The sequence below is a fragment of the Empedobacter sp. UBA5924 genome (assembly GCF_002431085.1).
Taxonomy (GTDB): domain Bacteria; phylum Bacteroidota; class Bacteroidia; order Flavobacteriales; family Weeksellaceae; genus Empedobacter; species Empedobacter falsenii_B.
Genome location: NZ_DJDM01000023.1, coordinates 230 through 95,194, shown reverse-complemented (window position 1 = coordinate 95,194; position 94,965 = coordinate 230). Strand labels below are relative to the sequence as shown.

Sequence of the window (94,965 nt, the reverse complement as noted above, 5' to 3'; positions counted from 1 at the left end):
TGGTTTTGTCATAGAAATCAGGATGACATTATATCATAATAACATATTTGTCAAGCTGAATTTATTTCAGCTTCTCATACTTTAGGTCGAGGGTAATTAGTCCTATAGCTGGACTATGGATAAAGAAACACCGAAGAAAGACCGAACAAGCCTCCTTGTTAAGGCGAGATTAATGCCTCGAAGCACGGCATAGAGGTAGCATAGAGGCGACATAAAGGCGGCATAGAATCGGTATAGAAGACTAATAAATTAATGTTTTTAAAACGAAGATATTGAGTCAATTAAAGCAGTCTCACAAAGATAAAAACAATCGATTAGAGTTGTATTTATTCATGTAAAAAAATGTCTGAATCATTTCCATTACCCTACATCAATTAATTCATGTACAACTTCTTATCCTACATCAAGACATTACAAATCAGGCGGTACTAACTTTGTAAAAGAAAATAAAACAAGTTAACAATCACTAAATAATAAGAAGATGAATACAAAAAATATAGAAGCCGTTATCGCACCAAGAGAACCACATTTTGTAGGGGATGGATTTAGAGTACACAATTTTATTCCAAGTGGTTATCATTTGGATATGCGTAGAATGGATCCATTTATTATGTTAGATTACAATTCAAAATTTCATTTTCCAGCAACAGACAAACCAAAAGGTGTTGGCGTGCATCCACATCGTGGTTTCGAAACTGTAACTATTTCTTATGAAGGAAGCGTTTCTCATCACGATAGTTCTGGTGGAGGAGGAACAATTCATCAAGGCGATGTACAATGGATGACAGCAGCTTCGGGTGTTCTACACAAAGAATATCATGCCGAAGAATTTTATAAACAAGGTGGAATTTTTCAAATGGTTCAATTGTGGGTAAATCTTCCTGCAAAGGATAAAATGAGCACTCCAAAATATCAAGCGATTGAACATAAAGATATTCCAACTGTAGAAGTTGAAAATGGTTTTATCGAAGTTATTTCTGGTGAATATAACCAAACAAAAGGTGCTGCATCAACATTTTCTCCTGTTAATATGCTGAATGCAAAACTGAATGAAGATGGAAAAGCTAATTTTAATTTTCCTGCAAATTACAATACCGTTTTATTAGTTATTGATGGAGAAGTAAAAGTGAACAACAAAGAAATTGTTCCAACGGATCACTTATTATTGTTTACAAACGAAGGCGAAGATTTCTCAATTGAAGCAACAAAAAATAGTGTGGTATTAATTTTGAGTGGAGAACCTTTGAATGAGCCAATCGCTTCCTATGGTCCTTTTGTGATGAATACACAAGAGCAAATTCGCGAAGCTTTTGAGGATTTTAATAACGGAAAGTTTGGTACTTTAGAAGATTAATAAACAACTTAAAAAATAAAACTCATGGAAATTAAACAAATTGATGATAAGAAAAATGGTGCTTTTGTCGTTTTAGATGGTGATAAAAAAGCTGGAGAAATGGATTACGTTTGGGCTGGTAATGATAAAATTATTATCGATCATACAGAGGTTGACGAAGCATATGGTGGACAAGGTGTTGGTAAAAAAGCTTTATTAGCCTTAGTAGATTGGGTGAGAAAAGATAATATCAAAGTAATTCCTTTGTGTCCTTTTGCTAAAGCGCAGTTTGAAAAAAATCCAGAAATTAGAGATATCTTATCTTAAGAAATAATTACTATGAATTTCGATTATACAATAATAAATCGTAATCTTAAATATTAATTAGAAAATTTATCCTGCAAGATGGTTATTTTGTAGAATAAATTTCATTTTTAATAAAAAATCATTCAAAAAAAACTAATTATTTTTGCATAACTTTTTATAAGTCCATAATTTTAATAGACTTTATAAAAGCAAAAAAAAACACAACCTCTCTGCATTTATTTATAATAATTGAGAGGTTTTTTTATTAAGATTTTTAGAATGATTGAACTAAAAAATATATCCAAAACTTTCAGAACTTCTAAAAGAGAAATTCATGCTTTGCGCGATGTTTCTTTGCAGATAGAAGAAGGAAAAATTTTTGGAATCATTGGTAAATCTGGTGCCGGAAAAAGCACCTTGATTCGCTGTGTTAATTTATTAGAACGACCTGATACAGGAGAAGTTTTGATAAATGGAACAAATTTATTGAACTTAAATAATTCAAAATTAACTTTAGAAAGAAGAAAAATCGGTATGATTTTTCAACATTTCAATTTACTTTCTTCGCGAACTGTAGAAGAAAATATTGCTTTTCCGATGGAATTGGAAGGTATCTCAAAAAGCCAAATAAAAACAAAGGTTGACGAACTTTTACACCTTGTTGATATTCACGAAAAAGCAAAAGAATATCCTACAAATTTATCAGGCGGACAAAAACAACGTGTTGCAATAGCGCGTGCTTTGGCTAATAATCCAACAGTTTTGTTATGTGACGAAGCGACAAGTGCGTTAGATCCTGCGACTACAAAATCTATTTTGAAATTGTTGAAAGAAATCAATCAACGATTAAATCTAACGATTCTCTTAATCACCCATGAAATGGAAGTAATCAATTCTATTTGTGATGAAGTTGGAGTGATTGAAAGTGGAAAATTAGTAGAACATGGTACAGTAGAAGAAATTTTCACAAATCCGAAAGAGAATATCACGCAAGAATTTATCAAAAATTCATTGGACATAGCTTTACCTCTAAGTTTTCAGAAAAATTTGGTTGATACTTATTCAGAAAATAACTCAATAATTTATAAAATCAATTTCACGAATCAACCAAAATTCAATCAACTTATTGCAGAAATAAATTCGTTGCATAATATTGAAGCAGAAATCGTAAATTCAAGAATCGAATATGCTGGAGAAATCAATTACGGAACATTTTTCTTGAAAATTAATTCAAAAGAAAACTCAGCAATCGAAACATATTTACAGCAAAATAAATTTAATTTAGAAAAAATCGGTTATGTCAGAAGCAGTTATTAATCTATTACTTAAGGGAACTTGGGAAACAGTTTTAATGACATTTGTTTCCGGATTTTTTGGTTTTGTACTTGGTCTTCCAATCGGAATATTCTTGTTTTTAACGAGAAAAGGACAATTATTAGAAAACAAATTGGTTAATCAAATTTTAGCCTTTTTTGTCAATATTTTCAGATCAATTCCATTCATTATTCTAATCGTTTGGATGATTCCTTTTACACGAAGTTTAGTTGGAACATCAATCGGCGTTTCTGCTGCCTTGGTACCTCTTAGTATTGGAGCCGCACCATTTATAGCGCGTTTAGTAGAAAATAGTTTATTAGAGATTCCTGAAGGTTTGATAGAAGCAGCACGTTCTATGGGTGCAAAACCTTCGCAAATCATTTTCAAAGTTTTGTTACCAGAAGCATTACCATCGTTAATAAATGCCGCAACAATTACGTTAATTACTTTAGTCGGCTATTCGGCAATGGGTGGCGCTGTAGGAGCTGGCGGATTAGGACAAATCGGTTATCAATATGGGTATGTTGGATATGATACTTTTATAATGAATACCGTTTTAATTCTATTAATAATTATCGTTTTTATCATCCAATTTACTGGTGATTTCTTATCAAAAAAATTCAATCATAAATAATTTAAACAATGAAAAAGTTAATTAAAAATATACTTCTTACAACACTATCAGCACTTGCTTTAACATCATGTGGAGAATCTAAAACTGATGCAAATACAATAAATGTTGGTGTAATGACTGGACCTGAATTTGAGGTTGCTCAAATTGCAAAACAAGTTGCAAAAGAAAAATACAATTTGGAAGTAGAATTGATTACTTTCAATGATTATATTATTCCGAATGAAGCGTTGAATCAAGGTGATTTAGATGTTAATGCTTACCAAACAGTTCCATTTTTAGAAGAACAAGAAAAACAACGTGGTTACAAATTAGAACCTATTGGAAATACATTTTTATACCCAATCGTTGGATATTCTAAAAAAATAAAATCTATAAATGAATTAAAAGAAGGTAATACAATTGCTATTCCGAATGATCCAGCTAATGGAGGTCGATCTTTATTGTTGTTACAAAAAATAGGTTTAATTAAATTGAAAGATGGTGTGGGTTTATTTCCTAAATTAACTGATATTGTTTCTAATCCTAAAAAATTAGAGATTTTAGAATTAGAAGCTCCCCAATTACCTCGTGTTTTAGATGATGAAAAAGTAGCGATTTCTGTTATTAATAATAATTTTGCAGGACAAGCTGGTTTAGATGCTAAAAAACAAGGAATTTTTACAGAGGATAAAGAATCGCCTTATGTCAATATCATTGTGAGTCGTGAAGACAACAAAAACGATGAAAAAGTGAAGAAATTTGTACAAGCATACCAATCTGAACAAGTTGTTAAAAAAGCAGACGAAGTATTCAAAGGTGGAGCTATAAAAGGTTGGTAAAATAATTATTTATAATATTAAAAAGGCTATTCAATTGAATAGCCTTTTTGTTTATCTAACTTTTTTAATACCCTACTGCCTTATCATCTCCTCGCGGATCTGCTCCAGCTTGATACGTTCCATCCTTGTTTACCAAAATTCCTTCTACACGTCCATAAGGTTTACGTTCTTTCAACTTATAACCTTTTTGTTTTAACGTTTCGCGAACATTTTCTGATATCGCATTTGGTTCATAATCGATCTGGTCTGGCAACCATTGATGATGAAATCTTGGTGCTGCAACAGCTTCTTGCATCGTCATTCCGAAATCAACAACATTCAAAATTGCTTGAAAAACAGACGTAATAATTGTAGAACCACCTGGTGTTCCCACAACCATAAACAATTTACCATCTTTCTCTAAAATCGAAGGCGTCATCGAACTTAGCATTCTTTTCGAAGGTTCAATCGCATTTGCTTTTCCTCCAACCAAACCATACAAATTCGGTGTACCTGGTTTTACAGAAAAATCATCCATTTCATCATTCAACAAAAATCCTGCACCTTCTACAACAACCAAAGATCCGTACGAATTATTCAAAGTAGTCGTTACAGAAGCTGCATTTCCATCTTTATCAACAATTACATAATGCGTCGTTTCCATTGATTCTTTACCGATTATTTCACCCGCTTTGATTACTGAACTAGGTGTTGCTCTATCAAACGAAAAATCTTTCATTCGATTCACATTATAACTTTTATCCAATAATTGTTTTTGCGGAACTTTTATAAAATCTGGATCACCTAAATGTTCTGCTCGATCTGCATAAACGCGACGCTCTGCTTCTACCATCACTTGAATTGTAGAATCTGCCTGAAATCCCCATTTATTAATTGGATAATCTTCGATTGATTGAAATAACGAAACCAATGCAATTCCTCCACTTGAAGGCGGCGGCATCGAAATCACTTTAAAACCTTTATAATTTCCAGAAACTGGCGTTCTCCAAACTGACTGATATTCTTTTAAATCTTCATGAGAAATAATTCCGTTTCCGCGTTTCATTTCTTTCACTATTAAATCAGCCGTTTTTCCTTCATAAAAACCAGCACGACCTTTTTGTTGAATTAATTTTAATGTATTTGCTAAATCTTTTTGAACCAACAAATCTCCTTCTTTCCAAGATGATTTAGACGTTAAAGCATTCGTTTTTGAATTATATTTTACAAAATCATTATGCTTATTTGTCAGTTCGCTCGCTTGTTGTTTTGTTATTTTAAATCCTTTTTGAGCTAAATTAATAGCTGGCTGAACTAATTCTTTCCAATTTAATTTCCCATATTTTTCATGCGCTTTCACCATTCCATCGACTGTTCCGGGTACTCCTGCAGCAAATTGTCCATACAAACTAAGATCAGTAATTGCATTTCCATTTTTGTCCCAATACATATCTTCACTCGCTTTCAAAGGTGCTTTTTCACGATAATCTAACGCATCGGTCTTTCCTTTTGAATCACGATAAACCAAAAATCCACCGCCACCAATATTTCCTGCATTTGGATAAACAACCGCCAACGCAAACTGAACTGCAATAGAAGCGTCAATCGCATTTCCACCTTTTTTTAGAATTTCAACTCCAACTTTTGAAGCTTCGGGATGAGCTGTTACAACAGCTCCATTTTTGTAAGATTCTTGCGCATTCAACTGAATAATCGCGAAGAATGAAACTATAATAAATGATATTTTTTTCATAAAATCGATTTAAACAAAAATACCAAACCTTCATCAATTACGACAAAGATTTGGTAAAACATATAAACTATTTAAATTATAAACTTAATGATAAACGAGCGAAAGCAAAGCGTCCTCCTGTTCCGAATTGTTGTCCAGTACGTGAATACACAAAATATCCTGCTCCTCTATTTCCTCCAATTTTCGTTTCATCAGGATAGATATCAAACAAATTATTTGCTCCTATTGTTAACGAAATATTTTTGTTGAAAGCATAACCAAAACTCAAATCTGTTACAACTTTTCCGCTAAATGTTTGCGAATCGGCCACCGTATTTGTCGCTGCATCAACTTCTCCAAAATACACGTTTCTTAAGTAAACATTCCATTTATCCAATGAATAATTCATGGATAAATTAATTTTTGTACGAGGTATAGCCGATTCTAAATAAATACGACTTGAACGATCAAAATAAGTAGACTCTTTTCCTTTCAATAAATCGGAAGCATGTACATCACCCACAACATTTGTCTTGCTAAAAGTCGCCGATAAATCTCCACGTAATTTTCCTGCTCCCAAACGATCTTGATACGTCAAAACAACATCTATTCCTTTCGTTTCGGTATCAATTGCATTTGCGAAGAAACGAGCTGAAGTTGCATTTGCTTGTTGCAATAATTCGTAAATCTCTTTATCTTGTGCTGATGCATTTGCTGCATTACTTCCTGTGAAAGATCCTGTGTAAATGATTCGGTCATCAATTCTAATGAAATATCCGTCAACACTCAATTTGAATTTTCCCCAATTTGCCGTAGCTCCAGCCGAAACTGATTTCGATTTTTCTTCGTTCAATTGTGGAATTCCTAATAATTTTGCAGCACGACTATCATTTGTAAAAGTTCCTGAATTAGAAATTGCTCCATCTAAGAATAAACTTGATGTTGCACTAAAATATAATTGATGTAAAGATGGCGCTCTAAATCCTGTACTTGCTGCGGCTCTCAACACATAGTTTCCTAATTTGTATCGAGTCGAAATTTTTCCATTTAATGTTGAACCAAAATCTGAATAATCTTCATAACGTAACGCAGCAGCCACTAAGAAATCTTTCGTAAAATTAAATTCAGTATCTAAATACGCCGCAACAGAATGACGATTTGCATTGACTTCATTCGCTGGTAAAAATCCTGGAAAAGCTTGCGCTCCACCTGCTAAAGCAGTACCATTTACAGCGAATAATGTATTGATATTTCCATTAAAATCTTGTACATAAATTGGCTTTCCATTTCCGTCTACACCAATTTGACGAACTTTACCATAATTCGCATAAGATGACTCTTCACCTCCTACAATTTGATAATTTTCATAACGAAATTCTGCACCAAAAGCGACATTAATTCCAGCTAAAACATCATCAAAAAAACGCGTAAAATCCAGGTTGGTTGTATTCTGCGTAAAACGATATCCACCAGCTTCAAAAGATGTTGGTGAAGATTCTTTCATCGATGCGTTAACTGTATTTTTTACTCCAAAATCGATGGTATTATTTCCGTATGTGTTCGAAAAATCAACTTTCCAACCGTTAATTTCACTACGAATTCCCGCTGCTAAAGAGCGATCGTAATTATTGGTTTGAATCAATGGTAAAAATCCATTTGGATAAATTGACGCAACAGTTTGATGCAACTGAGCAGGCTGACGACGAAAGGCTGCTGATTCTCCTAAACGATAATTTAATCCTCCAAATGCATAAATTTCGGTTTTATCTGAAACTGGGAAAAGTGAATTAATAAAAATCGCACCTCCTTCATTTTTTGATTGTCCAATACGCGAAACATAATCAGCACGCGTTTCTCCACGGCGGGCTAATTCCTCCTCTGTAATATCTTTTCCAGTTGGATTTGGATATAAATCTGGTCGATTATAATCTGAAAAAATTGTTCCTGTAAATTCTTTTTGACGATTGAATGGTTGACGCTTGTCGTAAGAACCTGCAACATTTACAAATCCTCCTTTTTCTCCAACTTTTACACCATAATTCACATTCGCTTGAAAAGTTTCGCCATCAAAATTATCTTCTGCATTTTTCGAAAGATTTCCTCCATACGAAATTGACGCGCGTAGTTTATCTGTCGAATCTTCCAAGACAATATTAATCACACCTGCAATCGCATCAGAACCATATTGAGCCGCGGCTCCATCTCGAAGAATTTCAATTCGTTTAATTGCAGAAGTTGGTATTGCATTCAAATCTGTACCGACAGAACCTTTACCAAACGAACCATTAATATTAACCAATGATGTTGTATGACGACGTTTTCCGTTAATCAAAACTAATACTTGATCTGGTCCTAAACCGCGCAAAGAAGCAGGATCTATATGATCTGTTCCATCAGAAATAACTTGCGTATTCGAACTAAAAGATGGTGCAACATAATTTAAGATTTGATTCAACGAAACTTGTCCTACATCTTTTGTAACCTCTTTAATATCTATCACATCAACTGGCGTTGAAGAATCTAATTGTGTACGTCCCACTGCGCGCGAACCAATTAAAACAACTTCGCTAAGATCAGTCTCCGAATTGATTGATTGTAAAAAGAAATCTAAAGAAACTTCATTTTCATCAAGCACATTAATTGTTTGCGTCGTTGTTGGCTCACCTATTTTTGAAACAATAATTTCATACTTCCCTGGTTCTAACGTTAGTTGATATAAACCATCTGCATCTGTTGTTGTCGTGATATTCGTTCCTTTTACATTAACCGTTGCTTGATCGATTGGTCCATTTACATCTTCAACCGTACCTGTAACTTTGGTTTGAGCAAATAAAAATGTTCCACCAAAAAGAGCAGTGAGAAAAAATATTTTTTTGAGTGAGTATAATTTCTTGTTCATATTTACAATTTTAAAGTCTAGCAAATTTATAGACTTTATAGAATATAAAACAAGTCGTTTTTAAATAAAATAAAAGAAAACTTTAAATTAATGTTAAACAAAAATTCTATTCTAAAAATAAAACTAATAATAGAATATAATTCTATATAATAAGTAGAGTATTGATTTTTATTAAATAAAATTTCATAAAAAAAGGAGCTCAAATTGAGCTCCTTTCTAAAATATTTGTTGAGAATTGATTATTTCAATTTCTTTTTAACCTCTACAGTTTCGTAAGCTTCGATAATGTCACCTACTTGAATGTCGTTGAAGTTTTTGATGTTAAGACCACATTCGTAACCTTTACTAACTTCTTTCACATCATCTTTGAAACGTTTCAATGAAGCTAATTCACCATCGTGAATCACAACTCCATCACGAATGATACGAATACTAGAGTTTCTATAAACTTTACCGTCTAAGACCATACATCCGGCAATAGTACCAACTTTCGTTACTTTGAATGTTTCACGAACCTCAATATTACCTGTTACTTGCTCTTTCAACTCTGGAGATAACATTCCTTCCATCGCTTCTTTGATCTCTTCGATCGCAGCATAGATAATTGAGTATGTTCTAATTTCAACTTCTTCTTTTTCTGCAATATCACGAGCAGATCCACCAGGACGAACATTAAATCCAATAATAATCGCATCTGAAGCAGAAGCTAATAATACGTCAGATTCTGTAATTTGTCCAACTCCTTTGTGTAAGATGTTAACAATAATTTCTTCTGTCGAAAGTTTTTGTAAAGAGTCTGTCAATGCTTCTACAGAACCATCCACGTCCCCTTTCAAGATAATATTCAACTCTTTGAAGTCTCCTAAAGCAATACGACGTCCAATCTCATCAAGTGTAATATGTTTTTGTGTACGAATAGTTTGCTCACGTTGTAATTGATCTCTACGAGTTGCAATTTGTTTCGCTTCGCGTTCATCTTCGTAAACTTTGAACTTATCACCTGCTGTTGGCGCACCCGCTAATCCTAATATCGTAACTGGTGTTGATGGTCCAGCAACTTTGATATTGTTACCACGCTCATCTAACATTGCACGAACTTTACCATGGTGAGATCCTGCTAATACATAATCTCCGATGTGTAATGTACCTGTTTGTACAATAATTGTCGAAACATATCCACGTCCTTTATCTAATGCAGCTTCTACAACTGTACCAGATGCTTTACGTTTTGGATTCGCTTTAAGGTCTAATACCTCAGCTTCTAATAATACTTTTTCTAATAAATCTTCTACTCCTAAACCAGATTTAGCCGAGATTTCTTGAGATTGGTAAGTACCACCCCAGTCTTCAACTAATAAGTTCATTTGAGCTAATTGCTCTTTTACTTTTTCTGGGTTAGCTGCTGGTTTATCAACCTTATTGATAGCGAATACCATTGGTACTCCAGCTGCTTGAGCGTGAGAAATTGCTTCACGTGTTTGTGGCATGATTTGGTCATCGGCCGCAATTACAATAATTGCAATATCCGTTACTTGAGCACCACGAGCACGCATCGCTGTAAAGGCCTCGTGACCTGGTGTATCTAAGAACGCTACACGCTTACCACTTGGCAATGTTACGTTATACGCACCAATGTGTTGTGTAATACCTCCAGACTCACCAGCAATTACGTTTGCTTTACGAATATAATCTAATAAAGATGTTTTACCATGGTCAACGTGTCCCATTACAGTTACAATTGGCGCACGAGTTACTAAATCTTCTTCGTTATCGATTTCTTCTTCTTCAGTTGAGATTTCTTCTTCAGCATTAGCAAATACTGCTTCGAATCCGAAATCATCTGCAACTAATTGAATTGTATCCGCTTCAAGACGTTGGTTCATGGTAACCATGATTCCCAATGACATACATGCAGAGATAACTTCTGTAACAGAAACATCCATTAACGAAGCTAATTCGTTAACCGTTACAAATTCTGTTACATGTAAAGTTTTGTCCATGTCTATTGCTTCTTGCTCTTGCTCAGCAAACTCACGACGTTCTTTACGTTTGTCTCTTCTGTGTTTAGCCCCTTTAGATCCTTTTCCTTTGTTAGTAAGTTTATCTAAAGTGTCTTTAATTTGTTTTTTAACATCTTCGTCAGAAAGTTCTACTTGAGGAACTCTTGGTCCACGGTTGTTTCCACCTCTAAAGTTTCCACCACCTTGACGATTTCCACCTTGACCTCCTGGGCGATTTCCTCCTTGTCCTTGACCTCCTTGACGGTTGTTATTATTTCCTCCTCCATGGTTGTTATTACCACCTTGGCGGTTATTATTATTTCCTCCGTGGTTGTTGTTACCACCTTGACGATTATTATTGTTTCCTCCGTTTTCTCCAGCTTTTGTTACATCTTCTGGTTTAACGTTTTTCTGGATACGTTTGCGCTTTTTCTTGTCAGCAGCGTTATTAGCACCTTTTTGATTCCCTTTTTTATCGTCAGTTTTTTTCTTATCAAATTTAGATAAGTCAATCTTTGCACCTGTAAAATTAGGTCCATCTAATTTTGTGTAGACAGTTTCAATTTTTTGAGGTTCAACTGCTGCTACTTCTTCAATTTCTTCTTTCTTCACTTCAGGCTTCGCTTCCGTTTTTATTTCAGGCTTTTTAACCTCTTCCACCTTTTTAGGTTCTTCTTTCTTCACCTCTTTTTTAACTTCCGCCTTCGGTGCTTCCGCCTTTTTAGGTTCTGCTTGCTCTTTTTTAGGAGCTGGAGAATCTTGCTTTTTAGGTTTACCTGTATTATTTATTTTATCAAGATCAATAACTTTTATCACTTTCGGTCCTTTCGGTTCCTCTTTTGATTCAGTTTTAGGTTCAGCTTTTGGTGCTTCCTCTTTCTTGATTTCTTCTTTCTTCACCTCTTCTTTTACCGCAGTTTTTTCTACTTTGGCTTTAGGTTTCAAAGCATCTAAGTCTATTTTTCCAACAGTCTTTGGTCCTTCCAATTCAACTTTCGTCGTTTCAATGATTTCAGGTTTCTTTTCTACTGGTTTTTCAGTTGCAGCTTTTGCTTCTGCTTCTTTTTTCTCAGCGGCTTTGATATCTGAAATTTTGTTAATGACTACTTCACCGGAAGCTTGCTTTTGTTTAGCATCAGATCGGAACTCATTAACTAAAATATCGTAAGTTGGCAGATCGATTTTAGAGTTCGGATTTTTTTCTACTGTTGTACCCTTCCCTTCTAAAAAATCAACAGCTCTATCTATTGATATATTTAATTCTTTTAATACTTTACTTAATCTTATTGTTTCCGACATATGAAGCTAATCTCTTATTTTAATGTTTGCAAATGTATGAATTGTTTATGACTTGAGTATGAATTAATCTTCAAACTCTTCTTTTAACACACGGATAACGTCTAAGATCGTCTCTTCTTCTAAATCCGTACGTTTGATTAAATCATCAACATCTTGTTCTAAAATACTTTTGGCAGTATCTAACCCGATAGCACTAAATGCTTCGATTACCCATGCATCGATTTCGTCTGAGAATTCTGATAATTCTACGTCTTCGTCTTGGGCTCCTTCTCTGAAAATATCAATTTCCATTCCAACTAATTTAGAAGCTAAACGAACATTGTAACCTCCTTTACCAATTGCTTTCGAAACTTCGTCTGCATTTACGTAAACTAAGGCTTTGTTTTCTTCTTCATTAATTTCGATATTCGAAATTTTAGCTGGGCTTAAAGCGCGTTGAATAAACAAACTCATGTTGTTTGTGTAGTTGATTACGTCGATGTTCTCGTTACGTAATTCGCGTACAATTGAATGGATACGAGATCCTTTCATTCCGACACAAGCTCCTACTGGATCGATACGATCGTCGTAAGATTCTACTGCAACTTTTGCTTTATCTCCAGGGATACGAACTACATTTTTGATTGTAATTAATCCGTCTAAAATTTCTGGAATTTCTTGTTCAAATAATTTCTCTAAGAATTTTGGTGATGTTCTAGATAAAATAATTTGAGGTTTTGCTCCTCTTAATTTTACGTCATCTACAACTGCACGTAATGTATCTCCTTTTCTGAAAAAATCTGATGGTATTTGATTTTCTTTTGGTAAAATCATTTCGTTTTGTTCGTCATCCATAATAATCACTTGTTTGTGACGTACATAGTGGATTTCTCCTGAAACTACTTCTCCAATTAAACCTTTAAATTTCTCGTATAAATTAGAGTTATCATGCTCCATTACTTTAGAAACCAATGTTTGGCGTAATGTTAAAATCGCACGACGACCTAATGCTTCGATCGGAATTTTTTCCGATACTTCTTCACCTACTTCAAAATCTGGCTCAATTTTACGTGCTTCAGATAATTCGATATCTGTTGCGTCGTCTTCTGAAAAACCGTCTTCTACAACGATACGGTTGTGCCAAATCTCTAAGTCTCCTTTATCAGGATTTACAATAATATCAAAGTTATCATCTGTACCATATTTCTTTTTCAAAACACTTTTCAGGGTTTCTTCTAAGATTGCCATCAGCGTAATACGGTCGATGTTCTTATCGTCTTTAAAATCTCCAAAAGATTCAATTAATGCAAGATTGTCCATTAAACTTTAATTTTTTTAAAAGGTGACTTTTATAATCGCTTTCTTGATGTCAGCGTAATTTATTTTTTCTTCGTGTTCTACTGTAATTTTTCCTTTTCCTACAGGTTTTGGTTCGCGCGCTTCCCAAAAAATTGTAACACCTTCTTCATCGGCTTCTACAATTTCGCCTTCCACCACTTTGTCGCTTAATGTAGCTTCTAAAGTTCTTCCTACATTTTTGGCAAATTGGCGTGGCATGGTTAGGTTACTTCCTACACCAGGAGAGGAAACCTCTAATGCAAAATCACATTCTTCTCTATCAAGATTGTGCTCTACATGTCGACTTATTCTTACAATTTCTTCGACTGAAAGACCTTCGTCTCCATCTGCTAAAATTACAATTTTATCATCTGGAGTGATTTTCCAATCGATAAGAAACAATGACGGATTTTCCGCAATTGCTTCGTCTATCAGCTGTTTTACTTTACTTGAATCCATATACAACGAAAAAGAGAGCTATAACCAGCCCTCCTCCATTTATTCCTTTAAATTCTTTGCAAATATAGGTCATTTTTTTTTATTGACCTAATTTCAACCATTTAATCTGATTAATTCATCAATTGATAAACAAATATTCCGATAAATATTAACGTTAATATAATGTCGTAACCTGTTGTTAAAATAAATCCTACAAAAGATCCGAAAGCAGATTTTAATGCAACTTTTGGCGAAGCCGCAGTAAAAATTAATTCGCCTAATAATGCTCCCAAAAAAGGCCCTACGATAAAACCGATTGGTGGAAAAAATAATCCGATGATTAATCCGACAATAGATCCCCAAATTCCGTATTTGGTTCCGCCTAATTTTTTGGTCATATATGCAGGCAGTAAATAATCTAAAAGCGCACCTAATAACACAAAAAGTCCTGCAATAATTATCGTTCCCCAATTGTAACTACAATCACCACTAAATTTAAAAACTAATAATCCGACCAATGCCAAAGGTGCTCCTGGTAAAACTGGCAAAACAGTTCCGACCAAACCAACAACCAATAAAATTCCACTAATAAGATTTAGTATACTATCGTTATCCATTATTTTAGTATTTTTAAAACTGTAACTTTGCACAAACAAATCTATTTAAACTCAATTAACAGCTTATGCAAGATAAATCTTTTTATGAAGAATTTTCTGATGGTGTAAAATTTTTTTTCAATCAATATTTCAAAATTGATTTGTCTGAAAATCTTTTTAATTTCTTAGAAATTGTCACTTGGATAGCTATTCTTTTTGTGTTAGATTTTGTGCTAAGAGCTATTATTCTTCCGCTTCTAAAAAAATTAAAGAATTTCACCGAAAACGATTGGTTGAAGTTTTTGTACAAAAACAAAGTCTTTCTTTCAGCTATTCATCTTATTCCAATCAGTTTTGCATTAAGCATGAATGTTATTTTATTCAAGAATGAAGGAAATATTTTTCATGTTGTTCAACGCATTACACAACTTATTTCATTAATCGTTTTTACGCAACTTATTTTCCGAGTTATCAATACAATTATTGATGTGTACAACGAAGAAAATAGTTATACAACAGTTGGAGTGCGAACTTTTGGGCAAATGTTGAAGTTTATTATCACGTTTTTTGCGATTATTTCTGGAATAATGATTTTGTTTACGGTTGATAAAAACACAATTATTACCGTTCTCGGAGCTTTAACCGCAGCTGTTTTATTGATTTTTCGTGATGCAATTTTCGGATTTGTTTCTGGTTTGCAAATCTCCTATTCTAAAATTGTAAAAGTTGGCGATTGGATTACCGTTTCCAAAGGCGATATTGAAGGAACAGTAAAAGAAATTAACATCAATTTAGTAAAAATTGAGAAGTTTGATAAATCTATTGCAACGGTTCCAACTGTAGATTTGGTATCGTCTCAGGTAACCAATCATATGGCGATGTTGGCAACTGGAACACGTCAAATAAAACGTTCTGTTTCGTTTAATGTAAATTCGTTTCAGTTTTGTAACGAAGAAATGTTAAATCGTTTCGAAAATATTACTTTAATTCATCATTATATTCAACAAAAACGTCACGAAATCTCTATCTATAATCAAAACATTGAAAATTCTGATTTAGATATTAATGGTAAAAACTTAACCAATATTGGTGTTTTTAGAATTTATGTTGAACATTATTTAAAAAGTTTGAAAACAGTTTCGCAAAATGATCCAATTATCGTAAAACAATTACCTGTTTCTCCGCTTGGAATGCCCTTAGAAATTGGATGTTTTACAACTTCGGCAAGCAATTTGGAGTTTGAAAGAATTCAGTCTGATATTTTCGATCATTTGTTAACAGCTTGTCGTAAATTTGACTTAGAAATTATGCAAAGCATTTCGCTTTCTGATATAAAAAAATTATAATATAAAATCATGACTAAATTAAGTGTTAATATAAATAAAATTGCTACAATTCGTAATGCGCGTGGTGGAAATACGCCAAATCTTGTAGAAGCGGCAATCAAAATTCAGGAATTCGGAGGACAAGGAATTACGATTCATCCGCGTCCAGACGAACGTCATATTCGTTACCAAGATGTCTACGATTTGAAACCTGTTGTAACAACTGAATTTAATATTGAAGGAAAACCGATTGATAGTTTTATGGAATTGGTTTTAAACTCAAAACCAGAACAAGTTACCTTGGTTCCTGATGCAGAAGATGCGATTACATCAAATGCTGGTTGGGATACAATCAAACATTTTGATTATTTAACAGATGTGATTAAAACGTTTAAAGATGCTGGAATCAGAACTTCTATTTTCTTAGATCCAAATCCTGCTTTAATTGAAAGTGCTGCGAAAACTGGTGCTGATCGAATCGAGTTGTACACAGAAGAATTTGCGACGCAATACGGTTTAGGAAATCTTGACGCAATTCTTCCTTACAAAGAAACAGCAAAATTAGCAATCGAAAATGGATTGGCTGTAAATGCTGGACACGATTTGAGTTTAGATAATATTGAATATTTTATTCGCGAAATTCCAACAATTGCCGAAGTTTCTATTGGTCACGCGTTAATTTCTGAAGCTCTATATTTAGGTTTAGAAAATACGATACAAGCGTATTTACGTAAAATTGAATTAGCAAATTTGTAGAAAATGGCAGAAATATTACATAGCAAAATTGTCGGCTCTGGTGAAAAACATTTATTGGTTTTTCATGGATTGTTTGGACAATTGGATAATTGGAGCACATTAGGAAAACATTTTGGCGAATATTTTACAACACATTTGATTGATTTACGCAATCATGGACGTAGTTTTCATAGCGAAGATTCTTCTTTGGCAGCGATGACGCAAGATATCGTGAATTATATGGATGCAAATTCTATCGAAAAAGCACATTTGTTGGGACATTCACTTGGCGGAAGAATTGTGATTGATTTTGCGATGATTCATCAAAATAGATTAGATCATTTGATTGTAGCTGATATGGCACCAAAAGCTTATCAACCTCATCATAATGCGATTTTCAAAGCGTTGAAATCTGTTAATTTTGATCAAGTTGAAACTCGAAAAGATGTAGAAACGACTTTGGAACAATATATTCCTGAAATTGGTGTGCGACAATTTTTATTGAAAAACGTTTACCACGCCGAGAATGGTAAATATGCTTTTCGATTCAATTTAGATATTTTGGATAAATTTTATCAAGAGATGATTGGTTCTGAATTGTTGAAAGGCGAATTTGATGGTCCAACTTTATTTTTGGGTGGCGCAAATTCAAATTACATTATGCCAGAAGATGAAATGATTATCAAGGAGCGTTTTCCAAATGCGGAAATCAAGAAAATTGCAAATGCAGGACATTGGTTACATGCCGAAAATCCGAAAGATTTTACAGCAGAAGTTTTAGATTTCTTGTTGAATAAATAAAAACAAAAAAGCGAAATTCATAATTTGAATTTCGCTTTTTTTATATCTGATTATCATTCCAAGTTTATCGAAAAATCTATTCTTTTCTTTAACTCAATTTATTTTCTCTCAACAACGACCAATAAATCATAGTTGAATCTCTATTCAATTCAGTGAAATTTAGTTTAGTTAAAAGTTTCGTTGAACCAATATTTTCTATCAAACAACAAGCGGTTACTTCTTCTAAAGTTTCTTTTGTAAATGCCCAATTTATCAATTCCGCAGCTGCTTCCACTGCAAAACCTTGCTTTCTTTCTGCTTCGATAATTCCATAACCAATATCACAACTTCTTCCAACAAAATTATAACCTTTAAAACCAATGTCACCAATTATTTCTCGTGTTGATTTCTTGATAATCATCCACGATTCGAAACCTGTTGGTGCATCAACTTTAGACAAGTTCACAATAATTCGAGGCAATGTTTCGATTACATCTGCATCTGGCCAACCTTTTCCTCTAATCAAATTTAATTGCTCTAAATCGGTATAATTATTTTGTAATATATTTTCGCAAATGGAAATCGTGAATGGCATCAAAATTAATCGTTCGCTACACAATTCCGTTACTTGTAAACTTTCTAAATGCATAATTGATGAAATTTTATAACTTCAAAATGTATCAACTCATCTTTCATTAATTTTTGAGAAGAATAAGTCAACAATTCAATGTTTTTGAATGTAAATCTTACCAAATAATCTCTTCCCTGAAATTTTGATAAAATTACTTTTCCTTCAAATTTTCCATTTTCAGAAATTGTAATTTCTTCTGGATAAATGACAATTTTAGAAGAATCGATTCCTAAATCTTGCGAATCATCCAACACATTTACATAACCAAAAAGTTTGGCCACATAAGCTGTCGCAGGAGAATTTCGCACATTCTCGACCTCATCAAACTGAATCATTTTTCCGTTTTGCAAAACTAAAATTTTATCCGAAGTATAAAAAGCATCATTCAAATCGTGCGTTGTAAAAATTACTGTAATTTGATGCGCTTTGCACCAATCCATAATTTTTTCTCGAATGGTTAATTTTAATGTTTGATCTAAATTAGAAAAAGGTTCATCCAGCAACAAAATTTCGGGTTGTTGTGCCAAAGCTCGTGCAATAGACACACGCTGTCGCTGACCTCCACTCAGTTTATTTGGAAAAATATGTTTAAAATCTAACATTTCAACCACCGTTAACGCTTCGTCAATTTGTTGTTGCTTAAGTTCTAAATCAAAATTGCTTAAAAATTTTCCGACATTTTCGCCAACCGTCACAAAATCTAACAAATCATAATCTTGCGCTACGTATTTCATCATTTTATGACCTGGAATCAAGTTATAAGCAGGACCACGTAATTTTTTGGTATGATAGTAAATTTCTCCTTCTTTAAAATCTAACAAACCATAAATCAATTTCAGTAAAGTTGACTTTCCACTTCCACTTTCTCCGATAATACTTATCACTTCGCCTTTGTTAACTGCAAAATTGATGTTATCGAGTACTTTTTCTTCGAAATCTGGATAATTATAACTGAGTTGTTTTACGTTTAGCACGATTGAATAATTTTTCTTATGTTTGGCTAAGGTATTAGATTTATTCAATATGAAATAATTGTTTAATTATTTCATTTATTGATATAAATCAATATCAACTATTAATTTATATTATAGTTTTGTAAAAGAAAAAATTAAAAAAAGCGATATGAAAAAATTATTCTTAGGATTGGCTGTTGTTTCTGCTGTTGCATTAACATCTTGTGGAGGAAAAACTGAAACTAAAGCTGCTACAGAAGCTCAAGAAGGAGCAACATCAACTGAAGGAGCTGCAGAATATGCTGTTGATACAACTGCATCTGTTGTAAATTGGAAAGGTGGAAAAACTTTTGACGATATCAACAAACCAGAAGAAGGTCACTACGGAGTAGTAAAATTAAAAGAAGGTTCTGTAAAAGTACACGACGGAGTTTTAGAATCAGGGAAATTTGTTGCTGATTTTGCTTCTTTCGAATCGAAAGATTTAGATGCTGATGCAGAAAGTAAAGGAAAATTAGACGGACACTTAAAATCTGCTGATTTCTTAGACGTTGAAAAATTCCCAACTGCAACTTTCGAAATTACAGGAGTTAAAGCTTTAGAAGGAGGAGATTACAATTCAGAAATTTCTGGAAACTTAGATTTCCGTGGAGTTCCTAAAAATGTTACTTTCAAAGCTAACGTAACTGTTGATGCGAATGGTGTTACAATCAAATCTGAAGAATTCGGAATTAACCGTAAAGATTTCGGAATTGTTTTCACAGGTGGTGGAGGATCTATTGTAAAAGACGAAGTTTTATTACAAGTAGATTTATCAGCTAAACCAGCTGCTGCAACTGAAGAAGCTGCAAAATAATCGAATTGAATATTCATAAAATAATAGAAGCCATTTATCTTAGATAGATGGCTTTTTTGGTTTAGAGGCGAAAAAATATAATTTCTCTCATTTTTTTTGTGATAATTAATTGAACTTAATTATATTCGTACTCATAATTAATAACATACATTAACAAAACAATGAAAACAATTAAGTTCTTCCATCCGGATGAAACATTTAATTATAATATTGAAAAATCGTTATGCAAAGTCGTTTTTCAAGGAAATAAAAAATGTTTGTTGGTAGAAATACATTCGACTGATGACTTAGAACACGTAGAAGGCGATTCGTTACAAAACGATTTTCCTCAACTTTCTTTATTTATTGATGATTTTCCTTTGGACGTAGAATCTGTAGAAGAATTAAACGGTAAAAAAGTTTCTATTCCTTACGGTTTTGCCGAGGAAGAAGACGAAGAAGGTGAAACTGTGGAAGTATATTACACAACGTTGTATGTTTCGGAAGAAGATTACGAAACAGTAAACAACGAATTAACTTTTAGTGTAAACGATAAAGGAATTTTGACCTTGAACTGGAAAGGTGAAGTGCAAGATTTTGTAGAAGAATCTGAAAAAGATATTCCTTTCGAAATAGAATGTACATTTGAAGAATTCGAATTCACAGAAGACGATTTTGAATAAAAAAATACGACAAAAACCTCTCAATTTTGAGAGGTTTTTTTAATCACTATAAATTATGAAAAAGTTTACTTTAACTCATCGATTATTACATTGGACAATCGGAATATCGATGATAATGCTTTTCTTAACTGGTTTTTTGAGAATGGAATGGATGAGCAAGAAAAATCTTTCTGCTTTAATTACCAATGAAGTTTCAAAAGAAGGTTTAAACATTTCTGACGCTACTTTAAAAACAATTGGAAGAAGTTCTTTAGAACCAATGTGGCAATGGCACGAAATATTTGCTTATATCGCTTTAGGTCTTTTTGCTGTCCGAATTGTTTATATGCTGGTAAAGGGAATCCGATTTCCTAATCCTTTGAAAGTCATTCAACATCCGAAAAGTTTCAGGGAATAATTTATATGATTTTCTATTTGTTAATGCTAATTAATATTGTGACAGGATTTTATTTAATGTGGGGAAATGGAACTTACAAAGACCCAATGGAAGAACTGCATAAAACTGCAATTTATTGGTTTCCTATCTTTTTTCTTATTCATCTCATTGGAGTTATTATCGATGAAGTCAATAAAAATTCTGGAATTGTTTCTAAAATGATAAATGGTAAAGATTAAAAATAGAAAAAGACACTTTATAAAGTGTCTTTTTTATTTAAACATTTGATATATTTTATCTTTTTCGTAACCTTCGATAGTTACTTTTTGATCAGTACTATAAAATGTATATTCTCTACGATTATCCGTATCTATAATATAATTCGGAAAAGATTTATTTGACCTTTGCATTCTTGCTTCTTTGAGATTTTTTCGATCCTTATTAGACATCAAAAAAGTCTTTTTATCAAGAATCAAAAAGTAATATTCTTTCTCTAAGAAATAATAGCCACTTGATGATTTTACAGTTAAGATTAATTTATTATCCATTACTTGATAAGTTCCTTCAGCAAAATCATAATTAGCATTATTGATTTCTTTACCGTTTTTATCTAACTCTACAATACAGTTATAAAAAACCGACTTGTATTTGAATTGTTGATTATTAAACAATTTCAATTCAAAGTTGCTATGTTTAAAGATTAAAGGAGTCGTCAATACTAATTTATCTTGCGCTTTTGTATTAATTGCAAGTAAAAATAATAATCCAACCAATAGTTTATTCCACAAATCCATATAACTGATTAACAATTATATAAATTTAAAGAAAATTATTTTCCTTTCATAAAAATCCAAGCCAATAAACCCCAACCGATAATCATAAATAGACCTCCAAGTGGCGTAATTGGCCCTAAAAATTTAAGATTTGCGTTCCAATGTTCTGCGAATGACAACAAATAGATACTTACAGAAAAAACAAATGTTCCGGCAATTAAACACCAAGCTGCAGAACGTTCTAATCCGTTATTAAATTGAAAATACATTCCAACAGCTAACAAAACAATTGCGTGATACATTTGATAACGTACTCCGACTTCAAAACTTGCTAATTTTTCGGCTGGTAAAATTTTCTTGAACGCATGAGCTCCGAAAGCGCCTAATATAACCGCCGTCATTCCGTATAATGAAGCAATTGTCAACACAAGATTTTTCATAAATTATCTCTTTTTATTTTATTCAGATTTCTTTTTTCCGGCAACAAAATCTTTCAGATAATATGGCTCGAAATACGCAACATCTTCAAATGATTTTTGGTTAAATTTTTCTTCCGCAACACGAATCATATCTTTTGCCGATGGAAAAGTTTGTATAAACGTAGCATCTAAATGCGCTAAAACTTCTTGACATTTTTCTGCTCCATCACCCACAAAAATAATTTTCTTTCCTTTCAATTCTTCAAAAGAAGTTTCATCGATTACTTTAGCTTCTGTTTCTGTTAACTGATTTCCTTGCTTATCAAACAAAGCTGTATAGACTTCCATTCGTCTTGCATCAATCATCGGAATGATATAATCGACCTCTTGATTCAATTGTGATTCCGCCAAAATTTGCAACGAATTAATTGCCATAAGTGGAATATCAGATCCATATGCAAAACCTTTGGCAGACGAAACGCCAATACGCAAACCTGTGTAAGAACCTGGGCCTTTTGAAACACAAACCGCCTCTATATCTTTCCAATTTATTTGCGCGCCTTCCACGCACCAATCCACAAACTGATTCAGTTTTTCACCATGTGCATAATTTTCATCACTTTCTTCAACCAAACATAGTTGAACGCCATCTTTAGCAATCGAAACCGAACAATTTTTTGTTGAAGTTTCTAAATTTAAGATTGTTGCCATGTTGCAAAGATACACAAGGAAAATTGATGTATAAAGTTTGAATTTATGATTTTAGAATAGATTTAGAAATATTTATTACACTCTGAAACTCTTTTATGAAAATAATTTTCAATAATTTGATTAATATTTTCTCTATTTACTTCATTTAACCTCTATTTTCCTTCCAACGTTATTGGAACGCCAGCATAGAAATCTAATACTTTTTGTTTAAAAATGTAATTGTATTTCGCTTGCAACATTTGCGATTCTGCAACCATCATATCATTACGCGAACGGTTAAAATCGTATTGATTAATGACTCCAGCATTGTAAGATTTTTGTGCAAAATCGTATGAAATTTTCGCATATTTTACCGCTTCTTTCGACGAGTCGTATGACGCATAAGAACTATTTACTTCGAAATACGCAGATTGAACATTTTTCAGCACATCTTGTTTCGATTGTAGAAGGTCAACTTTTGCTAAATCCTCGTTGATTAATGCTTTCTGAATATTAATTTTATAGGAATATTGATTCCAAATTGGAATACTCACACCAACTCCAAAAACGCCTGTTACATTATGTCCTAATTGCTCTAATAATGCATCTTGACGTAATCTTTTATTGAAATATTGTAGATAATTCGTTCCGAAATTGAAACTTCCTGTCACTTTTGGAAATAATGAAGTTCGCGCGATTTGAGTTTCTTTCGCAGCAACATCAATTTGCAATTCGGCATGTTTTACAGAAGGCTGATTTTGATAAGCCGTTTCTACCACATCATCCAAATTATACAATTGAGACGTTACATTATCTGGAATTTTGACATCAGTTACAGCAAAATTTCGGTAATCATTTAATTGCAACAACATCGCTAAATTGAACAATGCACGCTCTATTTCGATTTGTGCATTTACCACTTCACGTGTATTTGTCGCGACTTCAGATTCAGATTGAGCAACAACAGATTGAGCTACTGAACCAGCTTTGAATTTCTTTTGATTTTGATCCAATAATTGTTTCGAAATAGTTAGATTTCCTACTGCAACTTGTTTCAATTCTTTGTTCAATAAAACCGCCAAATAATAATTTGCAACTTGTAACGAAATATCATTTATCGTCATCGCAGTTTGTACTTTCGACGCTTCTAATTCCAAAGCAGCTTTGTCTTTATTCAATTGAACAACTCCACCATTGTAAATATTGATGCTAGATTGTACGCCAAATGAATGCGCAAATTGATAATATCCCTTTTCTATTGTTGGATTATAAGTTCCGATTGTAAAGTTAGTATCTACATAACCCGAAACCGTTGGCAACCAAGCGTTATAGGTTAATTCTAAATTTTTATTAAAAATTTCTTGGTTGATGGTATTCTGTTGAACAGTCAAATTATTTTTCGAAGCATATTCAATACATTTTTCAATTGTCCATCCTTCTTGGGCAAACGAAGGAAGAGAAGTAATAAATAGTAAAGTAAAAAATAATTGTTTCATAGACTATTCTTGTCAGAAAATTAAAGATATAAAATAAGTCGAATTTCTAACCAAAATGTTACGAAATTCGACTTAAAGTTTTTATTTGGTTAAAATCTTAACCTTTAATTTTTGAAGCAATTGCGAATTCTTCTGCAAAAGCAGCGATTCTTTCTGCAACTTCTTTTTCCTCTGTTGCTCTTTCGTAAGAACTAGACATTGAAATTAAAATTTGGTGAAAGAAACGTTTCATATCATCTTGTGTCATTTCTTTTGTCCACAAATCGATACGCAAAGCCTCTTTTGCTTTATCATCCCAAACAGAAAGTAACATTGCTTTTGTTTCTTCGTGACTAATTCCACCGTCTGGTGCATTCCAAGTCATTTTTTCTGGTACGTGATTTTCGTCCAATTCAATCTCTACCGTAATATTTGTTGTTCTCATAACTTCTAATTATTAGTTTATTTCACAAAATGGTAAACTTTACCATCAATTGTTTTTGTTGTATAATTTGTTGAATTATTACTTTCTAAAGCTGGCTTATATTTAGAATCTTTGAAGATTTTTTGACCATCCATATCATCTAACAAAGCTTTCAATTCTACCTTCGGATTCTCTTTCATGTATTGGCGAATAATTTGCAAACCAATCCAAGCCGCAATTCTTCCTGGAGAATCTTGTTCTATTTCATTATTAAATTTTGAAAATGGACTAACTGCTAAAAAGCGTTTATCCAAAGAAGCATCTGAACTGAATACATAATTTTGCTCCACAAAAAAGTTCCAAATTTGACCTTCGTTCTCAATACACCACTGAATTTGTTCTGGCGTGTAACCAACTTTATATTCGTCTGGTGTATCTGTTAACAATGCATCTTGCAAAATCAATTTCTTCCCTTCATAAATCATTTTATCAATAAATAATTGATTTCTTGGGCTAAATGTTACCACATCATTCGCAATTGCATCAACAGCTTGAGAAGGCAAACGATTAAAATCTAAATTTGTGCGTAAATAACGTTCTACGCCAATGCTATCATATAATTTATTCTTTGACCCCAAATACGCATCCATCGCAATAAACATCAAGCCAGATTGCTGACTAAACATCACAGGATAATCTATATTTTGTAAACCTGATGAATAGGTATAAACCGTCGGAATTTTATATTCTGGAAAATAAAATTGGTAACGTTGAAACATCGGAGTTAACGATTCATTTAAGTTTTTAAAATCTCCAAAAACCTTTCGAGATTGTCCATAAATACTCAATTCTTCTTTATTACGACGTTGACTTTCCCATACATCATCCGCAGTTTTTGCATCAAAAAAGAAAGGATAATCTTTTCGTAAAGTCGCTAAAGGAATCGAATCGTTAAAAAAATCTTGGCTGATATCATGAATATTCAACTGAACATTTTGTTCTTTGACATCCACTTCCCACGATTTTTCTTTTTTGCACGCAGTAAATAAAATTAAACTCGCAAAAGCTAAGCCATATACAAATTTCATTGCTTGGTTATTTAGCTAACAAAAATAGTAAAATAATCTGTAGTATTTTCAACCCTAATTTTTTTCATAATCTGCTATCTTTGAAATAAATTATTAAACTATGCAAACTGAAAAAGTTGTAGAATATATTGTTTCTTGGTTGAAAGATTATTTGGAAACAGCGCACCAAAAAGGCTTTGTGATTGGAATTTCGGGCGGAATTGATTCGGCTGTAACCTCAACACTTTGTGCGATGACAGGCTCCCCTTTACTTAATTTGGAAATGCCAATTCATCAAGAAAAAAATCAAGCGGATAGAGCAAAACGTCATATTGAATGGTTAAAAAATAAGTTTTCGTCGCCAATCGATTCGATAGAAGTTGATTTAACCTCAACTTTTGATGCAATGGTTTTGGCTTTACCAGAAACGGAAACAACGGATAAAGTGAATTTAGCCTTGGCCAATACACGCTCTCGTTTGCGTATGACAACACTTTATTATTTTGCTGGTTTACACAATTATTTGGTTGCAGGAACAGGAAATAAAGTCGAAGATTTTGGCGTTGGTTTTTATACGAAATATGGTGATGGCGGTGTAGATCTTAGTCCAATTGCTGATTTGATGAAATCGGAAGTGTATAAAATTGCTGAGTTTTTAGGAGTTAATACAGATATTCAAAAAGCAAAACCAACAGATGGTTTGTTTGGTGATGATCGTTCGGATGAAGATCAATTAGGTGCAAATTACGATGAATTAGAATGGGCAATGAAAGCGAAAGAAGCTGGAAAAACTGCAAATGAATTTGAAGGTAGAGAAAAAGAAGTATTCGAGATTTATTCCAGATTAAATCGTATTAACCAACATAAAATGGTTCCAATTCCGATATGTGATATTCCTGAGGAGTTGATGAACTAAGCGGTAAGCACAATTAATTTTTTCAATATAAAAGCAAGCGAAAGGTTGCTTTTTTTTATTTTGATGTGATGTTGAAACGAGTTCAATATGACTTACGTATAAATGTCATTCTGAATAAAACGTTAGTAGAATGAAGAATCGAAGATTCCTCCTAACGTCGGAATGACATTTTCTTAGTTTACACTTGAATAAGTCAAAAAGATAAGAAAAACAAAAAACTCAGTAATACTACTGAGTTTTTTTATGTTGTAAATAATATGCTATTGCGATATATGCGAGGGAGATTCCGGATAAGTTTGCCATTAAATCGACAAAATCAAAACTACGATGAAGTGATGTTAAAATACCTTGCAAAATTTCGATAAGAAAACTTACCAAAAACGGAATTATCATCAAGCGCAGAGTTGTTATTTTGTATGCGACAAATAACAAAATCGTCATCATCCCAAACATTCCACAATGTACAATTTTATCTAAATTATCAATCTCCAAAAAGATTTCTAATTCTTTGATTGTGCTTAATTTCGAGAAATTTTCTTGTGGAAGTAGCGTCAGATAAAACACCAACGCTACATATGCAAAGAATATTATTTTTTTTGTCTTATGCACCAATTAATTCTCCGTAAGCAGCTGCGTCTAATAAAGCATCTAATTGAGAAGCATCTTCAATTTTTACTTTGATAATCCACCCTTTTCCGTAAGGATCAGTGTTGATTAATTCTGGCTCACCTTCTAATTCAGTGTTAAATTCTACAACTTCACCGCTAATTGGCATAAATAAGTCAGAAACTGTTTTTACTGCTTCTACTGTTCCAAATACTTCTTCTTGACCTAAAGTTTCTCCTTCTGTTTCTACGTCAACATAAACAATATCTCCTAACTCTCCTTGTGCGAAAGCTGTAATACCGATTGTTGCTACATCTCCTTCTACAGAAATCCACTCGTGATCTTTACTGTACTTTAAATTGTTTGGAATGCTCATAATGTTTGTTTTATTGTTTTTTTAATTTCCGAATGTAAAGGTAGCACTAAATCCGGCACGAATTTGAGAAATTGGAAAAGCTGTTGAAATTTTATATTTACTCATCATCTGATCCCAATAGAATCTCAAGTTCAAATTCTTACTTACGTTATAATCTGCCGTTATCTTAAACGTCATAATTCGCTGTCCACCTGTAATTTGCGAATCTCCATAAATACTTGTTGGTACGTTTGGATTTTGTACGTCATCAAAGTTATAAATTACTTTTCGAATTGTTGTTTGATTATCTCTTAATGAGAAATCTCCACGAATATTTAAGTCACCTTTGATTGTTTTCTGATTTCCTTGGTAACGAATTTTCATTTTGAAATCTTTGAAAATATATCCAAATCCAACAATATATTCCGATCCATAATCTTCTGTATACGTATAATTTGTTGTACTTAATGATAATAAACGATCTCTGTTATATTGCGCACGTAATTGCATACTGTTACGGAATGTTAAATCCACTCCTAATAATGGCGAGAATGATTCGATCATCGTAACGGCTCCATATAAATTCTGGGTATAGAAGTTTCCGTTTTCATCTTTACCAGTCACTTGTCCGCCCCCCATAATTCCAGTGTCTAACATGAAGTTCGGGTTGGACTGAATACCAGTTGTTGTGTACGTCGAATTATATGAACTCGAAACCTCTACGTTATCAAAATATTTGTTGATAATTGGAATAGATTTCAATCCTGTGTATGTTACACGCCAGTTCGGAACCGGAATAGAACGATTGTATCCTAACTTAGACGAACCTGCATCTTTCCCTTGTACCGCCGCTAAAAAGGCTGGTAAAAGTACATCAGAACTTCTTGCATTAAATCCTTCGTAATAACCAAGTCCATCTACATTTCCGCTACCTCTTTTCTGTGCTAAACGTCCGGAAATTGTTTTAGTATTTGTTAGAAATTGCTCAAAAATTGCATCTCCATCTTTGAAAGCTGTTTTGATATTTACGGTCGAAATATTAAGATTTGCTAATTCATCAATGTAAGGATTTTCGACTGCTAAATTGAATCCTGAATGATAAATACGACGATCTTTTGTACGTTTTGCACTCAAATCAATTCGTAAATCTGGAATTGGCTCAATCAAAGCAGTTCCATTAAAATCAGAACCTTTTGTAATTTGATACGCATCCGTCATCAATTCATCGCCAACAATCAATCCTCTTTCAACTAATTGTCGTTTAATATCGAATTGTGTTCCATAAACGAAGCCTAAACTTGGACCATTTTTACCATCAACACCAAAGAAACCTGGCTCGTATAATAATCCTGGAATTACAGCTCCATTTGTTTGATTAAATGTAAAATTAGCACGTTTTAGTGATGATAAAATCATCCAACCATAATCTTTTGCTGTAAATTTATGTTTGAATTTGTATGCTGATTTCTTATTTGTACGACGTTTCTTAGAGAATAAAGTTGTGTAAACTGTATTCAACGAATCTATTTCTGCACGACGGCCTTTCAAAATCGAATCATAGCGTTTGTAACCTTTAAACTCTGGATAGAATTTAGCAAAATCCAAATCTCCCATCAAATTGATCGAATTCGAGTTTTGAGCTGTACCATTTCCTAAATTAACAGGTCTTCCGTCTACTTCAAAATTTCTGTAAGCAGTAGAAGTTGCAACCCAGTTATAATTCGATGTAAATCCTGCTTCAACATTCATCCAATTGAGATATGGGAAGAATTTTAAAGGTAATTTATAATTCACCTGAAATTGTTGATCGTATTGAACTGGACGTCCAATTGTGAACATATTTTGCCAAATCATATCTTGATCTGCACGCTGGAAAGTTGTTCCATCATTCAACGTCATTGTCGAAGATGTTAAATCTAAACGCAACGATTTTGTCAAATCAAAACCTAAATTATATTGCCAATTGAACAAGAAATTGTTACTATATGTCGGACGAATTAAGCTCGAAGAACTTCCTCCTCCTAAATATTGACTGATATCGCGATATTGTCTTTCACTATACGTTCGCGCAATCTCTGTACGGAAAGAGAAACGTGTTGGCAAAGGATTCACATTAAATTCACGAATAAATTGTAAATATTTTCCTGATTCCTCTTTTGGTTGAACCGCACGCCATTTTTTGAAAGGTTCGTAAGATTTTCCTCTAAATCCGAAATTATAATTAATCGACGCTCTTAATTGTTGGTTGATGTTATATTGCGTGTAAATATCACGGTAATAATTATCCGAATACATCATCGAAACTGAGAAGTTAGAAGGATCATAAAAACGAACAGGGTTGTTGTTATTTGTAGATCTAACTTTTCGAATATTGTTAAAGGCAAAACTTTTGAACTGCGTATAAGTACGAACAACTTTTTCTAATTCGGCTTTATTAGGCGCTTCATCAAAAATAATATCGTTGTCTAATGGATTATATTTTGGATCGACAAAACTTTCCTGAATTGTAAAATCGAATGGAATTTCCATTCCCCATTTCTTTGGTAAGAATTTGTCTAATTTTACTTGTGCATTCAACGCATATTGTAATGATTCGTCCTGATTACGATTTGCAGGACCTTGATCTATCGCACCAAAACCTACAGAACTTGTGCTTCCAGAAACTTGTACATTCGCAAAATCACCTAAATTGAACTGCACATTTGCTGAAGCTGCATAACCACCTTGGTTATCAATTTCGCTTAAACGAAGTTCATTTACCCAAAGTAAAACTTCTTTATCAGACGGTCCAGAAGTGTTACGAACCCCAATCATAATTGAAGAGACATTACCCAATGTTGGACGACCTTTTACATAAACCGTTTTGTTTGGATTCTCTTGATCAAAAGCAAAATTGAAACGTTGCAATGTACTGAAACCATCAGCATCCCTTTGTTTTTTAGCATCTGTAAACAAATCTGTATTCAGATCGATAAAGTTTTCATCTGGCCAAACTGTGCTTTCTGTTGCAGAACTTTGTGGCGTATATTTCAACGGCATTTCATATTCATAGTAATTATCTGTATAATCACTACCTACACGAATAAATAATTTTGTACCATTATCAATCGCATTTGACGCTCTATCTAATAAGTTTTGAGCAGATACAAACATTTGCAACTTTTTGTATCGACGCAAATCTAAATTTGTATTCTTAAAAATAGCTTTTGAAGTACTTCCTGGTTTAAACTTCGCCTTCAATGTCATCGAAGCTTCGTTCTGAGATTGATATCCCGTTGTTCCTTGAGTTTGTTCACGATAAACTCCAGGAGGAATCATATAACGAGGACGATCTGTACCATTTCGTTCGATACTTACCTCACCAATTTCTAAATCATCAATATTTTTATCCTCCTCATAACCTTCTTGATTACTAATGATATAAGGATAAATGTTTTTTGTATAACGACGCCATTCAGAACGAACTAAATCAAAAGTACCAAAACGTAGAGTTGTTTCTTCCTCGAAACCTCGCATCACCATACGCATAAAACGAGCAGCTGTTAACACACTTTCTGCTTGTGCAATAGACGCATCATTGTTTAACTCTTCTACTCCATCTCCGTCAAGATCTAAATCAAAGTTATCAACAGGAATACGAACTTGATACCATTTAACATCATGTTTCGTTTTGTCAGGAAATTCCCCTTGAACTGTTTTTCGAGTAACAATAAATTTATTGTTTGGATCTTCTAACGTTTGACGGTTAATTTTTAACGTATACTGATTATAGTTTTCTGTTTGATCTAAATTGAAATCACCATTAATATCTTCTGTATCTGGAGTTAAAGATGATGCATGTAAAGGATTATCGGTTGAATTGTTTCCTTGCGGATTTCTGAAATAACGGTAACGATCTTGAACTGTATTCCCAATTGATGCTCCTCTGAAACGATCATCTAAAAAGAATAAATAATTATCATTCGCAGGATCTAATTCTCCTGTAACTAAATTATTACTCGTTATTCCATAACGTTGGGCTTCTTCCTCATCTGTTAATCCATTATAACCCAAATCTTGTTGTTTTCGGGCAGCTCCATCTGTATCAAAAGCATATAAAATTGGATTTAACTGAGGTGTTACACCCCATTTAGAAGCAACAGTCGCCGCTCCATTTCCAGAATGAGGCAATCCATTTTCGTACATCATTTCGCCGTCTTTCAAGACATCTTCCGAAACATTTCCTAAATGTACCAATAACTCTCCTTCTCCACCTTTTCCATCTGCATAAGGATCCATCATCCAGAACTCGATGTATTCCACATTCGAATCTTTGAAGTTAGAAACTGAAATAGGACGCATAATTGCTCCCCAATTTTTCGTGTCTACTGCATTTGGATTAACATTATAAGGTCCACGTTCTTGTGGATAGAATGTCATATCTAATGTGCTGATATACGAATTCGTACCAGCCATTACATCACGTTGATCAAAAAGTTCTTTTAGCTTAATACGACGCGCCATATGCGTTGACATTTGTTGATCCGTTAAAGGCGAGCTTCCACCCATCCCATAAAAACGAGGATCAATCGTGTACCACGATAACATACGACGACCATTGTTGAATGATAAATCGTCATTTTTCATTCCATTTGGGAAGAACGGGTGGTAACCAGAAGCAGAATATCCAGCAGGTTTTCCTGGTGTTGATCCAAATTTCCATGAACCAACATCTAATAAACTAATGCGCGATTGTGCATCTTCGAAATCGTCTATATAAGAATAACCTCCTGTCACTTTGTTCATTCCTGGCATCAAATAAGCCGCCTCTGCCTGAACACTAATGTTCGACATTTGGTCCGTTTTGATTCCCGGAATTTTATTTGTTAAACGAGTTAACCACTCAGCTTCTGAGTTATATTGTGTATTTAGTCCAACAATTGTGTTGTTCACAGGTTCTGAACCAAATTGTGTTTTTTGCGTAACTGGACGTTCTTGGTAATTAATTAAAGTTCCGCCTAACATAAACTTATCACTAAATTTATGCTCGACATTAATTCCCATGAAACGTTTTTTCTGTAAATTAAATGTAGATTGATTTTCTAAAGAAACATTAATTGGTGCTCCAGAATTTTTCAATTGTTCATTGATGATTTTTACACGCCCCAACTGATAATCTACCGTATAATCTACGCCTTCCGTCAACGTTGCTCCACCAGAAGTTACTTTAACAGAACCTTGCGGCACATTGAAAGCGCCCAACGGAATACCATCTGTCACCGTTCCTTTGTAACGACCTTCTAAGGTATAACGATTGGCTAATTTTTCGCCAGAAAGTGTATTTGGTAATTGATGATAAATTTGATTGAAAACGTATTCTTCATTTTGACCTTGTAATTTATTGCTCAAATATTTACCAAAAGGTTCAACAGAAGTGAAAATAATATTTCCTCTTTCTGTATCAATTGTTAACCCTGGTTGAAAATCAAATAAACCATCACCTTTACTTCCATCAGGATTTTGTTGTAATTGTCCGTTCGAATTTAATCTATCCATGTTCAGAACTTGAATTAACGATTGTTCTGAAACAGCAGAATTTGGTAAGTAATTTAATTTTCCAGAAGATTGTTCACCATTATCTTTGAAATTAATATTCATCAAGAAATCTTCACTCGAAACACCATAAGCATTTAGCGAATAAATATTTTTCATCATCAAATCCCACATTGGCGAAGCCACATTAACTGCAGAATTTGGTTTGATTAATTTCGCGATAATTGGTTTATCTGTCTCACTCGACATTTGTCCAACTTTGTATAATTTTGTCGGATCAGAACTTAACGAATACTGAAACGAAACCGCTAACAAATCTTCACCATCAACCAAAGGCGTATTCAAGGAAATGTATCCTAATTTTGGATAGAAAGTGAATTCGGAAGCATCAAGTTTTCGAACATTTTCGTTGACGATAAAGTTTTCTCCATCCTGAAATTGTTCACCATTGAAAGAATATCCGTTCAAATAACTTCTTGCATCACTAATCTTGGTAAAACCTTGAGAATTAATCTCATTAAATAAGGCATTACTACTATTTTGAGGCGCTGTACCACCTTCTGCAATATCTCGCAAAGCGATAATAGAACGTCTATTCTGTTGATTCCCTCCAGATTTATCAACTTTCCAAACCTCAATATTACTGATATTGATATTACTGTTAACTGCAGGATAATTTGCTAACGCTCTATCGTAACTATTTCTAAAAAATTGACCTAAGAAAAAGTGTCTATTGTATTCATATTTTTCGGCAGCGACTTTAAAATCAGTCATCACACCACCACCTTGAACCACAATATTTTTAGATTCCGAACGTTGTTCTGAAAAGACAGCCGATACATTTGTACGACCGAATTTAAGATCTGTTCTAACTCCAAAAAGTGACTGTGCACCTGTAATCAACGAAGTACTAAGCGGCATCGAAATATTACCAACCTCTATATTTTGTAGGATATCATCTTCTCCTCCAAATGGATCCAATTTATTCCCCAAAGCCTTTCTCCACTGAAGTTTCATTTGATTTTCGAAGCCAAAACCAGCTTGCGTGTCATAATTCACTTTCATCTGAAGATTTTCTCCGACTTTACCCAAAATACTCAATTGCATACGTTGATTAAGATCCATTGTAAGCGTTTGACGGTTTTGTGGCAACAACATTGGATTATCTATCTTTTGCAAGAAAACACCCAATTCTAAATTTGCATAACCTTGCGGAATCAATGAAATTTCTGATCCACCAAAAATAGTTTCGAAAGCTTTAGATTTCACCTTAAAACTTGGTAAAATACTTCCTTCTTTTTTTCCTTCCTTATCTCCAAAACGTTCTTCACGATAAAATTGATCGTTGGTTTGAGATTTTACTCGGAAATAATTTTTCATGTCTTGATTCTGAACCAAAGTCAGGTATTCTTGACGTGTCAAATAGATAGGTTCGGAAACTAAACTTGTTCCAATTTGAGGATATAAAATATACTGACGCTTTATCGCATCATATTGTACATCGTATTTTATTTGATTATCTAAAAACAATCCACCTTTTTGATCTCGGATAGGAAACTTAAGCGTATCACTTTCCTGAGCCATAACATCGCTCATAGTTCCCATTGCAAAAAGGAAACACAAAGCTGCTATAGTAGAGCCTTTACGAATAGTTTTTGGTTCGTTATGAATCTTCATTAAATTTTCTTCAAGGTTTCTTTTACTAAGAATTCCACGTCTGCATCTGGCTGATCTTGTAGGATTTTGTCCATGATTTTCTCTGCAGATTTTTTAGGAATTCCTAAAACTTCTAAAGCAGATAACGCTTCATTCTTAGATTTATTTTTAACCGAAGTAGAATTAACATCTAATATTAAATTTTGATCCAATTTATCTTTCAAATCAATGATGATTCTTTGCGCTGTTTTAGCACCAATTCCTTTTACACTTTGCAATAATCTAGCATCTTCTTGAGCGATTGCAGTTGCAATTTCTTTGGAAGAAAGTGTCGAAATAATCATCATTCCAGAAGCTGGACCAACACCGTTAACACTAATTAATTTCTGAAAAATTTCTCGTTCTAGTTTTGTTGCAAATCCATAAAGTATATGTGCATCTTCGCGAACAATCAAATGTGTAAAAATTGTAACCAATTCTTCGTGTTCTAAAGTAGAATATGTATTCAATGAAATATTGACCCAATATCCGACCCCATTGCAATCTATTACAGCATTTGTTGGATAAATCTCGATTAATTTACCTCTTAATTGTGTTATCATTTTGACGTTTATTTAGTTACACTACATATAGTGATAACGTCAAAAATACGATTTATTTTGTAAGGATGAAAGTATTGATTTTAATGAAAGCCTTGTCAAGATTTAAATCTTGACAAGGCTTCAATTGATTTGAATTAAATATTTTGAGAAATCAATTTTTAGTTTTTCATATTGTTGTTGGTTTGAAATATAACCGTCGTACTAAACGGAGGAAATGTAAATACAGTTTTAAAATAATCAGTTGAATACTCTTTATCACTAATAGGATTATTAAACGTTACTCTCGTTTTAAGACTAGAACATCTTAATTTGTCATCATAATTTTTATCAAATGAATAAGGTAATGGTTCAAAATAACCCTCATAATTTTTTTCACAAGGATATAATCCGTCAGATTCTAATGGACTTTGTTCAAATACTTTTCCAAAATGTTGAACTATAAATAATATTATTATTGAAATTAATAAGGATAAAATAATAATTTTTGAATTTTTCAAATTCAAAAATTCAATTAATTACAAATAAATTTACATACAATGCTCATCCATTCCATTTAGCTGAAGTGCTTCTTTGGCTGGTGAAATGAAAGGAATGTTTAATTCTAATCCGCGAAGGATAAATAATACACCCAAAATAAGTGTGATAATTGGTAAGATTTTTAAGATCGTTTGACGCTGTTTCACTGATAAAAAATTACCAAATAAAACGGTTGCAAACATCAAAGGCAAAGTTCCAAATCCGAAGAAGAACATAAACATCGCACTTTTGTAAACTGATCCTAAACCAATGGCAGCTGTAAGTGAAGCATAAACCATTCCGCAAGGTAAAAGTCCGTTTAATAGACCAACTATATAAAGAGAGGAAGAATCTTTCTTGATTAAGAATTTACCAAGAGAGAGTTTTACTTTTATCATCAAGGCGTTTACAGGGCGAAGTTGCGTAGCACCATTTTCATAGAATTTTGGAATCATGACCATAATAATCATCAAAACTCCAATCAAAATACTTAGATAATTTTGTAATCCAACAAATGAAAATGATTCACCAATCAATCCTAAAATTGCACCTAAAATTGTATAAGTGGTTACACGTCCTAATTGATAAGTCAAATTACGAAGTGTAAATTTTAGTTTGTTTTGAGATTCTAATCCCAAAGAAAAAGCAATAGGTCCGCACATCCCCACGCAATGCAGGGACGATGTAAGACCTATGGATAATGCTATGATAACTATTGTGAAATCCATCGAATGGACTTTTTAATCAAATAAGTTTGATTATTTTCTTTCCAGCTTAAAGTTAATTCGTATTCTCCATCAATTAACTTAACAGATGGTACTAAAAAATTCTTTTTATCAGATAATTTAATCGGCATTTTGACATCTTTTGTTTCGTCATCATTACGCATCAAAAAAATATCTCCTTTAAAATCGGCAGCAGTAGTTGCTGGAAATTGAAATAAAAATCCATTTGCTTGTACAATAACTTCTGGTTTTTCGGCCAAAGCATTTGCACGTTTTTCAGCATTTATTTCATCCTGAAAATGAATTTCTTTTTCGTAATAATCCTCAGTTACCATTCCGCCTGTATCTCCTGCAAAATATAACAACGATAGAATGAATATCATAAAACATCCCAAAGCAATTGCTACATAATGTCCCCAATTTAACTTCATATGATTAATATTTGAATGGAGCTGAGAAGCTCGTTTCGTATTTATCGATTACTTTTCCTTTTTGATTGACTAATCCAATCACTACTTTTTCTTTGTACGATTTTACTTCATCCATTGGAATTTTCAAGAAGAATTTCCCTTGGATGATTTGACCTTTTTCCATGTTCAATTTATTTTCGCCTTCGTACATTTCTACTTTTGAGTTTTTGTGTGATAGCAATTGAACTGTTACAATTTGGTCTGCATTTGTTTTATTGTACAATGTATACTCGAATTGATTAACGTAATATTTACCTTCTACTTTGTAATCTGTTCCAGGAACTTTAAGGTATTTAGATTCTACATCAGAACGAGAGAACAAGAAAGCTGTCATTGCTCCAATTAATAATAATAAAGCAAATGTATAAGCAGCTAATCGTTTTGTGAATTTGAATTTTTCGCCACGTTTGATATCATCTTCCGAAGCATAACGAATCAATCCTGTTGGTAAACCGACTTTTTCCATTACTTCGTCACATGCATCAATACAAGCTGTACAGTTAACACATTCTAATTGGATTCCGTTACGAATATCAATTCCAGTAGGACAAACAACAACACATTGACCACAGTCAATACAATCTCCTTTTCCTTCTGCTTTACGATCTTCGTTCTTTTTGAATTTTGCTCGACCAGCTGTTCCTTCACCACGTTTAAAATCGTATGTTACATTTATTGTATGCGAATCAATTAATACACCTTGGAAACGTCCGTAAGGGCAAACCAATGTACAAGCTTGTTCGCGGAACCATGCGAATACGAAATAAAACATTGCTGAGAAGAAAACTAATCCAACCAATGTACCAATATTTTCTGCTGGTCCTTCTTTTATCACATCATACAACGCATCAGCTCCAATAATGTAAGCTAAGAATACATTGGCGATGATAAATGAAATGATTGCGAAGATGGTCCATTTCAATAATTTTTTACGAATTTTTTCTTCGTCCCAATCTTGCTTATCTAATCTAATTTGTTTTGCTCTATCTCCTTCTATGGCGTATTCTATTTTTCGGAAAACCATTTCCAAAAAAATTGTTTGCGGACATACCCATCCACAAAATAAACGACCATAAGCCATGGTAAATAAAACGATGAAAATAATTGTCGTAATCATTCCTAAAGCTAGAAGGAAGAAATCGGATGTAAAGAACGGAAATCCGAATAAGATGAATTGGCTGTGCAAAACATCAAATTTGAACAATGGATTTCCATTAGGTAATTTAAAGAAAGGCGTTAAGATTAATATTGCTAACAATACATAACTTACATACGTCCTATAGTTTGTAAACTTACCTTTTGGTTTTTTAGGATAAACCCATTTACGTTCTCCGGTTCGCTCCATGGTTCCAATGGAACTACGAACATCTTCGTTCATTTGGCTGTTATCATCCAAATAATCGTCTAAATTAAATTCATCTTTTGGGTCAGAATTTTGAACACTCATTTTAGTGAATTTTAAATATATACAAATTTACGACTAAAAAAGAAAAGAGAGCTTATAAATAAGCTCTCTTTCAATATGATATTTGTTGTAATTATTAATGAATTACTTTTGTTTCCATGCTTCCATTAAGTCACCTTGAGGAGCAGCTGCACCTTCTGCAACTGTTTTCGTAGGTTCTTTTTGGTTGATGTAATAAACATAAGAAGCTACTTTCTCAATTGCTAATCCAGATAACTCTTTACGTTGACCAAATGCACGCATTTGAGGATTGTGAGGAGATCCATTATAAACAATGTGATAGATATTTTTGAACAAACTATCTTCTACATGATTCACCCAGTAATCATCCGTTAAGTTTGGTCCAATACCTCCTTTACCACCTTCCATGTGACATTGTGTACAGTTTTGCTCAAAGATTTTTTTACCTTGTTCTACGATTGCAGGATCGTTAGATTTGTTTACAGCTCCTGTGATATCAATATCATTTGCAACTGCCCAAATACTATCTTGCGCATCTTTGTAAACCATTTCTTCTTCGTATTCTTTGTCCATGTGAGCAAAGTCTGTGAAGCTATATGCCATTACGTAAACTACCATAAATACTATACCAAAGTAGAATAATGATAACCACCATTGTGGTAAAGCGTTGTCTAACTCTTTGATTCCGTCAAAACCGTGATCTAAGATAATAGATTCTTCTTCTTCGTCTGATTGTTTTTTACCAGCACTACTGAACAATCTTTTGAAGTAACCTATTTTAGCTTCTTCTAAATATTTAGCTTGTTCATCTTCAGATAATCTTTTGAATTTCTCTGCTTCAACAACTTTGTTTAAAGCATTGATGATTAAAAGCATCACGATTGCAACTGCTAATACTGCCCAGAAAATTCCTTGTGCAAACACATGTTTCAAGTGCTCCAATAAATTGTGCATCATTCCTTGAAAACCTGGTTCTGGCACCACATCTACTGGCGTCACCATTGTAAACGCTAAGATTACTGCTAATAGCGTTAATGGAATAAATATATAAGCCGGGGTACGTTGTCTCATTTTGTATTATTTTTTTCGTTCTCTTCTGGTTCTAAATCTAAAGCTGCTGACTCGCTGTCTTTGTAATACTCTTTTGGTTTTTTCATAACCTTAACAAAAATTGTCACAAAGACTGCTATAAATCCTATTAGGATTAATGTCTGCAATAAAGATGCATACTCATACTGAGAAAGGAATTCTTTATAATATTTTAACATTAGTTACTTGCTGTCTCTACTTGTTCAGCTTTGATATCTGTTCCTAAACGTTGTAAATATGCGATTAACGCTGTAATCTCACGATCTCTTAACGGAACAAACTCTTTACCTTGTTGTTTAGCTTCTGCTTCTTTTTTCGCATATAACTCTTTCAAATCAGACGCATCTTTAAAGATAGTTTGCTCGATTGCTAAAGCTTGTTTGTTCATAGAAACTTGCATACTGTCAAAATCTTCTTGTTGATAAGGGACACCTAATGCAACCATTGATTTCATTTTATCACGCGTTAACTCACGGTCTAATTTGTTTTCAATTAACCATGGGTAACGTGGCATGATAGAACCATCTGATGTAGAACGTGGATTCCACATATGTTTGTAATGCCAAGCGTCTGGGTTTTTACCTCCTTCGCGGTGTAAGTCTGGACCAGTTCTTTTAGAACCCCATAAAAATGGGTGATCGTAAACAAATTCTCCTGCTTTAGAGTATTCACCATAACGTTTTACTTCGTCACGGAATGGACGAACCATTTGCGTGTGACAAGCATTACATCCTTCACGAATATATAAATCACGTCCTTCTAATTCTAATGGAGTATAAGGTTTGATACTTGCAATTGTAGGTACGTTAGATTTAACTACAATTGTAGGAACAATCTCTACTAAACCACCAACTGCTAAAGTTAATACAGCTCCGATTGTTAACACGATTGGTGTTCTTTCAATCCAAGAGTGTACGCCTTCTCCTTGTGTACGTGCTGCTGTTTTTGGAGCTAATGCAGGAGCTTCTGCTTCTTCGTTTGCTACAAAGTGTCCAGCTTTTACTGTTTTCCAAACATTGATAATCATTAAGATTGATCCTAATAAATATAATGTTCCACCGAATGCACGTAATGGATATAACCATTTTTTAAGAATAGTAACTGTTTGTAAGAAGTTACCATATTCTAATGTTCCGTCTGCTGCGAATTGTTTCCACATTAAACCTTGTGTCCATCCTGCAACATACATAGGAATTACCCAGAATAAGATACCGAAAGTACCAATCCAGAAGTGAGCGTTAGCCATCTTAACAGATGCTAATTTTGTGTTGAATAATTTTGGTACTAAGTAATAGATCATACCAAAAGCGATAAATCCATTCCATCCTAAAGTACCTACGTGTACGTGAGCAGGAACCCAATCTGTAAAGTGACCAATTTTATTTAATGTTTTTGTTGCTAACATTGGACCTTCAAAAGTAGCCATACCATAACAAGTTAAGGCAACTACGAAGAATTTCAAAATAGGATTTTCTCTTACTTTATCCCATGCACCACGTAATGTTAATAAACCATTCAACATACCTCCCCAAGATGGAGCGATTAACATGATAGAGAAACCTGTTCCTAAAGCTTGTGCCCAACCTGGTAATGCTGTATAAAGCAAGTGGTGAGGACCAGCCCAAATATAAATGAAGATTAATGACCAGAAGTGGATAATAGATAATTTGTATGAGAATACAGGTCTATTAGCTGCTTTTGGTACAAAGTAATACATTAATCCTAAGATAGGTGTCGTTAAGAAGAATGCTACCGCATTGTGTCCGTACCACCATTGTACTAACGCATCTTGAACTCCAGAATACAATGAATATGATTTCGGAGCCGTTAAGCTAAATGTTACAGGGATTTCTAAATTGTTAAACACGTGTAACATTGTAATTGCAGCCCAAGTTCCGATAAAGAACCAAATTGCTACATACAAATGACGAACACGACGTTTAGCAATCGTTAAGAACATTTGTGCTCCAAACAATACCCAAACTAAAGCGATTAAAATATCAATTGGCCATTCGTGCTCAGCATACTCTTTAGAAGTGTTGTATCCTAAGATAAATGTTACAAATGATAATACAATAAATAATTGCCATCCCCAGAAAACGATCCAGCTTAAAACATCGCTGTACATTCTGGTTTTCAACAACCTTTGCATTGAATAATAAGCTCCGGTAAAGAACGAGTTTCCAACAAACGCGAACACCGCAAATGTTGTGTGAATCATTCTTAATCTACCAAAACCAAGTGTCCCTTGTGAATTGATTAATCCTTGAATGTTTCCTCCAATTGTTCCATCATCCGATCCGAAGATGTATTCTGGTAACGTAGGAAAAAACAACAAAGTTGCAACCAATACTCCAAAGAAAAATGCCATAACTGCCCAAAACAATGTGGCATAAAGGAAATACTTTACGATCTTATTGTCGTAACTAAAAGTCTGCATTTGCATTATGAGTCGATTTTATCTTGTGTTTTTTTATCATCTTTTAACATTCTCACCGCTGGAGATTCATCCTCATCAAATTGTCCTTTCTTATACCCTAAAAAGAATAAAAGAAGGAAAATTGCCCCCAAAGAGACACTAACTAATATCATTAATAATAATATCCCCATAGCTCCACAAAATTACAAAGCCCTAAGTTCTTATCACAATGATTTTGGTCAGAGCAGTATGTATAACTCTAATTTAAAATCAATCTAAATTCCATTTTGTTAATTTATCTGCAATTCGGGTACTTGTCGTTGCAAAAATTAACACTGAAATAGAACTTATTGGCATCAATATAGCCGCTACAACTGGCTGTAAATAACCAGAAACAGCAAAACTAAGTCCAACAATATTATACAAGAAACTGATGAAAAAAGCAATTTTTACAAATTTCATCGTGGTCTTCGATAAGTTCAAGAAATTTGGAATTGCCGAAAAACTTTTTCCATCCAAAATTCCATCACACGAAGGCGAAAAACTGTTAATATCCTCAGAAATAGAAATCCCTACTGTACTTTGTTTCAAAGCTCCAGCGTCATTCAATCCATCTCCAAGCATCATCACCTTCTTCCCTTCTTGTTCCAATTGTTTGATATATTCTAACTTATCAGTTGGCGATTGATTAAAAATCAATTTTGCATTGGCTGGAAAAATAGTTTCTAAATATTCTTTTTCAGAATCATTATCCCCAGACAAAACGTGTAACTGATATGTATCCAATTCTTTCAATAAACGATCTAAACCTTTTCGATATCGATTGGTATACACAAATTTACCAAAAACTTCTCCATCAATCGCTATAAAAACTTGAGATTGATTTAATCTATTTTCATTAAAAATTGCATTCGTGAAACTTCTCGAACCAACTTTTACTTGATGTCCATCTACATCAGCTTGCTGACCTTTTCCTACAATTTCTTCGTAATTAGAAATTGGCAAATGATCATCAACCGTCAACTTCTTATATAATGTACGGCTTAAAGGGTGATTAGAGTTTCTAATCAATGCTTTCACCAATTGCTTTTGATACTCAGAAAGTTCTTTCCCCTCGTATTGCACTTGCGCTTCATCACTTTCCGTAATTGTACCCGTTTTATCAAAAACTACGTCTGTAATTTTCTCCATTCTTTCGACTGTTGATGTATTTTTTACATAAAATTTCTTATTCCCGAAAATACGCATCATGTGTCCCAAAATAAACGGAGACGATAAACCTAACGCACAAGGACAAGCGATAATTAAGATTGATGTAACAACTTCTAATATTTTTGAAGAATCGTGAAAATACCAATAAACAGCAGAAATTGCTGTAATAATAAGGATGATTAATGTGAAATAATGACTGATTTTATTCGTCAAAGCATTCAACTCAGATTCTTCTTTCTGGAAAGCATCATTGTTCCATAATTGGGTTAAATAACTTTGATTAACATCCGAAATAATTTCCAGCTCAATTGCATTACCAGATTGTTTTCCACCAGCAAATATTTTATCTCCAGCTTTTTTATGAATCAAGCGAGATTCTCCCGTTACAAACGAGTTATCAATCATCGCTTCACCTTTCATCAAAATGGCATCGGCTGGAATAATTTCTTCATTTCTAATTAAAATTCGATCACCTTTTTTCAAATCAGCCAACAAAATTGGTTGTTCATAACCATTTTCTAATTTCGCAACTGCAATTGGATAAAACGATTTGTAATCTCGATCAAATGCCAACGCTTGCATTGTTTGTTGCTGAAACCATTTCCCTGTCAACATCAAAAATAAAAGCATCGCTAATGTATCAAAGTAACCTGGCGAAATATCGAAAATGATATCATAAGTCGATTTAAACATAATCACGATAATTCCTAACGCAATTGGCACATCGATATTGATATATTTATTTTTCAGACCTTGCCAAGCCGAAACAAAATAATCGGTAGATGAATAAAAGAAAACAGGCAACGACAATGCAAACATCGTCCAACGAAAATATCCTTTGTTTTGATCTAACCATTGTTCTTTTACGTCTCCAAAAACTTCGACATATTCTGGAAATGATAAAAGCATAATATTCCCAAAACAGAATCCTGCAATAACCAATTTGCTCACCAAAGAACGATCGACTTTGCTTTTTTTCTTTTTGTCTAATGTTTTTAGATTAATCGAAGGTTTATAGCCTAAATTTGTAATAAATCTTGCCAAATCACCTAATTTCAAATCCGCATCACGATACGTAATCTGAACAGTTTTTTGCGTAAAATTGACATTAGAAGATATAATATTTGGATTAATCGTATCCAAACTTTCTAACAACCAAACACACGAAGTACAATGCATTACAGGCACGTAAAAGGAGACAACTGTAACGCCGTCATCTGAAAAATCTACAACTTTATCAAAGATTTCTTTTGTGTTTAAGAAATCAAATTGATGATTACTTTTTCCATCAGGACGTAAACCTGCATTACGATTAAGGTCGTAATAATCTTTTAGATTATTTACGTTTAAAATCTCGTAAACCGTTTTACAACCCTGACAACAAAAATCCTTTTCATCGAACTGAATAACCTCTTCTTCAATTCTTTGACCACAGTGAAAACAATTCTCTTCCATACTATTTTACAAAATTACTTTCCTTTTATCAGAATTAACGTTAACTTTGTATGAATTAAGTCATAACAACAAGATATGTCAGAGTTTAATGAGAATGTAGTATCGATTAAAGCGATGTTTGATAACCCAGAGTCTTTCGGGGTTTTTAGTAAGGAAGAATTATTGGAGTTTGAGCAAGAGAAGAAAATCATCAACCTAAAAAAAGGAGACGAGATTATCCAGGAAGGTAATACACCAAAAGGTATATATTGCGTCATGAAAGGAACTGCTAAGTTGTTCAAAATTGGTTTTAATGGAAAAGAGCAAATTCTACGTTTTATCAACGAAGGTGACATTATCGGTTATCGCTCAATCTTAAGTCAAGAAGTATTTGGTGCCTCTGCAACCGCAATGACGCCAGTTGAAATATATTATATTCCAGAAAAATTCTTCTTAAAATTATTAGAAGTTAATCCAAAATTAGCTTTCAATATTTTACAAAGAATTGCTAAAGATTTGGGAGAATATGCAAGAACAATCACTTATTTAGCACAAAAAACAGTTCGCGAACGTTTGGCTGAAGTTTTAATTTTATTAGAAGGAAAATTAGGAACAGACAAAGACGGATTTATCAACATTTCGTTGACACGCGAAGAAATGGCAAATTTGATTGGAACAGCGACAGAATCTGCAATTCGTTTGATTTCTGAATTCAAAACTGATGAATTAATCGAAGTTGAAGGAAGAAAAATAAAAGTTTTAGATCATCAAAAGTTGACGAAATTAGGTCATGTTATTTTGTAAGAATTTATTCTTGATATAAAATCAAAAGTCGCTCGTTGAGCGACTTTTTTATGCAAACTATTTCAATTTCATATAATAATCTTTGAGAATTGGATCAATTTTTTCGAGCGCATATCTCAACGTTGTTCTTGGCATTTGCAACGTATATTCGTCCAAAAACTCAATCAACTTTTCTTCATTCATTTTTCCCATTTCACGCAACATCCAACCATTTGCTTTATGCATTAAATCGTGTGAATGATTAAGATTTTTCAACACAATTTCAGGAACAATTGAAAATGATTTTTGTTTGATAAAATACATAGTTGATACAGTTGCGATTCGTTTTTCCCACAAATCATCTGAATCTGCCAATTCAAAAAGCAATTCTTCTCGTTTTTGATGAAAACAATAATGTCCCAAAATTTTATAACAACTTGTGTCAACCAAATCCCAATTGTTGATTTGAGAAGTTTGAGCAAGATAAAAATCGATGATATCTTTTCTTACAAGTTCATCTTTTGATTTTTCGTACTTCAAGACCAATATCAATAAAGCTGTTAATCTATATTCGTGAATATTGGAATTCAATAAATTTTTGATGTCATTTAATGAAACTTGTTGATAAAATTCTTTCGCAATCAAACGTTGATTCGGAACAGAAATCCCAAGAAGAATATCTCCTTCACCATATTCTCCTTTTCCAGTTTTGAAAAAACGCATCATAATCTTCGCTTTATCATCGTCCGCTAAATCTTGTAAAGTTGATTTTAATTGCTCTATCATATTTTATCAATTAGATTTTGAAGTTAACAAAAAAAGAGTCCAAAAACTGAACTCTTATTTATTTTAAAATATTAAATATAAATTTAATAACTTTAATGCAAACTTACATTTATGAATTTCAAACACAAGCCTCTAATATTCTTCTTCTTCCTGATTATAATAATCAATGGTCTTATAAAGTTGTATAATAATTTTCCTGAAAATTCAATGGGTCTTTATATTCAAATTGGATTATTATTTATGGTTATATTAATTCTAATTTTTAATCTTAAAAAATCTAAAAATTAAAACTATTACTCTTCCGAATCATTTTCTTCCTCATCGTAATATTGAAAAAGGAAATTATTATAAGGAAAACGTTTCATGTGAATTTCTTTCACTTCTTCATAAACCGTTTTTCGCAAATCTTCTAAATTATCTTTTTCCGTTGCCGAAATAAACAATGTCGGATAATCTGTTTTCGCCATCCACGTACGTTTCCAATCTTCTAACGAATAATTTTCAAATTTCTTTTCAGACAAATCATCTTCATCTTGTTTGATATAAGAAAAATTATCAATTTTATTGAAAACCATAATCGTTGGTTTTTCTTTCGACTCTATTTCAGCTAAAATTTGATTCACAGAATTCACATGATCCTCAAAACTCGCATGCGAAATATCCACAACATGGACCAACAAATCCGCTTCACGAACCTCATCTAATGTAGATTTAAACGATTCTACCAATTGTGTTGGCAACTTGCGAATAAACCCAACCGTATCCGTTAATAAGAAAGGTAAATTACCAATTACCACTTTTCGAACCGTTGTATCTAATGTTGCAAATAATTTATTTTCGGCAAAAACTTCGGACTTCGATAAGACATTCATCAACGTTGATTTCCCAACATTTGTGTACCCAACCAACGCAACGCGTACCAATGCTCCTCGATTTTTACGTTGAGTCGCCATTTGCTTATCGATTCCTTTCAATTTCTCTTTCAATAACGTAATTCGATCACGAATAATACGTCTATCCGTTTCAATTTCCGTTTCACCAGGACCACGCATACCAATTCCTCCACGTTGACGCTCTAAGTGTGTCCACATTCGTGTTAATCGTGGTAATAAATATTGGTATTGAGCCAATTCTACCTGCGTACGTGCATATGAAGTTTGCGCTCGTTGAGCAAAAATATCTAAAATCAATTGTGTACGGTCGATGATTTTTTTGTTGACAACTTTCTCAATATTTTTCAACTGAGAAGGCGTTAATTCATCATCAAAAATAACTGTATCAATATCATATTCTTCGACAAAAGCCGTGATTTCATCTAATTTCCCGCTTCCTACAAAGAATTTAGAATCAGGTTTGTCCATTCTTTGTGTAAAACGTTCTCCAACTGTCGCTCCAGCTGTATAAGCTAAGAACTCCAATTCGTCCATATATTCCGTCAGTTTTTCTTCGGATTGTTCACGTGTAATCAATCCAACTAAAACTACTTTTTCGTATTGTGCTTCTTGTTTTTCTAACATATATTACTGCAAAAATAAAAGAAAGTTTTGGATGTAACCGAACTTTCTATAAAATATTGAGAATTAATCAAATCAATAAAACTCAATAAATATTTGAGTTCTTTTGGATAAAAATAGAAAAAAATAAGGTTTTCATAATTAATAACAAGTTTATTTACTAATTTTCAAAAAATCTATTGTCAATTAAAATTTCCTTTCTACATTTGTTCCGACAAAAAAGTAAAAATGTACAAAAATAAATTACATCATCATCACCATCATACTTGCACTCAAGCGAGCAGATAGTGGTATGTAATGATTTTATCACAATATCTAAATCCCGTTTGAGTAAATCGAACGGGATTTTTTGTTACTTCAAGATTTAATCATCGATTTACTCAAACTTAAAAAATATAAAACATTAAAAATGAGTAAATTAAAAATAGCCATTCAGAAAAGTGGTCGATTAAGTGAAAAATCACTCGAATTATTGAAAGATTGCGGAATTAAAATTTCTACAAGTAATCGAAAATTAAGAACCGAATCTCCAAATTTCCCTATCGAAGTTTTATTCTTACGAGACGACGATATTTCACAATATGTAGAACAAGGCGTTGCTGACATCGGTATTTTAGGAGAAAATGAAGTTTGGGAAAAAGATAAAAATGTCACTCAAATTCGTCAATTAGGATTCGCAGGTTGTAAACTTTGTTTAGCTATTCCGAAAGATGAAGCTTATACAGATTTAAGTTATTTTCAAGACAAAAAAATTGCCACTTCTTATCCACGTATTTTACAAAAATTTTTCCAAGAAAAAGGTATCAACGTTAAGATTGAAGAAATTGGTGGAAGCGTAGAAATTGCTCCAAGTATCGGTTTGGCAAATGCTATTTTTGACATCGTTTCTACAGGTTCAACATTATTAACAAATGGTTTGAAACAAGTGGAAACAGTGGTTGAATCACAAGCAGTTTTAATTTCTAACAAAAATCTCGACAATGAAAAACAAGCAATTGTAGATCGTCTTTTATTTAGAATTGAAGCGGTAAAACAATCTTCTGAGAACAAATATATTTTATTAAACGCGCCCAACGAAAAGTTAGAAGAAATCATTGCTTTGTTACCCGGAATGAAATCTCCAACAGTTTTACCACTTGCCGAAAAAGGTTGGTCATCAATCCACACTGTAATTAAAGAAGATACTTTTTGGGACATCATCGAGCAATTGAAAGCTTTGGGTGCGGAAGGAATTTTAGTACTAGAAATTGAAAAAATGATTTTATAATTTTTGATTGACGATTTACAATTTACGATTGAATCGTAATTCGTAATTCTAAAATCGTAATTCGTAACAAAATGCAAACATATATCAAACCTCAACTTTCAGATTGGTCTACGTTAACAGCTCGACCAACGAAAGAAGCACAAGATTTACAAGAAATAGTTTTAGATATTTTTGGAAAAATTCAAACCGAGAAAGATCAAGCTTTAATTGATTTTACAGAAAAATTTGATCAAGTTAAGCTAACTTCTTTAGAAGTTTCTACTCAAGAAATTGAAGAAGCAAAAACTTTAATTTCTGAAGAATTAAAAGGAGCAATTCAATTAGCAGCTTCTAATATTGAGAAGTTTCACACTGAACAACGTGAAGAAGTAAAAGTTATTGAAACCACAAAAGGAGTAAATTGTTGGAGAGAATCTCGCGGTATCGAAAATGTTGGAATTTATATTCCAGGTGGAACAGCTCCGTTATTTTCTACAACTTTAATGTTAGGAATTCCTGCTAAATTAGCTGGTTGCCAAAATATTATTTTATGTACACCTCCAAATAAAGAAGGAAAAATTCACCCTGCAATTTTATATACTGCGAACTTAATCGGAATTGAAAAAATCTACAAAGTTGGCGGAATTCAAGCGATTGGAACGTTAACTTTTGGAACAGAAACGATTCAAAAAGTGGATAAAATTTTCGGTCCAGGAAACCAATATGTAACTGCAGCAAAACAAGTTGCTCAAAACTTTGGTGTAGCCATCGACATGCCTGCTGGTCCAAGCGAAGTTTTAGTGATTGCAGATGAAACTTCGGTTCCTAAATATGTGGCTGCCGATTTATTATCACAAGCCGAACACGGAATCGATTCACAAGTGATTTTATTAACAACAAACGAACAAATATTAAATGAAACGATTGAAGAAATCAATGCTCAATTAGAAGTTCTGCCAAGAAAAGAATTAGCGACTAAAGCGTTAGAAAATTCAAAAGGAATTGTTTTAAATTCTATCGAAGAATGTGTAACTTTTTCAAATATTTATGCACCTGAACATTTAATTTTCGCTTGCGAAATGGCTGAAAATTATATCGATAAAATTATTAATGTAGGTTCAGTTTTCTTAGGAAATTATTCGTGTGAATCGGCTGGTGATTATGCTTCAGGAACCAATCACACTTTGCCAACTAATGGTTATGCAAAAAATTATTCAGGAGTTTCGTTTGATAGTTTTATCAAGAAAATCACGTTTCAGAAATTATCAGCAGAAGGAATTCAAAACATTGGTCCAGCAATCGAATTAATGGCTGAAGCCGAAGAGTTATTTGCGCACAAAAATGCAGTAACCTTAAGACTAAATGATCTAAAATCGTAAATCAAAAATCGTACATGAATTCATTCAACATAAATAACATCATTCGTCCTAACGTAAAAACGCTGAAAGCTTATTCATCAGCTCGTGACGAATTTCAAGAAATAAATAACGATTTCGTTTTCTTGGATGCGAACGAAAATCCTTTCAATAATGGATTGAATCGTTATCCTGATCCTTTACAACGTAATGTAAAATCGATTTTAAGTGAAATCAAAAACTTTCCTGCAAATCAGATTCTATTAGGAAATGGAAGTGACGAAGTGTTAGATTTAATTTTCCGAGCATTTTGCGAACCGAATCAAGATAATGTTATTGCGATTTCACCTTCCTATGGAATGTATGGTGTTTTAGCGAATTTAAATGCTATTGAATACCGAAAATCGTTATTAAACAAAGAAGATTTTCAACCAAACATCGAAGATATTTTCTCAAAAGTAGATGAAAATACAAAAATGATTTTTTTATGCTCTCCTAATAATCCAACAGGAGAAATCATCAAAAGAGAAACTATTTTAGAAATTGTGAATCGTTTCAATGGCTTAATAATTATCGACGAAGCTTATATCGATTTCGCCACAGAACAGTCTTGGATAGAAGAAATCAAAAATTATCCAAACGTAATTGTTACCCAAACTTTGTCGAAAGCGGTTGGTTTAGCAGGAATTCGTTTAGGAATTTTGTATGCTTCACAAGAAATTGTGGATGTTTTAAATAAAATAAAACCACCTTATAACATCAATCAATTAACACAATTAAAAGCGATTGAAATTTTAAGCGATTACGATAAAGTGATAGCTATTACAAATACGATTATTCAACAAAAAGAAGTTCTAGAAAATGCTTTAACTGATATCTCATTTGTAGAAAAAATCTATCCAAGCGATTCGAATTTCATTTTGATTAAAGTTGATAATGCAAACGAACGTTACAATCAATTGGTCGAAAAAGGAATTGTAATTCGTAACAGAAACAACGACGATTTATGCGAAAATTGTTTACGTATTACAGTTGGAACGGAAGTTGAAAATCAGAAATTAATACAAACACTTAAAATAATATAATTTGTCATTTCGAATGAAACGACAGTGAAATGAGAAATCTCTGAGATTCCTCCTAACATCGGAATGACATCAAAAACAACTAAAATGAAAAAAATACTATTCATAGATCGTGATGGAACAATGATTTTAGAGCCAGCTGACTACCAAGTTGACAGCTTTTCCAAATTAGAATTCTATCCAGAAGCCTTTACTTATTTAGGTAAAATTGCAAAAGAATTGGACTACGAATTAGTTATGGTGACCAACCAAGATGGTTTAGGAACGCCTTCTAATCCTGAGGAATTATTTTGGCCAATACAAAATTTCGTAGTGAAAGCATTCGAAAATGAAGGCGTGAAATTCGAGGATATTTACATTGATAAAACTTTTGCTCATGAAAATGCGCCAACGCGTAAACCTGGAACGGCTTTATTAACAGAGTATATCAATAACCCTGAATATGATTTAACAAATTCGTTTGTAATCGGTGATCGAATAACGGATGTTAAATTAGCTCAAAATCTTGGTGGAAAAGGAATTTTTATCGCGAATGATGAAGCTTTAGGCGCAGACGAAATCAATGATAACAAAGGATTAAATGATGCGATTGCTTTAAAAACAACTTCATGGAAAGAGATTTACGAGTTCTTAAAACTTCAAAATCGCACTGCTTCAATTGTTCGTAATACGAATGAAACAAAGATTAAAATTGATTTAAATCTTGACGGAACAGGAAAATCGGATATTTCGACAGGAATTCACTTTTTCGATCATATGTTAGATCAAATCGCTCGTCATGGACAAATGGATTTAGTGATAAAAGTGGATGGAGATCTAGAAGTGGACGAACACCACACGATTGAAGATACAGCAATTGCTTTAGGTGAAGTTTTTGCGCAAGCATTAGGAAATAAATTAGGTATCGAACGTTACGGATTTACTTTACCGATGGACGATTGCTTAGCACAAGCAGCAATTGATTTTGGCGGAAGAAACTGGTTAGTTTGGGAAGCTGATTTTAAACGCGAAATGATTGGTCAAATGCCAACTGAGATGTTTTATCACTTTTTCAAATCATTTACAGACGGAGCAAAAGCAAACTTAAATATCAAAGCGGAAGGAACAAACGAGCACCACAAAATCGAAGCTATTTTCAAAGCGTTTGCAAAAACCATTAAAGTAGCTGTAAAACGCGATCCTGAAAAAATGATTTTACCCTCAACAAAAGGACTTTTATAATTGACGAATGAAGATTTAAGATTAATATCAATCGTAAATCAAAAGTCGTAAATCAAAGAATATGGTAGCAATAGTAAAATACAATGCAGGAAATGTAAAATCGGTATATAATGCAGTAACTCGTTTGGGGTTCGAAGCTATAATTACAGACGATTTTGAAACTTTGCAAAATGCTGACAAAGTAATTTTTCCAGGAGTTGGAGAAGCAAGTTCCGCAATGACTTATTTAAAAGTAAAAGGATTAGATAAAGTCATTAAAAACTTAAAACAACCAACCTTAGGCATTTGCTTGGGACAACAATTAATGTGCGCTTATTCGGAAGAAGGAAATACCGATTGTTTAGGAATTTTCCCTATTCAAGTCAAGTTATTTCCATCAACCGAAATCGTTCCTCACATGGGCTGGAATACGATTTATGACTTAAAAACACCTTTGTTTAACGAAGTAGAAGAGAACTCCGACTTTTATTATGTACATAGTTTTTATTGCGAAAATTCAGAATATACGATCGCGAAAACAGACTATATTTTAGAATATTCAGCAGCTTTACATAAAGATAATTTTTACGCAACTCAATTTCACCCAGAGAAATCTGCAAGAATAGGAGAACAAATACTAAAAAACTTTCTAAGTTTATAGTAATTATAAATTCACACACATGAAAAAAATAGTTTTTACTATACTTAGTGCTTTTGCAATTTCGCAGGTTTCTGCTCAAGAAAAAGTGTACTTCACTTCTACTCCTTCTTTAAGTCCTGATGCTAAAACGGTTTATTTTAGTTACGATGGCGACATCTGGTCAACCGATATAAATGGCGGGAATGCTGCAAGAATAACAGCTTTAGAAGGAGAAGAAATCAATCCTCGTGTTTCACCAGACGGAAAATGGCTGGCATTCAGCTCTAATCAATATGGAAATTACGATATTTATATAATGCCTATAAATGGTGGACAAATTAAGCAATTGACTTTTCATCAAGCCAAAGATGAAGTCGAGAGTTGGAGTTGGGACAGTAAATCGATCTATTTTACATCAAATCAAAATAATGGATTTGGAAGTTTTAAAATTGATTTAGATGGAAAAACACCAGAAGCGCTTTTTACAAATTATTTTAATACAACAAATGGTTTAGTAGAAACTCCTCAAGGCGAATATATTTTCACTAACTCGTCTGAAAGTGCAAGTCAAGTTACACGAAAAAGATACAAAGGCGAAAATAATCCAGATTTATTAGGATATAATCCAACCACAAAAAGTTATAAACAATATACCGATTATAACGGAAAAGATTTTAATCCTACGGTTGATAAAAACGGAATTATTTATTTTATTTCGGACGAAAATAATGGCGAATACAACTTATATCAATTAGCAAATGGTAAAAAAGAAGCGTTAACAAAATTTGAAACTTCGATTAAAAAACCTTTTGTTTCAGCTGATGGTTCAAAAGTTGTTTTCGAAAAAGATTATCAATTATTTGTTTACGATGTAAAAACTAAAACGTCGAAACCTCTTACAATTAATGTTAATTCGAATAAATCTTTAGAAAAAGAGCAAAATTTTGAAGTTGATAATAACATCGATTATTTTGACATTTCTCCTGATGGAAAGAAAATGGCCTTTGTAAGCAGAGGAATTATTTTTGTTTCGGATAATGAAGGAAAGTTTGTCAATCAAATTTCTGATGGAAAAGAGCGTGTTTTAGAAGTAAAATGGTTAAAAGACAACAAAAATTTAATCTTCAACCAAACGTATAAAGGTTACCAAAATTGGTTTAAAATTTCGGCTGACGGAAAAGGAAAAGTTGAACAATTAACTTCTGATTTAAGAAATAATCGAGACATTACATTCAACAACGATTTATCACAAGCTGTTTATTTAAGCGGACGCGATGAAGTAAGATTATTAGATTTGAAATCACTTAAATCATCAACAATTGTTAAAGATGAAATTTGGGCTTTCCAAAATTCGAAACCATCTTTTTCTCCAAATGATGAATATGTGTTATTCTCTGCAAAACGTAATTTCGAGTTAGATATTTTTATTCACAACATCAAGAAAAATACAACGGTTAATTTAACAAATACTGGTGTTTCAGAAGCTGACCCTACTTGGTCACCAGACGGAAAATACATTTATTTTTCAAGCGACAGAAAAAATCCTTCCTATCCTTTGGGAATGCAAGAATCGAGTATTTATCGTGCTTCTTTAGATTGGTTTGATCAAGCTTATAAATCAGAAAAATTTGATAATTTATTTGTAGAAGAAAAAAAGGTTGAGAAGAAAGAGAAAAAAGAAGAAAAGAACGATTTTAAAGCATTAACTATTAATCCAGAAGGATTCTTAGAAAGAATTGAATTGGTAACAGACCGTTTTGGATATCAGACAAATCCTTTTGTTTTTGCGGATGATAAAAAGCAATTTTTATTCTATAATACTAACCAAGAAAATGGTAAATTTCAGTTATACAGAAAAACGACCGCTGATTTTGAAGAAGATAAAACAGACAAAATATTCAACAAAGGCGCTGATTTTATCTTGAAAAATGAGAAAAATCTTTACGCTTTAATCGATAATTCTGTTTACAAATTTGGTATTAATTCTACAAATCCTGAAAAAGTTAGTATTAAATATAATTTCAATAAAAACTTGGCTTCAGAATTCAATCAAATGTACGAAGAAGCTTGGGCTGGAGTAGAAGAAAATTTCTATGATGAGAATTTTCACGGAATTGATTGGAAAGCAAAAAAAGAACAATACGCAACGTTTTTACCTTATGTAAACAATCGAAATGATTTAAGAATTTTGCTAAATGATATGCTAGGTGAATTAAATTCTTCGCATTTAGGTTTTTCATCTTTCGGAAAAGAAGAAAGTAGAAGATTGAATTATTTCACCAACGAAACAGGAATTATTTTCAAAAAAGATCAACCTTTTGCAGTTGAAAAAATCTTACGAAAATCTCCTGCTTTCCTTAAAAATGTTGATGTTCAAGAAGGTGATATTTTAGTAAGTGTGAATGGACAAAAAATCGATCCAAACCAAAATCGTGAAACTTATTTTACAACGCCTAAAAAATTAGAAGAATTAACTCTTGAATTTGACCGAAAAGGAAAAACAATTTCTACGAAGATTCATCCAATTTCAAATAACGAATTGAAATCACTTTTATATGATGAATGGATTTATGAAAATCGTCAGCGTGTAAAAAAATTAAGCAACGATAGAATTGCTTATTCGTACATGAAAAATATGTCTACTTCTGAATTGGATGTGTTTTTATTGGACATGGTAGAGCAAGAGAATAGAAAAGATGGTGTCATTTTAGATTTACGTTTCAATACAGGTGGAAATGTACATGATAAAGTTTTGAACTTTTTATCGCAAAGACCTTATTTGAAATGGAAATATCGTGAAGGACAATTAACTGTTCAACCAAATTTTGCTCCTTCAGGAAAACCAATTGTTTTATTAATTAACGAATACTCATTGAGCGATGCAGAAATGACAGCTGCAGGATTCAAAGCCTTGAAATTAGGAAAAATCATCGGGCAAGAAACGTATCGTTGGATCATTTTCACTTCTGGAAAAGGATTAGTTGATGGCTCATTTTATCGTTTACCAAGTTGGGGAACTTATACTTTGGACGGACAAAATTTAGAAAAAACTGGAGTTAAACCTGACATTTATATTAAAAATACGTTCTTAGATCGATTAGAAAATAAAGACCCACAATTGGAACGTGCAATCCAAGAGGTCATGAAAGAATTAAAATAATTTACGAAGGTTAATTTACGAATTACGATTGTTTCTTAATCGTAATTCCAAAATAGTAAATCTAACATAACAGTTATGAGAATCATCCCAGCTATAGATATTATCGACGGAAAATGCGTTCGATTGTCACAAGGCGATTATGATACAAAAAAAATATACAACGAAAATCCGTTGGAAGTTGCAAAAGAATTCGAGGATTACGGTATCGAATATTTGCACTTGGTAGATTTAGATGGAGCTAAATCAAAAGAAATCATTAATTATAAAACGTTAGAATTAATTGCTTCTAAAACCAATTTAAAAGTTGATTTTGGAGGTGGAATTAAGGCAGATCAAGATATTAGAATTGCTTTTGAATGTGGCGCAAACCAAATTACTGGAGGAAGTATTGCGGTTCAAAATCCAACATTATTTCAAGAATGGATTTCACAGTATGGAAGCGATAAAATCATTTTAGGCGCGGATGCTAAAGATCGAAAAATAGCAACACATGGTTGGTTAGAAACGTCAGAATTAGATGTGATAGATTTTATTCAAGAATATAAAACCAAAGGTATTGATTATGTGATTTGTACAGACATCGCGAAAGACGGAATGTTAGAAGGAGCTTCAAACGAATTATATGCAGAAATTTTAGCTACTTCGGAGGTCAAATTAATTGCTTCTGGTGGCGTTTCTTCAATCGATGATCTAATCAAAATAAAAGAATTAGGTTGTGAAGGAGCAATTCTTGGAAAAGCGATTTACGAAGGGAGAATTCAGTTGAAAGACTTAAAACAATTGTACTAATATGCTGAAGAAAAGAATCATACCATGTCTCGACATCAAAGATGGACGAACGGTAAAAGGTGTTAATTTCGTGGGCTTACGCGATGCGGGAGATCCAGTGGAATTAGCAAAAAAATATGTAGAAGAAGGTGCTGATGAATTAGTCTTTTTGGATATCACAGCGACTTTAGAAAAACGTAAAACCTTAGCTGAAATGGTTGAAAAAATTGCTTCAGCGATTAATATTCCGTTTACAGTTGGTGGCGGAATTAATTCTGTGGAAGATGCTTCGGCGGTCATCAAAGCTGGTGCAGATAAAGTTTCCGTTAATTCTTCGGCTGTCAAAAATCCTCAATTAATTGCAGATTTAGCAGCTCGATTTGGATCGCAATGTGTAGTCGTTGCAGTAGATACTCGCGATGTAAATGGAACACAAAAAGTTTTCGTAAGCGGTGGAAAAATTGAAACCGAATGGGAAACGTTAGATTGGGTCAAAAAAGTAGAAGAATTAGGCGCTGGCGAGATTCTGTTAACGTCTATGGATGGCGATGGAACAAAAGCTGGTTTCAAAATTGATATTACAAAAGCGGTTGCTGATGCTGTAAATCTTCCAGTAATTGCTTCTGGTGGAGCAGGAAAAATGGAGCATTTTACAGAAGTTTTTACCCAAACAAATGCAAGTGGTGGATTGGCTGCAAGTATTTTTCACTTTGGTGAAATTCCAATTCCAACACTTAAAAGTTATTTAAAAGAACAAAATATTCCGATACGATGAACATCGATTTCAATAAAAGTAACGACGGATTAGTTCCCGTTATTATTCAAAATTATCTTAACAACAAGGTTCTGATGTTAGGTTACATGAACGAAGAAGCTTTTAACAAAACCCAAGAAATTAGAAAAGTGACCTTTTATTCTCGTTCAAAAAATAGATTATGGACAAAAGGTGAAGAATCAGGCAACTTTTTGGAAGTAAAATCTATCGCAGTTGATTGCGACAACGATACAGTTTTAATCAAAGCAAAACCTTTTGGACCAACTTGTCATACGGGTTCTACGACTTGTTTTAAAGAAGAAACAAATCATGGATTTGTATATGAATTGGAACAAACCATTAACGATAGAATTGATTTAGACAATGATCCAGATTCGTATACCAATAAATTATTCAAAAGAGGAATCAATAAAGTTGCACAAAAAGTAGGTGAAGAAGCAGTTGAATTGGTGATTGAATCCAAAGACAACAACGATGATTTATTTATTAATGAAGCGGCGGATTTGTTGTATCACTATTTAATTTTATTGAAAGCCAAAGGTTTCAAATTGGAAGATGTTGAAAACGTTTTGAAATCGAGAGAAAATGGTCCAAGACGAGCTGAATAAAGTAGTTTAGAAATATAAAAGATTGCAGATTAGCAATCTTTTTTGTTTTCAAAAAACTGATGTTTAGCAGAATTAGCCAAATTTATTTGATTTAATTAGAATTAATATAAATAAAAATAATACTTTTGAAATCAAATTAAAATTAGTCTAAATAATTATTACAATATATTCTATTCATATGAAAAAATTATTCATTTCTGCTGCTATCCTTGTCGCTTCATTTATTCAAGCTCAGACGAACACGTTGATGGACGCTGGTTTTTGGAAAAATAATCCAACAATAGAAACTGTAAAAACTGAAATTTCGAAAGGAAATAGTCCTTCTTTTCAAAATGGAGGCTTCTTTGATCCTGTTGTGATAGCGATTAATAACAAAGCAGATTTTAATGTGACTAAATTTTTAATTGAACAAGAAGGAAATTCTGTTGATAAAAAAACGCATCACTCAAGAATTTATCTTCAATGGGCTGCTGCTGCGGGGAATTTAGAATTAGTAAATTATTTATTAGCCAAAGGTTCTGATGTTCATTACAAAGATAGCCATGGTTACGATGTGATTACATATGCAGCAAGTGCTGGAAATCAGAATATCGCAGTTTACGATGCGTTGATTAAAGCTGGTGCCAATCCAAAAGTTAAAGGAGAAGATGGTTCAAACTTAATCATGCAAGCGATTGCGAATGATGATGATTTAAAAGTTACAGAATATTTTATTTCAAAAGGTTTATCATTAAGTGATAAAGACGCTAATGGACGTACTGTAGCAGATTATGCTGCAAAATTAGGAAACTTATCAATCATAGATAAATTAATCGCGAAAGGAATTAAACCTACTGATCAAGCTTTATTTTTTGCCACACAAGGTTCGAGAACAAAAGAAAATGGCGTAGAAGTTTTCCAAGAATTAATTACAAAATATAAATTAAATCCGAAAGCGTTAAATCCAGACGGACAAACATTATTACACGCTTTATCTCGCAAAGGAAACTCAGAAACAATCAACTTTATCTTATCAAAAGGTGTTGATGCTAAAATTGCTGATAAAGAAGGAAACACTGCATTAATGGTTGCTGCTGGAGGAAAAAATACAGATTTAATCAATACATTTTTATCAAAAGCAAACAATGTAAATGCGGTTAATAAAAATGGTGAGTCAGCTTTAACAAAAGCTGTTGCTTCTGGAACATCTCAAATCGTTTCTTTATTGTTAGAAAAAGGCGCTAAAGCTGATATTGTAGATAAAGATGGAAATAATTTGGCTTATTATTGGTTCAATTCTTTCAAACCAAATGATGAATCATTCGCAGAAAAACAAGCTTTATTAACAAATGCAAAAGTTGATTTTAAAGCTACTCAAAGTAAAGGTGCAACTTTGTTACACATTGCTGTTGATAAAGGAAATGTAAATTTGGTGAAAAAAGCGATTGAATTAGGTGTGAATCTTAATACACAAGATGAAGACGGAAATACAGCTTTACACAAAGCAGCTTTGATTGCGAAAGATGATGCAACCTTAAAAACTTTGGTTGCTGCTGGAGCGAAAAAAGATATTAAAACAGAATTTGACGAAACAGCTTATGATTTGGCTGGAGAAAACGAATTCTTAAAGAAAAATAATGTGTCTATTGACTTTTTAAAATAATGAAGGAGATGAAATTTAACTTAATCAAAAAATTAGTTGGATTAGTTGTAATCTTAATGGCAACTGCCACTTTTGCACAAACAACAAAATACAAAACAATGATTCAGATGAATAATTACACGGGAAAAGAAGCCTATGTAGTGATTTCATTAATCAATCCAAAAGGACAATACGAAAAAACTTTAGGTGTTTTGGGAACAGATAACGAGTGGTATAACACGTTAAAAGAATGGCACAAATTCAATAGTAAAAAGAAAGAAAAATTAAACGGAATCACAGGTGCTTCAGTTGCTGGAGGAGCGAGAGCGACACGTGTCATCGAGTTTGATACTGCAAAATTGAATAAAGGATACAAATTACGTTTTGAATCTGCTGTAGAAACTCAAAAATACGTCGCAAAAGATGCTGAAGTTGCATTAAATTCTTCGGATTTAGACAACAAAGCAGGTATCAAAGGTTCAGTTTATATTAAAGCCGTACGTTTTATAAAAGTTCAATAAAATGACATTATCTATTTGGAGATATGCGCATTTGAGTCTTGCAATTTTATCTTCAGCATTTTTAGTTATTCTATCTATCACAGGAGTAATTTTGGCTGTTGATGCAATAAACGAAAAATCGCCCGCATACAAAGTAGAAAATTTCGATAACATAACACTCGCGCAAGTTTTACCAACTTTGCGCGAGCATTATTTTGAAATAATAGAAGTAAAAGTTGATCACAATGATTTTGTGACAATTGATGCGATGGACGAAGATGGAAATTCGATCAAATCTTACATTGATCCTACAACAGGAAAAAAGATTGGTGAGATTGTTCCAAAAAGTGATTTCATCAATTGGGTCACAGCCTTGCACCGTTCATTATTTCTAAAAGAAACAGGACGAGCAATTGTTGGTGTCGTATCTTTTTTATTGATGTTAATTTCAATAAGTGGATTAATCTTAATCGTAAAACGTCAACAAGGAATTCTAAATTTCTTTATAAAAGTTAACAAAGACTCCTTTTCACAATATTTTCATGTTGTAACTGGACGTTGGTTATTAATTCCAGTTTTAATCATTGCATTAACAGGAACATTGATTTTCTTAGCGCGATTAGAACCTTTAGTTGGTCAACCAAAAGAAATTGAGCATCAAGTCAAAGAAAATTTACAACCAAAAGATTTAAAAGACATTGAATTCTTCAAAAACACAAAATTAAGTAGTGTTGAAAAGATTGAATTTCCTTTTATTCCAGATGATGAAGCAGAACCATTTATCGTTCATTTAAGAAAAAAATCGGTTTCGGTTAATCAAGTAAATGGAGCGATTATTTCAGAATCGTTGAATCCTTATTCAGCAATTGTAGAAAAATTCAATATCGATTTACATACAGGTCGCACCAATGTTATTTGGGCAGCGATTTTAGGAATTGCTTCGCTTAACATTTTATTCTTTATTTGGTCAGGATTTGTAATTACGTTCAAACGTACAAAAACGAAAATTGGCAAAAATAAATATAAAGCCAACGAAGCTGAAATTATCCTTTTAGTTGGTTCAGAAAATGGTGCAACTGTTGGATTTGCTTCAAAAATTCAAGAGCAATTTTTAGCAAACGGAAAAAAATCATTCATTGCTCAGATGAATCAATATGAAATTTATCCAAAAGCAAAACAACTCATCATTTTTACCTCAACTTATGGAATTGGTGATGCGCCTGCGAATGCTAAGAAATTTGAACAATTAATCACACAATTTCCACAAAACCAATCCATCGAATTTTCTGTTGTAGGATTTGGATCAAGAGCATATTCAGATTATTGTGGCTATGCAGTTAAAGTTGACAAATGGTTGAATGATCAAAAATGGGCTACTCAATTATTGGATTTGAAAACAGTAAATGATAAATCGCCGGAAGAATTCACAAATTGGGTCATTGCATACAAAGAAACGACAGATATTCCGTTAGCAACAACGCCTGCGATGTATGTTGGAAAAGCACCAGAACTGAAAAATGTTAAGGTTATTTCTACCACTAAAATCACACAAGAAGATGCTACATTTAAAGTTATTTTAGATGTAAAAGAGAAATTCAAATCTGGAGATTTATTAGCAATTTATCCCGAAAGTGATCACAAAGAACGCTTATATTCGGTTGGAAAAGTAGATAATAAATTACAGTTAATTGTAAAATTGCATGAGTTTGGATTAGGTTCTCAATATTTATATAATTTGGTTCAAAATTCTACGATTAAAGCTCGAATTGTAAAAAATAAAGCCTTTAGATTTCCAAAAGCTTCAAAAGTTGTGATGATTGCAAACGGAACAGGAATTGCACCTTTTCTTGGGATGATTGATGAGAATTCAAAAAATATTGAAACGCATTTATACTGTGGTTTCAGACATGATAATGAAACAACAAAATCTTATCAAGAATTTGCTACGAAACAAATTTTTACGAATCATTTGAGTCAATTTCACATTGCATTTTCTCGTGAAGAAAATAAACAGTATGTGATGGATTTAGTCAATCGTGATGCTAAATTCTTTGCTGAAACATTACAAAATGGTGGAATTCTTATGATTTGTGGTGCTCTCACAATGCAACATGATGTAGAGAAAGTTTTGGAACAAATCTGTCAAGAACATTTGAATAAATCATTCGAAGAATTCAAAACAAATGGGCAATTTTTGACGGATTGTTACTAGAAAAATAATTTTGATGCAATCCTAAAACAAGTTCAGAATAACCTAATACCTGTCATACCGAGCTTGTCGAGGTATCTTTAAGCTTTATACTTTTCGATAAACTCAGAATAACAAATGAATAAACCAAAATGAAATTCATTCTAAAAAATATATTCACTTTTATACTATTGTATGTTCTAACTCCGATGAATGCTCAAACGGTTGGAGTTAGAGATACAATTTTAATGGGAAGTAAATTCAAAATTACATTGGTTGATTCCGATTCTATTTCCGTTGAAAAAAACATCAATAAAGCAATTGATGAAATGATTAGAATTGAGAATTTGATTTCTGACTGGAAACCAACTTCGCAAGTTTCTCTTGTCAATCAAAATGCAGGAATAAAGGCGATAAAAGTAGATCGAGAAGTTTTTGACTTAACAAAGCGTGCGATTTATTTTTCGCAACTAACCGATGGTGCTTTTGACATTAGCTTTGCGGCAATGGACAAAATATGGAAATTTGATGGTTCAATGGAAAAGATTCCAACTCAGGAAGAGATTTCAAAAGCCATCGAAAAAATCGGTTATCAAAACATTATTTTAGATGAAGAAAATTCAACAATATTCTTAAAAAAAGCTGGAATGAAAATCGGTTTTGGTTCAACAGGAAAAGGTTATGCAGCACAAAAAGCACGAACTTTCATGCAAGACTTAGGAATACAAGCGGGTATAATTGATGCTTCTGGTGATATGACAACTTGGGGAAATCAACCAAATGGAGAACCTTGGAAAATTGGAATTACAAATCCATTTAATCGACATAAAATGTTGGATATTCTCTCAATGAAAAATGCTGCTGTTACGACTTCTGGTGATTACGAAAAATTTATTTTGATTGATGAAGTTCGCTATTCACACATTATTAATCCCAAAACTGGTTATCCTTCAACAGGATTAACAGGGGTTACAGTTATTGGGACGGATGCTGAAATGTGTAATGGTTTTAGCACTTCTATCATGGTTTTAGGAAAAGAAAAAGGATTGAATTTTATCAATCAACAAAAAGATTACGCTGCTCTTTTGATTACAGATAAAGGAAAAATTATTCGTTCAAAAAACTACAAGAAGATTAAACGAAAACTTGAGAAATAACACTTAAAAATGGTGATTTAGATATGCAGTTTCAACGTAAAAATGCTCCTTACAAAGAAGTTTCTGAATCAATTTTATTTATCCAAAACAGCACTTTCGCAATATCAATAATTTAGCTTAAATTATTTAAGTGTATAATAACCATTATATTTAGTAAAAGGTGTTTTTTATAGAAAAAATAGACTCAGTTCTGTAATTTTTGTTATGCTTCATTTTAAATAAAAAGTCGAAATTGCACCTAAACAAAATACAAAAGCTATGAACGACAATAAAAAATCTCATTGGGAACATATATATGAAGTAAAAACTCCAGAAGAAGTGAGTTGAACACAAGAAAAACCAGAAACTTCTTTAAATTTTATTCATTCTTTTGGAGCTGATAAAACAGCTAAAATTATTGATATTGGTGGTGGAGATAGTAAGTTGGTCGATTTTTTATTGGAAGAAGGATATGAAAATATTTCTGTTTTGGATATTTCTGCAAATGCGTTGGAAAGAGCAAAAAAGCGTTTAGGAAATAATGCAGAAAAAGTAACTTGGATTGTTGCTGATATCACCGAATTTGAACCTACAGAACAATACGATATTTGGCACGATAGAGCAGTTTTTCATTTTTTAATAGAAGAAAATGACATCAAAAAGTACCAAAATTTGGTCTCGAAAGCTGTAAAAGGAAAAATGGTTATTGGAACTTTTTCGACAAATGGACCATTAAAATGTAGTGGTTTGGAAATAAAACAAAATGATGAAACGTCGTTAACCTCAACTTTTGAAGCTAATTTTGAGAAAATAGAATGTTTTACAATTGATCATAAAACGCCATTTGATACGATTCAGAACTTTATTTTTTGTAGTTTCAACAAAAAATAAAATGCGTTAGGGATAGTAGTGGAAATCCTTTTTTGTAGACGCGGTGTCTACAAAAAAGATTGTAACGAATAGCCCGCTCAAACGCTAAAAATATAAAAATCATCTCCTTAATTCAGGAGATGATTTTATATTTTTAAAGCTTTATTGTATTCGATATTTCCTTTTTTAATATCATTTAAAATCCATTTCAGTTCAGCATCCGTACGCTTAATTTTATCTTGCAAATTAGGTTGAATAACTTGGTTTGGATAAACACCATGCGCCTGTTCATCTCGCTTTTCAATAGGAGAAAGATAAACTGTACCAACCGAAATTTTGAGTTTGGAATTGGGCAACGTAAATTTTGGCATCAACCCAGCAACCGTTCCATTAAAATCTCCTCCCGTTTCTTCACCTACAAAAAATGCTCGATTTTTTAGTTGAAGATTAGCCGAAATCAACGCCGAAGCAGAGTAAGAACCACCATTTATAATGACATACAAATTGTGGTGATACACGAGCTCTTTATCTATTTTGACATGCGAAAAAGGCATGTGCAATTCGTATTCATTTTTAGCATTTTTGGAGGTTGAAAAATAAGTATAACCCGAACCTAACCAAAGCAACGGATAGGAATAAATGGGAAAAAGATTGTACAACGACTTACCAAAAGAGGTTTTGTTCGCGACGATTTTTTCACCTAAAAACACCTTGGAATCATCGACCAAATAAGCGTATAAATAGTGTGAATCTTTTAGGTAACCACCACCATTGTTGCGTAGATCGAGAACTAAATTTTGGACTTTATGATTCTTGATATCCGTAAAAACTTCTTTATATAGTTCGCGTATTTTACCTTTTCTAAAATCTGTTACTTTTAATACCGCTATCGTACTATCATTCGTAGGAAAAGCCAAATCTTTAGAATAGGTTTTGGAGCTTTTAGAATAACCATATTTCTTTTGTTTTATCCTTACTTTTCGCTCAACTTCTTTCTGCTCTTTTGTAATTTTTGGTGTTTCTGCAACCTTTTCACTTTTAGGTTTGGGATAAGTGCGAAATGTTTTTTTTCGGATGATTGAATTTCCCATTTTAAAGGTTAATTCAACCGAATCTTTAATTCCATTTTCTAAAGTAAAATAATTAAGAAAAGTTCTGTTAAACACATTATCCGAAAAAGTTTGATTTTCACCATCTCCATAAATACTTTTTTTATATTTATCGTATAAATACTTTGTAGAAACACTATCTATATAAAGCAAAGCCGAACCTTGATTAATCGGATTGATTTTACTGTAATCTGTCACTAAAAAAACTGAATCATTTTGCCAAAAAAAACTATAATCACTAAAAGCAGATTTAGATTCTTTGTATTTTTTTTCCTTACTCTTTTCTAATCGTTTATATATCGGATAAATATCTGTATGACCATGTTCTAAACTTTCGAAAATCGGAAAAAACTTGACATAAAAATCATTTGGTTTCAATGGTTGATGAATTGTTTTTTTTAGGCTATCAAATTTATAATCAATTTGTTTTTGAGAAGTGTATAAATCTAATTTTGGATGATATCTTTTTAGTTTTTTATAAACAAAATCTACATCTTTTTTCAATTTATTTGCAGGAATCTCTTTATCAATATGTGCATTGTATTTCTCTACAGAAACACAGCTGCATATCAACAAAAATGACAAATAAATTAGAGTAGATTTTAATTGCATTGAGGATAATTAAATGAATAATAAGTTACAATATTATTTCACTTCTTGATAAAATTCTTCGATAAAATTTTCCATATACTGATGACGTTTTAAAGCAATTTCTTTTGCTGTTTTGGTATTCATCAACTCTTTTAATTTAAATAATTTATCATAAAAATGTTGCACGCTAGAAGCGTCTTTCGAATTATCGTACGGATTATATAAAATACTACCTACACTTCCGCCATATGCAAAACAACGCGCAATACCAACCGCTCCAATTGCATCTAAACGATCAGCATCTTGCACAATTTCAGCCTCGATAGTTGTTGGTTTATTTCCTTTACTAAATGAAACTTGCGAGACTATTTCCAATACTTTCTGAATTGATTCTTCCTCTACATGAATTGATTCTAAAAATTTTCTAATTAATTCCTCCGATTTATCAACTCCATTATGCAATTTATAATCACCGATATCATGTGTCCAAGCTGCTAATTCAACCAAAAAAGAATCTGCATTTTCAGTTTCTAAAATCTTCTTCGCATTTGTCACCACACGTTCTATGTGAAAATAATCGTGTCCTGTTCCTTCATCTAAAAAAGTTTTTTTGATATAAGCTTGTGTCTGAATAAGTATTTCTTGTTTGTTCATTTTTTAATAATCTATTTCACGCTAAAATAAAAAACTTCAATAACAATGTTATTGAAGTTTTAAATTAATAGAAAAAATACTGTTCTATTGTTTTACAATTTTCTTAGAAACCGATTGTTTATCTGTTTTGATATTAATAATATAAACACCTGTCGGTAAATTTGAAATATTAATTTGTTTCTTATCCGAAGACGAAACTTTTTTTCCGGTCATATCAAAAATATCTACAACTGTTATTTTTTCAGTTGTCTGTACATTTACAATATCTTTTGCTAATGTTGGATAAACAGAAATCGATTTATCAACAGCTAACTCATCTGTATTAAGAGCTCCAGTTGTTCTACCTGTTATCAATACAGTAACATCCTGATTCTTTTTAACTCCTGCGTTATCTATTAAATTTCCTTTATTTGAAATAATAACTTTATATTTTGCTCCTTTTGTTGGAGTCTTTATAAGAACTTGTTCATAATTATCTACTGTATTATCTCCTTTGATTGCAGGACCAGTAACATTATTTAAATCTAATTTCCATGGAAAATAAGTAACATTTGTAGAACTTTCTACTACTCTTAAATCAAAATCATTAATCAATCTTGAAGACTGATTATAAAATAAATCATTTATATTTTTAAAATAAGCTGCTTCTGGGTCTATCCAGGAAATACTTGCTTTCAAAGGTGTTCCATCGGAAGTTATTTCATACACTATATCTGTACCTGAAACTTTTGATTTTCTTTCAAACAATTTTGTATCATCTAATAAAACCTCTGCTGCTTTTTTAGTATTTAATAATCCCCAACCAAAATAAATATCTGGTCCATCATTATCTCCAGCCTCATCAGCAGTATGTAAAAGTAGTGTTTTAGCTTCATCTCCAAAAAAAGTAAATGTAGAATTATTATTTACTAATCTTTGTAACTGAGTCAACATTCCCATTGCCCCCGTCACAATTGGTGCAGAAAAAGATGTACCACTTCCTATAATAAATACATTATTTTGTGTAGGATTTGATGAGTCATATGAAGGAGCAATCAAAGAATCTCCATAAGTAGAAATATCTGGTTTAATTGCTCCATCTTTACGAGGTCCAACACTTGAAAATGTTGCTCTATTATCTTTTGTTAATGTCGTAAATTTATAATCAGTAGTATTCGGTAATTTAACCGCTCCTACAACAATGATATTTTTAGCCAATGACCCCCAACCAATACAATATGCATCATTAATACAATTTTTTGAAGGTATTACTTCCGATGCAGTAAAAGGTGTCCAAATCCCATCTTTGTATTGGAATTTTGGATTAGTATCAGAGGCATCTGGTCCCGAACCATAATAATTACCTGCTGATTTAACAACAATATAATTTGGATTATTATAAACCGTCTTGTCAAAATCAGCATCAGAACTATAATAAGATCCACTCAAAGTAGCACTGGCGTCCTTAACTAAATCTTGATAATTTGTCATATTAAAATACCATCCAGGACCTAATTTATCTGTCTTAGAATAATAATTATCCCATCCTAAATTTACACCATAAGAATGATTAGATAAATTTTCTTTTGCATTTAAAAGCTTCTGTATATTGTTTCCATTTGTTGTTGTATTAAAACTGCTATTTTTTATTTTAGCTTTTGTTAATACTCCTTTAGCTGCATATTGTGGGTATCCATTAAATGAAGCTCTACCTTCGGCTGCAATAAAACCTGATACAGAAGTTGCATGATCAGATATTGCAGTTGCTCCATTTTCGGTATCAAATAATCTGCTTGAATTTCCATAATCAAGATCTCTAAACTCAATATGTGTTCCTAGCGCTGCCCCTCCGTCCATTACTAGTACACTAACATCTTTCCCATTCAAAACAAAACCATTAATACCTTCATTTTGTAACTCAGTAATACCCGCTCCTGTATTTGCTCTAATATCATCAGTTTGGTAAAAAAAAGGTGAATCTTCTATAAAACCTGCGAGATTAGAAATTCCTTTTGATTGATCTACAATTACAGATTTAGCATTCTTATTCTGTAGACTATTAAACTTCTGTTCATTCTTTAATTGCTGCTCTTCCAGTTTTTTATAAAAAATCGCATTATTATCCTGCGCAAAAGAAGCTGACAATCCAAATAATGTAAATAATAAAATAAATGTTTTCTTCATACTATGTTTATTTATGTAATTTTATTCACTAATTATTGAAGGAGTTATTGTTGAATCTCTTATAATTAGTGTATCATTAATTTTAATATGGTCATCATTAATAATCACCGAGTCTATATCATTTTTCTTATTAAGCTCAGTAGAATTGGTCTTACATGACAATAATAATGTAAGTATCATTAATGTTAAATATTTCATGAAATTGATTTATATAAAATTAGAATTAATATCTGAATACTAATTCTAATTCATATTATTATTTTTTTGTATATTTGCACCTCAAATTTGTAAAACGGGACGAGTTCCCAAAATAATTAGTTATACTATGGCTACAAGAATTAGATTACAAAGACATGGTCGTAAAGGAAAACCATTCTTTCACATCGTAGTTGCTGACTCAAGAGCAAAACGTGATGGTCGTTTCATCGAAAAATTAGGTACTTACAACCCAATTACTAACCCTGCAACTGTAGAATTAAATGTTGATTCTGCTGTAAAATGGTTACAAACTGGTGCTGAGCCAACTAATACTGCTAAAGCTTTATTATCTTACAAAGGTGCTTTTATGAAAAAACACTTATTAGGTGGTGTTGCTAAAGGTGCGTTTTCTCAAGAAGAAGCTGACAAACGTTTCGACGCTTGGTTAGAAGCTAAAGGTGAAAAAGTTCAAGCTAAAAAAGACGGTTTAACTTCAGGTGCTGCTGCTGCTAAAGCTGCTGCATTAGAAGCTGAAAAAGCTGTTAATGAAGCTCGTGTAAAAGCTGCTCAGGAAGCTGAAGCTGCTGCACAAGTTGAAGAAACTCCTGCTGAAGAAGCAGAAGGTACAACTGAAGAAGTTGCTACAGAAGAATAATTTTTAAGTTCAGAGACGTTCCAAATGACAAAAAATGATTGCTACTATTTAGGTAAAGTTACAAAGAGACATGGTTTCAAAGGTAATTTAATCATTCACTTGGATACAGACGAACCAGAATTATACGATACTTTGGAAGCAGTGTTCATCGAGCAAGATGGTACACTGGTTCCATTTTTTTTCGAAACTTCTCAGCCTTATCAAGGCACAAAATTATTAGTAAAATTTGAAGATGTTGAAGACGAAGATGTCGACAAATTAATCAATCGCGAACTTTATTTACCTCTAAAATCATTACCAGAACTTTCTGGAACAGATTTTTATTACCACGAAATTGTTGGTTTCACGATTTATGATCAAACAAATACAGAAGTTGGAACGATAAAATCTGTTAACGATTCTGCTGCACAAGCTTATTTTGAAGTAGATGCAAACGGAAAAGAAATCTTAATCCCGATGATTGATGAGTGGATCTTAGAAGTTAATCGTAACGAAAAAGCAATGCTTATCCAAATTCCAAACGGATTATTGGAAATTTATTTGGGGTAACTTATCCATTATAAATCATTTATTTACTTCTATTTTTTGATTGAATTTTTCTAATTGTAAAATCCGGAATTTTCGACATTATATTTATTGTCAATTTCGTACCTTTGCAAACTCAATCGTAATTAAAAAATGGAAGAAGAAAAAAAATCATTGAATTTTATTGAGCAAATCATCGAAGATGATTTAGCCAACGGGATGCCGAAAGAAAATTTACGTTTTCGTTTCCCACCAGAACCAAATGGTTATTTGCATATCGGGCATGCAAAAGCAATCTGCTTAAACTTCGGTTTAGGACAGCGTTACAATGCGCCTGTAAACTTACGTTTTGATGACACTAATCCTGACAAAGAAGAGCAAGAATTCGTAGATTCTATCCGCGAAGATGTGAAATGGTTAGGTTTCGAGTGGGCTGAAGAACGCTATGCTTCTGATTATTTCCAGCAGCTTTACGATTGGGCTGTTCAATTAATTAAAGAAGGAAAAGCGTACATCGACGACCAGTCTTCAGAAGTGATTAATGAACAACGTAAAACACCTTTTGAACCAGGAATTGAATCTCCTTATAGAAATCGTTCTGTTGAAGAAAATTTAGATCTTTTCGAACGAATGAAAGCGGGAGAATTTGAAGAAGGAACACATGTTTTACGTGCAAAAATAGACATGACTTCTCCTAATATGAACATGCGCGACCCTGTTATGTATCGTATTTTGAAACGTCCTCATCACCGTACTGGAGACACTTGGAAAATGTACCCAATGTACGATTGGACGCATGGAGAATCTGATTATATCGAAGGAATTTCACACTCATTATGTTCATTAGAATTCAAAAATCATCGCGATTTATACGAATGGTACGCGAACAATGTGGAACTACCAAATCAACCTCAAAAACCAAAACAACGCGAATTTGCTCGTGGTAATGTTTCGTACATGATTACAAGTAAACGTAAGTTGATGAAATTGGTTCAAGAAGAAGTTGTAACAGGTTGGGACGATCCACGTATGCCTACTATTTCAGGTTTGCGTCGTCGCGGTTATACGCCAGAATCGATTAAGAATTTTTGGAATACAGCCGGTGTTGCAAAACGTGATAATGTATTGGATATTTCGTTATTAGAATTCTCTGTTCGTGATCATTTAAATAAAATTGCTCCTCGTGTTTTTGCTGTTATTGATCCAGTGAAAGTGGTAATCGAAAATTATCCAGAAGGACAAGTGGAGGAATTAGAAATTGAGAATAATCCGGAAGATGAAACAGCTGGAACTCGTATCGTTCCTTTCACAAGAGAAATCTACATCGAACGTGAAGATTTTATGGAAGAAGCGCCTAAAAAATTCTTCCGTTTATCATTAGGAAACGAAGTTCGTTTGAAAGGTGCATATTTCATTAAAGCTGAAAGAGTAGAAAAAGATGCTGAAGGAAATATCACAACAATCTATGCAACTTACGATCCTGAAACGAAGTCTGGAAGTGGAACTGAAGCTTCTAAACGTAAAGTAAAAGGTACGTTGCATTGGGTTTCTGCAACAGAGAATATTCCGATCGAAGTTCGAGAATATGATCGTTTATTTACAGTTGAATCTCCAGATGCAGAGAAAGATGTTGACTTTTTACAATTTGTCAATCCAAATTCTTTAACTGTAAAAGAAGGTTTTGCTGAGCCTGCTTTGAAAGAAGCCAAAGTGGAGGATAAATTCCAGTTTCAACGTATTGGATATTTTGCTTTAGATCGTGATTCTTCTACAGAAAAGTTAATTTTCAATAGAACAGTTACCCTTAAAGATACTTGGGCAAAAGTCAATAAATAAAAAAAACTATTTCATTAAATATCAAGCTCGAACAAATTTGTTCGAGCTTTTTTTATTATATTGTAAAATACAAAATCAATCCCTTATATAAATGGATTACTTAGAGAATAAAAATTCGATAAAAAACTGGAATGAAGATGATCGTCCTCGCGAAAAATTAGCTTTAAAAGGGCGTTCGTCACTTTCTGATACCGAATTGTTAGCGATTATCATGGGAAGTGGAAATCGTGATGAATCCGCTGTAGAGTTAGCAAAACGAATCTTAAATTCTGCAAACAATAATTGGAATGAATTAGCAAAATATTCAATTGTAGATTTATGCAAATTCAAAGGAGTTGGAGAAGCAAAAGCAATTTCGATAATCACAGCAATGGAAATTGGAAGAAGACGAAATTCGCAAGAGATTTTAGAACGCGACAAAATTACTTCAAGCAAAGACGCAGCCATAATTTTACAACAACAAATTGGTGATTTACCAAACGAAGAATTTTGGGTAATGTTTCTCAATCAAGGAAATCGAATCATTAAAACTGAGCAAATTTCACGAGGTGGAATTAATCAAACCGCTGTCGATATTCGAGTAATTTTTAAACGTGCCTTAGAGTTAATGGCAACTGGAATGATACTTTCTCACAATCATCCTTCTGGAAATCTTACTCCAAGTCAGTCTGATATACACATTACTCGAAAAATAAAAGAAGGTGCCACTCTTTTAGATATTCAAGTTTTAGATCACATTATTGTTTCTCAAAAAGATTTTTATTCATTTGCGGATGATGGTCTAATTTGATATCTTTAAGCTTTATTGAAAACTATTTTGAGTCAAAAAATCATCATATTTACAGAAAAAATAACGAATCGAATTGAATATATTTTCGATTTTATTTTTCATAATTTTTCTGGAATTGACTACAAAACGACTACAGATTTTGATGAGTTTTCACAATCAATTTTACCAAAAATCAACTTTTCAAATCAATTTTTAGAAAATGAAATCAATTATAAAGTTGATGATATTTTATTGGAAACTACCATTCAAGAAAATGTTGATTATTCAATTTTAAACGAATTTGGGAAATGTTTTTATTGGCTTTCTCGTTATGAAGAATACATTGCAAAACCAGAAAAATTTGATAAACACAATCGTTTTTTAGGTTCGGATTTAGATTATTCGAAACCAATTGTAGATGAAATTTGTATTGAAATTCAAAAAAAGATAAAGTCTAAATTTCCTGAAATTTATTTTAAACAGAGAGTTTTCAAACAGATTAATACTCATGACGTAGATTATGCATGGAAATATCTTCATCATTCTCCTAAAATAAAATTTGGTTCACTTTCAAAGAAAATTTTAAAAGGTGATTTCAAAGAATTTCAGAATCAAATCAAAATTTTAAATCAGCAAAAAAAAGATCCTTACGATACATTTGATTATTTGAAAGTTTTAGCTGAAAAACATCAAATCGAAACAGTTTTCTTTTGGTTATTGGGCGATTATTCTACTTTCGATAAAAATCATCATTGGAAAAATAATGCTCAAAAAAATTTAATAAATAACATTTCAACTTGGGCAAAAATTGGAATTCACCCTTCTTATCAATCTAATTTTGATGAAAATAAATTAACAATTGAAATTAATCGATTAGAAAAAATTAGCAATCAACCGATAAAAAAATCACGTCAACATTTCATTAAATTGAATTTCCCTTACACTTATCAACAATTGTTAATAAATGAAATTTTGGAAGATTACACCATGGGATTCCCACATCAATTAGGCTTTAGAGCTGGAACATCTACTCCATTCAAATGGTTTGACTTATCAAGAAATCAACAAACATTGTTAAAAATATATCCTTTTGTCGCAATGGATGTTACATTGAAAAATTATTTAAAATTAACACCGCAACAAGCTTTAGAGGAAATAAAACGATTGAAACAAACAATTAAAGCCACAAACGGAACGTTTATAACATTATTCCACCAATCAAACTTGAACGAAGATTGGACTGAATGGCGAAAAGTTTACGAAAGTATTTTTAAATGATAAAAAGAGTTTCTCGAAAAAAATTAGATGTTAATAAATATACCGAATGTCTCAACAAATCGGTGAATTACCGCATTTATGCCGAAGTTTTTTATTTGGATGCTTTAGTTGAAAACAATTGGGATTGTTATGTTTTGAACGATTATGAAGCCATAATGCCTTTGCCATATACAAAAAAAATTGGTATAAAATTTATTACACAACCAATTTATTGTCAACAATTAGGAGTTTTTCATCAAGAAAATTTCTCAAAAGAAACTTTTCAACTTTTTGAGAAAAAACTACATCGAAATTTAGTGAGAGCTTATGCTTTTAATGAGGAAAATACAGAGATGTTTGAACCGAAGGGACAGAAAAAGGTTAATTATATTTTAGATTTGAATCAAGATTATGAAATTTTATTTTCAAATTACAGTAGAAATAGAAAAAATGAAATTCGTAAAGTAGAAAAATCCAATTATAACATTGAAAAAGTTACTCAATTAAATCGATTTTTCAAAATAAATTCATCTTATGAATATTTGATCGCAAATAATTTAATAAACTATTCGCAAGAAAAAATTCAAAGTTTATTTAATCAAAAAATTATTAATATTTATGAAATTTTTGATCAAGAAGAAAATTTAATTGGTTGTCAACTAATCATGATTTCTAAAAATCGAGTTTATAATTTTGCTTTTGCAAGAAATAAGAATTCAAAAAGTAATTTTGGATCAGCTTACATAATAGATTACATTATCAAAAACTTTTCTAATTCAGAATTAACACTTGATTTCGAAGGTTCTATGATTCCTTCTATAGCTAAATTTATGCAAGGTTTTGGTGCTATAAAAAATCATTATACAAACTATTCTAATTTAGACTTTTTGACAAAGAAAAATTAATTCACGATAGCCATTTCCAACAGAAAGTTTCTTTGCTAAATTATGATCAATTTTATTTCGATAATCTATTTTTTCGACAATTATATTTTCACGTTTTAATCTTTCTTGAAAGTCCTGTCCATGCAATCTCAATAAATCTTTTTCGCCATAATTTTTTAATCGTTCTTCTTCTGTCTTAAATTCAGCATTTTCAAACGTATTATTTATTGGATGAATAGGAGTTTGAATCAAAGCTTTTCCTCCTTTTTTTAGAACGCGAAACAATTCATCAATTGCCTTTTTTTCGTTTGGAATATGCCCTAAAACATGACAACAAATTATATAATCAAATGTGTTATCAGGATAATTTATTGAAGTAATATCCATTTCTTCATCAGCAAGATTAATGTTAATATCAGCATTGATATAACGTAAATTATCGGTCTGTTTAAAAATATTTTTCAATGCGTCTTCTGGAGCAATATGCAATAATTTATTCGGTTTAACCAATAAATCTGTTTCATTTTTTATAAACTCTAACAAAACTCTTGTCCTTTCTAATGAACCACAATTTGGACATTCAGCATTTTCTCGGTTATCTATACCGTTTGATTTATCCAAAAACTTAGAAAAAGATTGTTCGCAACAATTACAATAAAAATTATTTCCTTTCAGAAATAATCCATTCAATTTCTTTAAATTTTTTCTATTATTAATTCTTATCTTTTCGGAAAATATTTTTTTATAAAATGTTTTAATTGCATTCATTACTTACAAACGTTAAGACTGCTATTTTATGATATTAAATTTATTCAAAAAAAATATATTTCCTTTTTACCATACAGTTTCAGATAAAAGATTAATTCATATCGATCAATTATATCCATTAAAATCTATTGATCAATTTCAACGTGAATTAGATTTTTTTCAGAAAAATTATGTCAATATTTCTATGATTGAATTAATTGATTTATACGAAAAAAATGGTTCTATTCCTCAAGAAAATTACTTTCATCTTAGTTTTGATGATGGTTTGAAACAATGTTACTCTATAATTGCTCCAATATTAAAAGAACGAAATTTAGATGCAACTTTTTTTATCAATCCAAATTTTATTGACAATCAAGAAGTTTTTTATCGGTATAAAGTTGCTTTCATTTTAGAAAACATTACAGACAATAACCTTAAAAAAGAACTTTTAAATTATTCTATTCATGATCTTAAAAAAATTAATTCATTAATTTTAAAACAAGAAATAAAACTAAATGATGTTGAAATTTATTTGAATGAAAATGAAATTAAAGCATTAATTCATCAAGGCTTTACAATTGGCGCACATTCAATGAATCATCCTTATTATCGCGATATTTCTTTTGAACAACAACTTATAGAGACAAATGAAAGTTTAGATTTTATCCAACAAAAGTTTAATTTGGATTATCGAGTTTTTTCTTTTCCTTTTACAGATGATGGAGTTTCTATAAACTTTTTTAATACTATAAAATCCGATTTTACATTTGGTACGGCAGGAATAAAAAACGATGAGATTTCAACAAATATTCAGCGACTTCCGATGGATAATTGTATTTCTAACCCAGCAATTTTTATAAAAAAGAATCGTTATAAATTTTATATTCAGAAACTACTACAGAAGCATGTTGTTTCTCATTAATTAATTTTTAAATCTATAGAAAAAATTCTCTTTGGATTATCGTAAAGTTTAAGAATATTTCCTTCATAATTCTTTGGTGTATAAATAGCACACATTGTATTTTCTACATGATATAGATTTTTATGAAATTGTTTAGGAACTCCTTTTATAATTGCATTCAATATTTCAAAACGTATCTTTTCTGGCGAGAATGCATAATCATGCCAAATAACGATAGAGTTTTCATGAATCAGATGTTCAAAAACATTTTTTGTATCCGAAACTACAAAATCAAAACGATGATTTCCATCGATAAAAATTACATCAAATTTTTTATTCAATCCTGAAAAATCAAATTTAGTCGAGTCTCCTAAATGTTGTTTTATTTTAGATTTATCTTTTATAAAAAAACCATGTGCATTTTCATAATCTTGTGAAAAGTTATACGTTTTATAATCCTTTGTATCTAAATCTAACGTATTCAAATCATCAGCAACATCAATCAAATTAACAATACTTTCTCCTCTCCAAGTTCCAATTTCGAAATATTTACATTGTTCAAATTCTTTACACGCATTTTTCAGCAGTAATAAATCTGTAATCAAAGAACCGCCATCTAAAAAAGCAACTGTATCTAATTTTCCGTCAAAATTTGGAAATAATTGATCTAAAGAAACTTGATTTAGTCCTTTCTTATAATGATTTGGCGTTTTCTTTTCCCAATTTTCATTTTGGTCAATGATAATATTTAATAACCAAGGATTCTTACAAATTTGAAAAAATCCATTTATAAATTTTGATATTTTTTTTGATAATGACATTTTTAAATATTTTTTAAATACTTATTAAACAAATAATATGCGTATAATCCAGAAATTAAGAAAGTTATTAACATACCTAAAGCTGCTCCTTCTATTCCATAAAAAGGAATTAATAGCGCATCAAAAATAACTAAACAAACAATTGAGAGGATTGATACTCTTACATTCCAATCTGATCTTCCTATTGTACTATTCAAGTTAATGTATAATACTCTAAACAACATTGCTAAAACAACTGCTATTGTTGCAATAAAAAAACTGTACCACCAGTTAAATAACTTTTATTGAAAAATAACTCGATTATAAAATCTCTAAGAAAATAACTTCCTAAAAGAATACTAATTCCTATAGGAATGAATAGCTTATAATAATTTTTTATATAAAATTTCAGAAAATCCTTGTTCTGACTATTTTTAATAATTCGAGGAAAATCGGTTTGAAATAATATAGTCGGAATAAATAATAAATTCATAGGCAAAAGAATCGCAACTTTATACAAAGCAATATCTTTATCTGTCATAAAAATCGCAATCATTCCAATATCAATCGAAAACAATAACTCTGAAGCGAAATAAGCCAAAGATTCCATTCTTCCATATTTCCACATCATTTTCCAATTCATTTCACTTAAACCACTTATTGATTGTTGTAAAATTGTTTTAGAATAGAAAAATAAACTAATAAAAGGTGTAATCGCCAGCGAAATCATATAACCAATTGCTCCAAAGTTGATGGTTAAGAAAAATGTAAAAATCAGTCCCAAACAGTTAATCAATATATTTAATGAAGCAAACTTTTTATTAAAACCATTTATACGATAATCAATTGTAAGATGTGATTGGAAAAATAAGCCCAAAAGACGAACAGAAAACAAGAGAATAATCCACAATAAATGATCAAATTTTATGGCATAAAAATTAGCAATTACAATAAAAAGACTACATAAAATAAGCTGATTAATAACACCATTTCTAAATAATTTTCGACTTAGGTCTTTACGTGTTTGTTCATTTTCTTCACCAGCACCAAATTTCATCAAAACCTGTAATGAACCTAATCCATTCCATGGCGTAACAAACCCAATGATAGATGCGATAAGTGTTATACGACCAAATTCATCTTGAGGAATCATTTTTACAATGAAAATGGTATTAATCAACATCACTAATTTTTCTACCACAAAAGATAAAAAAACGTAAAAACCATTGTTTTGTAAAAAGGATTGTATGAATTTGATTAAATCTTTCATTCTAAAACTTTCGTGTAGACATCATCAAATTGTTGAGCAATTTCTTCCTTAGAAAAATTATTCAAAACATAATTATTTAATTCCTTTGGTGTTGCAAATTCATAACCTTCTATCACCTCAACCATTGCTTTATAAAGTGCTGATTCATCATTTTTATTCACAATAAATCCAAAATTATTTGGCATAAATTCTTTAATTCCACCAACATCACTTGCGATAACAGGAATTCCCGAAGCAAAAGCTTCTATTTGTACACAAGGTTGATTTTCATAATTACTAAAAAGTACAAAACAATTCACATTTTTCATCTTTTGATTCACTTCAAAATGTTGTAATCGCCCAAAAGATTTTACAAAAGCAGACAAATTATTTTCTTCAACAAAATTATTAATCAAAGTTAAATCTCCATTTCCTCCAATCTGAAATTCAAAATCATAGCCATTATCAACTAACTTTTTAACAACATTCAACATTCCTAAAATATTTTTATGTTCATTTTCTAAATGCGAAAGATGTAAAAAAGTTATTCTTTTTATTTTACAATCTTCTTTTACCGAAAACAATTCTACATCCACAACATTTGGAATAATTTTTACAATTGTTATAGGATAAATTTTAAGTATTTTCTGTGCTAAATCATTTGAAACAGGCGTTAAAACATCTACCTTTCTAAGTATTTTTTTAATTAAAAACTTCTTGTAAAATGGAAATGAAATAAAACGTTCTGGAGAAAATCCTGTCCAATGCTCTGTTAAAACTATTGGTTTTTTGTATTTATTTTTCAAAAACAAAGCAACTAAACCAGCTGGATAAACAACATTGAGATGAATTATATCAAAATTATTAACCAAAGAAACTCCTTTCAGAAAAGCTATAAATTGTTTGATTAAATTAAACGGACGAAAAAAAGATGGTTTAAAATAAACAATTATTTCCCTTACATTTTGGTTGATAGAATCATCTATTTCAAAATTAGATTTTAAATTTTCATCTTTTACTGCATGAACAAGCGTCACATTATTTAAAGTAGAGATAGAACGTAAATGGCGCTGAATAAAATCTCCATTATCTAAAAAAATTCTACTCGGATACCAAGATGCTAAAGCTAAAATATTTTTTCTCGAATTATTCACCTAACTTTTTATAACGTTTCAGTTCTTTCATTACAAAGTAAAGTTGAACCAAATAGCCCATTCCTGCAAAGAAAGAATATAGAGATAACGTCAAAAGTATGTTTTTATTTAGTCCGCCAATCACACAAGTAATCAATGTGACGAAAACCAAATAAATATTGAAGTATAGTGCGTAATGATTTTTCTTGATAACCACAACTATTTGCTGAATAGGATTCATTGCAGAACGACACAAAATCCAAAATGAAAGTATCCACGTCATAATATGCAGACCTCGCCATTCTGGTCCAAGCATCCACTCGAGAATAAAAATTCCGATACAATTCATCAACAAAAGAAAAACAGCAATTGCTCCAACATTGTACAGCACCACTTTTTTCGATAAATCATATAATTGATGTGAACGATGATCAATCATTGCAGCAGATTTCTGAAAGAAAACTTTCGACATCGAATTGGAAAGCAACGTCAAAGGAACAACCAAAACTTTAGCTGAATTTCCCACAAAAGCTACATCTTCTTTCAAGAAATAAATCGCGATCATAATTGGCAATAAATTGTTAGCAATTGCATTCAACGATTCTGAGGGTAATGTATATTTTATGATTTCTTTGTTCTTAGAAATTGTTCGTTTAGCCAACCCAAAGTCAATGGAAGAAAATCGTCCTTTTGTAATTGAAAAATAATATGCACAAGACAAAATAGTTCCGAAAATTGTTCCATAAATCAATCCTGTTTCTTTGTAGCCTATCCAATAAAAAATGAACTGAAAAAAAACCGAAAACAACGCATTAATCACAAATCCAGTCGAAATACTTTTGAATAATTTATACTTTGTAAACAACGTATTTTGTACATTGTTCCAAGCTGTAAATACCCCTGCAACACAACTTAAGAAAACAATAAATAAGGAGGTTTTGAATGTGAAAATTTTTTCTAAAATAGCATAACCCAAAAAGAATAAAATCGTTACAATACTACTCACTAATAATAAGGTTGTAAACAAATTTCTAATCGCTTTCGATGATTTCGAAATCACGAAAATATTCTCTAAACGAAATGTTGTCAAAATAGAAAGAATGGCCACAAAACTCAAAAAAGCATTGTAAGTTCCCGATGCTTCTGGACCATAAATTCGAGCCAAAATAATTCCGCCAATAAACATAATCACTTGCGCAATTGTGTTACCTACCAACAAAGACAAAACACCTTTGGCATTCTTCGTTTTAAATTTTTCTAACTTCGCTTTCAATTGATATTTTCTTCATCAGCAAATCTACATAAAATCCTTAGCTTTGCATTTATGAACACAATAAAACACGTTTTTTTCGATCTTGATAACACACTTTGGGATTTCAGAAAAAATGCAAAATTCGCGCTAGATGAGCTTTACAAAAAGTATGATGTAGAAAATAGATATGGTTTTACATTCGAGGAATTTCATCCATTTTATCACGATAGCAACGAAGGTCTTTGGGCTTTGATTCGTGACAAAAAAATTACAAAAGAAGAATTACGTGCTCGTCGTTTCAAAGAAGCTTTTGATAATCTTGGGATTGATAATGATGCTCTAGCAAAGATTTTTGAAGATGAATACATGGAAACGATTACCAATTACAATGAAGTGGTGGATGGAGCAATGGAATTGTTGGATTATTTGAAACCAAAATATCAATTACACATTATCACAAATGGATTTATCGAAGTTTCGAAACGTAAAATTGAAACATCAGAATTAAATGGTTTTTTTGATACGGTGACTTATGCAGACGAAATCAAAATCTTGAAACCTGATCCTCGTATTTTTTCTTTGGCAATGGAAAAATCTGGTGCTAAAAAAGATGAATCAATTTACATTGGTGACGATTGGATTGCGGATGCTGTTGGCGCAAAAGCTTTCGGAATGTCAGCGATTTTCTTTGATCGATTAGATGATAATTTTTCGATGGATGATGTTCCTACAATTACACATTTAGATGAAGTAAGAAATTATTTATAAACTTAAGGTTCAGAAATTCTGAACCTTTTTTTATGTCAGAAAAAAATCTATTTTTGATAAAAATTACTCAATACTTATGAATTTAAACAACCTAAAATTTCCGCTTGATATAAAGTTTTATATTGCAACTTTTTCCAATGATTTTTCTGTAACAGATGCTAATAATCAACCTGTGTTTTATGTACGCGAAAAAATTCTTTCGTGGCGAGATGTGATTAAAATCTACCGTGATTCATCGAAAAAAGAAGAACTTTTTCAACTTCGTTCGAATAAAATCATCGATTTTCAACAAACTTTTACCATTACAGATGCGAACGGAAATGTTGTTGGTAAAGCAAAACGAAAAACTTTCAAATCCTTTTGGAAAGCGACTTTTCATATTTACGACGCAAATGATAATCATTTATTTACAATCAACGAACGTAGTGGTTTTACGCGTATGATGGACGGAATGGTTGGAGAAATTCCCGTTGTAGGATTTTTCTCAGGTTATATTTTCAATCCAAAATATGTTTTAACTGATTTACAAGGAAGAGAAATGATGGAAGTATCAAAAGAACCTTCATTCTTTGGACGAAAATTTAAATTAAATCAATATCAATCATCCGAAAATGATACACTTTTTGTTTTGAGTTTTATGATGATGCTCATAAGCGATAGAGATCGAGGATAATTTTATTTAAAAAAATATTTGCAGATTCAAAAATAGTCTTTATATTTGCAGTCCAAAATAAGAACAATAGTTTCTTATCCGGAATGGCCGAGTGGCGCAACTGAATAGCGCACTTGATTACGGCTCAAGAGGTTACAGGTTTGAATCCTGTCTCGGTCACAAAAGCAAAAGCTCATCAAAATTTGATGAGCTTTTTATTTTAATACACTTCTGTTTCTTGCGGAATTTCTTCTACTTTTTGAGATTTTTTTGTCATAAAAAATATACAATTCCCAAACCACGTAAACCAAAAAATATAAAATCCGAAATGGAAAGTCTTTTTCAATAAACGATGTGAGGTTTCAGTAAAATCGTAATAGCAATAAATTAATCCAATAATTCCCATAAAAAGGAAAATGAGAGGCAATAACAAACGTTTAAAACGTTTCGTTGTTTTCTCATTCCAAATGGATAATACGATAAAAATAACAGCTTGTATAGCGAATAATAACAAGGCTGTTTTCCACCACGATTTCAGGATCGTATATTCGTTGTAAATAATTGTGATTCCTATTTTACCGATGAATGACATTTTCGAAATCATTATTCCAGAAAGTAAAGAGGAAAATGCCAATATGAGAAGATGTATAATTTTGTTTTTCATTTTAATTAAAATATAAGAAAGCAACACCAAATATTAATCCAATTAGAATTAACAAACCTACTACTGCATTATAAAATTTATGCCAACCTGATTCATTTTGAGAAAATTCCTCAAAATTTAACTTTGGATTAAATAGTTTTAAAATAATATATCGAACTCGTATTCCAAAAATTTCTATTATAAGTTCACTAATCGCAATAAAAATTATTTCAAGAATAATCTGCATATAAATAATTTACAATCTAATATAAAACAAAAAAGCCTTGCAAATGCAAGGCTTTAAATATTTTGATGAATAATTCTCTTATAAATTAATTGAGAAATCCATTAATTTTTTGAATTCTTTCAAACGTTCAGCTAAACCATCACGTGTTAAATCTCCTAATGATTCAGTACCGAATTTTTCACATGTTACAGATGCTAATGCAGATCCGTAAACAATTGCACGTTTCATGTTATCGAAAGAAAAATCGTTTGTTTTTGCTAAGTATCCGGAGAAACCTCCTGCAAATGTATCTCCTGCTCCTGTTGGATCGAAAACATCTTCTAATGGTAAAGCTGGTGCAAAGAAAACTTGTTCTTCTTGGAATAATAAAGCTCCATGTTCACCTTTTTTGATGATAACTGTTTTTGGTCCGAATGTCATGATTTTTTTAGCAGCTTTCACTAAACTATATTCACCTGACATTTGACGCGCTTCTTCGTCATTAATAGAAATTACATCAACATCTTTGATCACATCCATCAACTCATTCCAAGCACAATCCATCCAAAAGTTCATTGTATCTAAAACAACCAAACCTGGACGATTATCTAATTGTGTCAACACTCCTTTTTGTACCAATGGATGTAAGTTTCCTAACATCAAAACGTCTGGAGATTTGCGATCTTGAGGAACAATTGGATTAAACGTTTCTAAAACATTCAATTCTGTTGCTAACGTATCACGTGTGTTCAAATCATTATGGTATTTACCTTCCCAAAAGAATGTTTTTCCTTCTTTTACGATTTCCATTCCATCTAAATTAATTCCTTTTGAAATTAATAAATCGATGTATTCTTGTGGAAAATCTCCACCAACAACTGAAACGATTGCAGTATCCACGCCCAATAAAGAAGACGCCATACCGATATATGTAGCGGCACCACCTAAGATTTTATCTGTTTTCCCGAAAGGAGATTCTAATTTATCAAAGGCAACTGTACCAACTGTTAATAAACTCATTTTATATTCTTGATTAAATAGTTTGCAAATATATTGAATAGATTTGAATTAAGACATATTAAGACAATGCGTTAGCCAAATCAGCAAAAGCAACTTCGGTTTGTTCTCCCGAAATCATATCTTTTACTGTCGCTTTTTGCTCAGCAATTTCTTTTTCACCCAAAAGAATTACTTTCTTAATTCTTTTTTTATCAGCATATCCCATTTGCTTTTTCATTTTTGCATCATCAGGATAAACCTCTGTATTAATTCCACTTTGACGTAATTGTTTTACCAATTTCATTGCCTCAGCAGCTTCTTTCGTTCCGAAATTAATGAACAATGCTTGGATATTTGTTGAATCTTCTAAAGCTGGGAATAAATTATTTTCTTCTAAAACTAAATATGTACGATCTAATCCAAAAGAAATTCCTACTCCAGAAATATCTTTCAATCCAAAAATTCCTGTCAAATCATCGTAGCGACCTCCTCCACCAATAGATGAAGAGAATTCTCCGATTTTCGCTTTCACTTCGAAAATAGCTCCAGTATAATAATCTAAACCACGTGCTAATGTCAAGTTCAAAACTAATTCAGCCGATTGTAAACCAATATTTGTTGTATTTTCAAAAACAAATTCTAATTCTTCAATTCCTTTTAATCCAGTTTCCGAAGATTTTAAAATTTCTTTTAATTGTGCAAATTGAGTTTTATAATCACCGTTCATTGAGAATAAAGGTGATAAAATTTCGATGGCAGAATCAGAAATTCCTTTTCCACGCATTTCTTCTTTTACCGCTTCTTCACCAATTTTATCCAACTTATCTAAAGCCACTGTAAAATCAATCAATTGAGCCGAAATATCTGCTACTTCTGCTAAACCTGATAAAATTTTACGATTGTTGATATGAATTTCAACTGGCGTTTTTAATTCTGTAAAAACCGAATCATACAATTGTACAAAATCAACTTCTTGTAATAACGAATCCGAACCTACAACATCTGCATCACATTGAAAAAACTCACGGAAACGACCTTTTTGAGGACGATCGGCACGCCAAACTGGTTGAATTTGGTAACGTTTGAAAGGAAATGTAATTTCATTTTGATGTTGCACCACATAACGTGCGAAAGGCACAGTTAAATCGTAGCGCAACGCTTTTTCAGAAATTTGCGCAATTACTTTTTGACTATTTCTATCTGTTAACAATTGCTCATCAACTTTTGCTAAATAATCTCCAGAATTTAAAATCTTGAAAATTAATCGATCTCCTTCTTCTCCATATTTACCTGTTAAAGTTGATAAATTCTCAAATGAAGGTGTTTCGATTGGAGAAAATCCGAATAACACGAATTGTTTCTTAATCGTATTGATAATATATTGACGACGATTCACTTCTAAAGGCGAGAAATCTCTTGTCCCTTTGGGAATCGATGGTTTTTGAATTGCCATTTTTCTAAATCTTACTTATAAAGATGCAAAAATACATCATTTTGATTTTTAACACGACATTTTGTTTCAAAATCATTGTTTTAGAAAGAATTTAATTAAAATTCATAAAGTCAACCTGAACTCGTTTCAGGTTCACATCACGTTATTAAAAAATAAATTATGCTGCAGAAAGATTCTGAAACAAGCTCTGAATGATAATTCTATACAAAATTAAAAAGAGGATGAGAAGCTGAAATAAATTCAGCTTGACAATCACTACACAAATCAATCTTATAAATCTTAATTAATATCGTAATTTTGCTTTTATGTATTTGAAAGAACTTAAAGCGCGACAATTCAAGAATTTTGATGAAAATAATTTCGAATTTTCACCAAAAATTAATGCTTTTGTAGGACAAAATGGAAAAGGCAAAACCAATATTTTGGATGCTATTCACTATTTGGCTTTAAGTAAATCGTATCTGAATCATTCGGATGCGATGAATATTCAGTTTGATTGTGATTTTTTTACATTAGAAGGTACTTTTGATCGAAATGAATCTGCTGATGTGATTTTTTGCTTGGTTCGTTCTGGTCAGCCCAAACAATTAAAACGAAATTCTAAATCGTATGATCGTATTTCTGATCATATTGGTCAATATCCTTTAGTGATGATTTCACCTTATGACAGTGATTTAATCAAAGAAGGAAGTGAAGTTCGACGCAAATTTTTGGATAATATTATTTCGCAATCGAATAAGCAATATTTAGCTGATTTGATGCGATACAACAAGGTTTTAGTTCAACGAAATGCCTTGCTAAAATACTTTGCTGCAAATAATACATTTGATTCAACTTCTTTGGAAATTTATGATGAAGAATTGATTCATTTAGGAAAGAAAATACATGAAGTTCGAAAAGAATTTATTCAAACTTTTTTGGAAGCTTTCCTAAAATATTACAATGAAATTTCAGAAGGTCGAGAAAAAGTGAACATCGAATATGTTTCGCAATTAAATGATGCACCTTTTGAAACGGTTCTGAAAAAAGCTTTGTACAAAGATCGTTCGACGCAATATTCGACAGCCGGAATACATAAAGATGATTTATTGTTTACGATTACCAATTATCCAATCAAGAAATTTGGTTCGCAAGGTCAACAAAAATCGTATTTAATTGCATTGAAATTAGCCCAATTAGAAGTTATCAAATCTTCATTAAACATCACTCCATTATTATTATTGGACGATATTTTTGACAAATTGGATGAACACCGTGTAACACAACTGATTAAATTAGTGAACGAAGAACGTTTTGGACAAATCTTTATTACCGATACACATCCCGAAAGAACAGAGCAAATCATTAAACAAATTAATTCTGAAAGTAAAGTTTTCCGTTTATGAAAAAGTACGAAAAAAGAAGTAATCAGCAAACGCTTGGTCAAGCTTTGGAGCATTTCATTAAACAAAGTGGAAAAGAAGAATTGATTTGGGAAGTCAAAGCAGAAGAGGCTTGGCAAACGGTAATGGGAAAATTTTTCGAGAAATATACGGACCGAGTTGAAGTAAGACAAAGAGTTTTGTATGTAAAAATTAATTCTCCTGCGATGCGACAAGAATTATTGATGGGAAAATCAAAGATTCTAGCTAATATAAATGAAGAAATTAAAAAGGATTTTTTAGTTGACGTAAAAATATTTTAAATGCCTTACATCGAACATTCTACTTACCCTACACCTAATTTCATCAATCGAAATGCGCATCTTTCTACTATTATTCCAGCGAAATTCAAGAAATATCCTGTTCCAGATTACACAAGAGAAAAAATGGAAACCGATGATGGCGATTTTCTGAATTTGGATTGGCGATTTCAAGAAAATAAAGACAAATTAGTTATACTTTTTCACGGATTAGAAGGCGATTCGAAACGAACGTATCTTAATTCGTGTTCAGATTATTTTTATGATAAAGGATTTAATATTCTGGCTTGGAATCATCGCTCTTGTGGAGGCGAAATGAATGACACTTGTCGTTTGTATCATCATGGATCAATTGATGATGTACACAGAGTTGTAGAAAAAGCGTTGAAAGAAAATTATCAAGAAGTTTATTTGATTGGCTATTCGATGGGTGGTGCTTTGGTTTTGAATTATCTTGGAGGTTATGAAGTTTCGAACAAGATAAAATCTGCTGTTGTTTTTTCTGCACCAATTTCTCTAAAATCATGTGCTGACACATTGAAAATATTTCCGAATACAATTTATTTTAAAAATTTCAAACGCACTTTAGTTCCAAAATTTAAAATAAAAGCAAAACAATTTCCAGGAGTTCTGAATGAAAAAATGATTGATAAGATCAAAACATTTGATGAAATTGATGATTATTTTACTGCACCAATGCATGGTTATAGCAGCAAAGAAGATTACTATCACAAAGCTTCGCCTGCAACTGTTTTAGATCATATCAAAACACCATGTTTGATTGTCAACGCTGCAAATGATCCTTTTTTAGGGAAAGATTGTTATCCTATCGAACGTTTTAAAAATCATACATTTTGCACTTTCGAAATGCCAAAATATGGTGGACATTGTGGTTTTCCATTAGAAAACAATAAACATTCTTGGGCCGAAATTAGAGCTTGGGAGTTTATAAAATAAAAAAACCTCGAAGTAAACTTCGAGGTTTTGATATTATTTATTTATAAACTTTGTTAATTTTATTAAATCAGATTCGTTTGTAGAATTAATTTTTTCTTTATTTATATATGCTTTTATCTTATCATCTTTAAAAAAATTAATAAATTCTTTTTTCTTGTTAGGAATTAAAATAATATCATTCTTAAAATTCATAAAATAAATTGGCTTATCAGATGTATATTCTTTCGTTAATGTTCCGACATCCATTATATCTTCTTTTTGTAAAATTTCTTTTAAAATTACTTTTTCCTTTTTATAAAGGTTAATATTTTTTCCTTCTGAAAGTATTTGTAAAAAACCAGATTCTAAATTACCATCTTCTAATTTATAATGCTCTATATAAATAAATTTTTTATTACTATTTATAAAAGTAATAATCATATTCTGCAGCTTATCTAAGTCATAAGAAACATTCTCGTTTAGATACTCCATTTCATCAGAGTAGTGATTATAACGCAATAACTTTACATTAGAATTAGCACCTTCTATAGTAAATGGTGAAAGTCCATCCTTTAAATAAGGATTACCTTTTATTGACAAATCAATTTTAGATAATTGAATTCTATGGCTACCTTGAGAAACACCTACTGTCAATGGGTCGAGATTAACTTGACCGTTTACATAGCATATAAAAAATAAAAAAATAATACTATATTTAATTTTCATAATTCAAATTATATTTAATTGAATTTACAAATATTATGTCAATAAAAAAAAGACTATCTTAAAAAGATAGTCTTTTTTATTACTTAAATTAATATCCTGACGTTTGGGTCATATTAGGATTTCTATTGATTGTTCCTTGATCAATAGGCAATTGCCATTTATGACTAGTAGGTGTTAAAGTTTGTCCAACAGGAACACTTCCACTTCCATCAGCATAAAAACCATTTCCTGATCTTTGAATACCATTTTTATATTGCGCAGGTACATTTACATTTTGCAATCTTTTTAATGTAAACCATCTATCACCAGTTTCAAAAGCCAGTTCCTTACGTCTTTCCAGAATAATTGCATCAAATATAGCTACTCCAGTTTCCCCTCCTGCATAAGAAGAATATCTATTGTTTCTTAATTTATTTAATGTTGCTAAAGCCCCTCCTTGATCACCAGATAAATATTGTGCTTCAGCTAAATCTAAGATAGTTTCTTCAACTCTCAAATAACGTCCATTATTTACTCCTGGAATATTTGTAGCTGGATTTCCAGAAATATATTTATTAACAGCAATTGTAGGCTTTCCATTTGCATTATCTGGATTAAATAATTTCACACTAGCTGACATTCTTTCAGGCTCTGTAGTTGGATTAAATAACTCATAAAATCTTTTATCTACAGAATATTCCATATTGATATTAGCATTGCTTGTTCCTTGACTATAGCTAACTCCAATTGCAGGATCATTTGTTAAAACAAAAGGAATTTCAAATAATACTCCATTACTATTTATACCTTTCCACATGTTTAGCAATTGGTCTTTAGCTACAGGATTAACCTTATTTACAACAGGTTGCGCATACTCAATCACTTTAGTATAATTCCCTAAGTATAAATAAGTTCTAGCTAACAACGCTTGTACAGTATTACTATTAATTCTATCAGTACCAGTACTTGTGTTTAAATTACTTAAAGCTTCAGTAAAATCTTTAAGTATTTTATCATATACTACTTTAACATTCTCTTCTCTACCTGGAGATTCAAAAGGGATATATTTATCTATATATGGTATCCCTTGCGAACTTAAAGCATCTGCACTTTGAGTTGGTATTTTAGCATAAGTTCTTGCAACCTCTAAATGTACCAATGCCCTTAAAGCTAAAGCTTCACCTTTTATTTGACGTTTAAAATCTCCATCAGGTAGATTATCTATATTAGCTAAAATTAAATTAGCTCGCATAATAATATTATACGATGAATTATATTTTGAAGTTGGAGTCATATTTCCATCATACTCCCATTGAGTAGACGCTAACCTATTTGCCTGACGACCATTAGTATTAAATATTACATCATCTGCTAATATATCTCCTAAAACATTTATGTCTGAAGATCCGTTAGATGCAGCATAGTACCCTGATTGTTTAAAACCTTGGTAAACTCCTAATATAGCTCTTGTAAAATCTGCGGGAGTTTGATAAAAATTCTCTACAGCTGTACCTGTAGGAGAATCTTGCATAATATCATCATCACTACAACTATTAAATGATAATAATAATGATAAAGCTAAAAATGTTATTTTAATTTTTTTCATCTTTTTTTTTTAGAAATTAACATTTAAACCTAATGAATAAGTTCTTGTATTTGGATATGAAAATAATGAATATGCGTTTGCTATAAATCCAGAATCACCAGGAACAGCATATCCACTACTTGCAGTCCCAGCAATAGGATTACCATGGAATTTAGTCCATAAAGCCAAGTTTTGTATTTGTGTAAAAATTCTAACTCCTTTTAAACCTGTACCTTTTAATAATTCGTCAAACGTATATCCAAGAGATAAACTTCTAAAGTTTAAATAATCAGATTTCTCTAAGAATTGAGTAGAATATCTAAATCCAGCTGAAGTTGGACGTTGAAATTCTGTTTGATCACCTGGATTTCTCCAATAATCATTTGCTTGAACAGCTTTATTATTAGTTGTTGTAGGACTAGTTAATATTTGATAGGTGTTATTATAAGTATAACCTCCCGCACTAAAAACAAAATCTGCATTTAAATCAAATCCGTAAAACTTAGCATTTAATCCAAAACCTCCTGTTAAAGTAGGCATAGGAGATTTACCTGTCGCTATTGCATCTCCTGCATCATAAGTTTCAGTTATATTCCCATCTAAATCATAGTATTGCGCATTACCATTATCTCTATTAATACCTGCAAATTTCACCATATAAAATTGATACGGAGCTCCTCCTTTTATATGTTTCATATCTTCAACAGTTCCAGAAACTATTAATTCATCTAAACCATTTAAGTCATTTATTTTATACTTCATTTTTGTTAAAGTACCATATACACTTAAACCATACTCTTTCTTATTAATAATATCATAATTTAACTCAACCTCTACCCCACTAGAAACTAATTCTCCAGCATTAATAGTTGTTGTAAATGAACCTGTTTCTCTTGGTAACTCTTTAGTAAATAAAAAATCTGTACGTGTATCTTTAAAATACGAAACATTACCAGTCAATGATCTATTAAGCAAAGCAAAATCTAATCCTACATTTAATTTTTTATTAATTTCCCATGTAGTATTTGGATTTGCAATATTTAAAGATGGAGCAGCAATCCCTTGACTATTATATGTTCCAGTCATAGACATTAAAGTCAAATTAGAATATCTTGCTAGACCTGAATCATCTCCTACTTCACCATAAGATGCTTTCAACATCAAACTATTAACAAATTTATTAGATCTTAAAAAGTCTTCTTTTGCTATATCCCAAGCAACAGAAGCTCCCCAAAAAGTTCCATATTTATTATCTAATCCAGCTAAAGAAGTTCCATCTCTTCTTACATAACCATCAACAAAATATTTTCTTGCATAATCATAGTTAACAGAACCTAAATACCCAAAACGAGTCACAGCCCATCTTGCAGTATTTGAAGACTGTAATTTAGTTGTAGCTAAACTTTGTACATCTTGATAATCATTAGGAAATCCTTGAGAACTTAAAGACATTGAATAGCTCGATTGATTAATATACTCTGAAGCTATAGTTGCTCTAATATTATGTTTGTTAAATGATTTTATATAACTAACCTCGTTTCTCCAGTTATAATCAAGCCTATCAAGACTCTGATCACTTTTCGATCCTCCAGAACCTAAAATAGCCATTAAATTAGCAGAAGGAGCTGTAAAATTTTCATATTGTAATCTTCTGTATGTAGCTCCAAATGTTGTTCTAGCAAATAAATTTTTAGCTAGTTCATATTCAAAAAATGCAGAACCATATAATCTAAACGTTCTCGTTTGATTCTTTGTATAATACATTTCATCTAATGCATTATACCCCATAGCGTTTACAGATTGATTAAATGTAGGATCTCCATTAGCTTTATATATGATATTTCCATCATTATCTAGCTTATAAACACTAGCAAATGGTCTATTTTGTAAAACACTGTAAAAAGCATTTTGACCGTTATTAATATCTCTAGGTTCATCTAATGTTTGATAAGACCCATTAAGATTAATTCCATATTTAGCTTTATCTGATAATTTAGACGAAATATTAAGAGTTCCTGTAATTCTATCTAAACCTTTGTAATAGTTAACCGCTCCTGAATTTTTATCATAACCAATTGAAAAAGATTGAGAATCTCCATCAATATTACTAGCCATATTAAAATAATGAGATGTTATTAAACCGTTCTTAAAAAATGAATCATTCCAATCTGTATCAATCTGAGCTAACCGATCAATCTGAGCTTGTGTTCTAGCCACTCCACCTGCTACTCCTTTGATTGAGGATAAACTATTTTGATAATCTAATAATTGTCTTGAGTTCATTACATCCATATCATTTTGTTTCATCATCTCAGTAAAACCAATTCTTGATGAATATGAAAATGATTTAGAATTTTTCTTAGCTCCTTTAGTTTTGATTATAATAACTCCATTTGCACCTCTAGCACCATAAATAGCTAATTGGGAAGCATCCTTCAAAACAGTAACATCCTGAATATCTTGTGGATTTATAGTATTCATATCTGTAACTGACATATAAGTACCATCCACTACAAATAATGGAGATTTATTACCTCCACCTAATCCCATAGCTCCACGGATTGTTACATTAGAAGTAGCTCCAGGCGCTCCATTCTGAGCTTGAGAAGTTAATCCCGAAACTTTTCCACCTAACATTTGATCAACAGATAATGAAGGGTTAAAATTTTCTAAACTTTTACCAGACACAACTGTTTCTCCTGATTTAGAAGGAGAATCGAAAATACTTGTAATAACTACCTCTTCTAAAGCAGTTTCATCTGAATATTTCAAAGCTCCTAAATTAGTAGAAGTCACTTTGAATTCTTTTCCATTGATTACTAATGTATCTCCTACTTTAGCATCAATGTTAAAATTTCCATTTCCGTCTGTATACGCAACTTTATCTGTACCTTTTACAGTTACTTCTACGTCTGACTCTGGAAAATTGTTAGCATCGTTAACTACACCCGTTACTTGAGCAAAAGCCACTGTTCCTAATCCTAGGAAAGCTAATAAGCCCAAAGATGTTAATCTTCTCCTCATAGTTTTATATTTTATAACATTTTAGACAAAACTCTAACTTTTTTTTAAGAATTCCAAAAAGTGATCTATTTTTTTATTTACCAACATCTTTAAAGAAATAACTTTACATTATTATATTCAGTACCCGTTGTGCATTTTAAATAATTTGAGTTTTTAGATTATTAATATTTCGATTAAAGTATGTTTTGTTAATGTACTGAAACACAGTAAGTGCAGTAATTTTAGCTAGAATTCTGGTTTTAACCCCTTCAAAAGTCTTTGCATAATTGCCTATAATAATAAATTAATCGCATAATATAGAAAATAAAGTTTCAATTCTNNTTTTTCGATACTTTTTGAATGGATAAGACTGAGGTTTGTAATCTTTTTGATTGGATCTTTTCGGTGTTTCTAATCGTATATGAACTTCATTAAATAAATCAATTTGAATTGTTTGCAACTAATAATCTCTATCACCAAGTAGCACTCAATCTGATAGTTGAGATTTTATATCTTTCAAAAAATAAATATCATGAACAGATGCAGGACTAATATCAATACTCT

At 31.9% G+C, this 94,965-nt stretch carries 83 protein-coding genes, 1 tRNA gene and 2 pseudogenes; 41 read left to right on the top strand and 45 right to left on the bottom strand.

The features are described 5' to 3' along the window. Positions 1-481 precede the first annotated feature (481 nt). From B3792_RS06370 to metQ, 5 genes are all read left to right on the top strand, one after another. A complete protein-coding gene (locus tag B3792_RS06370) occupies positions 482-1,354 on the top strand; it encodes a pirin family protein (RefSeq protein ID WP_291069175.1) in 873 nt (290 codons plus the stop codon). 24 nt (positions 1,355-1,378) lie between these two features. Then, on the top strand, positions 1,379-1,660 hold the full coding sequence (locus B3792_RS06365) for a GNAT family N-acetyltransferase (protein WP_280037269.1): 282 nt from the start codon (positions 1,379-1,381) through the stop codon (positions 1,658-1,660). A gap of 258 nt (positions 1,661-1,918) precedes the next feature. Further along, positions 1,919-2,956 (top strand): methionine ABC transporter ATP-binding protein, encoded by a 1,038-nt coding sequence (locus tag B3792_RS06360; RefSeq protein WP_280037271.1) that lies wholly within the window; start codon positions 1,919-1,921, stop codon positions 2,954-2,956. Next, entirely contained in the window at positions 2,937-3,590 is a 654-nt protein-coding gene (gene metI / locus B3792_RS06355) for a methionine ABC transporter permease MetI (protein WP_280037273.1), read from the top strand. Before B3792_RS06360 ends, metI begins: the two co-directional genes overlap by 20 nt. A gap of 8 nt (positions 3,591-3,598) precedes the next feature. Next, entirely contained in the window at positions 3,599-4,408 is an 810-nt protein-coding gene (gene metQ / locus B3792_RS06350) for a methionine ABC transporter substrate-binding lipoprotein MetQ (RefSeq protein WP_280037274.1), read from the top strand. A 64-nt stretch (positions 4,409-4,472) separates the two neighbouring features. On the opposite strand, the gene ggt is transcribed toward metQ, so the two are convergent. From ggt to B3792_RS06320, 6 genes are all read right to left on the bottom strand, one after another. After that, positions 4,473-6,140, bottom strand: coding sequence for a gamma-glutamyltransferase (gene ggt, locus B3792_RS06345; RefSeq protein WP_291069170.1), 1,668 nt, complete (start codon positions 6,138-6,140; stop codon positions 4,473-4,475). Between the two features lie 76 nt (positions 6,141-6,216). Further along, positions 6,217-9,018: a TonB-dependent receptor gene (locus B3792_RS06340; RefSeq protein WP_125350495.1), complete on the bottom strand. Its 2,802-nt coding sequence runs from the start codon at positions 9,016-9,018 to the stop codon at positions 6,217-6,219. 239 nt (positions 9,019-9,257) lie between these two features. Further along, positions 9,258-12,317 carry a translation initiation factor IF-2 gene (infB, locus tag B3792_RS06335; protein ID WP_291069167.1) on the bottom strand — a complete coding sequence of 1,020 codons (3,060 nt, stop codon included), beginning with the start codon at positions 12,315-12,317 and terminating at the stop codon, positions 9,258-9,260. A gap of 63 nt (positions 12,318-12,380) precedes the next feature. Continuing rightward, positions 12,381-13,616, bottom strand: a complete 1,236-nt coding sequence (nusA, locus tag B3792_RS06330; protein ID WP_038335048.1) for a transcription termination factor NusA — start codon at positions 13,614-13,616, stop codon at positions 12,381-12,383. Between the two features lie 15 nt (positions 13,617-13,631). Further along, positions 13,632-14,093: a ribosome assembly cofactor RimP gene (gene rimP, locus B3792_RS06325; protein ID WP_038335047.1), complete on the bottom strand. Its 462-nt coding sequence runs from the start codon at positions 14,091-14,093 to the stop codon at positions 13,632-13,634. 110 nt (positions 14,094-14,203) lie between these two features. Beyond that, complete coding sequence (locus B3792_RS06320) at positions 14,204-14,689, bottom strand: DUF456 domain-containing protein (RefSeq protein WP_038335046.1); 486 nt, start codon at positions 14,687-14,689, stop codon at positions 14,204-14,206. 65 nt (positions 14,690-14,754) lie between these two features. Here B3792_RS06320 and B3792_RS06315 point away from each other — a divergent pair, with 65 nt between their 5' ends. The 3 genes from B3792_RS06315 to B3792_RS06305 are packed head-to-tail and all read left to right on the top strand — an operon-like array spanning position 14,755 to position 17,529. After that, positions 14,755-16,014, top strand: coding sequence for a mechanosensitive ion channel family protein (locus B3792_RS06315; RefSeq protein WP_291069164.1), 1,260 nt, complete (start codon positions 14,755-14,757; stop codon positions 16,012-16,014). Positions 16,015-16,023: 9 nt separating this feature from the next. Beyond that, on the top strand, positions 16,024-16,749 hold the full coding sequence (locus B3792_RS06310) for a pyridoxine 5'-phosphate synthase (protein ID WP_125350500.1): 726 nt from the start codon (positions 16,024-16,026) through the stop codon (positions 16,747-16,749). Positions 16,750-16,752: 3 nt separating this feature from the next. Continuing rightward, positions 16,753-17,529, top strand: coding sequence for an alpha/beta fold hydrolase (locus B3792_RS06305; protein WP_125350501.1), 777 nt, complete (start codon positions 16,753-16,755; stop codon positions 17,527-17,529). 88 nt (positions 17,530-17,617) lie between these two features. On the opposite strand, the gene B3792_RS06300 is transcribed toward B3792_RS06305, so the two are convergent. Together B3792_RS06300 and B3792_RS06295 are read right to left on the bottom strand one after the other, a co-directional pair. Then, positions 17,618-18,157, bottom strand: a complete 540-nt coding sequence (locus B3792_RS06300) for a GNAT family N-acetyltransferase (protein ID WP_125350502.1) — start codon at positions 18,155-18,157, stop codon at positions 17,618-17,620. Next, positions 18,148-19,161 (bottom strand): ABC transporter ATP-binding protein, encoded by a 1,014-nt coding sequence (locus tag B3792_RS06295; protein WP_291069161.1) that lies wholly within the window; start codon positions 19,159-19,161, stop codon positions 18,148-18,150. Before B3792_RS06295 ends, B3792_RS06300 begins: the two co-directional genes overlap by 10 nt. Positions 19,162-19,261: 100 nt before the next feature. Between B3792_RS06295 and B3792_RS06290 the strand changes: the two genes are divergently transcribed. The 4 genes from B3792_RS06290 to B3792_RS06275 all read left to right on the top strand — a co-directional run bounded on the left by B3792_RS06290 (position 19,262) and on the right by B3792_RS06275 (position 21,225). Further along, positions 19,262-19,948 carry a YceI family protein gene (locus B3792_RS06290; RefSeq protein WP_038335041.1) on the top strand — a complete coding sequence of 229 codons (687 nt, stop codon included), beginning with the start codon at positions 19,262-19,264 and terminating at the stop codon, positions 19,946-19,948. A 161-nt stretch (positions 19,949-20,109) separates the two neighbouring features. Beyond that, positions 20,110-20,610 (top strand): hypothetical protein, encoded by a 501-nt coding sequence (locus B3792_RS06285; RefSeq protein ID WP_291069159.1) that lies wholly within the window; start codon positions 20,110-20,112, stop codon positions 20,608-20,610. A 55-nt stretch (positions 20,611-20,665) separates the two neighbouring features. Further along, complete coding sequence (locus tag B3792_RS06280; RefSeq protein WP_257468027.1) at positions 20,666-21,007, top strand: cytochrome b/b6 domain-containing protein; 342 nt, start codon at positions 20,666-20,668, stop codon at positions 21,005-21,007. A 5-nt stretch (positions 21,008-21,012) separates the two neighbouring features. After that, positions 21,013-21,225 carry a cytochrome b/b6 domain-containing protein gene (locus B3792_RS06275; RefSeq protein ID WP_291069157.1) on the top strand — a complete coding sequence of 71 codons (213 nt, stop codon included), beginning with the start codon at positions 21,013-21,015 and terminating at the stop codon, positions 21,223-21,225. Between the two features lie 33 nt (positions 21,226-21,258). Here B3792_RS06275 and B3792_RS06270 read toward each other — a convergent pair whose 3' ends face one another. The 6 genes from B3792_RS06270 to B3792_RS06245 form a co-directional block, all read right to left on the bottom strand. Continuing rightward, on the bottom strand, positions 21,259-21,780 hold the full coding sequence (locus B3792_RS06270; RefSeq protein WP_280051220.1) for a hypothetical protein: 522 nt from the start codon (positions 21,778-21,780) through the stop codon (positions 21,259-21,261). A 35-nt stretch (positions 21,781-21,815) separates the two neighbouring features. Then, positions 21,816-22,199: a DUF423 domain-containing protein gene (locus B3792_RS06265; protein ID WP_280049058.1), complete on the bottom strand. Its 384-nt coding sequence runs from the start codon at positions 22,197-22,199 to the stop codon at positions 21,816-21,818. Positions 22,200-22,217: 18 nt separating this feature from the next. Further along, positions 22,218-22,889 carry a tRNA (adenosine(37)-N6)-threonylcarbamoyltransferase complex dimerization subunit type 1 TsaB gene (gene tsaB / locus B3792_RS06260; RefSeq protein WP_038335034.1) on the bottom strand — a complete coding sequence of 224 codons (672 nt, stop codon included), beginning with the start codon at positions 22,887-22,889 and terminating at the stop codon, positions 22,218-22,220. 152 nt (positions 22,890-23,041) lie between these two features. Continuing rightward, on the bottom strand, positions 23,042-24,364 hold the full coding sequence (locus B3792_RS06255) for a TolC family protein (protein WP_291049676.1): 1,323 nt from the start codon (positions 24,362-24,364) through the stop codon (positions 23,042-23,044). A gap of 97 nt (positions 24,365-24,461) precedes the next feature. Then, the gene (gldC, locus tag B3792_RS06250) at positions 24,462-24,788 is read right to left on the bottom strand and encodes a gliding motility protein GldC (RefSeq protein WP_038335027.1); all 327 of its coding nucleotides are present in this window, start codon (positions 24,786-24,788) and stop codon (positions 24,462-24,464) included. 17 nt (positions 24,789-24,805) lie between these two features. Next, positions 24,806-25,855, bottom strand: a complete 1,050-nt coding sequence (locus tag B3792_RS06245) for a gliding motility protein, GldB (protein ID WP_219033845.1) — start codon at positions 25,853-25,855, stop codon at positions 24,806-24,808. Between the two features lie 100 nt (positions 25,856-25,955). Here B3792_RS06245 and nadE point away from each other — a divergent pair, with 100 nt between their 5' ends. Then, the gene (nadE, locus tag B3792_RS06240) at positions 25,956-26,750 is read left to right on the top strand and encodes an NAD(+) synthase (protein ID WP_286495309.1); all 795 of its coding nucleotides are present in this window, start codon (positions 25,956-25,958) and stop codon (positions 26,748-26,750) included. 228 nt (positions 26,751-26,978) lie between these two features. On the opposite strand, the gene B3792_RS06235 is transcribed toward nadE, so the two are convergent. The 12 genes from B3792_RS06235 to B3792_RS06180 form a co-directional block, all read right to left on the bottom strand. Continuing rightward, positions 26,979-27,359, bottom strand: a complete 381-nt coding sequence (locus B3792_RS06235) for a VanZ family protein (RefSeq protein WP_221854263.1) — start codon at positions 27,357-27,359, stop codon at positions 26,979-26,981. Then, on the bottom strand, positions 27,352-27,732 hold the full coding sequence (gene gcvH, locus B3792_RS06230; RefSeq protein ID WP_038335019.1) for a glycine cleavage system protein GcvH: 381 nt from the start codon (positions 27,730-27,732) through the stop codon (positions 27,352-27,354). The genes B3792_RS06235 and gcvH overlap by 8 nt, the downstream gene beginning before the upstream one ends. Before the next feature lie 21 nt (positions 27,733-27,753). Beyond that, a complete protein-coding gene (gene sprA / locus B3792_RS06225) occupies positions 27,754-34,920 on the bottom strand; it encodes a cell surface protein SprA (RefSeq protein WP_291069155.1) in 7,167 nt (2,388 codons plus the stop codon). Continuing rightward, a complete protein-coding gene (gene ruvA, locus B3792_RS06220; RefSeq protein ID WP_219033851.1) occupies positions 34,920-35,501 on the bottom strand; it encodes a Holliday junction branch migration protein RuvA in 582 nt (193 codons plus the stop codon). The genes sprA and ruvA overlap by 1 nt, the downstream gene beginning before the upstream one ends. A 158-nt stretch (positions 35,502-35,659) precedes the next feature. Next, on the bottom strand, positions 35,660-35,998 hold the full coding sequence (locus tag B3792_RS06215) for a hypothetical protein (RefSeq protein ID WP_291069153.1): 339 nt from the start codon (positions 35,996-35,998) through the stop codon (positions 35,660-35,662). A gap of 30 nt (positions 35,999-36,028) precedes the next feature. Then, a complete protein-coding gene (locus tag B3792_RS06210) occupies positions 36,029-36,745 on the bottom strand; it encodes a sulfite exporter TauE/SafE family protein (protein ID WP_291069151.1) in 717 nt (238 codons plus the stop codon). Further along, positions 36,730-37,173, bottom strand: a complete 444-nt coding sequence (locus B3792_RS06205) for a FixH family protein (RefSeq protein WP_038335014.1) — start codon at positions 37,171-37,173, stop codon at positions 36,730-36,732. Before B3792_RS06205 ends, B3792_RS06210 begins: the two co-directional genes overlap by 16 nt. A 4-nt stretch (positions 37,174-37,177) precedes the next feature. After that, positions 37,178-38,659, bottom strand: coding sequence for a cytochrome c oxidase accessory protein CcoG (gene ccoG, locus B3792_RS06200; RefSeq protein WP_280062398.1), 1,482 nt, complete (start codon positions 38,657-38,659; stop codon positions 37,178-37,180). A 102-nt stretch (positions 38,660-38,761) separates the two neighbouring features. Beyond that, positions 38,762-39,709 (bottom strand): cbb3-type cytochrome c oxidase N-terminal domain-containing protein, encoded by a 948-nt coding sequence (locus B3792_RS06195; protein WP_280051210.1) that lies wholly within the window; start codon positions 39,707-39,709, stop codon positions 38,762-38,764. A gap of 196 nt (positions 39,710-39,905) precedes the next feature. Then, positions 39,906-42,173, bottom strand: coding sequence for a cytochrome-c oxidase, cbb3-type subunit II (gene ccoO / locus B3792_RS06190; RefSeq protein ID WP_291069148.1), 2,268 nt, complete (start codon positions 42,171-42,173; stop codon positions 39,906-39,908). Beyond that, a complete protein-coding gene (ccoS, locus tag B3792_RS06185; protein WP_019974626.1) occupies positions 42,173-42,337 on the bottom strand; it encodes a cbb3-type cytochrome oxidase assembly protein CcoS in 165 nt (54 codons plus the stop codon). The genes ccoO and ccoS overlap by 1 nt, the downstream gene beginning before the upstream one ends. Positions 42,338-42,416: 79 nt before the next feature. Further along, positions 42,417-44,813 carry a heavy metal translocating P-type ATPase gene (locus tag B3792_RS06180; protein ID WP_291049705.1) on the bottom strand — a complete coding sequence of 799 codons (2,397 nt, stop codon included), beginning with the start codon at positions 44,811-44,813 and terminating at the stop codon, positions 42,417-42,419. A gap of 75 nt (positions 44,814-44,888) precedes the next feature. On the opposite strand from B3792_RS06180, the gene B3792_RS06175 reads away from it, so the two are divergent. Further along, positions 44,889-45,596, top strand: a complete 708-nt coding sequence (locus B3792_RS06175; RefSeq protein WP_221854269.1) for a Crp/Fnr family transcriptional regulator — start codon at positions 44,889-44,891, stop codon at positions 45,594-45,596. 57 nt (positions 45,597-45,653) lie between these two features. Here the strand turns inward: B3792_RS06175 and B3792_RS06170 are convergent, their stop codons facing one another. Both B3792_RS06170 and hflX read right to left on the bottom strand, forming a co-directional pair. Beyond that, the gene (locus B3792_RS06170) at positions 45,654-46,361 is read right to left on the bottom strand and encodes a DNA alkylation repair protein (RefSeq protein WP_291049709.1); all 708 of its coding nucleotides are present in this window, start codon (positions 46,359-46,361) and stop codon (positions 45,654-45,656) included. A gap of 293 nt (positions 46,362-46,654) precedes the next feature. Then, positions 46,655-47,878, bottom strand: a complete 1,224-nt coding sequence (gene hflX, locus B3792_RS06165) for a GTPase HflX (RefSeq protein ID WP_221854272.1) — start codon at positions 47,876-47,878, stop codon at positions 46,655-46,657. Between the two features lie 406 nt (positions 47,879-48,284). Here hflX and hisG point away from each other — a divergent pair, with 406 nt between their 5' ends. The 14 genes from hisG (at position 48,285) to B3792_RS06095 (ending at position 65,045) form a co-directional block, all read left to right on the top strand. Further along, positions 48,285-49,142 carry an ATP phosphoribosyltransferase gene (gene hisG / locus B3792_RS06160; RefSeq protein ID WP_125349882.1) on the top strand — a complete coding sequence of 286 codons (858 nt, stop codon included), beginning with the start codon at positions 48,285-48,287 and terminating at the stop codon, positions 49,140-49,142. A gap of 71 nt (positions 49,143-49,213) precedes the next feature. Further along, positions 49,214-50,500 (top strand): histidinol dehydrogenase, encoded by a 1,287-nt coding sequence (gene hisD / locus B3792_RS06155; RefSeq protein WP_219033861.1) that lies wholly within the window; start codon positions 49,214-49,216, stop codon positions 50,498-50,500. A 14-nt stretch (positions 50,501-50,514) separates the two neighbouring features. After that, a complete protein-coding gene (gene hisC, locus B3792_RS06150; protein WP_219033862.1) occupies positions 50,515-51,561 on the top strand; it encodes a histidinol-phosphate transaminase in 1,047 nt (348 codons plus the stop codon). An 84-nt stretch (positions 51,562-51,645) separates the two neighbouring features. After that, the gene (gene hisB / locus B3792_RS06145) at positions 51,646-52,779 is read left to right on the top strand and encodes a bifunctional histidinol-phosphatase/imidazoleglycerol-phosphate dehydratase HisB (protein WP_286495321.1); all 1,134 of its coding nucleotides are present in this window, start codon (positions 51,646-51,648) and stop codon (positions 52,777-52,779) included. A 61-nt stretch (positions 52,780-52,840) separates the two neighbouring features. Next, positions 52,841-53,419, top strand: a complete 579-nt coding sequence (hisH, locus tag B3792_RS06140) for an imidazole glycerol phosphate synthase subunit HisH (RefSeq protein WP_286495322.1) — start codon at positions 52,841-52,843, stop codon at positions 53,417-53,419. A gap of 19 nt (positions 53,420-53,438) precedes the next feature. Further along, entirely contained in the window at positions 53,439-56,558 is a 3,120-nt protein-coding gene (locus B3792_RS06135) for a S41 family peptidase (RefSeq protein ID WP_286495324.1), read from the top strand. A gap of 75 nt (positions 56,559-56,633) precedes the next feature. Beyond that, entirely contained in the window at positions 56,634-57,347 is a 714-nt protein-coding gene (gene hisA, locus B3792_RS06130) for a 1-(5-phosphoribosyl)-5-[(5-phosphoribosylamino)methylideneamino]imidazole-4-carboxamide isomerase (RefSeq protein ID WP_219033864.1), read from the top strand. A 1-nt stretch (position 57,348) separates the two neighbouring features. After that, positions 57,349-58,101: an imidazole glycerol phosphate synthase subunit HisF gene (hisF, locus tag B3792_RS06125; protein ID WP_219033865.1), complete on the top strand. Its 753-nt coding sequence runs from the start codon at positions 57,349-57,351 to the stop codon at positions 58,099-58,101. Continuing rightward, a complete protein-coding gene (hisIE, locus tag B3792_RS06120) occupies positions 58,098-58,709 on the top strand; it encodes a bifunctional phosphoribosyl-AMP cyclohydrolase/phosphoribosyl-ATP diphosphatase HisIE (protein ID WP_219033866.1) in 612 nt (203 codons plus the stop codon). The genes hisF and hisIE overlap by 4 nt, the downstream gene beginning before the upstream one ends. A 178-nt stretch (positions 58,710-58,887) precedes the next feature. Next, entirely contained in the window at positions 58,888-60,351 is a 1,464-nt protein-coding gene (locus tag B3792_RS06115; RefSeq protein ID WP_286495326.1) for an ankyrin repeat domain-containing protein, read from the top strand. A gap of 8 nt (positions 60,352-60,359) precedes the next feature. Then, positions 60,360-60,851: a DUF2271 domain-containing protein gene (locus B3792_RS06110; protein ID WP_125349871.1), complete on the top strand. Its 492-nt coding sequence runs from the start codon at positions 60,360-60,362 to the stop codon at positions 60,849-60,851. 1 nt (position 60,852) lies between these two features. After that, complete coding sequence (locus tag B3792_RS06105; RefSeq protein ID WP_286495328.1) at positions 60,853-63,042, top strand: PepSY domain-containing protein; 2,190 nt, start codon at positions 60,853-60,855, stop codon at positions 63,040-63,042. Positions 63,043-63,170: 128 nt separating this feature from the next. Further along, a complete protein-coding gene (locus tag B3792_RS06100) occupies positions 63,171-64,175 on the top strand; it encodes an FAD:protein FMN transferase (protein ID WP_219033868.1) in 1,005 nt (334 codons plus the stop codon). Between the two features lie 360 nt (positions 64,176-64,535). Further along, entirely contained in the window at positions 64,536-65,045 is a 510-nt protein-coding gene (locus B3792_RS06095; protein WP_312027047.1) for a class I SAM-dependent methyltransferase, read from the top strand. Positions 65,046-65,170: 125 nt separating this feature from the next. Here the strand turns inward: B3792_RS06095 and B3792_RS06090 are convergent, their stop codons facing one another. From B3792_RS06090 to B3792_RS06080, 3 genes are all read right to left on the bottom strand, one after another. Continuing rightward, positions 65,171-66,745, bottom strand: coding sequence for a S41 family peptidase (locus B3792_RS06090; protein ID WP_291069146.1), 1,575 nt, complete (start codon positions 66,743-66,745; stop codon positions 65,171-65,173). Between the two features lie 33 nt (positions 66,746-66,778). Further along, entirely contained in the window at positions 66,779-67,378 is a 600-nt protein-coding gene (locus B3792_RS06085; protein WP_219033870.1) for an HD domain-containing protein, read from the bottom strand. A gap of 84 nt (positions 67,379-67,462) precedes the next feature. Further along, the gene (locus tag B3792_RS06080; protein WP_286495331.1) at positions 67,463-69,541 is read right to left on the bottom strand and encodes a S8/S53 family peptidase; all 2,079 of its coding nucleotides are present in this window, start codon (positions 69,539-69,541) and stop codon (positions 67,463-67,465) included. Positions 69,542-69,866: 325 nt separating this feature from the next. On the opposite strand from B3792_RS06080, the gene B3792_RS06075 reads away from it, so the two are divergent. The 6 genes from B3792_RS06075 to B3792_RS06050 all read left to right on the top strand — a co-directional run bounded on the left by B3792_RS06075 (position 69,867) and on the right by B3792_RS06050 (position 75,686). After that, complete coding sequence (locus tag B3792_RS06075) at positions 69,867-70,394, top strand: 30S ribosomal protein S16 (RefSeq protein WP_180905332.1); 528 nt, start codon at positions 69,867-69,869, stop codon at positions 70,392-70,394. Between the two features lie 24 nt (positions 70,395-70,418). Further along, positions 70,419-70,943 (top strand): ribosome maturation factor RimM, encoded by a 525-nt coding sequence (rimM, locus tag B3792_RS06070; protein WP_280049017.1) that lies wholly within the window; start codon positions 70,419-70,421, stop codon positions 70,941-70,943. Positions 70,944-71,072: 129 nt separating this feature from the next. Next, entirely contained in the window at positions 71,073-72,755 is a 1,683-nt protein-coding gene (locus tag B3792_RS06065) for a glutamine--tRNA ligase/YqeY domain fusion protein (protein WP_125349536.1), read from the top strand. 91 nt (positions 72,756-72,846) lie between these two features. Next, positions 72,847-73,545: a RadC family protein gene (radC, locus tag B3792_RS06060; RefSeq protein ID WP_125349537.1), complete on the top strand. Its 699-nt coding sequence runs from the start codon at positions 72,847-72,849 to the stop codon at positions 73,543-73,545. Positions 73,546-73,572: 27 nt separating this feature from the next. Next, complete coding sequence (locus tag B3792_RS06055) at positions 73,573-74,802, top strand: polysaccharide deacetylase family protein (RefSeq protein ID WP_125349538.1); 1,230 nt, start codon at positions 73,573-73,575, stop codon at positions 74,800-74,802. Next, positions 74,799-75,686 carry a hypothetical protein gene (locus B3792_RS06050; RefSeq protein ID WP_219033877.1) on the top strand — a complete coding sequence of 296 codons (888 nt, stop codon included), beginning with the start codon at positions 74,799-74,801 and terminating at the stop codon, positions 75,684-75,686. The genes B3792_RS06055 and B3792_RS06050 overlap by 4 nt, the downstream gene beginning before the upstream one ends. Here B3792_RS06050 and B3792_RS06045 read toward each other — a convergent pair. Beyond that, the gene (locus tag B3792_RS06045) at positions 75,660-76,355 is read right to left on the bottom strand and encodes a class I SAM-dependent methyltransferase (protein ID WP_185144150.1); all 696 of its coding nucleotides are present in this window, start codon (positions 76,353-76,355) and stop codon (positions 75,660-75,662) included. The two genes, B3792_RS06050 and B3792_RS06045, sit on opposite strands and share 27 nt — an antisense overlap. A gap of 106 nt (positions 76,356-76,461) precedes the next feature. Here B3792_RS06045 and B3792_RS06040 point away from each other — a divergent pair, with 106 nt between their 5' ends. Next, the gene (locus B3792_RS06040) at positions 76,462-77,337 is read left to right on the top strand and encodes a polysaccharide deacetylase family protein (RefSeq protein ID WP_280051190.1); all 876 of its coding nucleotides are present in this window, start codon (positions 76,462-76,464) and stop codon (positions 77,335-77,337) included. Here B3792_RS06040 and B3792_RS06035 read toward each other — a convergent pair. The 5 genes from B3792_RS06035 to B3792_RS06020 are packed head-to-tail and all read right to left on the bottom strand — an operon-like array spanning position 77,334 to position 81,771. Beyond that, a complete protein-coding gene (locus tag B3792_RS06035; protein WP_125349542.1) occupies positions 77,334-78,137 on the bottom strand; it encodes a class I SAM-dependent methyltransferase in 804 nt (267 codons plus the stop codon). The genes B3792_RS06040 and B3792_RS06035 overlap by 4 nt on opposite strands. 2 nt (positions 78,138-78,139) lie before the next feature. Then, positions 78,140-78,361 carry a polysaccharide biosynthesis C-terminal domain-containing protein gene (locus B3792_RS14105; RefSeq protein WP_291075769.1) on the bottom strand — a complete coding sequence of 74 codons (222 nt, stop codon included), beginning with the start codon at positions 78,359-78,361 and terminating at the stop codon, positions 78,140-78,142. A gap of 14 nt (positions 78,362-78,375) precedes the next feature. After that, complete coding sequence (locus B3792_RS06030; protein WP_291069144.1) at positions 78,376-79,386, bottom strand: polysaccharide biosynthesis protein; 1,011 nt, start codon at positions 79,384-79,386, stop codon at positions 78,376-78,378. Further along, positions 79,383-80,519 (bottom strand): glycosyltransferase family 4 protein, encoded by a 1,137-nt coding sequence (locus B3792_RS06025; protein WP_291053423.1) that lies wholly within the window; start codon positions 80,517-80,519, stop codon positions 79,383-79,385. Before B3792_RS06025 ends, B3792_RS06030 begins: the two co-directional genes overlap by 4 nt. Next, on the bottom strand, positions 80,512-81,771 hold the full coding sequence (locus B3792_RS06020; protein ID WP_291049752.1) for a lipopolysaccharide biosynthesis protein: 1,260 nt from the start codon (positions 81,769-81,771) through the stop codon (positions 80,512-80,514). Before B3792_RS06020 ends, B3792_RS06025 begins: the two co-directional genes overlap by 8 nt. Before the next feature lie 51 nt (positions 81,772-81,822). Between B3792_RS06020 and B3792_RS06015 the strand changes: the two genes are divergently transcribed. The 3 genes and pseudogenes from B3792_RS06015 (at position 81,823) to B3792_RS06005 (ending at position 83,350) form a co-directional block, all read left to right on the top strand. Then, the gene (locus B3792_RS06015) at positions 81,823-82,518 is read left to right on the top strand and encodes a YjjG family noncanonical pyrimidine nucleotidase (RefSeq protein ID WP_286495339.1); all 696 of its coding nucleotides are present in this window, start codon (positions 81,823-81,825) and stop codon (positions 82,516-82,518) included. Between the two features lie 46 nt (positions 82,519-82,564). Continuing rightward, positions 82,565-83,191, top strand: a pseudogene (locus tag B3792_RS06010) (LURP-one-related family protein); the annotation flags it as partial. Between the two features lie 85 nt (positions 83,192-83,276). Further along, a tRNA-Arg gene (locus tag B3792_RS06005) sits at positions 83,277-83,350 on the top strand. Between the two features lie 40 nt (positions 83,351-83,390). On the opposite strand, the gene B3792_RS06000 is transcribed toward B3792_RS06005, so the two are convergent. The 4 genes from B3792_RS06000 to hisS all read right to left on the bottom strand — a co-directional run bounded on the left by B3792_RS06000 (position 83,391) and on the right by hisS (position 86,491). Beyond that, on the bottom strand, positions 83,391-83,834 hold the full coding sequence (locus B3792_RS06000) for a hypothetical protein (protein ID WP_257468033.1): 444 nt from the start codon (positions 83,832-83,834) through the stop codon (positions 83,391-83,393). Between the two features lies 1 nt (position 83,835). After that, positions 83,836-84,060, bottom strand: a complete 225-nt coding sequence (locus tag B3792_RS05995; protein WP_219033884.1) for a hypothetical protein — start codon at positions 84,058-84,060, stop codon at positions 83,836-83,838. 78 nt (positions 84,061-84,138) lie between these two features. Beyond that, the gene (locus B3792_RS05990; RefSeq protein ID WP_180905348.1) at positions 84,139-85,059 is read right to left on the bottom strand and encodes a PfkB family carbohydrate kinase; all 921 of its coding nucleotides are present in this window, start codon (positions 85,057-85,059) and stop codon (positions 84,139-84,141) included. A 58-nt stretch (positions 85,060-85,117) separates the two neighbouring features. Next, a complete protein-coding gene (gene hisS, locus B3792_RS05985; protein WP_291049760.1) occupies positions 85,118-86,491 on the bottom strand; it encodes a histidine--tRNA ligase in 1,374 nt (457 codons plus the stop codon). 305 nt (positions 86,492-86,796) lie between these two features. Between hisS and recF the strand changes: the two genes are divergently transcribed. From recF to B3792_RS05970, 3 genes are read left to right on the top strand one after another with little or no spacing between them, the layout of a single operon-like run. Beyond that, positions 86,797-87,876 (top strand): DNA replication/repair protein RecF, encoded by a 1,080-nt coding sequence (recF, locus tag B3792_RS05980; protein ID WP_280051184.1) that lies wholly within the window; start codon positions 86,797-86,799, stop codon positions 87,874-87,876. Then, positions 87,873-88,175: a DUF721 domain-containing protein gene (locus B3792_RS05975; protein WP_180905351.1), complete on the top strand. Its 303-nt coding sequence runs from the start codon at positions 87,873-87,875 to the stop codon at positions 88,173-88,175. The genes recF and B3792_RS05975 overlap by 4 nt, the downstream gene beginning before the upstream one ends. Continuing rightward, positions 88,176-89,129 carry a YheT family hydrolase gene (locus B3792_RS05970; RefSeq protein WP_291069142.1) on the top strand — a complete coding sequence of 318 codons (954 nt, stop codon included), beginning with the start codon at positions 88,176-88,178 and terminating at the stop codon, positions 89,127-89,129. Between the two features lie 33 nt (positions 89,130-89,162). Here B3792_RS05970 and B3792_RS05965 read toward each other — a convergent pair whose 3' ends face one another. The 4 genes and pseudogenes from B3792_RS05965 to B3792_RS05950 form a co-directional block, all read right to left on the bottom strand. Beyond that, on the bottom strand, positions 89,163-89,834 hold the full coding sequence (locus B3792_RS05965; RefSeq protein ID WP_219033889.1) for a hypothetical protein: 672 nt from the start codon (positions 89,832-89,834) through the stop codon (positions 89,163-89,165). Positions 89,835-89,922: 88 nt separating this feature from the next. Next, on the bottom strand, positions 89,923-91,419 hold the full coding sequence (locus B3792_RS05960) for a RagB/SusD family nutrient uptake outer membrane protein (protein ID WP_291066651.1): 1,497 nt from the start codon (positions 91,417-91,419) through the stop codon (positions 89,923-89,925). A gap of 9 nt (positions 91,420-91,428) precedes the next feature. Then, positions 91,429-94,422: a SusC/RagA family TonB-linked outer membrane protein gene (locus B3792_RS05955; protein ID WP_291069140.1), complete on the bottom strand. Its 2,994-nt coding sequence runs from the start codon at positions 94,420-94,422 to the stop codon at positions 91,429-91,431. Positions 94,423-94,558: 136 nt separating this feature from the next. Continuing rightward, positions 94,559-94,965: pseudogene (locus tag B3792_RS05950) on the bottom strand (transposase); the annotation flags it as partial.

What these genes read in the sequence shown, in the direction of transcription:
- B3792_RS06370 (WP_291069175.1), top strand. Translation starts at nt 482, where the DNA reads ATGAATACAAAAAATATAGAAGCCGTTATCGCACCAAGAGAACCACAT.
- B3792_RS06365 (WP_280037269.1), top strand. Translation starts at nt 1,379, where the DNA reads ATGGAAATTAAACAAATTGATGATAAGAAAAATGGTGCTTTTGTCGTT.
- B3792_RS06360 (WP_280037271.1), top strand. Translation starts at nt 1,919, where the DNA reads ATGATTGAACTAAAAAATATATCCAAAACTTTCAGAACTTCTAAAAGA.
- metI (WP_280037273.1), top strand. Translation starts at nt 2,937, where the DNA reads ATGTCAGAAGCAGTTATTAATCTATTACTTAAGGGAACTTGGGAAACA.
- metQ (WP_280037274.1), top strand. Translation starts at nt 3,599, where the DNA reads ATGAAAAAGTTAATTAAAAATATACTTCTTACAACACTATCAGCACTT.
- ggt (WP_291069170.1), bottom strand. Translation starts at nt 6,140, where the DNA reads ATGAAAAAAATATCATTTATTATAGTTTCATTCTTCGCGATTATTCAG.
- B3792_RS06340 (WP_125350495.1), bottom strand. Translation starts at nt 9,018, where the DNA reads ATGAACAAGAAATTATACTCACTCAAAAAAATATTTTTTCTCACTGCT.
- infB (WP_291069167.1), bottom strand. Translation starts at nt 12,317, where the DNA reads ATGTCGGAAACAATAAGATTAAGTAAAGTATTAAAAGAATTAAATATA.
- nusA (WP_038335048.1), bottom strand. Translation starts at nt 13,616, where the DNA reads ATGGACAATCTTGCATTAATTGAATCTTTTGGAGATTTTAAAGACGAT.
- rimP (WP_038335047.1), bottom strand. Translation starts at nt 14,093, where the DNA reads ATGGATTCAAGTAAAGTAAAACAGCTGATAGACGAAGCAATTGCGGAA.
- B3792_RS06320 (WP_038335046.1), bottom strand. Translation starts at nt 14,689, where the DNA reads ATGGATAACGATAGTATACTAAATCTTATTAGTGGAATTTTATTGGTT.
- B3792_RS06315 (WP_291069164.1), top strand. Translation starts at nt 14,755, where the DNA reads ATGCAAGATAAATCTTTTTATGAAGAATTTTCTGATGGTGTAAAATTT.
- B3792_RS06310 (WP_125350500.1), top strand. Translation starts at nt 16,024, where the DNA reads ATGACTAAATTAAGTGTTAATATAAATAAAATTGCTACAATTCGTAAT.
- B3792_RS06305 (WP_125350501.1), top strand. Translation starts at nt 16,753, where the DNA reads ATGGCAGAAATATTACATAGCAAAATTGTCGGCTCTGGTGAAAAACAT.
- B3792_RS06300 (WP_125350502.1), bottom strand. Translation starts at nt 18,157, where the DNA reads ATGCATTTAGAAAGTTTACAAGTAACGGAATTGTGTAGCGAACGATTA.
- B3792_RS06290 (WP_038335041.1), top strand. Translation starts at nt 19,262, where the DNA reads ATGAAAAAATTATTCTTAGGATTGGCTGTTGTTTCTGCTGTTGCATTA.
- B3792_RS06285 (WP_291069159.1), top strand. Translation starts at nt 20,110, where the DNA reads ATGAAAACAATTAAGTTCTTCCATCCGGATGAAACATTTAATTATAAT.
- B3792_RS06280 (WP_257468027.1), top strand. Translation starts at nt 20,666, where the DNA reads ATGAAAAAGTTTACTTTAACTCATCGATTATTACATTGGACAATCGGA.
- B3792_RS06275 (WP_291069157.1), top strand. Translation starts at nt 21,013, where the DNA reads ATGATTTTCTATTTGTTAATGCTAATTAATATTGTGACAGGATTTTAT.
- B3792_RS06270 (WP_280051220.1), bottom strand. Translation starts at nt 21,780, where the DNA reads ATGGATTTGTGGAATAAACTATTGGTTGGATTATTATTTTTACTTGCA.
- B3792_RS06265 (WP_280049058.1), bottom strand. Translation starts at nt 22,199, where the DNA reads ATGAAAAATCTTGTGTTGACAATTGCTTCATTATACGGAATGACGGCG.
- tsaB (WP_038335034.1), bottom strand. Translation starts at nt 22,889, where the DNA reads ATGGCAACAATCTTAAATTTAGAAACTTCAACAAAAAATTGTTCGGTT.
- B3792_RS06255 (WP_291049676.1), bottom strand. Translation starts at nt 24,364, where the DNA reads ATGAAACAATTATTTTTTACTTTACTATTTATTACTTCTCTTCCTTCG.
- gldC (WP_038335027.1), bottom strand. Translation starts at nt 24,788, where the DNA reads ATGAGAACAACAAATATTACGGTAGAGATTGAATTGGACGAAAATCAC.
- B3792_RS06245 (WP_219033845.1), bottom strand. Translation starts at nt 25,855, where the DNA reads ATGAAATTTGTATATGGCTTAGCTTTTGCGAGTTTAATTTTATTTACT.
- nadE (WP_286495309.1), top strand. Translation starts at nt 25,956, where the DNA reads ATGCAAACTGAAAAAGTTGTAGAATATATTGTTTCTTGGTTGAAAGAT.
- gcvH (WP_038335019.1), bottom strand. Translation starts at nt 27,732, where the DNA reads ATGAGCATTCCAAACAATTTAAAGTACAGTAAAGATCACGAGTGGATT.
- sprA (WP_291069155.1), bottom strand. Translation starts at nt 34,920, where the DNA reads ATGAAGATTCATAACGAACCAAAAACTATTCGTAAAGGCTCTACTATA.
- ruvA (WP_219033851.1), bottom strand. Translation starts at nt 35,501, where the DNA reads ATGATAACACAATTAAGAGGTAAATTAATCGAGATTTATCCAACAAAT.
- B3792_RS06210 (WP_291069151.1), bottom strand. Translation starts at nt 36,745, where the DNA reads ATGGATTTCACAATAGTTATCATAGCATTATCCATAGGTCTTACATCG.
- B3792_RS06205 (WP_038335014.1), bottom strand. Translation starts at nt 37,173, where the DNA reads ATGAAGTTAAATTGGGGACATTATGTAGCAATTGCTTTGGGATGTTTT.
- ccoG (WP_280062398.1), bottom strand. Translation starts at nt 38,659, where the DNA reads ATGAGTGTTCAAAATTCTGACCCAAAAGATGAATTTAATTTAGACGAT.
- B3792_RS06195 (WP_280051210.1), bottom strand. Translation starts at nt 39,709, where the DNA reads ATGAGACAACGTACCCCGGCTTATATATTTATTCCATTAACGCTATTA.
- ccoO (WP_291069148.1), bottom strand. Translation starts at nt 42,173, where the DNA reads ATGCAAATGCAGACTTTTAGTTACGACAATAAGATCGTAAAGTATTTC.
- ccoS (WP_019974626.1), bottom strand. Translation starts at nt 42,337, where the DNA reads ATGGGGATATTATTATTAATGATATTAGTTAGTGTCTCTTTGGGGGCA.
- B3792_RS06180 (WP_291049705.1), bottom strand. Translation starts at nt 44,813, where the DNA reads ATGGAAGAGAATTGTTTTCACTGTGGTCAAAGAATTGAAGAAGAGGTT.
- B3792_RS06175 (WP_221854269.1), top strand. Translation starts at nt 44,889, where the DNA reads ATGTCAGAGTTTAATGAGAATGTAGTATCGATTAAAGCGATGTTTGAT.
- B3792_RS06170 (WP_291049709.1), bottom strand. Translation starts at nt 46,361, where the DNA reads ATGATAGAGCAATTAAAATCAACTTTACAAGATTTAGCGGACGATGAT.
- hflX (WP_221854272.1), bottom strand. Translation starts at nt 47,878, where the DNA reads ATGTTAGAAAAACAAGAAGCACAATACGAAAAAGTAGTTTTAGTTGGA.
- hisG (WP_125349882.1), top strand. Translation starts at nt 48,285, where the DNA reads ATGAGTAAATTAAAAATAGCCATTCAGAAAAGTGGTCGATTAAGTGAA.
- hisD (WP_219033861.1), top strand. Translation starts at nt 49,214, where the DNA reads ATGCAAACATATATCAAACCTCAACTTTCAGATTGGTCTACGTTAACA.
- hisC (WP_219033862.1), top strand. Translation starts at nt 50,515, where the DNA reads ATGAATTCATTCAACATAAATAACATCATTCGTCCTAACGTAAAAACG.
- hisB (WP_286495321.1), top strand. Translation starts at nt 51,646, where the DNA reads ATGAAAAAAATACTATTCATAGATCGTGATGGAACAATGATTTTAGAG.
- hisH (WP_286495322.1), top strand. Translation starts at nt 52,841, where the DNA reads ATGGTAGCAATAGTAAAATACAATGCAGGAAATGTAAAATCGGTATAT.
- B3792_RS06135 (WP_286495324.1), top strand. Translation starts at nt 53,439, where the DNA reads ATGAAAAAAATAGTTTTTACTATACTTAGTGCTTTTGCAATTTCGCAG.
- hisA (WP_219033864.1), top strand. Translation starts at nt 56,634, where the DNA reads ATGAGAATCATCCCAGCTATAGATATTATCGACGGAAAATGCGTTCGA.
- hisF (WP_219033865.1), top strand. Translation starts at nt 57,349, where the DNA reads ATGCTGAAGAAAAGAATCATACCATGTCTCGACATCAAAGATGGACGA.
- hisIE (WP_219033866.1), top strand. Translation starts at nt 58,098, where the DNA reads ATGAACATCGATTTCAATAAAAGTAACGACGGATTAGTTCCCGTTATT.
- B3792_RS06115 (WP_286495326.1), top strand. Translation starts at nt 58,888, where the DNA reads ATGAAAAAATTATTCATTTCTGCTGCTATCCTTGTCGCTTCATTTATT.
- B3792_RS06110 (WP_125349871.1), top strand. Translation starts at nt 60,360, where the DNA reads ATGAAATTTAACTTAATCAAAAAATTAGTTGGATTAGTTGTAATCTTA.
- B3792_RS06105 (WP_286495328.1), top strand. Translation starts at nt 60,853, where the DNA reads ATGACATTATCTATTTGGAGATATGCGCATTTGAGTCTTGCAATTTTA.
- B3792_RS06100 (WP_219033868.1), top strand. Translation starts at nt 63,171, where the DNA reads ATGAAATTCATTCTAAAAAATATATTCACTTTTATACTATTGTATGTT.
- B3792_RS06090 (WP_291069146.1), bottom strand. Translation starts at nt 66,745, where the DNA reads ATGCAATTAAAATCTACTCTAATTTATTTGTCATTTTTGTTGATATGC.
- B3792_RS06085 (WP_219033870.1), bottom strand. Translation starts at nt 67,378, where the DNA reads ATGAACAAACAAGAAATACTTATTCAGACACAAGCTTATATCAAAAAA.
- B3792_RS06080 (WP_286495331.1), bottom strand. Translation starts at nt 69,541, where the DNA reads ATGAAGAAAACATTTATTTTATTATTTACATTATTTGGATTGTCAGCT.
- B3792_RS06075 (WP_180905332.1), top strand. Translation starts at nt 69,867, where the DNA reads ATGGCTACAAGAATTAGATTACAAAGACATGGTCGTAAAGGAAAACCA.
- rimM (WP_280049017.1), top strand. Translation starts at nt 70,419, where the DNA reads ATGACAAAAAATGATTGCTACTATTTAGGTAAAGTTACAAAGAGACAT.
- B3792_RS06065 (WP_125349536.1), top strand. Translation starts at nt 71,073, where the DNA reads ATGGAAGAAGAAAAAAAATCATTGAATTTTATTGAGCAAATCATCGAA.
- radC (WP_125349537.1), top strand. Translation starts at nt 72,847, where the DNA reads ATGGATTACTTAGAGAATAAAAATTCGATAAAAAACTGGAATGAAGAT.
- B3792_RS06050 (WP_219033877.1), top strand. Translation starts at nt 74,799, where the DNA reads ATGATAAAAAGAGTTTCTCGAAAAAAATTAGATGTTAATAAATATACC.
- B3792_RS06040 (WP_280051190.1), top strand. Translation starts at nt 76,462, where the DNA reads ATGATATTAAATTTATTCAAAAAAAATATATTTCCTTTTTACCATACA.
- B3792_RS06035 (WP_125349542.1), bottom strand. Translation starts at nt 78,137, where the DNA reads ATGTCATTATCAAAAAAAATATCAAAATTTATAAATGGATTTTTTCAA.
- B3792_RS14105 (WP_291075769.1), bottom strand. Translation starts at nt 78,361, where the DNA reads ATGTTGTTTAGAGTATTATACATTAACTTGAATAGTACAATAGGAAGA.
- B3792_RS06030 (WP_291069144.1), bottom strand. Translation starts at nt 79,386, where the DNA reads ATGAAAGATTTAATCAAATTCATACAATCCTTTTTACAAAACAATGGT.
- B3792_RS06015 (WP_286495339.1), top strand. Translation starts at nt 81,823, where the DNA reads ATGAACACAATAAAACACGTTTTTTTCGATCTTGATAACACACTTTGG.
- B3792_RS06000 (WP_257468033.1), bottom strand. Translation starts at nt 83,834, where the DNA reads ATGAAAAACAAAATTATACATCTTCTCATATTGGCATTTTCCTCTTTA.
- B3792_RS05995 (WP_219033884.1), bottom strand. Translation starts at nt 84,060, where the DNA reads ATGCAGATTATTCTTGAAATAATTTTTATTGCGATTAGTGAACTTATA.
- B3792_RS05990 (WP_180905348.1), bottom strand. Translation starts at nt 85,059, where the DNA reads ATGAGTTTATTAACAGTTGGTACAGTTGCCTTTGATAAATTAGAATCT.
- hisS (WP_291049760.1), bottom strand. Translation starts at nt 86,491, where the DNA reads ATGGCAATTCAAAAACCATCGATTCCCAAAGGGACAAGAGATTTCTCG.
- recF (WP_280051184.1), top strand. Translation starts at nt 86,797, where the DNA reads ATGTATTTGAAAGAACTTAAAGCGCGACAATTCAAGAATTTTGATGAA.
- B3792_RS05975 (WP_180905351.1), top strand. Translation starts at nt 87,873, where the DNA reads ATGAAAAAGTACGAAAAAAGAAGTAATCAGCAAACGCTTGGTCAAGCT.
- B3792_RS05970 (WP_291069142.1), top strand. Translation starts at nt 88,176, where the DNA reads ATGCCTTACATCGAACATTCTACTTACCCTACACCTAATTTCATCAAT.
- B3792_RS05965 (WP_219033889.1), bottom strand. Translation starts at nt 89,834, where the DNA reads ATGAAAATTAAATATAGTATTATTTTTTTATTTTTTATATGCTATGTA.
- B3792_RS05960 (WP_291066651.1), bottom strand. Translation starts at nt 91,419, where the DNA reads ATGAAAAAAATTAAAATAACATTTTTAGCTTTATCATTATTATTATCA.
- B3792_RS05955 (WP_291069140.1), bottom strand. Translation starts at nt 94,422, where the DNA reads ATGAGGAGAAGATTAACATCTTTGGGCTTATTAGCTTTCCTAGGATTA.